The 115,343-nt window shown below is 59.6% G+C and carries 103 protein-coding genes, 1 tRNA gene and 3 pseudogenes (1 of these 107 running past the window's edge); 58 read left to right on the forward strand and 49 right to left on the reverse strand.

What is annotated here, in order from left to right; genetic code table 11:
- Positions 1-599 (forward strand): formyltetrahydrofolate deformylase (locus ACI2KA_RS21890; protein ID WP_404504566.1); only part of this gene is annotated, 599 nt, incomplete at its 5' end.
- Between the two features lie 52 nt (positions 600-651).
- Here ACI2KA_RS21890 and ACI2KA_RS21895 read toward each other — a convergent pair.
- The 4 genes from ACI2KA_RS21895 to ACI2KA_RS21910 are packed head-to-tail and all read right to left on the reverse strand — an operon-like array spanning position 652 to position 3,494.
- On the reverse strand, positions 652-846 hold the full coding sequence (locus ACI2KA_RS21895) for a hypothetical protein (RefSeq protein WP_404504567.1): 195 nt from the start codon (positions 844-846) through the stop codon (positions 652-654).
- The gene (locus ACI2KA_RS21900; protein WP_404504568.1) at positions 843-1,415 is read right to left on the reverse strand and encodes a hypothetical protein; all 573 of its coding nucleotides are present in this window, start codon (positions 1,413-1,415) and stop codon (positions 843-845) included. Before ACI2KA_RS21900 ends, ACI2KA_RS21895 begins: the two co-directional genes overlap by 4 nt.
- A gap of 16 nt (positions 1,416-1,431) precedes the next feature.
- The gene (locus tag ACI2KA_RS21905; protein WP_404504569.1) at positions 1,432-2,817 is read right to left on the reverse strand and encodes a sensor histidine kinase; all 1,386 of its coding nucleotides are present in this window, start codon (positions 2,815-2,817) and stop codon (positions 1,432-1,434) included.
- Positions 2,814-3,494, reverse strand: coding sequence for a response regulator (locus ACI2KA_RS21910; protein WP_404504570.1), 681 nt, complete (start codon positions 3,492-3,494; stop codon positions 2,814-2,816). Before ACI2KA_RS21910 ends, ACI2KA_RS21905 begins: the two co-directional genes overlap by 4 nt.
- Positions 3,495-3,562: 68 nt before the next feature.
- Between ACI2KA_RS21910 and ACI2KA_RS21915 the strand changes: the two genes are divergently transcribed.
- The 10 genes from ACI2KA_RS21915 to dps all read left to right on the forward strand — a co-directional run bounded on the left by ACI2KA_RS21915 (position 3,563) and on the right by dps (position 13,285).
- Positions 3,563-4,642: an ABC transporter substrate-binding protein gene (locus ACI2KA_RS21915; RefSeq protein WP_404504571.1), complete on the forward strand. Its 1,080-nt coding sequence runs from the start codon at positions 3,563-3,565 to the stop codon at positions 4,640-4,642.
- A gap of 459 nt (positions 4,643-5,101) precedes the next feature.
- Positions 5,102-6,010 carry a Bug family tripartite tricarboxylate transporter substrate binding protein gene (locus ACI2KA_RS21920; protein ID WP_404504668.1) on the forward strand — a complete coding sequence of 303 codons (909 nt, stop codon included), beginning with the start codon at positions 5,102-5,104 and terminating at the stop codon, positions 6,008-6,010.
- Positions 6,007-6,501 (forward strand): tripartite tricarboxylate transporter TctB family protein, encoded by a 495-nt coding sequence (locus ACI2KA_RS21925; RefSeq protein ID WP_404504572.1) that lies wholly within the window; start codon positions 6,007-6,009, stop codon positions 6,499-6,501. Before ACI2KA_RS21920 ends, ACI2KA_RS21925 begins: the two co-directional genes overlap by 4 nt.
- Positions 6,502-6,606: 105 nt before the next feature.
- Positions 6,607-8,124 (forward strand): tripartite tricarboxylate transporter permease, encoded by a 1,518-nt coding sequence (locus ACI2KA_RS21930; protein ID WP_404504573.1) that lies wholly within the window; start codon positions 6,607-6,609, stop codon positions 8,122-8,124.
- Between the two features lie 130 nt (positions 8,125-8,254).
- Positions 8,255-8,515, forward strand: coding sequence for a hypothetical protein (locus ACI2KA_RS21935; protein ID WP_404504574.1), 261 nt, complete (start codon positions 8,255-8,257; stop codon positions 8,513-8,515).
- Positions 8,516-8,836: 321 nt separating this feature from the next.
- The gene (locus ACI2KA_RS21940; protein WP_404504575.1) at positions 8,837-9,775 is read left to right on the forward strand and encodes a siderophore ABC transporter substrate-binding protein; all 939 of its coding nucleotides are present in this window, start codon (positions 8,837-8,839) and stop codon (positions 9,773-9,775) included.
- 217 nt (positions 9,776-9,992) lie between these two features.
- Positions 9,993-10,958 (forward strand): ABC transporter permease, encoded by a 966-nt coding sequence (locus ACI2KA_RS21945; RefSeq protein ID WP_404504576.1) that lies wholly within the window; start codon positions 9,993-9,995, stop codon positions 10,956-10,958.
- Positions 10,951-11,919, forward strand: a complete 969-nt coding sequence (locus tag ACI2KA_RS21950) for an iron chelate uptake ABC transporter family permease subunit (protein WP_404504577.1) — start codon at positions 10,951-10,953, stop codon at positions 11,917-11,919. Before ACI2KA_RS21945 ends, ACI2KA_RS21950 begins: the two co-directional genes overlap by 8 nt.
- Positions 11,916-12,674, forward strand: coding sequence for an ABC transporter ATP-binding protein (locus ACI2KA_RS21955; RefSeq protein WP_404504578.1), 759 nt, complete (start codon positions 11,916-11,918; stop codon positions 12,672-12,674). Before ACI2KA_RS21950 ends, ACI2KA_RS21955 begins: the two co-directional genes overlap by 4 nt.
- A gap of 122 nt (positions 12,675-12,796) precedes the next feature.
- Entirely contained in the window at positions 12,797-13,285 is a 489-nt protein-coding gene (gene dps, locus ACI2KA_RS21960) for a DNA starvation/stationary phase protection protein Dps (protein WP_404504579.1), read from the forward strand.
- A 67-nt stretch (positions 13,286-13,352) separates the two neighbouring features.
- Here the strand turns inward: dps and ACI2KA_RS21965 are convergent, their stop codons facing one another.
- Positions 13,353-13,574, reverse strand: a complete 222-nt coding sequence (locus tag ACI2KA_RS21965; RefSeq protein ID WP_404504580.1) for a hypothetical protein — start codon at positions 13,572-13,574, stop codon at positions 13,353-13,355.
- A 371-nt stretch (positions 13,575-13,945) separates the two neighbouring features.
- On the opposite strand from ACI2KA_RS21965, the gene ACI2KA_RS21970 reads away from it, so the two are divergent.
- Positions 13,946-14,020, forward strand: a tRNA-Gly gene (locus ACI2KA_RS21970).
- 138 nt (positions 14,021-14,158) lie between these two features.
- On the opposite strand, the gene ACI2KA_RS21975 is transcribed toward ACI2KA_RS21970, so the two are convergent.
- Both ACI2KA_RS21975 and ACI2KA_RS21980 read right to left on the reverse strand, forming a co-directional pair.
- Positions 14,159-14,992 carry an aldo/keto reductase gene (locus tag ACI2KA_RS21975; RefSeq protein WP_404504581.1) on the reverse strand — a complete coding sequence of 278 codons (834 nt, stop codon included), beginning with the start codon at positions 14,990-14,992 and terminating at the stop codon, positions 14,159-14,161.
- Positions 14,993-15,053: 61 nt separating this feature from the next.
- Positions 15,054-16,235 carry an MFS transporter gene (locus ACI2KA_RS21980; protein WP_404504582.1) on the reverse strand — a complete coding sequence of 394 codons (1,182 nt, stop codon included), beginning with the start codon at positions 16,233-16,235 and terminating at the stop codon, positions 15,054-15,056.
- 162 nt (positions 16,236-16,397) lie between these two features.
- Here ACI2KA_RS21980 and ACI2KA_RS21985 point away from each other — a divergent pair, with 162 nt between their 5' ends.
- Positions 16,398-17,297, forward strand: coding sequence for a LysR family transcriptional regulator (locus tag ACI2KA_RS21985; RefSeq protein ID WP_404504583.1), 900 nt, complete (start codon positions 16,398-16,400; stop codon positions 17,295-17,297).
- 9 nt (positions 17,298-17,306) lie between these two features.
- Here the strand turns inward: ACI2KA_RS21985 and ACI2KA_RS21990 are convergent, their stop codons facing one another.
- The gene (locus ACI2KA_RS21990) at positions 17,307-18,206 is read right to left on the reverse strand and encodes a LysR family transcriptional regulator (RefSeq protein WP_404504584.1); all 900 of its coding nucleotides are present in this window, start codon (positions 18,204-18,206) and stop codon (positions 17,307-17,309) included.
- Between the two features lie 248 nt (positions 18,207-18,454).
- Between ACI2KA_RS21990 and ACI2KA_RS21995 the strand changes: the two genes are divergently transcribed.
- From ACI2KA_RS21995 to ACI2KA_RS22010, 4 genes are all read left to right on the forward strand, one after another.
- A complete protein-coding gene (locus tag ACI2KA_RS21995; RefSeq protein WP_404504585.1) occupies positions 18,455-19,261 on the forward strand; it encodes an alpha/beta hydrolase fold domain-containing protein in 807 nt (268 codons plus the stop codon).
- A 118-nt stretch (positions 19,262-19,379) separates the two neighbouring features.
- Positions 19,380-20,567: an efflux RND transporter periplasmic adaptor subunit gene (locus tag ACI2KA_RS22000; RefSeq protein WP_404504586.1), complete on the forward strand. Its 1,188-nt coding sequence runs from the start codon at positions 19,380-19,382 to the stop codon at positions 20,565-20,567.
- Positions 20,568-20,698: 131 nt separating this feature from the next.
- Entirely contained in the window at positions 20,699-23,893 is a 3,195-nt protein-coding gene (locus ACI2KA_RS22005; RefSeq protein WP_404504587.1) for an efflux RND transporter permease subunit, read from the forward strand.
- Positions 23,894-24,183: 290 nt separating this feature from the next.
- Positions 24,184-24,378 carry a hypothetical protein gene (locus tag ACI2KA_RS22010; protein WP_404504588.1) on the forward strand — a complete coding sequence of 65 codons (195 nt, stop codon included), beginning with the start codon at positions 24,184-24,186 and terminating at the stop codon, positions 24,376-24,378.
- A gap of 52 nt (positions 24,379-24,430) precedes the next feature.
- On the opposite strand, the gene ACI2KA_RS22015 is transcribed toward ACI2KA_RS22010, so the two are convergent.
- The gene (locus tag ACI2KA_RS22015) at positions 24,431-25,276 is read right to left on the reverse strand and encodes an endonuclease/exonuclease/phosphatase family protein (protein ID WP_404504589.1); all 846 of its coding nucleotides are present in this window, start codon (positions 25,274-25,276) and stop codon (positions 24,431-24,433) included.
- Positions 25,277-25,325: 49 nt separating this feature from the next.
- The gene (locus tag ACI2KA_RS22020) at positions 25,326-26,786 is read right to left on the reverse strand and encodes a phosphatidylserine/phosphatidylglycerophosphate/cardiolipin synthase family protein (RefSeq protein WP_404504669.1); all 1,461 of its coding nucleotides are present in this window, start codon (positions 26,784-26,786) and stop codon (positions 25,326-25,328) included.
- A 275-nt stretch (positions 26,787-27,061) separates the two neighbouring features.
- Between ACI2KA_RS22020 and pdxY the strand changes: the two genes are divergently transcribed.
- Together pdxY and ACI2KA_RS22030 are read left to right on the forward strand one after the other, a co-directional pair.
- Entirely contained in the window at positions 27,062-27,937 is an 876-nt protein-coding gene (gene pdxY, locus ACI2KA_RS22025) for a pyridoxal kinase PdxY (protein ID WP_404504590.1), read from the forward strand.
- Positions 27,938-28,011: 74 nt separating this feature from the next.
- A complete protein-coding gene (locus tag ACI2KA_RS22030; RefSeq protein WP_404504591.1) occupies positions 28,012-28,653 on the forward strand; it encodes a carbonic anhydrase in 642 nt (213 codons plus the stop codon).
- Positions 28,654-28,852: 199 nt separating this feature from the next.
- Here ACI2KA_RS22030 and ACI2KA_RS22035 read toward each other — a convergent pair whose 3' ends face one another.
- Both ACI2KA_RS22035 and ACI2KA_RS22040 read right to left on the reverse strand, forming a co-directional pair.
- The gene (locus ACI2KA_RS22035) at positions 28,853-29,668 is read right to left on the reverse strand and encodes a lytic transglycosylase domain-containing protein (RefSeq protein WP_404504592.1); all 816 of its coding nucleotides are present in this window, start codon (positions 29,666-29,668) and stop codon (positions 28,853-28,855) included.
- Positions 29,669-29,882: 214 nt separating this feature from the next.
- On the reverse strand, positions 29,883-30,917 hold the full coding sequence (locus ACI2KA_RS22040) for an aspartate-semialdehyde dehydrogenase (protein WP_404504593.1): 1,035 nt from the start codon (positions 30,915-30,917) through the stop codon (positions 29,883-29,885).
- Positions 30,918-31,424: 507 nt separating this feature from the next.
- Between ACI2KA_RS22040 and ACI2KA_RS22045 the strand changes: the two genes are divergently transcribed.
- The 3 genes from ACI2KA_RS22045 (at position 31,425) to ACI2KA_RS22055 (ending at position 36,535) form a co-directional block, all read left to right on the forward strand.
- Positions 31,425-33,308, forward strand: a complete 1,884-nt coding sequence (locus tag ACI2KA_RS22045) for an MFS transporter (RefSeq protein ID WP_404504595.1) — start codon at positions 31,425-31,427, stop codon at positions 33,306-33,308.
- A 197-nt stretch (positions 33,309-33,505) separates the two neighbouring features.
- A complete protein-coding gene (locus ACI2KA_RS22050) occupies positions 33,506-35,080 on the forward strand; it encodes a Re/Si-specific NAD(P)(+) transhydrogenase subunit alpha (protein ID WP_404504596.1) in 1,575 nt (524 codons plus the stop codon).
- A gap of 21 nt (positions 35,081-35,101) precedes the next feature.
- Complete coding sequence (locus ACI2KA_RS22055) at positions 35,102-36,535, forward strand: NAD(P)(+) transhydrogenase (Re/Si-specific) subunit beta (protein WP_404504597.1); 1,434 nt, start codon at positions 35,102-35,104, stop codon at positions 36,533-36,535.
- Positions 36,536-36,806: 271 nt separating this feature from the next.
- Here the strand turns inward: ACI2KA_RS22055 and rutF are convergent, their stop codons facing one another.
- From rutF to ACI2KA_RS22090, 7 genes are all read right to left on the reverse strand, one after another.
- On the reverse strand, positions 36,807-37,331 hold the full coding sequence (rutF, locus tag ACI2KA_RS22060) for an NADH-dependent FMN reductase RutF (protein WP_404504598.1): 525 nt from the start codon (positions 37,329-37,331) through the stop codon (positions 36,807-36,809).
- 26 nt (positions 37,332-37,357) lie between these two features.
- Positions 37,358-37,948 carry a malonic semialdehyde reductase gene (locus tag ACI2KA_RS22065; protein ID WP_404504599.1) on the reverse strand — a complete coding sequence of 197 codons (591 nt, stop codon included), beginning with the start codon at positions 37,946-37,948 and terminating at the stop codon, positions 37,358-37,360.
- A gap of 17 nt (positions 37,949-37,965) precedes the next feature.
- Entirely contained in the window at positions 37,966-38,757 is a 792-nt protein-coding gene (gene rutD, locus ACI2KA_RS22070) for a pyrimidine utilization protein D (protein WP_404504600.1), read from the reverse strand.
- Between the two features lie 13 nt (positions 38,758-38,770).
- Entirely contained in the window at positions 38,771-39,157 is a 387-nt protein-coding gene (gene rutC, locus ACI2KA_RS22075; RefSeq protein ID WP_003492069.1) for a pyrimidine utilization protein C, read from the reverse strand.
- Positions 39,158-39,183: 26 nt separating this feature from the next.
- Positions 39,184-39,924 (reverse strand): pyrimidine utilization protein B, encoded by a 741-nt coding sequence (gene rutB, locus ACI2KA_RS22080; RefSeq protein WP_404504601.1) that lies wholly within the window; start codon positions 39,922-39,924, stop codon positions 39,184-39,186.
- Positions 39,921-41,012, reverse strand: a complete 1,092-nt coding sequence (gene rutA / locus ACI2KA_RS22085; protein ID WP_404504602.1) for a pyrimidine utilization protein A — start codon at positions 41,010-41,012, stop codon at positions 39,921-39,923. Before rutA ends, rutB begins: the two co-directional genes overlap by 4 nt.
- A 461-nt stretch (positions 41,013-41,473) precedes the next feature.
- Entirely contained in the window at positions 41,474-42,085 is a 612-nt protein-coding gene (locus ACI2KA_RS22090) for a biliverdin-producing heme oxygenase (protein ID WP_404504603.1), read from the reverse strand.
- Positions 42,086-42,390: 305 nt separating this feature from the next.
- Here ACI2KA_RS22090 and ACI2KA_RS22095 point away from each other — a divergent pair, with 305 nt between their 5' ends.
- The 9 genes from ACI2KA_RS22095 (at position 42,391) to ACI2KA_RS22135 (ending at position 51,383) form a co-directional block, all read left to right on the forward strand.
- Positions 42,391-43,275 carry a dihydrodipicolinate synthase family protein gene (locus tag ACI2KA_RS22095; protein ID WP_404504604.1) on the forward strand — a complete coding sequence of 295 codons (885 nt, stop codon included), beginning with the start codon at positions 42,391-42,393 and terminating at the stop codon, positions 43,273-43,275.
- A gap of 23 nt (positions 43,276-43,298) precedes the next feature.
- Positions 43,299-43,955, forward strand: coding sequence for a GntR family transcriptional regulator (locus tag ACI2KA_RS22100; RefSeq protein WP_404504605.1), 657 nt, complete (start codon positions 43,299-43,301; stop codon positions 43,953-43,955).
- 105 nt (positions 43,956-44,060) lie between these two features.
- Positions 44,061-45,392: an ABC transporter substrate-binding protein gene (locus tag ACI2KA_RS22105; protein ID WP_404504606.1), complete on the forward strand. Its 1,332-nt coding sequence runs from the start codon at positions 44,061-44,063 to the stop codon at positions 45,390-45,392.
- On the forward strand, positions 45,392-46,330 hold the full coding sequence (locus ACI2KA_RS22110; RefSeq protein ID WP_404504607.1) for a carbohydrate ABC transporter permease: 939 nt from the start codon (positions 45,392-45,394) through the stop codon (positions 46,328-46,330). Before ACI2KA_RS22105 ends, ACI2KA_RS22110 begins: the two co-directional genes overlap by 1 nt.
- A 14-nt stretch (positions 46,331-46,344) precedes the next feature.
- Entirely contained in the window at positions 46,345-47,166 is an 822-nt protein-coding gene (locus ACI2KA_RS22115; protein WP_031233854.1) for a carbohydrate ABC transporter permease, read from the forward strand.
- A 90-nt stretch (positions 47,167-47,256) separates the two neighbouring features.
- Entirely contained in the window at positions 47,257-48,315 is a 1,059-nt protein-coding gene (locus ACI2KA_RS22120) for an ABC transporter ATP-binding protein (RefSeq protein ID WP_404504608.1), read from the forward strand.
- Positions 48,316-48,335: 20 nt separating this feature from the next.
- Complete coding sequence (locus ACI2KA_RS22125; RefSeq protein WP_404504609.1) at positions 48,336-49,295, forward strand: sugar kinase; 960 nt, start codon at positions 48,336-48,338, stop codon at positions 49,293-49,295.
- 142 nt (positions 49,296-49,437) lie between these two features.
- A complete protein-coding gene (locus tag ACI2KA_RS22130) occupies positions 49,438-50,496 on the forward strand; it encodes a P1 family peptidase (RefSeq protein WP_404504610.1) in 1,059 nt (352 codons plus the stop codon).
- Positions 50,497-50,516: 20 nt separating this feature from the next.
- Positions 50,517-51,383: a D-amino-acid transaminase gene (locus tag ACI2KA_RS22135; RefSeq protein WP_404504611.1), complete on the forward strand. Its 867-nt coding sequence runs from the start codon at positions 50,517-50,519 to the stop codon at positions 51,381-51,383.
- A gap of 40 nt (positions 51,384-51,423) precedes the next feature.
- Here the strand turns inward: ACI2KA_RS22135 and ACI2KA_RS22140 are convergent, their stop codons facing one another.
- The 7 genes from ACI2KA_RS22140 to ACI2KA_RS22170 all read right to left on the reverse strand — a co-directional run bounded on the left by ACI2KA_RS22140 (position 51,424) and on the right by ACI2KA_RS22170 (position 59,336).
- Positions 51,424-52,320, reverse strand: coding sequence for a LysR substrate-binding domain-containing protein (locus ACI2KA_RS22140; protein ID WP_404504612.1), 897 nt, complete (start codon positions 52,318-52,320; stop codon positions 51,424-51,426).
- A gap of 243 nt (positions 52,321-52,563) precedes the next feature.
- The gene (locus tag ACI2KA_RS22145; RefSeq protein WP_404504613.1) at positions 52,564-54,075 is read right to left on the reverse strand and encodes a serine hydrolase domain-containing protein; all 1,512 of its coding nucleotides are present in this window, start codon (positions 54,073-54,075) and stop codon (positions 52,564-52,566) included.
- 179 nt (positions 54,076-54,254) lie between these two features.
- Entirely contained in the window at positions 54,255-54,995 is a 741-nt protein-coding gene (locus ACI2KA_RS22150; protein ID WP_404504614.1) for an ABC transporter ATP-binding protein, read from the reverse strand.
- Complete coding sequence (locus ACI2KA_RS22155) at positions 54,992-55,822, reverse strand: ABC transporter ATP-binding protein (RefSeq protein ID WP_404504616.1); 831 nt, start codon at positions 55,820-55,822, stop codon at positions 54,992-54,994. Before ACI2KA_RS22155 ends, ACI2KA_RS22150 begins: the two co-directional genes overlap by 4 nt.
- Positions 55,823-55,825: 3 nt before the next feature.
- Positions 55,826-56,728, reverse strand: coding sequence for a nickel transporter permease (nikC, locus tag ACI2KA_RS22160; RefSeq protein WP_404504618.1), 903 nt, complete (start codon positions 56,726-56,728; stop codon positions 55,826-55,828).
- Positions 56,725-57,738 carry an ABC transporter permease gene (locus ACI2KA_RS22165; protein WP_269341367.1) on the reverse strand — a complete coding sequence of 338 codons (1,014 nt, stop codon included), beginning with the start codon at positions 57,736-57,738 and terminating at the stop codon, positions 56,725-56,727. The genes nikC and ACI2KA_RS22165 overlap by 4 nt, the downstream gene beginning before the upstream one ends.
- 2 nt (positions 57,739-57,740) lie before the next feature.
- On the reverse strand, positions 57,741-59,336 hold the full coding sequence (locus ACI2KA_RS22170; protein ID WP_404504619.1) for an ABC transporter substrate-binding protein: 1,596 nt from the start codon (positions 59,334-59,336) through the stop codon (positions 57,741-57,743).
- Between the two features lie 236 nt (positions 59,337-59,572).
- On the opposite strand from ACI2KA_RS22170, the gene ACI2KA_RS22175 reads away from it, so the two are divergent.
- Entirely contained in the window at positions 59,573-60,613 is a 1,041-nt protein-coding gene (locus ACI2KA_RS22175; RefSeq protein ID WP_404504620.1) for a dipeptidase, read from the forward strand.
- A gap of 59 nt (positions 60,614-60,672) precedes the next feature.
- On the opposite strand, the gene ACI2KA_RS22180 is transcribed toward ACI2KA_RS22175, so the two are convergent.
- Entirely contained in the window at positions 60,673-60,966 is a 294-nt protein-coding gene (locus tag ACI2KA_RS22180) for a hypothetical protein (protein ID WP_404504621.1), read from the reverse strand.
- Between the two features lie 277 nt (positions 60,967-61,243).
- Here ACI2KA_RS22180 and mprF point away from each other — a divergent pair, with 277 nt between their 5' ends.
- From mprF to ACI2KA_RS22195, 3 genes are all read left to right on the forward strand, one after another.
- Positions 61,244-63,844, forward strand: coding sequence for a bifunctional lysylphosphatidylglycerol flippase/synthetase MprF (gene mprF, locus ACI2KA_RS22185; RefSeq protein WP_404504622.1), 2,601 nt, complete (start codon positions 61,244-61,246; stop codon positions 63,842-63,844).
- Entirely contained in the window at positions 63,841-65,211 is a 1,371-nt protein-coding gene (locus ACI2KA_RS22190) for a virulence factor (protein ID WP_404504623.1), read from the forward strand. The genes mprF and ACI2KA_RS22190 overlap by 4 nt, the downstream gene beginning before the upstream one ends.
- Before the next feature lie 295 nt (positions 65,212-65,506).
- Positions 65,507-66,835 (forward strand): telomere resolvase, encoded by a 1,329-nt coding sequence (locus tag ACI2KA_RS22195; protein ID WP_404504624.1) that lies wholly within the window; start codon positions 65,507-65,509, stop codon positions 66,833-66,835.
- A gap of 46 nt (positions 66,836-66,881) precedes the next feature.
- On the opposite strand, the gene ACI2KA_RS22200 is transcribed toward ACI2KA_RS22195, so the two are convergent.
- From ACI2KA_RS22200 to graD, 7 genes are all read right to left on the reverse strand, one after another.
- Positions 66,882-68,168, reverse strand: coding sequence for an MFS transporter (locus ACI2KA_RS22200; protein ID WP_404504625.1), 1,287 nt, complete (start codon positions 68,166-68,168; stop codon positions 66,882-66,884).
- Positions 68,169-68,388: 220 nt separating this feature from the next.
- Complete coding sequence (locus tag ACI2KA_RS22205; RefSeq protein WP_404504626.1) at positions 68,389-68,727, reverse strand: YciI family protein; 339 nt, start codon at positions 68,725-68,727, stop codon at positions 68,389-68,391.
- Positions 68,724-69,614, reverse strand: coding sequence for a hydroxyquinol 1,2-dioxygenase (graB, locus tag ACI2KA_RS22210; protein ID WP_404504627.1), 891 nt, complete (start codon positions 69,612-69,614; stop codon positions 68,724-68,726). The genes ACI2KA_RS22205 and graB overlap by 4 nt, the downstream gene beginning before the upstream one ends.
- A gap of 12 nt (positions 69,615-69,626) precedes the next feature.
- Positions 69,627-70,682 carry a maleylacetate reductase gene (locus ACI2KA_RS22215; RefSeq protein ID WP_404504628.1) on the reverse strand — a complete coding sequence of 352 codons (1,056 nt, stop codon included), beginning with the start codon at positions 70,680-70,682 and terminating at the stop codon, positions 69,627-69,629.
- 3 nt (positions 70,683-70,685) lie between these two features.
- On the reverse strand, positions 70,686-71,669 hold the full coding sequence (gene tsdA, locus ACI2KA_RS22220; protein ID WP_404504629.1) for a gamma-resorcylate decarboxylase: 984 nt from the start codon (positions 71,667-71,669) through the stop codon (positions 70,686-70,688).
- 57 nt (positions 71,670-71,726) lie between these two features.
- On the reverse strand, positions 71,727-72,956 hold the full coding sequence (graA, locus tag ACI2KA_RS22225) for an FADH(2)-dependent resorcinol hydroxylase oxygenase component (protein WP_404504630.1): 1,230 nt from the start codon (positions 72,954-72,956) through the stop codon (positions 71,727-71,729).
- Between the two features lie 81 nt (positions 72,957-73,037).
- Positions 73,038-73,577, reverse strand: coding sequence for an FADH(2)-dependent resorcinol hydroxylase reductase component (graD, locus tag ACI2KA_RS22230; RefSeq protein ID WP_404504631.1), 540 nt, complete (start codon positions 73,575-73,577; stop codon positions 73,038-73,040).
- A 204-nt stretch (positions 73,578-73,781) separates the two neighbouring features.
- Between graD and ACI2KA_RS22235 the strand changes: the two genes are divergently transcribed.
- On the forward strand, positions 73,782-74,213 hold the full coding sequence (locus ACI2KA_RS22235; RefSeq protein WP_404504632.1) for a MarR family winged helix-turn-helix transcriptional regulator: 432 nt from the start codon (positions 73,782-73,784) through the stop codon (positions 74,211-74,213).
- A gap of 451 nt (positions 74,214-74,664) precedes the next feature.
- On the opposite strand, the gene ACI2KA_RS22240 is transcribed toward ACI2KA_RS22235, so the two are convergent.
- Positions 74,665-75,303, reverse strand: coding sequence for a TetR/AcrR family transcriptional regulator (locus ACI2KA_RS22240; protein ID WP_404504633.1), 639 nt, complete (start codon positions 75,301-75,303; stop codon positions 74,665-74,667).
- A 142-nt stretch (positions 75,304-75,445) separates the two neighbouring features.
- Between ACI2KA_RS22240 and ACI2KA_RS22245 the strand changes: the two genes are divergently transcribed.
- Positions 75,446-77,482 carry an NAD(P)-binding protein gene (locus tag ACI2KA_RS22245; RefSeq protein WP_404504634.1) on the forward strand — a complete coding sequence of 679 codons (2,037 nt, stop codon included), beginning with the start codon at positions 75,446-75,448 and terminating at the stop codon, positions 77,480-77,482.
- Positions 77,483-77,509: 27 nt separating this feature from the next.
- Here the strand turns inward: ACI2KA_RS22245 and ACI2KA_RS22250 are convergent, their stop codons facing one another.
- Together ACI2KA_RS22250 and ACI2KA_RS22255 are read right to left on the reverse strand one after the other, a co-directional pair.
- Entirely contained in the window at positions 77,510-78,871 is a 1,362-nt protein-coding gene (locus ACI2KA_RS22250; protein ID WP_404504635.1) for an ATP-binding protein, read from the reverse strand.
- Positions 78,871-79,533 carry a response regulator gene (locus ACI2KA_RS22255; protein ID WP_404504636.1) on the reverse strand — a complete coding sequence of 221 codons (663 nt, stop codon included), beginning with the start codon at positions 79,531-79,533 and terminating at the stop codon, positions 78,871-78,873. Before ACI2KA_RS22255 ends, ACI2KA_RS22250 begins: the two co-directional genes overlap by 1 nt.
- A 142-nt stretch (positions 79,534-79,675) precedes the next feature.
- Here ACI2KA_RS22255 and dsbD point away from each other — a divergent pair, with 142 nt between their 5' ends.
- Both dsbD and ACI2KA_RS22265 read left to right on the forward strand, forming a co-directional pair.
- Positions 79,676-81,538 (forward strand): protein-disulfide reductase DsbD, encoded by a 1,863-nt coding sequence (dsbD, locus tag ACI2KA_RS22260; RefSeq protein ID WP_404504637.1) that lies wholly within the window; start codon positions 79,676-79,678, stop codon positions 81,536-81,538.
- On the forward strand, positions 81,535-82,143 hold the full coding sequence (locus tag ACI2KA_RS22265; RefSeq protein ID WP_404504638.1) for a DsbA family protein: 609 nt from the start codon (positions 81,535-81,537) through the stop codon (positions 82,141-82,143). Before dsbD ends, ACI2KA_RS22265 begins: the two co-directional genes overlap by 4 nt.
- Before the next feature lie 97 nt (positions 82,144-82,240).
- Here ACI2KA_RS22265 and ACI2KA_RS22270 read toward each other — a convergent pair whose 3' ends face one another.
- The 3 genes from ACI2KA_RS22270 to ACI2KA_RS22280 all read right to left on the reverse strand — a co-directional run bounded on the left by ACI2KA_RS22270 (position 82,241) and on the right by ACI2KA_RS22280 (position 84,774).
- A complete protein-coding gene (locus tag ACI2KA_RS22270) occupies positions 82,241-82,903 on the reverse strand; it encodes a DsbA family protein (protein WP_404504639.1) in 663 nt (220 codons plus the stop codon).
- Between the two features lie 34 nt (positions 82,904-82,937).
- A complete protein-coding gene (locus tag ACI2KA_RS22275; protein ID WP_404504640.1) occupies positions 82,938-83,666 on the reverse strand; it encodes a L,D-transpeptidase in 729 nt (242 codons plus the stop codon).
- Between the two features lie 169 nt (positions 83,667-83,835).
- On the reverse strand, positions 83,836-84,774 hold the full coding sequence (locus ACI2KA_RS22280; protein ID WP_404504641.1) for a phytanoyl-CoA dioxygenase family protein: 939 nt from the start codon (positions 84,772-84,774) through the stop codon (positions 83,836-83,838).
- Positions 84,775-84,905: 131 nt separating this feature from the next.
- On the opposite strand from ACI2KA_RS22280, the gene ACI2KA_RS22285 reads away from it, so the two are divergent.
- The 11 genes and pseudogenes from ACI2KA_RS22285 to ACI2KA_RS22335 all read left to right on the forward strand — a co-directional run.
- The gene (locus ACI2KA_RS22285) at positions 84,906-85,778 is read left to right on the forward strand and encodes a helix-turn-helix domain-containing protein (protein ID WP_404504642.1); all 873 of its coding nucleotides are present in this window, start codon (positions 84,906-84,908) and stop codon (positions 85,776-85,778) included.
- Positions 85,779-85,793: 15 nt separating this feature from the next.
- The gene (locus ACI2KA_RS22290; RefSeq protein WP_404504643.1) at positions 85,794-86,708 is read left to right on the forward strand and encodes a (2Fe-2S)-binding protein; all 915 of its coding nucleotides are present in this window, start codon (positions 85,794-85,796) and stop codon (positions 86,706-86,708) included.
- Between the two features lie 195 nt (positions 86,709-86,903).
- On the forward strand, positions 86,904-89,276 hold the full coding sequence (locus ACI2KA_RS22295; RefSeq protein ID WP_404504644.1) for a TonB-dependent receptor domain-containing protein: 2,373 nt from the start codon (positions 86,904-86,906) through the stop codon (positions 89,274-89,276).
- A gap of 53 nt (positions 89,277-89,329) precedes the next feature.
- Positions 89,330-90,250: an iron-siderophore ABC transporter substrate-binding protein gene (locus ACI2KA_RS22300; RefSeq protein ID WP_404504645.1), complete on the forward strand. Its 921-nt coding sequence runs from the start codon at positions 89,330-89,332 to the stop codon at positions 90,248-90,250.
- Positions 90,250-91,299: a FecCD family ABC transporter permease gene (locus tag ACI2KA_RS22305; protein WP_404504670.1), complete on the forward strand. Its 1,050-nt coding sequence runs from the start codon at positions 90,250-90,252 to the stop codon at positions 91,297-91,299. Before ACI2KA_RS22300 ends, ACI2KA_RS22305 begins: the two co-directional genes overlap by 1 nt.
- Positions 91,296-92,270: a FecCD family ABC transporter permease gene (locus tag ACI2KA_RS22310; RefSeq protein ID WP_404504646.1), complete on the forward strand. Its 975-nt coding sequence runs from the start codon at positions 91,296-91,298 to the stop codon at positions 92,268-92,270. The genes ACI2KA_RS22305 and ACI2KA_RS22310 overlap by 4 nt, the downstream gene beginning before the upstream one ends.
- Positions 92,263-93,057, forward strand: coding sequence for an ABC transporter ATP-binding protein (locus tag ACI2KA_RS22315; RefSeq protein ID WP_404504647.1), 795 nt, complete (start codon positions 92,263-92,265; stop codon positions 93,055-93,057). The genes ACI2KA_RS22310 and ACI2KA_RS22315 overlap by 8 nt, the downstream gene beginning before the upstream one ends.
- Before the next feature lie 363 nt (positions 93,058-93,420).
- Positions 93,421-93,963: an RNA polymerase sigma factor gene (locus ACI2KA_RS22320; protein ID WP_404504648.1), complete on the forward strand. Its 543-nt coding sequence runs from the start codon at positions 93,421-93,423 to the stop codon at positions 93,961-93,963.
- Between the two features lie 47 nt (positions 93,964-94,010).
- Positions 94,011-94,982 carry a FecR family protein gene (locus ACI2KA_RS22325; protein ID WP_404504649.1) on the forward strand — a complete coding sequence of 324 codons (972 nt, stop codon included), beginning with the start codon at positions 94,011-94,013 and terminating at the stop codon, positions 94,980-94,982.
- Between the two features lie 149 nt (positions 94,983-95,131).
- Positions 95,132-96,129, forward strand: a pseudogene (gene istA / locus ACI2KA_RS22330) (IS21 family transposase); the annotation flags it as partial.
- Positions 96,098-96,330, forward strand: a pseudogene (locus ACI2KA_RS22335) (ATP-binding protein); the annotation flags it as partial. The pseudogenes istA and ACI2KA_RS22335, both read left to right, overlap by 32 nt.
- Positions 96,331-96,594: 264 nt before the next feature.
- Here the strand turns inward: ACI2KA_RS22335 and ACI2KA_RS22340 are convergent.
- The 5 genes and pseudogenes from ACI2KA_RS22340 to ACI2KA_RS22360 form a co-directional block, all read right to left on the reverse strand.
- Entirely contained in the window at positions 96,595-96,825 is a 231-nt protein-coding gene (locus ACI2KA_RS22340; RefSeq protein ID WP_404504650.1) for a DUF1778 domain-containing protein, read from the reverse strand.
- A 208-nt stretch (positions 96,826-97,033) separates the two neighbouring features.
- On the reverse strand, positions 97,034-98,164 hold the full coding sequence (locus ACI2KA_RS22345; RefSeq protein ID WP_404504651.1) for a DUF6551 family protein: 1,131 nt from the start codon (positions 98,162-98,164) through the stop codon (positions 97,034-97,036).
- 113 nt (positions 98,165-98,277) lie between these two features.
- A complete protein-coding gene (locus ACI2KA_RS22350) occupies positions 98,278-99,900 on the reverse strand; it encodes a recombinase family protein (protein WP_404504652.1) in 1,623 nt (540 codons plus the stop codon).
- 175 nt (positions 99,901-100,075) lie between these two features.
- Positions 100,076-100,370, reverse strand: a pseudogene (locus ACI2KA_RS22355) (type II toxin-antitoxin system RelE/ParE family toxin).
- Entirely contained in the window at positions 100,367-100,675 is a 309-nt protein-coding gene (locus ACI2KA_RS22360) for a type II toxin-antitoxin system RelB/DinJ family antitoxin (protein WP_404504653.1), read from the reverse strand. Before ACI2KA_RS22360 ends, ACI2KA_RS22355 begins: the two are co-directional and overlap by 4 nt.
- A gap of 535 nt (positions 100,676-101,210) precedes the next feature.
- Here ACI2KA_RS22360 and ACI2KA_RS22365 point away from each other — a divergent pair.
- Positions 101,211-102,491 carry a hypothetical protein gene (locus ACI2KA_RS22365; protein ID WP_404504654.1) on the forward strand — a complete coding sequence of 427 codons (1,281 nt, stop codon included), beginning with the start codon at positions 101,211-101,213 and terminating at the stop codon, positions 102,489-102,491.
- Between the two features lie 351 nt (positions 102,492-102,842).
- Positions 102,843-103,898, forward strand: a complete 1,056-nt coding sequence (locus ACI2KA_RS22370; RefSeq protein WP_404504655.1) for a hypothetical protein — start codon at positions 102,843-102,845, stop codon at positions 103,896-103,898.
- A gap of 25 nt (positions 103,899-103,923) precedes the next feature.
- Here ACI2KA_RS22370 and ACI2KA_RS22375 read toward each other — a convergent pair whose 3' ends face one another.
- Genes ACI2KA_RS22375 through dndA form a run of 3 tightly spaced genes read right to left on the reverse strand, consistent with a single transcriptional unit; the run spans position 103,924 to position 106,461 of the window.
- Positions 103,924-104,721, reverse strand: a complete 798-nt coding sequence (locus tag ACI2KA_RS22375) for a hypothetical protein (protein WP_404504656.1) — start codon at positions 104,719-104,721, stop codon at positions 103,924-103,926.
- Positions 104,697-105,281, reverse strand: coding sequence for a class I SAM-dependent methyltransferase (locus tag ACI2KA_RS22380; RefSeq protein ID WP_404504657.1), 585 nt, complete (start codon positions 105,279-105,281; stop codon positions 104,697-104,699). Before ACI2KA_RS22380 ends, ACI2KA_RS22375 begins: the two co-directional genes overlap by 25 nt.
- A gap of 43 nt (positions 105,282-105,324) precedes the next feature.
- The gene (gene dndA / locus ACI2KA_RS22385) at positions 105,325-106,461 is read right to left on the reverse strand and encodes a cysteine desulfurase DndA (RefSeq protein ID WP_404504658.1); all 1,137 of its coding nucleotides are present in this window, start codon (positions 106,459-106,461) and stop codon (positions 105,325-105,327) included.
- A gap of 89 nt (positions 106,462-106,550) precedes the next feature.
- Here dndA and dndB point away from each other — a divergent pair, with 89 nt between their 5' ends.
- The 6 genes from dndB (at position 106,551) to ACI2KA_RS22415 (ending at position 115,270) form a co-directional block, all read left to right on the forward strand.
- Positions 106,551-107,633, forward strand: coding sequence for a DNA sulfur modification protein DndB (gene dndB / locus ACI2KA_RS22390; protein WP_404504659.1), 1,083 nt, complete (start codon positions 106,551-106,553; stop codon positions 107,631-107,633).
- Positions 107,623-109,197 (forward strand): DNA phosphorothioation system sulfurtransferase DndC, encoded by a 1,575-nt coding sequence (gene dndC / locus ACI2KA_RS22395; protein WP_404504660.1) that lies wholly within the window; start codon positions 107,623-107,625, stop codon positions 109,195-109,197. The genes dndB and dndC overlap by 11 nt, the downstream gene beginning before the upstream one ends.
- Entirely contained in the window at positions 109,194-111,176 is a 1,983-nt protein-coding gene (gene dndD, locus ACI2KA_RS22400) for a DNA sulfur modification protein DndD (protein WP_404504661.1), read from the forward strand. Before dndC ends, dndD begins: the two co-directional genes overlap by 4 nt.
- Positions 111,176-111,550: a DNA sulfur modification protein DndE gene (gene dndE, locus ACI2KA_RS22405; RefSeq protein WP_404504662.1), complete on the forward strand. Its 375-nt coding sequence runs from the start codon at positions 111,176-111,178 to the stop codon at positions 111,548-111,550. Before dndD ends, dndE begins: the two co-directional genes overlap by 1 nt.
- 112 nt (positions 111,551-111,662) lie before the next feature.
- A complete protein-coding gene (locus ACI2KA_RS22410) occupies positions 111,663-114,017 on the forward strand; it encodes a DEAD/DEAH box helicase (protein ID WP_404504663.1) in 2,355 nt (784 codons plus the stop codon).
- A gap of 17 nt (positions 114,018-114,034) precedes the next feature.
- Positions 114,035-115,270, forward strand: a complete 1,236-nt coding sequence (locus tag ACI2KA_RS22415) for a hypothetical protein (RefSeq protein ID WP_404504664.1) — start codon at positions 114,035-114,037, stop codon at positions 115,268-115,270.
- A gap of 38 nt (positions 115,271-115,308) precedes the next feature.
- Here ACI2KA_RS22415 and ACI2KA_RS22420 read toward each other — a convergent pair whose 3' ends face one another.
- Positions 115,309-115,343 carry the final stretch of a DUF2958 domain-containing protein gene (locus ACI2KA_RS22420; RefSeq protein ID WP_404504665.1) on the reverse strand. 316 nt of this gene lie beyond the right edge of the window, so only the last 35 of its 351 coding nucleotides appear in the window; the start codon falls outside the window, past its right edge; the stop codon is at positions 115,309-115,311.

Raw genomic sequence — 115,343 nt, forward strand, 5'->3', positions numbered from 1 at the left:
GCCATTGCCTCAACGACCTGCTCTACCGCTGGAAGATCGGCGCCCTGCCGATCGACATCGTCGGCGTCGTCTCCAACCATTTCGATTACCAGAAACTCGTCGTCAATCACGACATCCCCTTCCACCACATCAAGGTGACGAAGGAGAACAAGCCGAAGGCCGAAGCCCAGCTGCTGGACCTGATCGAGACCAGCGGCACGGAGCTGGTCGTGCTGGCTCGTTACATGCAGGTTCTCTCCGACGAGATGTGCCGCAAGATGTCGGGCAGGATCATCAACATCCACCACTCCTTCCTGCCGTCCTTCAAGGGCGCCAACCCCTACAAGCAGGCCTATGAGCGCGGCGTGAAGCTGATCGGCGCCACGGCGCACTACGTCACCGCCGATCTCGACGAAGGCCCGATCATCGAGCAGGACACGGTGCGCATCACCCACGCGCAATCGGCCGACGACTATGTCTCGCTCGGCCGCGACGTGGAAAGCCAGGTGCTGGCCCGCGCCATCCACGCCCATATCCACCACCGCACCTTCATCAACGGCAACCGCACCGTCGTCTTCCCGCCAAGCCCGGGAAGTTATGCTTCGGAACGGATGGGGTGAGGGAGGGCAACCAACGATTAAGGCCGGCACCAGCCGGCTCGTCTGAGGGCAGCTACCGCCGCGTCATCTCTTGCGATACGGTACCGGACTTGTTCTTATTGCGAATGGCTTTGAACGGAGCGAGCCGCTCACGCATTTTTTCGACGATTCTGACCTTCTCGGCAAAAGACAAACCTGCACGAACACGCCTGGCCTCGGCCTTGCGCGTCAAAATCTCATTCAGCGTGAAGTTGGACGGATTGCTCATGGATTGGAATTTAAATCCAACACGTCGGCGTGTCCAGTTTTCTCAAGAAATTCCTGCCACTTAACCTCAAGCCCATGACGTCTCACCACATCGCGTAAATGATCGACGCTCACGACATCGGCCTCGAAAAATGCGATGACCCGTGCATGATCCTTATATCGTCCGGTACGGATGGCAATCGCTGCCAGATGATGGGCGGCAAGGACACGGGTCGTGATAGGGCGACCTGATCCGAAATCCTCGGTAATCTCTTCCGCCTCCTGCAAGGCTTCCACATCCAGCGCGTCTGAAGCGGGAAGAAACTGAACGGGCCAACCTTCTATCAGCAGGCCTTCCTTTTCCCATCGATCATAACCGCGTTCTTTCAGATAGGGTACGATTTCACCCAGGGTCACCAGCCCACCCGGAGACGGCGACGAAAATGTAATCATAATATCCAGGTCTTCCGTGACGGTTGGTTCGATATACAGCAGGGCGGCCACTGCACCGGCAATGACATAGGTTTCGATGACGCGATCATCGACCATGGAGTTTAAAACCTCTAGCGTCTTATCCATCGACATCGTCATGTCCCTCTCTCAAAAGCTACTCCACGCCGCCAAACATCACCCGCGCCTTCAGCCCGCGCCCATCCGCGCCGTCCTCCAGCGTAAGCCGCCCGCCGAACAGCCCGGCGATTTCCTCGACGATGGCGAGGCCGAGGCCGGCGCCGGGGGCGGTGTTGGCTTCGCCTCGGGCGAAGCGCTGGCGCACCATGGCGCGTTTTTCCGGCGGAATGCCGGGACCGTTATCCTCCACTTCCAGCCAGACGGCACCCGTCTCCTTGCCGACGCGGACGGTGACTTCCGCGCCGCGTCCGGCATAGTTGACGGCATTGCCGACGAGATTGCCGATCAGTTCGCCGATCAAGAGCGGCTCGGCGAGAACAGTCGCCTCGCCTTCGCCTTCAAAACCGAGATCGATGCCGGCGTCGGCCGCGCGCGGCACGAAATCGGCGGTCACGTTCTGCGCAACGGCCACGAGGTCTATCGCGGAGAAATCATGTTTTTCACTGGAGCCGGCGGCATCGATATTGGCCATGCGCAGAAGCTGGGCAAGGATATGTTCGGCATGCGCCACCGAAGCGCCGCCTTTCAGCGCCGCCGCCTGTGCCTCCTCCAGGCTTGCAGCGCGGGCGGAAAGTGCGAGCTGGGTGCTGATGATGGCGAGCGGCGTGCGCAGCTGGTGGCTGGCATTGCCGGTGAAATGCCGCAGCGCATCGAGCGCCGATTGCAGCCGCACCATGAAGGAATTGACGGTTTCCACCAGATTTTCCACCTCCACCGGCACGGATTGGCGGATGGGATGCAGGTCGTTCGGGCTGCGCTCGGCAATGGCTTCGCTAAGCCGGTAAAGCGGCCTGAGCGAAATCGTCACCGCGATCCAGACGATGATCGCCGCCCCCACGATCATCAGCAGCAACCGAAGCGCAGAGCGCAGGATGATCGCCTGCGCCAGCTGGCTGCGGGCAATGGTTGTTTCGGCAACCGTGACGGAGAACGGTACCGAATTGATGCCGGTGGAAGCGAAACGGCGGATGGCGGCAATACGGATCGGCTCGTCACGAAACACCGCATCGCGATAGGCGGGCGTATCGCCATTGGTGTTTTCCACCGTCGGCAGGTTCTGGTAACCGGTGAGGAATTGCCCGTTCGGCCCGTCGACCCGGTAGAATACCCGGTCCTGCGCCGCCGATGTCAGCATTTCCAGCGCGACATAGGGAATATCGACTTCCAGAGACCCATCCTCGGCCACCACCACCCGCTCGGCAATGGCGAGCGCCGAACCGGAAAGCACCCGGTCGGAGACGACATTGGCGGTATTGACCGCCTCGCGCCAGGTATCGGTGAGCGCGACGCAGCCGATGATCGCGGTGGAAATGAGAAGCCAGCCCAGAAGTCGCCGCCTGAGCGAATAGGCGGCCTGTGTCATTCAGCCATCTCCGGCAGGTTTTCGAGATAATAACCGATGCCGCGCGCCGTCTTCACCGTCAGCCCGTGGGGAGCGAGCCGCTTGCGCAGGCGGCTGACATATTGCTCGATGGCATTGGCGGAAATATCGTCGTCGAAACCGGTGAGCGACTGCACGATCGCCTCCTTGGCGACCACCTTGCCGGCCCGCATGAACAGCACTTCGAGCAGCGCCACCTCGCGCGCCGGAATATCGAGTGGACGCCCATCCGCCGAAAAGGTGCGCGATGTGAGATCGAACAGCACCTTGCCGAAACTGAGGGCGGAGGAGCGCAAACCGGCATTGCGGCGCAGCAGCACCCGCACCCTCGCCTCGAATTCGGTGATATCGAAGGGCTTGATCATGTAGTCGTCAGCACCGAGATCGAGCCCCTTGACCTTTTCCTCCGGCGTGCCGCGCGCCGTCAGGATCAGCACCGCCGCCTTGTCCTGGCGCGAACGCATGGAGCGCAGCACCTCGATACCGTCCATCTCCGGCAGGTTGAGATCGAGGATGACCAGATCGAAACTTTCCGCCGCAATCGCCGCATCGGCGGAAGCGCCATCGGAAACCACATCCACCGCATAACCGCTGCCGCGCAACAGCGCCGACAGCCCTTCCGACAGAACCTGATTGTCCTCGACCAGCAAAATACGCACATCATCCTCCCGCAACCCGCCGAATTTAACCAACGGCTTGCCGCTTGTGAATGGCAAGCACGTGCGGCATGATCTTTTCCATGCGTATCTGCCTTCTTCTTTGCCTCTGTCTTTGCACGGCCTCGCCTGCGCTTGCGCAGGTCGCCGTTTTTCCGGCCCCTTCCGGCAAGACGGATGCCGAAACGCTGGTGGTCTATTCCTCGCTGGATGAACCGCTGGCCACACCGATGATCGAGGGTTTCCAGAAGGCCAATCCCGATATCGCTGTCCATTACGAGGACATGCTGACCGGCGAAATCTACGACCGCATCGTCAAAGAGACGGATGCCGGCAAGAAGACCGCCGATTTCGCCTTTTCCTCGGCCATGGACCTGCAGGTGAAGCTGAGCAATGACGGTTACGCCCAGCGATCGGATCTCGCCATGAGCGCCCGCTGGCCCGCCTGGGCGAACTGGCGCAACACGGCCTATGCCCTGACCTTCGAGCCGGCGGTCTTCGTTTATCACAAGCCGAGCTTCACCACCGAAAAGCCGCCGGCCAGCCGCGCCGAATTCGTCGACTATCTCGAGCGCCACGCAAGGGAAGTCCATGGCCGCATCGCCACCTATGACATCGAACGCTCCGGCGTCGGCTTCCTGTTCATGTCGCGCGATCAGGAGCAGTTCGGCGATATATGGAGCGTCATCAAGGCCATGGGCGCGGCCGGCGTGAAGGTCTATTCCACCTCCTCGGCCATTCTGGAGCGTGTGTCCGACGGCCGTTTCGTGCTGGGTTACAATATTCTCGGCTCCTATGCCGCAGACTGGGCCTCGCGCCACCCCGATGTCGGCATCGTGCTGCCGAAGGATTATACCGTCGTCATGTCCCGCATCGGGCTGGTGCCGGAAGCCGCCGCCAAACCCGAACTCGGCCGCCGCTACCTCGAATTCTTCATGTCCAAGGAGGGCCAGACGATCATGGCCCGGCAATTGCAAATCCCCGCCGTCAGCCCGGAAGTGGCGGGCGAGAACACCGCCAACACCATGCAGGCCATCCACGGCGCGCAATTGCGCCCCGTCCCCGTCAGCCCCGGGCTGATGGTCTATCTGGACCAGGTCAAGCGCAGCCGCCTGATCGAGCGCTGGAACGAGGCGTTGCGGTCGCAATAGCTTCCCCCTCATTCCTGTGCTCGTCACAGGAATCTAGCCAGCCCAAGTCCTTGGGCTGAAAGGACTCTTCTCGCCGCGTAGACACGCGTCAGCTGGATTCCTGTGACAAGCACAGGAATGAGGGTGGAACAAGCTTCAAAGGCGCAAAACAAAGCCACCCCACACGCCCCGGTGGACGCGTGCCAGAAATTAATGGAGAGTAAATGCGCAAGGACTTGCCTAGCGTCAGTTAGATGACAGCTTTTTGTGATGCACTGCAATCCTTCTTCATTCCGTGGAGGCGGAAGAAGATGCGGGAGGAAATCCAGGACGATTGCCAAGGCCCCACGCTGAAACTTCAGCGCCGGCGCGGCTGTGTCTGAAATCCCTTCCGCATAAACGAAAAACGACGCCCAAAAGGGCATCCTGAGGAGGGTTTTCCAAGTGAAGCATTTTCTTATCGGCACATTTCTGGCGGGCATGATCGCCCTTCCGGCGGCTGCAGCGGATTACACCATCATCGCGCCGGCCAATCCCGGCGGCGGCTGGGACCAGACCGCACGTTCCCTGCAGACGGTGCTGCAGGAAGAAGGCATTTCCAAGAGCGTTCAGGTGCAGAACGTACCGGGCGCCGGCGGCACCATCGGTCTTGCGCAGTTCGCCAGCCAGCAGAAGGGCAATCCGAACGCGCTGATCGTCGGCGGTTACGTGATGGTCGGCGCGATCCTCACCAACAATGCGCCGGTGACGCTGAAGGAAGTAACGCCGATCGCCCGCCTGACCGGCGAATATGAAGCCGTCGTCGTTCCGGCATCCTCGCCGCTGAAGACCATCGGCGATCTCGTCGACCAGCTGAAGAAGGATCCGGGCAGCGTGTCCTGGGGCGGCGGCTCCGCCGGCGGCACCGACCATATCGCAGTTGGCCTGATTGCCAAGGCGGCCGGCGTCGATCCGACCAAGATCAACTACATCGCTTATTCCGGCGGCGGCGAAGCGCTTGCCTCGATCCTCGGCTCGCAGGTCACGGCCGGCATTTCGAGCTACGGCGAATTCGAAAGCCAGGTAAAGGCCGGCACGCTGCGCCTGCTCGCAGTTTCCAGCGAAGAGAAGCTGGAAGGCGTGGATGCCCCGACGCTGAAGGAAAGCGGTCTCGATGTCGTGGTCCAGAACTGGCGGATGGTCGCCGCTCCTCCCGGCCTGACGCCGGAACAGGAAAAGGCCATTAACGCCGACATCGAAAAGCTGGTAAAATCCGCCAAGTGGCAGGAAACCCTGAAAACCAAGAGCTGGATGGACACCTATCTCGCCGGTGACGAATTCAAGGCGCAGCTCGCCAAGGATACCGACGCCACCGCCGCCATCCTCAAAGACATCGGACTGGTAAAATGAGCCTGGGTTCCAACCCTCTAGAGCATCAAAAGCGCCGCCCTGACTGGGCGGCGCTGGCGATCGCCGTCTTCCTCGTCCTCATCGCCTGCGTGATCTTCTGGGACAGCGCCCGTCTCGCCAGCGTCACCGGTTATTCGCCGGTCGGCCCGGCCACGGTGCCTTACGCCATCGGCTTCTGTCTTGTCGGCCTGGCGCTGTGGACCGCCATCGAAGCCTGGCGCGGCGATTTTCCCGAACGCGACAAGCAGGAGATCGCCCCGGTCGTCTGGGTCGTCGCCGGCCTTGCCGCGCAGATGCTGCTGCTCAATGTCGCCGGTTTCTCCATTGCCACCGGCCTGCTGTTTGCCTTTACGGCGCGTGCCTTCGGCAAACGCAAGCTCTGGTATTCGATCCCCATCGGCATCGCGCTCAGCTTCTTCATCTGGTTCATCTTCGCGCGGCTGCTGCAGCTTTCGCTGCCCGCCGGGCCTCTGGAACGGCTGTTGTTCTGACCGCCATTCCGACCAAAATTCGGGATCAAGGGAACAACCGGCGCGCGATGACGCGAAGCCAGCCGTTCCGCCCGCCCTTCTGCTCGACTTGGGGGACATCTGTCCATGAGTACGTTTGAATTCCTGCTGCACGGTCTTGAGGTTGCCGCCCAACCCATGAACCTGCTTTATGCGCTGATCGGCGTCACGCTCGGCACCGCCGTCGGCGTTCTGCCCGGCATCGGCCCGGCGCTGACGGTGGCGCTGCTTCTGCCCGTCACCTACAGGCTCGACCCCGCCGGTTCGCTCATCATGTTCGCCGGCATCTATTATGGCGGCATGTATGGCGGCTCGACCACCTCGATCCTGCTCAACACGCCGGGTGAAAGCGCCTCGATCGTCACCGCCCTCGAAGGCAACAAGATGGCCCGCAAGGGCAGAGGCGGCCCGGCGCTCGCCACCGCCGCCATCGGCTCCTTCGTCGCCGGCCTCATCGCCACCATCGCGCTCGCCTTCATCGCGCCCTATATTGTCAAGCTGGCGCTGGTCTTCGGCCCGCGTGAATATTTCGCGCTGATGGTTCTCGCCTTCGTCACCGTCTCCTCCGCTTTCGGGGATTCGGCGCTGCGCGGCCTCACCTCGCTGTTCATCGGTTTTGCGCTTGCCATCGTCGGCATCGACCAGCTGACCGGCCAGACCCGCATGAGCTTCGGCATTCCCGACCTGCTCGACGGCGTGGAAGTGACGACGCTTGCGGTGGCCATGTTCGCCATCGGCGAAACGCTCTTCATTGTCGCGCAGGGGCAGACTGGCGACGACAAGGTCGAAGCCGTCAAGGGTTCCGTCTGGATGAGCGCACAGGACTGGGCGCGTTCCTGGAAAGCCTGGCTGCGCGGCACCCTGATCGGCTTCCCCATCGGCGCCATGCCGGCGGGCGGCGCTGAAATCGGCACCTTCCTGTCCTATGCCACCGAAAAGAAGCTGACCAAATATCCGGAAGAATTCGGCCATGGCGCCATCGAAGGCGTTGCCGGTCCGGAAGCGGCCAACAATGCGTCGGCCGCCGGTACGCTCGTGCCGCTTCTGACGCTCGGCTTGCCGACCACAGCGACCGCCGCCATCATGCTCGCCGGTTTCCAGCAGTTCGGCCTGCAGCCCGGCCCGCTGCTGTTCGCCACCAATCCGCAGCTCGTCTGGGGCCTGATCGCCAGCCTGTTCATCGCCAACCTGATGCTGCTGGTGCTCAACCTGCCGCTCGTCGGCCTGTGGGTGAAGCTCTTGACCATTCCGAAGCCCTGGCTTTATGCGGGTATTCTGCTGTTCGCGACGCTCGGCACCATCGGCGCCAACCCGTCCGTGTTCGAACTCGGCATGCTGCTCGCCTTCGGTATCCTCGGCTATATCATGCGCATCTTCGGTTATCCGATTGCGCCTGCGGTCGTCGGCCTCATCCTTGGCCCGCTCGCCGAACAGCAGCTGCGCCGTGCGCTGGCCATCGGCCAGGGCGACCCGACGGTGCTGTTGACCTCGCCGATCGCCGTTGGCCTGTTCATCGTTGCGGCCGCCGCCTTCATCATTCCGCTGATCATGCGCATCCGCGGCCGTGGCGAGGTGCTGACGCAGCTTGCCGCCAACGAGGACTGAGAAACCAGGAACCTCCCAGGGCAACTGGCCCCGTATCTGCGGATACGGGGCCTTTTTTTATTCACGCCAACGGGATGTGTGACATGGGCGCGACCGTGATATGATCACTGTCCAAAGCTCGGAGAAAACCATGCGCACGATCGCGATCATGATGGTTCTGGCGCTCGCCGGCTGCGCCACCGCCGCTCCCGATGTGGAGCCCATTCCCGGCAGCATCACCTATGGCGGGCAGCCCCGCACCAAATTGACCAAATCCCCCATCGGCAGCACCCTCAGCAACGAATTTGTCATGGACGATGGACGGTATGCGATTGAAACCTATCGTGTTCAGCCGGACCGGTCGCTGAAGCTGGAGAGGCGCGACATCGTCGGCGACTGGCCGCCGGATTGAAGGAAGCCTGCTTCCCTATTGCCGCTATTGAGACCCCGTCATGCCGGACTTGATCCGGCATCCAGCAAGCCCAAGTCCCTGGGCTGAAAGGACCCTCATCGCCGCGCAGACGCGCGTCGGCTGGATTCCGGCTCAAGGCCGGAATGACGAATGGGGGCCTGCTTCCGGTGGCTGCACATTTCCCGCTCACGGCAATTCAGAACCGTTCTAAAACATAATTTTGATTTCCGCGAACCTTGCCAATAAAGCTGATCGTCAACATCAAGTTAACCCGGTGGGATCACTTCCGCCGGCTCGGAACATAGTGCAAGGGACATAAAAGTGGCCATCAACTTCACCTTCCCCGTTCGGCTGCTGGCGGCAGCGGCCTTCAGCCTTGGCGCAATGACTGCGGGCGCTGAGGAAATGACGATCAGGCACGCGCAGGGCGAGACCGTGCTGAAGGCGGCGCCGAAGAAGGTTCTGGTTCTGGATATTCCCTCGCTCGACAATCTCGATGCGCTGGGCGTCGAACCCGCCGGCGTCGTCGGCTCCAACCTGCCGACCTATCTGCAGAAATATGCCGACGGCAAATATCTGAAGGTCGGCACGCTATTCGAACCCGACTATGAGGCGATCAATGCGGCCGAGGCCGATCTCGTCATCGTCGGCGGCCGTTCGCGGGCGAAATATCCCGATGTCGCGAAGATCACGCCGGCCATCGACATGTCGATCGATTCCAAGGAATTCATCGGAAGCGTCAAGGCCAACATCACCAAGCTCGGCGATATCTTCGGCAAGCAGGAAGAAGCAAAGAAGCTCGATGCCGCGATCGATGAAAAAGTGGCGAAGCTGAAGGAGATCGCGCCCAACTCCGGTACGGCGATGATCCTCGTCACCAATGCCGGCAAGGTCGGTGTTTATGGACCGAGCTCGCGCACCGGCTGGCTGCACACCGAAATCGGTTTCAAGCCGGTCGCCGCAGATATTGATGACCGCTTCGACCGCGGCGATGTCGTCTCCTTCGAATATCTCGCCGAGGTCAATCCCGAATGGCTGTTCGTGATCGACCGCGACGCCGGCATCGGCCGTGCGACGGACCCCGGCAAGGCGGCGGCACAGGTGCTGGACAATGAGCTGGTGCACCAGACCAATGCGTGGAAGAAAAAGCAGATCGTCTATCTCGATCCGCAGGCGGCCTATATCGTCAGCAGCGGTTATACGGCGCTCACCACTTTGCTCGATCAGGTCTACAAGGCCGTCTCCGAAAAGAAGTCTTAAAGACCGCAGGGCATCGGCTTGTGAAAGCTGCTCCACACACGCTCTCGGAGGCTGCTACACACGCGACGTCATCCTCGGGCTTGACCCGAGGATCGATCGTTAGCAACAGCCTGTGGATCCTCGGGTCAGGCCCGAGGATGACGGTGGAAAGTTTGGCGCTCTCCCGGCAAGCTGCAGGATCGCTGGAAACCTCTGCCATTTTCGAAACACCATCGACGTGAAATCCCTGTCTCTCATCCTTGCTCTTCTTCTGGCTTTGACGCTCGCCATCACCAGCCTGTTCGTCGGCGTCAGCAACGTCTCGCTGGCCACGCTCTTTGCGCCTGATACCAGCGCGGATGCGTTGCGCGTGCTGCTCGTCAGCCGCATTCCGCGCACGCTGGCGCTGATATTGGCCGGCAGCTCGATGGCGATTGCCGGTCTCATCATGCAGATGCTGGTGCGCAACCGCTTCGTGGAGCCTTCGACGGCGGGCACGACCGAATCCGCCGGCCTCGGCCTTCTGGCCATCACGCTTCTCGCACCCGACACGCCGATCTTCGGCAAGATGCTGGTGGCCGCCGTCTTCGCGCTCGCAGGCACCGCGCTGTTCCTGCGGATCCTGCGGCAAGTGCCGCTGCGCGACGTGCTGCTGGTGCCGCTGATCGGCATCATGCTGGGCGGCGTCATTTCCGCGGTCACCACCTTCTTTGCCTATCGTTTCGATCTCCTGCAATCGCTCGGCGCATGGATGACCGGGGATTTTTCCGGCGTGCTGCGCGGCCGTTATGAATTGTTGTGGGTCGGTTTCATCCTGGCCATCGCCGCCTATCTCGCCGCCGACCGGTTTACCGTGGCCGGCATGGGTCGCGATTTCACCACCAATCTCGGCCTCAATTATCGCCGCGTCATGGCGCTCGGCCTCACCATCGTCTCACTGGTCAGCGCCGTCGTGGTCGTCACCGTCGGCATGATCCCCTTTCTCGGACTGATCGTGCCGAATGTCGTCAGCCTGATGATCGGCGACAATATGCGCCGCTCCGTGCCCTGGGTGGCGACGCTCGGCGCGGTCTTTGTCCTCTCCTGCGACATCATCGGCCGCACCGTGCGTGCGCCTTACGAAATACCGATCGGAACCGTGGTCGGCGTCATCGGCAGCGCGCTGTTCCTCTATCTCCTGCTGCGGAAACGCCACCATGCGTGAGAGACATCCCGACCGGCGGGCAAAAACCGTTCTCATCGTGCTTGCGGCATTGACGCTCATCTGCATGGCCGCCTTCATGACGCTCGGCGCAAAGGGCAGCTGGAGTTTCGTGCTGCCCTTTCGCGGCATCAAGCTTCTGTCGCTGCTGCTGGTGGCCTATGCCATCGCCGTCTCCACCGTGCTGTTCCAGACGGTCACCAACAACCGCATCCTCACCCCGTCGGTGATGGGTTTCGATTCGCTCTACGTGCTGATGCAGACCGGGCTGATTTTCGTCTTCGGTTCGGCCACCGTCGTCATGATCGATCCGCAACTGAAATTTCTTGCGGAAACCGCGCTGCTGGTCGCCTTTTCAGCCCTGCTCTACCGTTGGCTTTTCGTCGGCGCGGAACGCAGCCTGCATCTGCTGGTGCTGGTGGGCATCGTCTTCGGCATCTTCTTCCGCAGCCTCTCGGGCTTCATGCAGCGGGTGCTGGATCCCAATGAATATACGGTGCTGCAGGATGTGCTCTTCGCCAGCTTCAACTCCATCGATCCTACCCTTCTTGCCGTTTCCGCCATCATCATCGGCGTGGTGACCGTCATCGGCCTCAGGCTGCTGCACACACTTGACGTCCTCTCCCTCGGCCGGGCAACGGCCATCAGCCTCGGGGTTGAATACAGGCGCACGGTCACCGTCATCCTCGTGCTGGTCTCCATACTCGTCGCCGTCTCCACCGCGCTCGTCGGTCCGGTCATGTTCTTCGGCCTCTTGGTCGCCGCCCTTGCCCATTATCTCACCGGCAACGGCAAACATGCCTATGTGCTGCCGGCGGCGATCCTCATCGCCATCATCTGCCTTGTCGGCGGCCAGGTGGTGCTGGAGCGGATCTTCGCCTTCGATACGGCGCTTTCCATCATCATCGAATTTCTGGGCGGCATCGTCTTTATCGGTCTTATCTTGAAGCGGGGTGCGCGATGATCATCGCCAGTCAGATCAGCAAATCCTATGGCGACAGCCTCGTGGTCGACAGCGTCTCCGTCTCCATTCCGGCAGGCGGCGTCACCTCCATCATCGGGCCGAACGGGGCGGGAAAATCGACGCTGCTCTCCATCGTGGCGCGGCTGATGTCCATGGATGCCGGAACCGTAACGGTCGACGGGCTGGATGTGACCAAGACCGCGTCCGATACGCTGGCAAAGCGGCTCTCGATCCTCAGGCAAGACAACCATATCTCCTCGCGCCTGACCGTGCGTGACCTTGTCGGTTTCGGCCGTTACCCCTATTCGAAAGGCCGCCCCACCATCGAGGACAAGGTCCATATCGACCGGGCGCTGGAGTATCTGCATCTCGAACCCCTGGCCGGCCGCTTTCTCGACGAACTTTCCGGCGGCCAGCGCCAGCGCGCCTTTGTCGCCATGGTTCTGTGTCAGGACACGGATTATGTGCTCTTGGACGAGCCGCTCAACAATCTCGACATGAAACATGCCTCCAGCATGATGAAGATCATGCGCCGCGCCGCCGACGAACTGAAAAAGACCGTGGTTCTGGTGCTGCACGACATCAACTTCGCCTCCTGGTATTCCGACACCATCATCGCCATGCGTGAGGGCCGCATCTGCCATCAGGGACCGGCGGAAACGATCATCCGTCCGGAAATTCTCAAGGACATCTACGACATGCCCATCCGTGTCGAGGACATAAACGGCCGGCGCATCTGCCTGTTTTACGAATGAGACGATGATCGCGCAGGATTTTTTCCGCTGCGGCGCCTTGCATGGAACAGGGTCATCGGCCCGGACGTTAAACCACGGACATTTCCCAAGCGGTATTCCGTCCGCAACGTCAGGAGACATCGATGAAGACGCACAAGACGAAGAACGACCTGCCTTCCAACGCCAAATCGACCGTGATCGGCATTCTGAACGACTCTCTGGCCTCGGTTATCGATCTCGCGCTCGTCACCAAGCAGGCGCACTGGAACCTGAAAGGCCCGCAATTCATCGCCGTCCACGAACTTCTCGACACCTTCCGCGCCCAGCTCGACAACCACGGCGATACGATTGCCGAACGCGTCGTGCAGCTTGGCGGCACGGCGCTCGGCAGCCTGCAGGCCGTCTCCTCGACGACGAAACTCAAGGCCTATCCGACCGACATCTATAAGATCCACGATCATCTCGATGCCCTGATCGAGCGTTATGGCGAGGTGGCGAACATGATCCGCAAGGCGATCGACGATTCCGACGAGGCGGGCGATCCGACGACGGCCGACATCTTCACCGCCGCCTCGCGCGATCTCGACAAGGCGCTGTGGTTCCTCGAAGCCCATGTGCAGGAAAAGAGCTGAGCGGAAATCCGCCCCTCCAACGGCAAAGCGCCCGGATGATCCGGGCGCTTTTTTTCGTCTTCAAGCGTCAGTGCCGCCGCAGAACGGCAAGCCCGATGTCCCGCAGCATTTCATGATCGAGAATGCCGCGCTGGGCGCTGCGGATCAGAACCGCTGCGCACTCGTTGGCAACGTGGCTACCGCGATCTTGAAGGCACTCGAAACATACGCCATCGAAAATATTCTGCAGATCGGTGATCTGCTCCGGCGACAATTGTGCGCCAACCCGTTCAAAAGCTGCATACGACAAGGCTCATCCTCCTGATGATATGCCAAGTATCGTTTCTTCTTTTCGTGGACATGAAATTTGTACACCCGAACGAATCACTTGTCGAATCAGATTTTAACCAAATGTAAACAGGTAATTTTCTGGCCCTTTGGCAGGCGAATCGCCCTTCGCCGCCACGATAAAGGCCCGCCGAAACAAGGCCTTCCGCCGCCATGCCGGTTTCTCGGGCAGCATCCGACCGTCCGTTTCGAAGAAGGCCTCAGACAGAAGGATTTCCACCGAAACCGCAAAAGAAACTGTTGCATTCCAAAATCGATTGAGCGATATAGCACCCGTCGCCGAACTTCGGCGGTCCGCAGTCCAGCGAACTACCCCGGGCCAGCGGTTTTTGAGCGGGTGTAGCTCAGGGGTAGAGCACAACCTTGCCAAGGTTGGGGTCGAGGGTTCAAATCCCTTCGCCCGCTCCAATTCTCAAGATCAGGCAGATAAATCGTCATCGCCCCGGATGCGAGACATGTCGTTTATGCGGCTATCAAACGCATCTGCACGAGGTTTGCCCACGCGTGAAAAAACCGGGAAGAGCATTCCCTCCCCGGTCTCTATCATCAGGCAGCCTGGTCCCAGGCGGGCGCCAGCCCATCCGGCGAAACGATGCGGCCATCCGGCCTGGCGAGCGCGCGGATCGCCGCCATTTCATCGGCGGAAAGCTCGAAATCGAAGATGGCGAGATTTTCATCGACGCGAGCTTCACTGACGGTTTTGGACAGAGCGACGACGCCCTCCTGCTGCACAAGCCAGCGCAGCACCACCTGCGCCACCGACTTGCCGCGGCCTGCGGCGATCTCCTTCAGCACCGGATCGGCGAACACCTTGCCGTCAGCCATGCCGTAATAACCCGTCACCGACAGGCCGGCAGCCTTGGCCGCAGCGATCACCACCTCCTGATCGATATAGGGGTGGTATTCGATCTGGTTGGTGACGATCGGAGCCTTGGAAAGCCTCACCGCTTCGGCCATCAGCGCCGTGTTGAAGTTGGAGACGCCGATATGGCGAACCTTACCCGCTTCCTTCACCACGTTCAGCGCGCCGATCTGCTCGGCAAGCGACACCGCCTCATTCGGCCAGTGCAGCAGCAGCAGATCGACATGATCGGTCTTCAGCTTTTTCAGGCTCTCATCGACGGAGGCAATGAAAGCATCGTGCCGGTAATTCTCGACCCAGACCTTGGTGGCGAGGAAGATATCGTCCCGCCCAATGCCGGAGGCGGCGATGGCCTCTCCGACCTCGGCCTCGTTGCCGTAAATCTGGGCCGTGTCGATATGGCGGAACCCGGCTTTCAGCGCACGGGGAACGATGCGCAGGACATCCGGGCCGGGAATGCGGAAGGTGCCGAAGCCGAGGGCCGGGATGGACGCGCCGTTTGCGGTAACATCAAACATATATTTTCTCCTTTGAGATGGCCCGGCCGACTTGGGAGCGGCCGGGAATTTTATGAAAAGTTCAGGCGGTTTTCAGCGTCAGCGCGGCGCGGCGGTCGAGCGCGCTGCTCCAGAGGGTCAAGAGCAGGGCCACGGCGACGAGGATGGCGCCGACCCACGGGGTTGCGGCAAGACCCATCGGCGATTCCACCACCAGACCGCCGAGCCATGCACCGATGGCGATGCCGAGATTGAAGGCGGCGATGTTGAGCGCCGAGGCGACATCAACGGTGCCGGGGCGATGTTCCTTGGCCAGTTGCACCACATAAAGCTGCAGCCCGGGGACATTGGCGAAGGACAGGAAACCGAGCGCGGCAAGCGTGATGAGCGTCAGCGCCGGCGAAAAGGCCGTGAAGGAAAAGACGAAGAGCACGATGGCCTGCGCCAGGAAGAGGCCGATCAACGCCCGGGCCGGATTATGGTTGGCGATTCTGCCGCCGCCAATATTGCCGGCTGCAATGGCGACGCCGTAGAGCACGAGGATCAGGCTGACGCTCTTTTCCGAAAAGCCGGTGACGTCCTGCAGGATCGGCGCAAGGAAGGTGAAGGCGACAAAGGTGCCGCCGTAACCGAGCGCGGTCATGGCAAAAACGATGAGCAGACGGCCGGAACCGAGAACACGGACCTGATCGAGCAGGCTGGCAGGCGGCGCTTTCTTCAGCGTGCTGGGCAAAAGCGCGGCAATGCCGAAGAAGGCAACGACGCCAAGCGCGGCAACGGCCCAGAAGGTCGCGCGCCAGCCGAAGACCTGCCCGATATAGGTACCGAGCGGAACGCCGGTGACGATGGCGACCGTCAGCCCCATGAACATCATGGCAATGGCCGAGGCGCGGCGGTTTTCCGGCACGAGATCGGCAGCAATGGTCGCGCCGACGGAGAAAAAGACACCGTGAGCGAAAGCGGCAATGACCCGGGCGACGAGCAGCATCTCATAGCTGGGTGACAGCGCCGCGGCGCTGTTGCCGATGATGAACAGGGCCATGAGGCCGAGCAGCAGCGGCTTTCTTTCGATCCTGCCCGTCAGCGCCGTCAGGATCGGTGCGCCGAAGGTGACGCCCAGCGCATAAACGCTGACAATGAGGCCGGCGAGCGGCAGGGTAATGTTGAGATCGGTCGCCACCGTCGGCAGAAGGCCGACGATGACGAACTCCGTTGTGCCGATCGCATAGGCCGCGATCGTAAGGGCAAATATGGCCAATGGCATGATGACTACCTCTTCGCCCGCAGCGGGATCGCAGGCGTTCTGGACAGCAAGGCCGTCCGGTTGGATCAAATCTATGGACCGCAATATGGGCGAAGGGGACTTGCATGATAATCGGCAAAAATGGATAAATACCTTTGAATTAGTTTCACAGACGGAGCGGCGATGGACAATCGGGCCGGAGAAATGGAAGTCTTTGTGGCGGCGGCTGAACTCGGCAGTTTTTCGGCCGCCGGCCGCAGGCTGAAGCTTTCACCCTCGGCTGTCAGCAAGCTCGTGACACGGATAGAAGACCGCCTCGGCACCCGTCTTCTTGCCCGTTCCACCCGCGTGGTGACGCTGACGCCGGAGGGGGAAGTCTATCTTTCCCGCGCACGGCGCATCCTGGCCGACATAGCCGAAACCGAACAGATCGTGGCGAGCGGCGGCAAGGTGGTGCCGCGCGGCCTGCTGCGCGTCAACGCCACGCTGGGCTTCGGCGAACGTTATCTCCTGCCGCTCGCGCCGGAATTCCTGTCGCTCTATCCCGAAATCGAGCTGGATATCTCGCTGACCGACGGCGTCATCAGCCTGATCGAGGAGCGCACCGATATTGCCATCCGCTCCGGCGCGATGGGCGATTCATCCCTGAAGGCGCGAAAGCTGAAAGAGGTGCGCCGGGTCATCGTCGCCTCCCCCGCCTATATCGCACGACATGGCATGCCGGAAACACCGCAGGATCTGGCGCGGCACAATTGTTTCAGCTTCAATTTCAGCCGCAGCCTCAATGAATGGCCGTTTCGCGATCCCGGCTCGGCGGAGGTCTATCGCCTGCCTGTCAGGGGCAGCGTCTCGGTCAACAGCGGCATGGCCATGCGTCGGCTCTGCCTGACCGGTCTGGGGCTTGGAAGGATCGGCGAATTTCATGTCGAACCGGATATCGAGGCCGGCCTGCTCGTGCCGGTGCTGGAAGACCATAATGCCGAGGAACTGGAAGTGATCCACGCGGTTTATGCCGGTCACGAACATCTGGCCGCCCGCGTGCGCGCCTTCATCGACTTTGTCGCGGCAAGGGTCGGGCGGTGACGGGCCGCCTCAGACCAGACCGTGCACCAGCTTGGCCAGCCAGTCGACAAAAACCCGCACCTTGTTGGTCACATGCCGGGTCTGGGGATAGACCACATAGATCGGCATGGCTTCCCGCCGCCACTCCGACAGGACCGGCACGAGGTCGCCCCGCGCCAGTGCATCCTTCACCATGAAGACGGGAAGCTGCACGATGCCCATGCCGGCCAGCGCAGCGTTCAGATAGGTGCGACTGTCATTGACGGAAACGACATAATTCGGGGTCAGTTCGACGCTGCGCACGCCATTGTCGAACGAGGCCGGCATGATCTGGCCGGTGGTGGCATTGAGGTAACCCACCGAATAATGATCCTTCTCCAGATCCTCCGGAACGTGCGGCATGCCGAAATTTTCGATATAGGATGGCGCGGCGAATGTCTCGAACCGGAGTTCGCCCACTTTTCGGGCAATCAGCGACTGGTCGCGCAGCACGCCCACTCTCAAGGCACAGTCCACATTCTCGGCCAGATAATCGACCAGGCGATCGCCGACGCCGAGATCGAGACGGATTTGCGGATAACGCTGGTAAAATTCGCAAAGATGTGGGATAACCACGAGGTCCGCAAAGACGCCGGCCATTTCCACCCGCAACCGGCCGGACGGCTGTACCTGTGCGCTGGACATACTGCCATCAAGCTCTTCAATTTCCGACAAAATCTGTGAGGACCGCTCATAATAGAGAGCGCCGTCGGTCGTCAGCATCACCCGCCGCGTGGTGCGGTTGAGAAGCGTGGTCTGCAGATGCGCCTCCAGCGCCTGCACCATGTTGGTGACGGTGGTTTTCGGCATGTTCAGTGCGGTGGCGGCGCGGCTGAAATTGCCGGTTTCCACGACCCGCGTAAAAACCCGCATGGCGGAGAGCTGATCCATTCACTGCCTCGGAGATATGATTATCCGTGATTTCGGAATAGTGTTTTCAATTTTGCATACTTGATCGTTTCGATCCGAACAATAATATGGATTTCAGATTTTGCAATATGATCCGCCTCAAGCATGTCGCGCAAGAGTGCGTTGCGGTTTTGCGGTGACGACATGCGGCAAGATAAAAACTTAAAGCGCAGGAGCGTATCCGAAGGATCGCAACACGCTTTAAGTGGCGGCGCAAAGGATCTGGAGTCATGAACGCGCATTGGGAAAATATGGGTAGCGAGACGTCCGCGTCGAAGCTCTCCGTGCGCCGTTATGAAGGGTCCTGCCTGTGCAGCCATCCGCCTGTGGTGCTTTATCTGCGCGGCGGATCGTTCCTGGAACCCGGCCTTGAGCCGGGCGGCAATTGCCCCGAGCTTCCGGTGGCCCGCGCGCTTGCGGAAAGCGGTGCGGTGGTTGTGGAAGCCGATTACAGCAAGCCGTCCGGTAACGAGTTTCCGATGGTCATCGACTGCGCCTATGAGGCGCTCGATCATCTGAGCCGGGACCGCAAGCATTATGGCGGCGCGAAATCGCTGCTGTTCGTGGCCGGCGAAGAGGCAGGCGGCAATGTGGCGGCGGGGCTGGCGCTGAAGGCCCGCGACCGCATGCCGGGCAAGCTCGCCGGACAAATTCTTCTGTCGCCCATGATCGACCCGATGATGACGACGGAATCCTTCCGCAACGCGGACAGGATCGGCATGCGCCAGCGCTGGGCCGATGGCTGGAGCCATTACCTTGCCAAGGCGTGCGGGTTTTTCCACCCCTATGCCGCGCCCTGCCAGTGCACGCGGCTGAACCGGGTGGCGCCGGCGCTGATCTTTACCGCCGAGGATGATCCTCTGCGCGACGAAACGGTCAATTATGGAGACCGCCTCATCGCCTCGGGCGTCAGCGTCCGGCAGCATGTTTTCCCCGCCGGCATCGGCTGGACGGGGCTTTATCAAGGAGAGGGCGGCGGATGGGTCTCATCCGTCTGTTCGGAGTTCAAGACTTTCGTTGACCAGTTAAAACACTGAAAATTCGCATTTTGAGCATGTCCAGTAAAAGTGCGTAGCGGTTTTACGCCCGGATCATGCGGCAAAACAAACAGATAGATGAACGACCTGCTCCCGATCGGGGGCCAAGGAGATATCCATGACGCTGAACACCAAGCGCCGCGCCCTGACGGGCGCCGGCATCGGGCTTGCCATGTCCGTTGCAGCCGCAGCACTGTTTTTCGACCTCCCCACCAGCCGCGACGCGACGGCCGCCTCCACGCCTGCCGAAACGCCGGCGATCCCGGTAACCGTCGCCAAGGTCGAAAGCCGCGACGTGATGCGCTGGGAAGAGTTTTCCGGCCGTCTCGAAGCCGTCGACCGGGTGCAGATCCGCTCCCGCGTCGCCGGCCAGATCAAGGCCGTGCATTTCCGCGAAGGCGCGCTGGTGAAGGAAGGCGACCCCCTCTTCACCATCGATCCGGCCCCTTATCAGGCTGCCGTAGCCGGCGCTGAAGGACAGGTTGCCTCCGCCGAAGCCAAGGTCAGCCTTGCAAAGGCCGAACTCGACCGTGGCCGCCGGCTTTCCGACAATCGCACCATCTCGCAGAGCGATCTCGACCAGCGTCAAAGCTCGTTTGCGGATGCCGAAGCCCAGCTTCGCGCCGCCCGCGCAGCGCTGACCACGGCCCAGCTCGATCTTGGTTACACCGAAATCCTCGCCCCGGTTTCCGGTCGTGTCGGCCGCATCGAAATCACCGCCGGCAACCTCGTCGCCGCCGGCTCCACATCGCCGGCTCTGACAACACTAGTATCGGTCAACCCGATCTATGCCAGCTTCAATGCCAGCGAAGGCGTGGTGGCCAAGGCCCTTGCCGAACTGCCACAAACGGACGGCGCCCTGCCCGCACTGGAACAGATACCGGTCGAAATCGGCACGCTTTCGGATGAAGGCACACCGATCAAGGGCACGCTGCACCTGATCGACAACCAGGTGGATTCGGCCAGCGGCACCATCGGTGTCCGCGCCGTCTTCGAAAATCCGGACGGCAGGCTGATCCCCGGCCAGTTCGTGCGGGTGCGCATGGGCGAACCGAAGCCGGAAAACCGCATCGTCATCAGCGACCGCGCCATCGGCACGGACCAGGACAAGCGCTTCGTCTTCGTGGTCGATGCCGAAAACAAGGTGAGCTACCGCCAGATCAAGCCCGGCGCACCGGCAGACGGCCAGCGCATCGTCGAAAGCGGCCTTGCCGCCGGTGATACGATCGTCGTCAACGGCCTGCAGCGCATTCGCCCCGGTGCGACCATCGCACCGCAGGCGGAAGACAAGGTTGCCTCGCAGTAACCCGCCTCTTTGATCAGTAAGCGTCCCGCGCTTTCGCGAGACGCCCCTTCAGACAGAACCGGCTTTCACCGGCGGCAACTTTGCCGCCGGAACGGCCTTCGCATTCCCAAAGACCCGGAGAGGGACTGGATATGAATATTTCCAGATTTTTTGTCGACCGGCCGGTATTTGCCGCCGTGCTTTCGGTCCTGATTGTGGTGGCAGGCCTTCTCGGCATGCGCGCCCTGCCGATTTCGGAATATCCCGAAGTCGTTCCGCCATCCGTCGTCGTGCGCGCCACCTATCCCGGTGCGAACCCGACCGTTATCGCCGAGACCGTCGCAACGCCGCTGGAAGAACAGATCAACGGCGTCGAGGACATGCTCTATATGGGCAGCCAGGCGACATCCGACGGCGTGCTGACGCTGACCGTGACCTTCAAGCTCGGCACCGATCCCGACAAGGCGCAGCAGCTGGTGCAGAACCGCGTCTCGCAGGCCGAACCGCGCCTGCCGGCGGAAGTCCGCGCGCTCGGCATCACCACCGTCAAGAGCTCGCCCGACTTCATCATGGTCGTCAACCTGGTATCGAAGACCGACGCCTATGACATCACCTATCTGCGCAACTATGCGACGCTGAACGTCAAGGACCGGCTCGCCCGCATCGAAGGCGTCGGCCAGGTGCAGGTCTTCGGCGCAGGCGACTATTCCATGCGCGTCTGGCTCGACCCGCAGAAGGTGGCCGAGCACGATCTGGCCGCCAGCGACGTCTCCGACGCCATCCGCCAGCAGAACGTGCAGGCCGCAGCCGGCGTCATCGGCGCTTCCCCGAGCCCGAACGGCGTCGACCTGCAGCTCAACGTCAATGCCCAGGGTCGTCTGACGACGCCGGAGGAATTTGGCAACATCATCGTCAAGAGCGGCGCCAACGGCGAAATCACCCGCCTGCGCGATGTCGCCCGCATCGAGCTTGGCGCTGCCGATTACACGCTGCGTTCGCTGCTCGACGGCGAACCGGCCGTGGCTGTGGCGGTACTTCAGGCTCCCGGCTCCAACGCCATCGAAATCGCCGACAATGTCCGCGCCACGATGGACAATCTGCAGCTGGCAATGCCGGACGGTGTGAAATACGAGATCGTCTACGATACGACGAAATTCGTGCGCTCCTCCATCGAGAAGGTTGTCGACACACTCCTCGAGGCCGTTGGCCTCGTGGTGCTTGTCGTCATCCTCTTTCTCCAGACCTGGCGCGCCTCGATCATTCCGCTGATCGCCGTTCCGGTCTCGATCATCGGCACCTTCGCCGTCATGTATGCCTTCGGTTTCTCCATCAACGCATTGACGCTGTTCGGCCTCGTGCTCGCCATCGGCATCGTGGTGGACGACGCCATCGTGGTCGTCGAAAACGTCGAGCGAAACATCGAAAACGGCCTCTCGCCGCGTGACGCCACCTATAAGGCGATGCGCGAAGTATCCGGCCCGATCATCGCGATTGCGCTGGTTCTGGTCGCCGTCTTCGTGCCGCTTGCCTTCATCTCCGGCCTGTCCGGCCAGTTCTACCGGCAGTTCGCACTGACCATCGCCATCTCCACCGTCATTTCGGCGATCAACTCGCTGACGCTGTCGCCCGCGCTTTCGGCCCTGCTGCTGAAGGAACACGGTGCGCCGAAAGACTGGCTGACCCGCTTCATGGACCGGGTGTTCGGCTGGTTCTTCCGCGGCTTCAACCGCGCCTTCGGCGCTGCGTCGAACGGCTATGGCAAGACCGTGGGCGGGCTGGTAACGCGCAAGAGCCTCGTCATGATCGTCTATATGGCCCTGGTCGCTGCGACCTACGGCATGTTCACGACCGTGCCGAGCGGCTTCGTCCCGGCGCAGGACAAGCAATATCTGATCGGTTTTGCCCAGCTTCCGGACGGTGCAACGCTCGACCGCACCGAAAGCGTCATCAAGCGCATGAGCGACATCGCCCTGGAAACCCCGGGCGTGAGCCACGCCATCGCCTTCCCGGGCCTGTCGATCAACGGCTTCACCATCGGTTCCAATTCCGGCATCGTCTTTGCGGTTCTCGACGACTTCGACAAACGCAAGACGCCGGAACTGTCCGGCGGCGCCATCGCCATGCAGCTGAACCAGAAATATGCCGGCATTCAGGATGCCTTCATCGCCATGTTCCCGCCGCCGCCGGTCAACGGTCTCGGCCAGACGGGCGGCTTCAAGCTGCAGATCGAGGACCGCGCCGGCTATGGCTATCAGACGCTCGACGAGGCGACAAAGGCGGTGATCGCCAAGGCATACCAGACGCCGGAGCTGGCGGGTATCTTCTCCAGCTACCAGATCAACGTGCCGCAGCTCTTCGCCGATCTCGACCGCGCCAAGGCCGAGCAGCTGGGCGTGTCCGTCAGCGACGTCTTCCAGACGCTGCAAATTTATCTGGGCTCGCTTTATGTCAACGACTTCAATGCTTTCGGACGGACATACAGCGTGCGTGTGCAGGCGGATGCGCAGTTCCGCGCCCACGCCGAAGATATCGGCCGCCTGAAGGTTCGCTCGGCAACCGGCCAGATGATCCCGCTTTCGACGCTCTTGAAGGTGGATGCGACGACGGGACCGGAGCGCACCAACCGTTACAACGGCTTCCTTGCCGCCGATATCAACGGCGGTCCGGCGCCGGGTTTCTCCTCGGGACAGGCGCAGGCGGCGATTGAAAAAATCCTCGCCGAAACCCTGCCGGCGGGTGTCGATTACGAGTGGACGGACCTGACCTACCAGCAGATTCTGGCCGGCAATTCCAGCATCGTGGTCTTTCCCCTGGCGCTGCTGCTCGTCTATCTCGTGCTCGCCGCGCAATATGAAAGCCTCACTTTGCCGATCGCGATCATCCTGATCGTCCCGCTCGGTGTACTTGCGGCCCTTACAGGCGTCTGGCTGACGGGAGGGGACAACAACATCTTTACGCAGATCGGCCTTGTCGTCCTTGTGGGCTTGTCGGCGAAAAACGCGATCCTGATCGTGGAATTCGCCCGGGAGCTGGAATTCGAGGGACGAACGCCGCTTCAGGCCGCCATCGAGGCAAGCCGGCTTCGCCTTCGCCCGATCCTGATGACCTCGCTCGCCTTCATCATGGGCGTGGTTCCGCTGGTCATTTCCACCGGTGCGGGCGCGGAAATGCGCGCCGCCATGGGTGTGGCGGTGTTCTCCGGCATGATCGGCGTGACGTTCTTCGGCATCTTCATGACACCGGTCTTCTACGTGCTGGTGCGCAAGCTGGCCGGTAACCGCCCGCTCATCCAGCACAAGCAGGAAGAACCGGCCAATTCGGACTACAAGCTCGAAAAGGCCGGCTGAGGCCACACTCCCATCCACCGCCACCTTCAAAGCAAGCCCGCCGCGCATCATCAGATGCGCGGCGTTTTTCATGGCCAAAGATATTTATGCGGTTCTCCTGAAATTGAATCAGTTTCAAATGCTTAACTGAAATAAGCACCGATATTGCACCGCATTATAACTGCCAAAAAGAAATATAGCCTCACCCGTTGACGGAAACCCGAAGAAACAATGCTATTTTATGCTTTGTATTTTGTGGTAATTTCCAGGAACTGGGTGATTCGGACTAAATGATTTAGTTCAGGGGCGACATGATGGAGCAGGACTACGAAAACTGGGCAACCACCGTTGCCTATTCGATAGTGATGCATGAGGGTCTTGATCTGGCGCTTTCCGCCCAGAATCTGGACAGGAGCAAGACCCGGAACAATCGCGAGCGGCTGATGGAAGCCATTCGCACCTCGTTGCTCGAAGCCCGCTCACGCAGCCATCTGACGACCGCATGAGGGCTTCGACCGGCTCTGGACGCCTCCTGCGGCACGCCATGCCGTGACAAGGTCAAGCCTGAAGCAGATCGGTCCGGACTGCGGCCTTCAGCGGCAGGTGATCGGAAGCGATCCGCGCCAGCACGCTGTCATGCGCCTCCACCTGCTCGACCAGCCCTTCACGATTGGCGATGATCCGGTCCAGCGCCAGCACCGGCAGGTTGGAGGGAAAACTCGGCACCGCCGGCGGCAGCGCGCCGAAAGCATCCCGGAACGTATTGAGCGACGAGCCATTGCCGAGGCGCCATTCGTTGAGATCTCCCATCAGGATGGTCGCGCATTCGTTGCGCGCCTCCAGAAGCCCGACCAGCGCCTTGGCCTGCTGGGCGCGGGAATGTCTGAGAAGGCCGAAATGGGCGGCGATGATCCTGAGCGTGCCGCCGCGTTTGAGATCCAGCTCAACGACGAGCGCGCCGCGCGGCTCCAGCCCCGGCAATTTCAGCGTATGCACATCCCGAACCGCGCCTTCCTTGAACAGCACGACATTGCCGTGCCAGCCATGCGCCTTCACGCCGGCCTGCACCGGCACGGGAATGAGGCCGCTTTCCCGTTCCAGCCGGGCAAGGTCGAGCAGGCCGGTGCGCTCGCCAAAACGGCTGTCCGCTTCCTGAAGGGCAATGATATCGGCACCGATTTCCTGAATGACACGGCTGGTGCGGTCGGGATCGAACTTGCGGTCGCGGCCGACGCATTTATGCACATTGTAGGAAGCGATGACGGGGAAGGAATGATCTTTCGTCGCCGGCACCGCATTCTGGCGCTGGCGACGGTCGCGCAGCGACCGCATGACGAAGGCGGGCAGGCTGGTATTTTTCGCAAGCGCCGTTTTTTCACTGTCCAGCAAACCGTTCTTTTTCACGCGTCAGTGCCTCCGGTCCAGCGCATCGGTCCTGTCGGACGCAGGCGCTCTAAAGATAGGGCGAAGCGAGCCACAGGACACGCTCCACGAAACGGACAACGAATGGGCGCGCATTCAGTTCGCTGAGCCGCACCGGCAAGGCGGTTGCCCGCGCATCCCGGATACGGTCCCCGATCGTCCCGGCGAATTCTTCGTCCATGACTTCGAGATCGATCTCGAAATTCAGCCGCAGCGAACGCGGATCGAGATTGGAAGAACCGATATAGGTCCAGCGCCCGTCGATCACCAGAAGCTTGGAGTGATTGAAAGCCCCCGTCGCCCGCCAGATGCGGCAATAATTCTTCAGCATCTGGTCGAACTGCGCCGTCATCGCCCTGTCCACAAGCACCAGATTGTTGCTTTTCGGCACGATGATATCCACCACGACTCCCCGCCTCGCTGCGGTGATCAGCGCCGAAATAAGCTCCCGATCGGGGAGAAAATAGGGCGACATGACAAGAATGGAGGAGCGGGCCACCGAAAAGGCCCCCATCAGCATCTTGTGGCTGGTTTCGATGCTCTTGTCCGGCCCCGAGGAGGAAACGCGCGCGACGATCTGCGAGCCCGGCACACCGTCAGGAATGGCGATATCCCAGACCGGCGTGTCCAGAAGCTCACCCGTGGTAAAACGCCAGTCTTCCGCGGCGATGGAGAAAAAATCCGACACCACCGGCCCGGCGATCTTGAAATGCGTGTCATGCGACTGTTTCTCCCCGCCGAATTCCCGGGTGAAACCTTCGCGGATATTCATGCCGCCGCTAAACACCATTCGCCCGTCCACCACGAGGATCTTGCGGTGGGTGCGCAGATTGGCATAGGGCAGCCGCAGCCCCATGATGACGTTGCCGTTGAAGACATCGGCGACGATGCCCTTTTCCCGCAGCGTCGGCAGGATGCTCGGCACGGAATAACGCGCACCCACGGCATCGATGAGCACCCTGACTTCCACGCCCCGCAATTTTGCCCGCTCCAGCGCATCAACGAAGCGGGCGCCGATCCTGTCATTATCGAAAATATATGTTTCGAGAATGATCGACCGCTTCGCCTCGCCGATCGCCTCCAGCATGGCGGCATAAGCGACGTCACCCGTCACCAGCGGCTCGATGGCATTGCCGGTCGTCAGCGCGTGGCGTGTCACCCGGTCGCCAAGCGTCTTCATCGCCTCGAAACGGCGGCCGAAGCGTGTGGCGACCAGCTCGCCCTCCGCATCGAAACGCGCCACGCGATCCATGATCTCGTCCTGCATGAAGGACCGCTGCTGGGTAATGTTCGACCGGCGGATGCGGTTGATGCCGGCAATGGCATAAATGACCGCGCCGACAATGGGCGACAGCACGATGACGCCCACCCAGCCAAGCGCGGAGCGGACCTCCTCCTTCGTCATTGTGGCATGCACGGCCGCCACGGTTCCCATCAAAATGGAGAGGACGGCAAGGATATGGGGCCAATAGGCGACGACGAGATCGAGCATGTTGCAACTATAGGGCATCGTGCCGAAAAGTGTAACGCGGTTTTCGGAGAACCCGATGCGCAAACAAAAAGATAGCGCCATGAACCGATCGCGGTGACACGGCGCTGCCCGGCAACGGCGGAACGCCGGAACCCATCCATGCTTTTGCGGGACAGACCCTTGCGGGATTAACGGTGGAAACCGGCCTTGCGATATGTCATGAGAGCGCATCTTGATCTTTGGGCAGGAGCAGCACTTGCGGGCTTTCTGCGGCGTTGGACAGCAAGAAGGCCGTGATGCAGGAAAATACACAGGGCGCCGTCATCGTCATTTCCAGCCACGTCATGCGTGGCTCCGTCGGCAACCGCGCCGCCGTTTTTGCGCTCGAGACGCTGGGTTATCCCGTCTGGGCGGTGCCGACCATCGTCATGCCCTGGCATCCCGGCCATGGCCCTTCCACCCGCATGCGCTTTCAGGACGACGATTTCGACAAGGCGATGACCGACCTCGAAAACGCCAAATGGATCGGCGAGGTCAAGGCTGTTCTGACCGGTTATTTCGGAAGTGCGGCGCAGGTGCGCTCCGTCGCAAGGCTGATCCGCAATCTGAAGGAAAAGAACCCGGCGCTGATTTACGCCTGCGACCCGGTCATGGGCGATCTCGGCGGGCTCTATATTCCGCTTGAGACCGCCGAAGCCATCCGCGACCACCTCATCCCGCTTGCCACCGTCGCGACACCGAACCGTTACGAACTGGCCTGGATGAGCGGCGCCGAGCTTGAGACCAACAACGCGATCATGGATGCCGCGCTCGCACTCGGCCCGCCGAAAATGCTGGTCACATCGGCCGTGCCGATGATGACGGGCGGCACCGGCAATCTTTACCTCAGCGGCCGCCACGCGCTGCTGGCCGAACATCGCGCCATCGAGAATGCGCCGAACGGCCTCGGGGACCTGATGTCGGCGCTGTTCCTCGCCCGCCTGCTGGAAGGACTGGACGATGAAAAGGCGCTGCAGCTCGCAACTGCCAGCGTCTTCGAAATTCTGGCCCGCACCAAAAAGCGCGGCATGAACGAACTGACGCTGGAGACGGACTCCTCAAGCCTCTCCACGCCCATGGCCATGGTGCAGATGCGTCATCTCTTGCATCCTTCGCGCAGCAAGCGCAAATAGCGGCTAAAGGATTGGTCTTCAACGCACCGAGTTCTTCTCTTGATCTTGGTCCAAGCACAACGGTACTGCGATAGATGAAAGATTTTCCGGAAAACCTCCTCAACGGCTACAAGAACTTCATGAGCGGCCGCTATTCCGATGAGCGCGAAAGATACCGCGTTCTGGCGGAAACCGGGCAGAAGCCGCAGACGCTGTTCATTGCCTGTTGTGACTCCCGTTCGGCGCCGGAAACCATTTTCGACTGCGGGCCGGGAGAGCTTTTCGTCGTTCGCAACGTCGCCAACATGGTGCCGCCCTTCGAGCCCGACGGCCAGTATCACGCCACCTCCGCGGCCATCGAATATGCCGTGCAGGTTCTGAAGGTGAAGGATATCGTGGTCATGGGCCATGGACGCTGCGGCGGCATTCAGGCAGCGCTCGATCCCAATCTCGAGCCACTGTCGCCGGGCGATTTCATCGGCAAGTGGATGAACATGGTCAAATCCGCGGCCGAACAGATCCAGAGCAATGATGTCATGACCGCCTCCGAGCGGCAGACGGCGCTGGAACGCGTCTCCATCCGCAACTCCATCGCCAATCTGCGCGGTTTCCCCTTCGTGAAGGCGCAGGAGACGGCCGGCAAGGTGAAGCTGCACGGCGCATGGTTCGATATTTCGACCGGCGAATTGTGGGTGATGGATGGCAAAACGGGCGATTTTCGCCGCCCGGACCTGTGAGGAACAGGTTTTAGATCAAAAGAGCGACGCGGTCGTATCAGCCCAAGTCCAACGGCTACCAACCTCTCCTTCGTCATCCTCGGGTCAAGCCCGAGGACGTCGTCGATTATGTGGGGAACCTCTGTCGGAAACGCCGCAGCTGGATGCCGGATCAAGTCCGGCATGACGGAAGCGAAACTTTGGTCCGTGGAAAGCGGCCTTATTGGCCGTCGATCGCCTTGCCGATAAAGGCGATGGCCTGCTGGTAGACGCTTGCGGCGTTCCAGCCCTGGATGGCGGCGTAATTCGCCTGTCCCTGCTGATAACCGGCACCGCGCTGCCAGCCATGGCCGACGAGGAAGTTCGCGGTGGAGGCCAGCGCATCGGCGCGCGAGCCGACGAGATCGATGCGGCCGTCGCGGTCGAAATCGACACCGTAACGAACGACGTTCAGCGGCAGGAACTGCGTCTGGCCGATTTCACCATGCGCCGCACCCTTGGCATTGACGTTGAGCGAACCACTGCCGACGAGCTTCAGCGCCGCATAAAGCTGCTCGGTGAAATAATCCGAACGGCGGCAGTCAAAGGAGAGCGTCGCCACGGCAGACAGCGTGTGCTGGTTGCCCATGAAGCCGCCAAAGCCGGTTTCCATGCCCCAGATGGCAAGCAGCGGGCCGGCCGGCACGCCATAGGCGCGCTCGATGGAAGCAAACAGGGCGGCATTGTTCTTCTTCATGGTCTTGCCGCGGGAAATGATCGTCTGACCGCCGCGCTTCTGCATGAACTGTTCGAAGGACAGCTTGAAACTGTGCTGGCCGCGATCGGCGCGGATCGTCGCCTGGTTGTAGGAGACGTTGGAGAAAGCGCGATCGAGAACCGAGGCGCTGACGCCGCGGCCGGCCGCTTCCTGCTTGAAGGCGCTGACCCAGGCGTCGAAGCCCGCCGAAGTGTTGCCGCATTGCGCCGCCAAAACCGGCGTCGCCGCCAGAACCGAGACCATGGCCACACCAGCCAGAATTGCCTTCATTGCCCGCATCAAAATCTGCCTTCGATATATTTTGGGGAATTCTTCCCGAGAACCAAACCGTCAATACTGCATGATTCAGGGACCAAACCGCTATTTGGCTGCCTAAATTGCCTTTCGGCAGCAAGGCCTGCAAATAAACTGGCCGTGATCGTCACCAATGGCGAAACCCGCCTGCCCCACACAGAACAGACGGGTTATACTTAACGAACCTTAAAAAATCGTATCAGGCAGCCGCCTTGCGGGGCTTGATGAAACCACGATTGATCAGCAGTTCGGCGATCTGGACGGCGTTGAGGGCGGCACCCTTGCGCAGATTGTCGGAAACCACCCACAGGTTGAGGCCGTTTTCGACCGTCGCATCTTCGCGGATACGCGAAATATACGTCGCATCCTCACCGGCGGATTCGACCGGGGTGACGTAACCGCCGTTTTCGCGCTTGTCGATGACGAGGCAACCCGGCGCTTCGCGCAGGATATCGCGCGCCTGATCGGCGGTGATCTCGTTTTCGAACTCGATATTGACCGATTCAGAATGGCCGATGAAGACCGGAACGCGCACGGCCGTGCAGGTGACCTTGATCTTCGGATCGAGCATCTTCTTGGTTTCGGCCAGAACCTTCCACTCTTCCTTGGTGTAGCCGTCTTCCATGAAGACGTCGATATGCGGAATGACGTTGAAGGCGATGCGCTTGGTAAACTTCTTGGCCTCGACCGGATCGGCCACGAAGACGGCGCGGGTCTGCTGGAACAGCTCGTCCATGCCTTCCTTGCCGGCACCGGAAACCGACTGGTAGGTGGAGACGACGACGCGCTTGATCTTGGCGAAGTCATGCAGCGGCTTCAGTGCGACGACGAGCTGGGCCGTGGAGCAATTGGGGTTGGCGATGATGTTCTTCTTGGTGAAACCAGCAACCGCATCGGCATTGACTTCCGGAACAATCAGCGGAACGTCCTGATCGTAGCGCCATGCGGAAGAGTTGTCGATGACGACGCAGCCCTGCTGGCCGATCTTCGGCGACCACTTCTTGGAGACATCGCCGCCGGCCGACATCAGGCAAATATCCGTGTCGGAAAAATCGTAGTTTTCGAGGTTCGAGACCTTCAGCGTGCGGTCGCCATAGGACACTTCCGTACCCTGCGAGCGGGCGGAAGCCAGCGGCACGACTTCATCGGCGGGAAAACCGCGTTCGGCCAGGATATTGAGCATTTCGCGACCGACGTTGCCGGTGGCCCCTGCAATTGCAACTTTGAAACCCATGATCAAGCTCTCTTTCTGTCTCTCCTCTTTTTGGTGAGGTGGGAACCCGCATCAGATCGCGGCTTCCTCGATCCCCGGCCAAACCGGGGAGAGAGCGGTGGCCAGAGACGTCAGACGGTTTTAATCGTCGTTTTGGCCGTAATTCGGATAGAATGAGAAAGGCGCGGATCATCGCCGGCCAATTGTGCCGGTCCTTCCATGACAATCATGTGTGCAACATGCCTGCTCAAGGTCGTGCTCCTTCTTCGCGAGAAGCTATTAGAAGGTTTCTCAGTTGTGTCAAGAAAAAAGGCGCGCTTCCGGCCGGCCGATGCGCGCTGGCAAAAACGGCCCTGCGACATTTTTGCACGTTATATATTAGACTAAAGTCATAATCCGAAAGCATTGCTCTTATTGGGGTTAATTTTCTGTCACTCTGCCACTCCGCGCATTGCAGCCGCAAGGCGAGTCCGGAGGAGAGAGATGGGCTCTGCAATGCGTCGATTGGACATCTGTGGAGGACAGAAAATGGCAAATGTTGCAGCCGCAAGCGGCGCCGCCCGTCCCATGACGGGTGAGGAGAAGAAGGTGATTTTCGCCTCTTCTCTCGGAACAGTCTTCGAATGGTATGATTTTTATCTGTACGGCTCGCTTGCGATCTATATCGGCGCGAATTTCTTCAGCCAATATCCGGAAACGACACGCAACATCTTCGCGCTTCTGGCCTTTGCCGCCGGCTTTCTCGTGCGCCCCTTCGGCGCGCTGGTCTTCGGCCGCCTGGGCGACATTGTCGGCCGCAAATATACCTTCCTCGTCACGATCCTCATTATGGGCGTTTCGACCTTCCTCGTCGGCATCCTGCCGAGCGCATCGCAGATCGGCATTGCAGCCCCGATCATCCTGATCATCCTGCGCATGCTGCAGGGCCTGGCGCTCGGCGGTGAATATGGCGGCGCCGCGACTTACGTGGCCGAACACGCGCCCAACGGCCGCAGGGGTTATTACACCTCGTGGATCCAGACGACGGCGACGCTCGGCCTGTTCCTGTCGCTGGTGGTCATCCTCGGCGTGCAGTTCGCACTCGGCAAGGAAGCCTTCGCCGCCTGGGGCTGGCGCATTCCCTTCCTCGTTTCGGTTCTGCTGCTCGGCGTATCGGTGTGGATCCGTCTGAAAATGAACGAATCCCCCGCCTTCAAGAAGATGAAGGAAGAGGGCAAGACCTCCAAGGCGCCGCTCAGCGAAGCCTTCGGCCAGTGGAAAAACGCCAAGATCGCCCTGATAGCCCTCGTCGGCGCCGTCATCGGCCAGGCCGTCGTCTGGTACACCGGCCAGTTCTATGCGCTGTTCTTCCTGCAGAGCATTCTGAAAGTGGATGGTCAGTCCGCCAATATCATGGTTGCGGCGGCCCTCATCCTCGGCACCGGCTTCTTCGTGCTGTTTGGCTGGCTGTCCGACAAGATCGGCCGCAAGCCGATCATCATGGCCGGTCTCATTCTCGCGATGCTGACCTATTTCCCGCTGTTCAAGGCGCTGACATGGGCGGGCAACCCGGCCCTTGCGCAGGCGCAGTCCAGCGTTCGCGCAACCGTGACCGCCGCCCCCGGCGATTGCAAATTCCAGTTCAACCCGACAGGCACGGCGAAATTCACTACATCCTGCGATATCGCCACCTCGTTCCTGACGCGCAATTCGGTTCCCTATGACGTCGTTACGGGAACGGCCGGTCAGCCGGCAAGCGTCAAGATCGGCGACGCCACGATCGCCAGCTACGACGCGATCGCGGCCGGTGCCAATGCGGCCGCACAGGACAGGGCCTTCCAGAAACAGGTCAACATCGCGTTGCACGACGGCGGTTACCCGCTGGTGCGCGGCGCAGCGCAGGTGCCGGACGCCAAGCTGGATGCCTTCATCGCCGCCAACCCGGAACTGAACCTCAATGCGGAAGCGGTTCGCACCACCGACAAAAAGATGGTTGCGACCGACAAGCTGGTGGCGGACAAGCTGCTGACACCGGCCGAGGCCGCCGGAGCGGCGGAAATGGCCGTCTACAGCATCGCCGGTGGCGGCGCCTTTGCTATGGTTGCCGATCCGGCTGCCGTGAACTGGGTGGTCATCATCGCGGTTCTGACCGTGCTCGTGATCTATGTGACGATGGTCTACGGCCCGATCGCGGCGCTGCTGGTCGAACTGTTCCCGACCCGCATCCGCTACTCCGGCATGTCGCTGCCCTACCACATCGGCAATGGCTGGTTCGGCGGCCTTCTGCCCGCCACCGCCTTTGCGATGAGTGCGGCGAAGGGCGACATCTATTATGGCCTCTGGTATCCGATCATCTTCGCGGGCATCACGCTGGTCGTCGGCCTGCTGTTCCTGCCGGAAACCAAGGATCGCGACATCCACGCCATGGATTGAGCCATAGCCTGATCGACATCTTTCGAAACCCGGCGCCCAGGCGCCGGGTTTTTTATTGCGCGGCACGCCGGAATATCGAAAGAGCCTGTCGCAGGGGGCTGTCATTCCGTCGCAGGCAAGACAAAATCAATATGAAGACAAAGCCCCCCTGAATAGGATATGACCCCCCTATATTATCAGGCAGAGGGAGAGCCATTTTGAGAATCGGGACGCCTAAGGAATTATATGAGGGCGAGGCGCGCGTCGGCATGACGCCCGACAGCGCGCAAGGCCTGCAGAAACTCGGATATGATTGCATTCTCGAAACCGGTGCGGGCAAGGCGGCTGGATTTTCCGACGACGCCTATCGCGCAGCCGGTGTGACGATCGTCGACAGCGCCGAAGCGCTTTTCGCCGGATCCGACATCATCGCCAAGGTTCGTCCGCCGGAAACGTCGGAGATTGATCGCCTGTCTTCGGACAAGACGCTGATCTCGTTCTTCTATCCCGCCCAGAACAAGGACCTTCTGGAGCAGGCCAGGGAAAAGGGCACAAATGTCATCGCCATGGACATGGTGCCGCGCATTTCCCGCGCCCAGAAGATGGACGCGCTGTCCTCCATGGCCAATATCGCCGGTTATCGCGCGGTGATCGAGGCCGGCAATAATTTCGGCCGCTTCTTCACGGGCCAGGTCACCGCCGCCGGCAAGGTGCCGCCCGCCAAGGTGCTGGTGATCGGCGCGGGCGTTGCCGGTCTTGCCGCCATCGGCACGGCCACCTCGCTCGGCGCCATCACCTATGCCTTCGACGTTCGCCCGGAAGTGGCCGAACAGATCGAAAGCATGGGCGCTGAGTTCGTCTATCTCGATTTCGCCGATCAGCAGCAGGATGGCGCAGCGACCGGCGGTTACGCCGCCCCCTCCTCGCCGGAATTCCGCGAGAAGCAGCTCGAAAAATTCCGCGAACTCGCGCCGCAGATCGATATCGTCATCACCACGGCGCTCATTCCCGGCCGCGACGCCCCGAAACTGTGGCTCGCCGACATGGTGGCGATGATGAAGCCGGGTTCGGTCATCATCGACCTCGCCGCCGAACGCGGCGGCAATTGCGATCTCACGGTTCCCGACAGCCGTGTCGTGTCCGACAATGGCGTCATCGTCATCGGTTACACCGATTTCCCGAGCCGCATGGCGGCGCAGGCCTCGACGCTCTATGCCACCAATATCCGTCACATGATGACCGATCTGACGCCGGCTAAGGACGGCAAGGTCGTTCACAACATGGAAGACGACGTCATCCGCGGTGCGACCGTTGCCTATCAGAGCGAGATAACCTTCCCGCCGCCGCCGCCGAAAATCCAGGCGATCGCCGCGCAGAAGCCGAAGGAAAAAGCCAGGGAACTTACGCCGGAGGAAAAACACGCCAAGGAACGGGCCGAGTTCAAAGCGCAGACGAAGAACCAGGTCGGGCTGCTTGTCGCCGGCACGGCCATCCTGCTGCTCGTCGGTCTTTATGCGCCGGCAAGCTTCATGAGCCACTTCATCGTCTTCGTGCTGGCCTGCTTCGTCGGCTTCCAGGTCATCTGGAATGTCAGCCACTCGCTGCACACGCCGCTGATGGCGGTAACCAACGCGATTTCCGGCATCGTCATCCTCGGCGCGCTGCTGCAGATCGGGTCCGGCAACTGGCTGGTGGTGATCCTCGCCTCGCTTTCCGTCCTGATCGCGACGATCAACATCGTCGGCGGTTTCCTCGTGACACGGCGCATGCTCGCCATGTTCCAGAAGTCGTAAGCCAAGCGGGGATCTTTTTAAATGACCATTGGTATCGTTTCCGCGGCCTATGTTGCCGCAGCCGTTCTCTTCATCCTCTCTCTCGGCGGTCTTTCCGGACAGGAAAGCGCCAAACGCGCCGTCTGGTACGGCATTGTCGGCATGGGCCTTGCCGTGGTCGCCACGGTCTTCGGGCCTGATGTCGGCATAGGCTTCATCGTGCTGTTGATGATCGCGGGTGGTTCCGTCCTCGGTTATTACGTCGCAAACCGCGTGCAGATGACCGAAATGCCGCAGCTTGTGGCAGCCCTTCACTCCTTTGTCGGCCTTGCCGCCGTCTTCATCGGCTTTAACGCCCATATCGAGGAAGCGCATGTCGCCTCGCTTGACGAGACCGCACGTTCGTTGCTGACCGGCTTTTCCGCCATCCTCGCCCACAAGACGCCGGTGGAACTGGCGATCATGAAGGTCGAGGTCTTCCTCGGCGTCTTCATCGGCGCCGTCACCTTCACCGGCTCGGTCGTCGCCTTCGGCAAGCTTGCCGGCAAGGTGGACGGCAAGGCGAAGAAGCTGCCGGGCGGACACATCCTCAATGCCGGCGCCGCAATCCTGTCGCTCGTGCTGCTCATCATGTATTGCAACGGCGCTGGAGCATGGACGCTGGTGCTGATGACGCTTGCCGCCTTCTTCATCGGTTACCACCTGATCATGGGCATCGGCGGTGCCGATATGCCGGTGGTGGTTTCGATGCTGAACAGCTATTCCGGCTGGGCGGCGGCGGCGATCGGCTTCACGCTCGGCAACGATCTCTTGATCGTCACCGGCGCGCTGGTCGGCTCCTCGGGTGCGATCCTGTCCTACATCATGTGCAAGGCCATGAACCGCTCCTTCGTCTCCGTCATTCTCGGCGGCTTTGGCGGCACCACGGGTCCGGCGATGGAAATCGAGGGCGAGCAGGTGGCAATCGACGCCGAAGGCGTGGCGGCGGCGCTCAACGATGCCGACAGCATCATCATCGTGCCGGGCTACGGCATGGCGGTGGCGCAGGCGCAGAGCGCAGTCTCGGAACTCACCCGCAAACTGCGCGCCGATGGCAAGACCGTGCGCTTCGCCATCCACCCCGTCGCTGGCCGTCTTCCCGGCCACATGAACGTGCTGCTGGCGGAAGCCAAGGTGCCTTACGACATCGTGCTGGAAATGGACGAGATCAACGACGACTTCCCCAATACCGACGTCGTCATCGTCATCGGCTCCAACGACATCGTCAACCCGGCAGCCCAGGACGATCCGAACTCCCCGATTGCCGGCATGCCGGTTCTGGAAGTATGGAAATCGAAGCTCGTCATCGTCTCCAAGCGCGGCCAGGGCACGGGTTATTCCGGCATCGAGAACCCGTTGTTCTACAAGGACAATACGCGGATGTTCTACGGTGACGCCAAGAAGTCGATCAACGATCTTCTGCCGCTGATCAAGTAATGAAAAGGGCGTTTCCGGGAGACCGGGAACGCCTTCGAATTTCTGAGAAACGACGATACTTTTCGTCCGTCATGCCGGACTTGATCCGGCATCCAGCCACGGCGCGTCTGCGACGTGAAAAGAGTCTTACGCGATCAAGGACTTGATCGCGCTGGACCCCGGATCAAGTCCGGGGTGACGGTGTACGGATGCTACGGCCGCGCCAAACGGAACCGTTCCGCGGGACTTTGTCGATAGACTGCCGCCACTTCCAACTTTCAAAAGACCGCGCTCAGAGCACCCGGTAGCGACGGTTGAAATACATCAGCGCCTCATCGCCTTCATTGATCTTCATATCCACAACCTCGCAGATCAGAATATCATGCGTGCCGCCGTCATGCGCCTCGCGGATGCGGCAGTCGAAGGAAACGAGCGCATCTTCCAGAACCGGAGCACCGGTTTCGAGCACGCCCCAGCTGCCGGCGGCGAAACGCTCTTCCGCCGGGGTCTTGCCGCCGAAAAGCGTGCTCAGCACTTCGTGATGCGCAGCGAGCGTGTTGACGCAGACGACGCCATTGGCGTTGACCACCCTGTAGGCGGAAGAATTGCGGTTGAGGCAGACGAGAAGCGTGGGCGGATTATCGGAAACGCTGCAGACGGCCGTCGCGGCAAAGCCGGCGCGGCCTGCCGCACCATCCGTGGTGACGATGTTGACCGCCGCACCGAGCCGCGCCATCGCGTTTCTATAATCGAGGCTGCGTTGCTCGGCAGTCTTCGTCTCCATTTCCGCTTCCTTTTCAAGAGACATCATCTGCATCTAACCCATCCTTCCTTAACAGGCCATCAAGCCAGCACGCAGGCGTCTTCAAAGGGAAGGCGCGGCAGACGGCCGAAGAGCTTCGACGGATCGCCATGGCCGAGATTGATCAGGAAATTGGACTTCCACGTCGTGCCGGCAAAAAACGCGGCATCCACCTTGCCCTTGTCGAAACCGGACATTGCCCCGGTATCCAGTCCCAACGAACGGGCGGCCAGGATGAGGTAACCCGCCTGCAGCGTGGCGTTGCGGAACGCCGTTTCCTCGGCCACGGCCGGGCTGGACGTGAACCACGACCGGGCATCGGCATGCGGAAACAGCACCGGCAGCTTCTCGTAAAATTCACCATCGATGGCGGCGATGACCGTAACGGGCGCCGCCATGGTCTTTTCCAGATTGCCGGAAGACAGCGCGGGCCGGAGCTTTTCCTTGGCTTCCGGACTGCGCACGAACACGAAACGCCCCGGCGAGCAATTGGCCGATGTCGGCCCCATCTTCGTCAGATCGTACAGGGCACGCAGCGTCTCGTCACTGATCGGCTTGTCCGTCCAGCCGTTATGGGTGCGTGCCTCGGTGAAAAGCGTTGCCAATGCCTCGGTGTCCAGTGCTTTCGTCATCTTGCTCTAAAATCCTGTCAGAATGTTGGGGTGGCCGGCAGAAGGAACTGCAAAAGCCATTTATTGAAAAGCTCGGGCTCGGTGATGTTGACCGCATGCGCTCCAAAATCGATAAGTCTGAGTTCGCCCTGCCGCAGACCCTCCGCCAGCCGCAGTGAACGTGTATAGGGCACCAGAAGGTCGTCTTTCGTCGCCACCACCAGCACCGGATTGTCGATCTCGCCAAGACGGGCATCGACATCGAAGGCCCTCAGCGCCGCAATACGCCGCAGCACATTCGTCTTGCCCTGGAAATGCGCGACGCCATGGGCATCGTCCCGCGCCAGCCGCTCCTGATGGTCCGACATCCAGGCCGCCGGATAAAGAAACAGCGGCTGGGCTTTGACAAAGGCCTCGACCCCGGATTTCTCCAGAAGCTCGATCCGCACATCGAAGCAGCGCCCGGAATGCGGATCGGCCTTGCTCCAGGCATTGATGAGAACAAGCCTGTCGATCAGATCAGGCTTGCGCAACACGATATCGAGACCGATCAGGCCGCCGAGCGCATGGCCCATGAAGTGGAATTTCTCGAGGTTCAACGCCGAAACGATGTCAAGCACATCATCCGCCATCGCCGATATGCCGCCCTCCTCCGGCACCTCGCCGCCGGTGCTGCCGGTTCCGCGATGATCGTAGGTGACGATCCGGAAATGATCGGAAAGGGCCTTAATCTGTGGGGTCCAGTAAGTGCCCGATCCCCCCAGCCCCGAAGACAGCAGGATAGTGGCCGCCTCGGCATCGGTCCGGCCATGAACCTCGAAATGCATCATCTGCCGCTTCGCCCTATTTGCCGATATGAGCGACGGTGGCGATTTCCACCAGCGCGTCGGGCTTCACCAGACCGCACTGGATGCAATAACGCGCCGGCTTGTCGCCGGGGAAATATTCGGCATAGACCGTGTTGACGGCCTGGTAATTGGCCCAGTCGGTGATGAAGATATGGTTCATCGTCACGTCTTCCATCGTGCCGCCGGCGGTTTCGATGACCGACTTGATGGTTTCCAGGACATGACGCGTCTGGGCGCTCGCATCGCCGACATGCACGACATTATTGTCCTTGTCGAAGGGCAGTGTGCCGGACACGTAAACCACGCCATCGGCAAGGGTTCCCGGCGAAAAGGGTGCGATGGGTTTGCTGGTACCGGCAGGCACGACGATCTTTTTCGGCATTTCGTTCTCCTCTTTGTGGTTGGATATCAAGCGCTGACGGGTGCGGCCTGCGAGATGACGCCGCAGAAATCGTTGACGGTGGCGACCCAGCCGAAAAACTTCTCGACATTGTAGACCGTCGCCTGCTGGATATAGTCCGGACCCAGATGATGCGTGGCATCCTCCAGCATCACCCCGAAATATTCGAGATGGAAGGCATCGCGCAGCGAGCTTTCGACGCAGACATTGGTGGCGATGCCGACAAAGACCAGATTACGGATACCGCGGGCGCGCAACACGCTGTCCATATTGGTATTGAAGAAACCGCTGTAGCGCGTCTTCGGCACCAGAATATCGCCGGGCTGCGGCTGCAGCTCATCCACGATGGCATAATCCCACGTACCCTTGGCCAAGAGCTGGCCCTGTAGTTCCGGCCTTTTACGCATTGTTTTCAGCGCATTGGACTTGTGCCAGTTGGGCGAGCCCGGGCCGCCCGCCTCGACATAATCCTTGTCCCAGCCATTCTGGAAATAGATGACCTGGACGCCCGCCGCCCGCGCCGCATCCAGCGTCTTCTTGATGTTGGCGATGGTGCCCTTGGCCCCGGAAATGTCGAAACCGGCAAGATCGACATAACCGCCCTCGGTCGAATAGGCATTCTGCATGTCGACCACGACAATGGCGGTCTCGCTGGGTTTGAGGGTGATCGGCTCCGGCCTTGCCGGAAGCGTCACACTTTCCGAACGGCTTTCCGGCCCCTTGTAACCCGCCACGACAGCTTCGCTCATTCCGCAGCCTCCAGTTCGGCCTGGACATGCGCCCGGCTCTTCATCAGCGGTTGCACATATTTACCGAATTTTTCGACGCCTTCGAGGAAATCGTCAAAGGTCAGCATCACGCCGCCCGTTCCCGGCACTTCGCTCATCTCGTCCAGCATCGCCGCCACTTCCTCATAGGAGCCGATCAGCGTTCCCATGTTGATGTTGACCGCCGACACGGGATTGGACATGTGCCGGACATTGGTGTCGGAACCGGATTTGGTATCGACCGCGCTTTGCAGCCCGAGCCACTTGATCGCGTCCTCATCCGCACCGGCCTTGTAGTGCTCCCATTTGGCCCAGGCATCTTCGGATTTTTCCTCGGCAAGGATCATCGTCAGCACCACGGATTTGACCTCGCGGCCGGTCTTCTCCGTCGCCGCCAGCAGGCGCTCATTGGTGGGCGCAAAGGCCTTGGGCGTATTGACGCCGACGCCGAAGCAGAAGCTGTAATCCGCGAACTTGGCCGAAAACGCCATGCCGGAATTGGAAGAGCCGGCGCAGATGAGCTTCACGTCCCCCTGCGGCACCGGCTTCATGCGGCAATCCTCCATCTGGAAGAACTTGCCCTTGTGGTCCGACTGGCCTTCCGTCAGCAGCTCTTTCAGAACAGTCGTATATTCACCCAGATATTCATAACGGTCGCCGAAATAGTCGTCCCCTGGCCAGAGGCCCATCTGGCTATATTCCGGCCGCTGCCAGCCGGTGATCAGGTTGATGCCGAAACGGCCGCCGGAAATGGAATCGATCGTCGTCGCCATGCGGGCCACGATGGCCGGCGGCATCACAAGCGTGGCGGCGGTGCCGAACAGCTTGATCTTGGAGGTGACGGCGGCAAGGCCGGCCATCAGCGTGAAGGATTCCAGATTATAGTCCCAGAATTCGGTCTTGCCGCCGAAACCGCGCAGCTTGATCATCGACAGCGCAAAGTCGAAACCATATTGCTCCGCCTTCAGCGTGATCGCCTTGTTCAGGTCGAAGCTCGGCTTGTATTGCGGCGCGTTTTCGGAAAGGAGCCACCCATTGTTCCCGATCGGGATAAAAACACCAACTTCCATTTTGCTGTTCCCTTTTTTGCATCAGGTATCTCCTGATTTGACAAAAGAGTAGCAGGTTCTGTGCCAGACCAAATAAAATAATTTTATCAAATGGATAAAATTTTGAGGCGCGCCGAGCCTTTACCAAAAGGTAAAATTTTTATCATTTGGTAAAAATATTTGCCTGTTTATTCGGCAAATATTGAGAGCGATACGTCAAAGGTGAGCAGCCCTCACCACAATCGCAGACCGATGTAAGAAACCCGAATGCTCTCCTCCGTCATGCCGGACCCGATCCGGCATCCAGCCACGGCGCGTCTGCGCCGTGAATAGAGTCTTTCGCGATCAAGGACTTGATCGCACTGGACCCCGGATCAAGTCCGGGGTGACGACGCTGAGGTGCTGAGACTCAATCAAACTCGCACACGCGACGGGGCACTTCTGCGCGATGAGGACAACAATCGCGCAGCTATGCCAAAAACTCAAGCCATCCGCTGCTGCGCATAGGCATGCACGGCCCGGAAGGCCTCTTCGGCGCCGGCGACGACGCGTTCTTCCTCTTCCACCGTCAGCGAAATTTCATCGAGTGCTGCGGTGAAGGTGCGCCAGTGCAGGCCGCGGCCTTCCGGAGCGCCGGCCAGATGGCGCGCGCCGAAGTCTTCATTCAGACCAAGCTTGGCCGCATCCTTCAGCAGGAAAGCAGCGCCGAGATTGGAGCCTTCCACCACATAAAGCCAGCCCATGGCCTCCGGCAGATCGAAGGTCGTTTCGGCGGTAAAACGGGGCTCCGCCGTTTCGGGAACGGCGAGGCCTAGATCGGCAAGGTCCTGCTCGATCATCGCCAGCCGGCGGCGGCCCTTGAGATCGGGCAGCAGGCCATCGAGCGTTGCATTGGAGAAAAAGACATCGAGATCGCGGTGGAAAAGATATTGCGTTTCGACAAATTTGCCGAAATTCTCGCGGCTTTCGAACGGCTTCGAGGCCATGATGAAAGCATCGAGATCGCCATGGGCACCGCGCGTCGCTGCCCTCAGGCGCTTGACACGGCTCTGTTCGATCTCTGCTACAGGCGCTGCCGGCTCCGCAATCGTCATGATGATGGTCCCTTAATCCCTTTATTCAGATTGCCTGATAAAAATCTTTACTCCAACAGTCAAATTTTATTTTCGCACGTGCCCCTCGCAGATGGAAGAGGCCTGACCCGCTCGCACCGCGACAGGCCCTTATCCCCCTGAACCGACACAATCATTCCTTGCCGGCTGCGCAAGCCCGCACCGCAGCCGCCTCTACGCGACATTCCTTCACAGTCGTCTTCCGATCAATCATATTGCAATTACCTCTTTACAACTAACATGTCAGTATGCCATCAATTTGCAGTCACCTTGGAGGAGCATCTTAATTGACCCAGAAATTCGGCCTTTCGGCAGCCCTGACAACCCCTTTCAAAACCGATGGAACGGTCGATATCGACGCCATGATCGCCCATGCCCGCCGCTGCCTTGCGAATGGCTGCGACAGCGTGACGCTCTTCGGCACCACCGGCGAAGGTTGCTCCGTCGGCAGCCGCGAACGGCAGGCCATCCTCTCCCGCTTCGTCGAGGCCGGCATTGCGCCGTCGCGCATCGTCACCGGCGTCCTGGTGGATTCCATCGAGGATGCGGCGGATCAGTCGACAGAAGCCCTGAAAGCGGGCGCCCGCAATATTCTTCTCGCCCCGCCCTCCTATTTCAAGAATGTCAGCGACGACGGCCTGTTTGCCTGGTTTTCGGCGGTCTTCGCCAAGATCGGCAAGGATGCGCGCGACATTCTCGTCTACAACATCCCTTCCGTGACCATGGTGACGCTGTCGGTCGAGCTGGTGGGACGGCTGAAAAAGGCTTTCCCCGGCATCGTCACCGGCGTCAAGGACTCCTCCGGCAACTGGACCCATACCGAGCGCCTGCTGAAGGAGCATGGCGACCTTGCCATCCTGATCGGCGATGAGCGTGATCTCGCCCGGGGCGTTCGCCTGGGCGGCCAGGGCGCGATCTCCGGCGTCGCCAATTTCCTGACGCAGGAAGTGCGCGCCATGGCCGTCGACGGCAAGGACGACCAGCGCGTCGAAAATCTTGTTGTGGAACTTCTGAAATTCCCGGTTACGCCCGCGGTCAAGGTGCTGGTATCACACACCACAGGGGAAACTATCTGGGCGGAGGTGCGCGCACCGCTCGTGGCCATTTCACCGGAAGACCGGCGGCGGATCGAAGGCGCTTTCGACGCGCTGTTTCGCAGGCAGGCCGCCTGAAAAAAGCTGAAGAAAGGCTGAGCATGGACGATACCGGCGAACAGACATTGCGGGAACGGGCGTATGAAAGCTTTACGCATCACCTTCTCTCGCGCGACGTTCGCCCGGGGCAATTCATCTCGCAACGCCGCCTCGTGGAATTGACGGGTCTGCCGCTGGGGGCGATCCGGGAGGCCATTCCACGGCTGGAGGCGGACGGGCTGATCAAGACCGTGCCGCAGCGGGGATTGCAGGTCGCCCATATCGACATCAACCTCATCCGCGAGGCGTTCCAGTTCCGTATTTTTCTCGAAAAGGAAGCCGTGGCGCTCTTTACCCGCTCGGCCTCCGATGAAGCGATTGCGAAGCTCGTAAAACAGCATCGTGACATTGCCGAAGCGGCGGAAACCGGCGGGGAATCGCCGGAGCTGGAGCAGCATGCCCAGCAGGTGGACTGGGGCATGCACGACGCCTTCATCGATGCGCTCGGCAATTCGATCATCTCGAATGCCTACCGCGTCAATTCCATAAAAATGCGCCTCATCAACCAGGAGCGCTTTCGCATCGCCGGCCATGTGAAGTCGGTGATGAAGGAACATCTCGCCATTCTCGAAGCCATCGAGAGGCGATCCGTGGAAGAGGCCGTCGAACGGCTGACCGCCCATATCCGCAACGCAAGGGACAGGGCGCTGGCGGTATAGGGCAATTCCGGAGAAGCCATGGGACGGCTTCAATTCGGGATTGCAGGAAAATAAGCAACAAGCCGGGGTGAGGAGAATTTCCGGCTAATCTGGAGGAGAACTGACATGACGCATTCATTGCTCAACCCCACGCGTCGCGCCTTTCTGGCAGGCACGGCCGCGATTGGCGGCAGCGCGATGCTCGGCATTCGCCCGTCATCGGCGGCGGTGAACTGGAAAAAACACGCCGGCACCACGCTTGAAGTCAACCTCGTCAAAAGCCCGCGCAGCGAAACGCTGATCAAATATCTCGGCGAATTCGAAGAGCTGACCGGCATCAAGGTCAATGCCGAGGCCACACCGGAACAGCAGCAGCGCCAGAAGGTGGTGATCGAGCTTTCCTCCGGCAAGCCGAGCTTCGATGTGGTGCATCTGAGCTATCACGTGCAGAAGCGCCAGTTCGAAAAGGGCAAGTGGCTGGCCGATATCAGCGGCTTTCTGAAGGATCCGTCGCTGACCGATCCGTCGCTCGCCGAAAAGGATTTCGCCGAAGCCGGCATGCTGTTCGCCAAGGATAGCGACGGCGTCTTGCGCTCGCTGCCCTTCTCGGTGGATTACTGGATCGTTTACTGGAACAAGGAACTCTTCGAAGCGAAGGGCCTGAAATATCCTGAAACCTTCGAGGAACTGGTGACGGCAGCGGAAAAGATCACCGATCCCGCAACCAACACCTATGGTTTCGTGGCCCGCGGCCTCAAGAACGCCAATACGCCGGTCTGGACCTCGCTGATGCTGGGTTATGGCGCAAAGCCGATCGGTGCGGATGGAAAGATCGACACCGAATCCAAGGAAGCGGTGGAAGCGGCAGCGCTTTACCAACGCCTGATGACCAAGGCAGCACCTCCCGGCGTCTCCGGCTTCAACTGGGCGGAAGCACAGTCGGCCTTCCTGCAGGGCAAGATCGGCATGTGGTTCGATGGCGTCGGTTTTGCGCCGCCGATCGAGAATCCGGAAAAATCGCGCGTGGTCGGCAAGGTCGGTTACGGCGTCATGCCGAAAGGCCCGGCAACCCAGGCCGCCGGCACGTTCGGCGATGGTCTCGGCGTGGTCGAAGCCAGCAGCAAGAAGGAAGCCGCCTACCTCTTCTGCCAATGGGCGATCTCGCATGAAATGGGCGCGCGCCTGCTGCAGGCCGGCGCCGGCGTTCCGTTCCGCCAATCCATCCTCGAGGACCAGAAGGTCCGCGAAGGCGTGAAGATGCCGGCCGCCTGGCTGGATGCCGTCGTCGGTTCCGGCAAGGTCTCGCAGCTTGCCCTGCCCGTCATCATTCCGGTGACGGAATTCCGCGACATCTACGGCGTCGGTCTCACCAACATGATCGGCGGCGCGGACCCGGCAGCTGAACTCAAAAAGGCGACGGAGCAGTTCGCACCCGTTCTGGCGCGTAGCGAGGGATAATGGCCTCCGTGAGCATCGAAAACACCAAGACGGGCGCAAGCCGGAGAGAAGGGAGCAGGCCGGCACGGCTTGCTCCCAACTACTGGCCCTTCGTCATACCGGCACTCGTCGTCATTTCAGCGGTGATCGTTTTTCCCTGGGTGTTCACCCTCTGGATGAGCGCGCATCGCTGGACGCTCGGGCAGGAGCAGAGCTTCATCGGTTTCGAGAACTACATCAGGCTCGCCAGCGACGCCCGGTTCTGGGAATCGCTGTGGCACACGCTCATCTATACCGTGCTGTCGGTCGTCGCCCCGCTCATTCTCGGAACATTGGCGGCGCTGGTTTTCGATGCGCAGTTTCCGCTGCGCGGTTTTCTGCGCGGCGTCTTCGTGATGCCGATGATGGCGACCCCGGTCGCCATCGCGCTGGTCTGGACCATGATGTTCCACCCGCAGCTCGGCGTCCTGAACTACCTGCTGTCCTTCATCCACATCGGCCCGCTGGAATGGATCTACAACCAGTCCACCGTCATTCCTTCGCTGGTGCTGGTGGAGACCTGGCAATGGACGCCGCTCGTGATGCTGATCGTGCTCGGCGGTCTGGCCGCAGTACCGCGCGAACCCTATGAAAGTGCGGAAATCGACGGCGCCAACGCCTGGCAGAAGTTCCGTTACCTGACGATGCCGATGATTGCGCCCTTTCTGATGATCGCCGTCATCATCCGCTCCATCGACGCCGTCAAAAGCTTCGACATCATCTATGCGATGACGCAGGGCGGACCCGGAACGGCGTCCGAAACCATCAACATCTATCTCTACAACACGGCCTTTGCCTATTACGACATCGGTTACGGCTCGGCCATGGCCGTGGTGTTCTTCATCATCATCGTGGCGCTCTCCTTCGTGCTTCTGATGGTGCGCCAGCGCTCGCAATGGAACGAGATGGAGGATCGCTGATGTCTGCAAAAATCCTGAAACGCAAGACGCTTGATCGCATCGGCCTTTTCTTCGTGGCGCTGGTGATGATCTCGCCGGTCATCCTGTTCTTCATCTGGATGATCTCGCTATCGCTGAAATATGAAATCGACAACGGCGCCTATCCACCGATCCTGATCCCCGAACGTTTTGCCTGGTCGAACTATGTGAAGGTGTTCGAGGAGAATAATTTCTTCCTCTATTTCTGGAATTCGGTGCTTGTCACCGGTGCGGCCACCATTCTCGCACTGGTGATCGGCGTGCCCGCCGGTTACGGCATCGCAAGGCTGAAGGCGGAAAAATCCGCCGTCGTCATCATGATCGCCCGCATGACGCCCGGCCTCTCCTTCCTCATTCCGCTGTTCCTGCTGTTCCAATGGCTGAACCTCCTGGGCACGCTCTGGCCGCAGATCATCATCCACCTTGTGGTGACGGTGCCGATCGTCGTCTGGATCATGATCGGTTATTTCGAGACCACCCCGAAGGAGCTGGAAGAGGCGGCAAGCATAGACGGCGCGTCCTCCTGGCAGGTGTTCCGGCTGGTGGCGCTGCCGATCGCCAAGCCCGGCATCGTCGTCTCGTTCATCCTCGCGGTGATCTTCTCGTGGAACAACTTCGTCTTCGGCATCGTGCTGGCCAGCCGTGAAACGCGCACCCTGCCGGTCGCGGTCTACAACATGCTGTCCTTCGAACAGGTCAGCTGGGGACCGCTGGCCGCAGCCGCGCTCATCGTCACGCTGCCGGTGCTGCTGCTCACCATGTTCGCACAGAAACAGATCGTGGCGGGTCTCACCGCCGGCGCCGTCAAGGGCGGCTGAACCAACCAATCAGGGCATTCCATGCCCTTACTCTTTTAACGCAATTCCGGACGCGCTTTTGCTGGAATTGCTCGTAACGGGAACCTGCACATGGCACCGGTCAATATTCAAAATGTCCAGAAGCGTTTCGGCTCCGTCAACGTCATCCATGGCATCGATATCGATATCAAGGACGGAGAATTCGTCGTGCTCGTCGGCCCCTCCGGTTGCGGCAAATCCACCCTGCTGCGCATGATTGCGGGTCTGGAAGAAGTGAGCGACGGCGAAATCCACATCGGCGCGCGCGAGGTAAGCCATCTGCCCGCCCGCGACCGCGATATCGCCATGGTCTTCCAGAACTACGCGCTTTATCCACACATGACGGTCAAGGACAATATGGGCTTCGCGCTGAAGCTGAAGAAGGTGAGCGCGGACGAAACCAGGGCCAAGGTAGACAGGGCCGCCGCCATTCTGGGGCTGGAAAAGCTGCTGGACCGTTATCCGCGCCAGCTTTCCGGCGGCCAGCGCCAGCGCGTGGCCATGGGCCGGGCGCTGGTGCGCGATCCGCAGGTCTTCCTGTTCGACGAGCCGCTTTCCAACCTCGACGCCAAGCTGCGCGTGCAGATGCGCGGCGAGATCAAGGCCATGCACCAGCGCATCGGCACCACCACCATCTACGTCACCCACGACCAGGTGGAAGCCATGACCATGGCCGACAAGATCGTGGTGCTGCATGACGGTGTCATCGAACAGATCGGCGCGCCGCTCGAGCTTTACGACAATCCCGCCAATCTCTTCGTTGCCAGTTTCATCGGTTCGCCCGCCATGAATTTCATTCGCGGCCGGGTGGAGGAAGGCGTCTTCCGCACGGCGAAAGGCCTCAGCCTGCCGCTGCCCGTCCATGCCGATATCGGCAAGCTCGGCGGCCGCGACCTCGTCTACGGCGTGCGGCCGGAACATATCCGTGCCACCGAGACCGGCATCGAAGGCCGGGTCGAACTGGTCGAAGGCACCGGCTCGGAAATCTACGCCAAACTCAACTGCAAGGGCGACGACATCGCCTGCCTGTTCCGCGAACGCCTCAATGTCCGCTTCGGCGATACGATCCACATTGCCATCGATCCGGCAACCGTGCATCTGTTCGACAAGGATAGCGGCAAGCGTCTCTGAACAGGGCAGGAGCAAAGACAATGGTAAAGGAAACGGGCGGCAAGCATGTGCTCTGCGTGGGTGCCGCCGTGCTCGACACCCTGTTTCGCGTGGCAGACATGCCGAAGGGCGAAGGCAAGGTCCTGCCCTATGAGATGCTGCAGATCGCCGAAGGCATGGCGTCGAGCGCCGCCTATGCCGTGCATCGCATGGACGGCCGCGCCAGCCTGTGGGGTGCGGTGGGCGACGACGAGACCGGCGCCCGCATCCTGCGCGACCTTGCCGAAAGCGGTATCGATGTTGCCGGCATGACGCTGGCCGCCGGCGCGCGCTCGGCACTGTCGACGATCATCATCGACGACCGCGGCGAGCGGCTGATCGTGCCTTTCTACGATCACCGGCTGCATGCGAAAAAACGTGCCTGCACGCCGGAGGATATTGCTCCTTTCGATGCCGTCCTGGTGGATGTGCGCTGGCCGGAACTGGCGCTCGATGTGCTGACCGTGGCGCGTGCGCTTGGCAAACCCGCCATTCTGGATGGCGACGTGGCACCGGTGGAGACGCTGGAAAAGCTCGCCCCTGCCGCAACCCACATCGTCTTTTCCGAACCCGCCGCCGCCCGGCTGACAGGGCTTGAAACGGTGAAAGACATGCTGCCAGTGCTGCATTCCCGCTATCCACAGACCTTCATCGCCGTCACCGCCGGCCCGCAAGGCTGCTGGTGGACGGAAGCCGGCGATCCGGCAGTGCATTTCCAGACGACGATGCAGGTCGAGGCGGTGGACACGCTGGCGGCGGGCGACATTTTTCACGGCACGTTTGCGCTGGCGATGGCTGAAGGCATGCAAAGCCGCGCCGCCATCCGCCTCTCCTCCGTTGCCGCCGCGCTCAAATGCACCGTCTTCGGCGGCCGCATCGGCGCACCGACGCGCGAAGAGACGGAAGACGCGATGCGGCAATGGCTGGAGCGTGAAGGCGAACCCGCGCTGCGCGCCTCCTGAGCGCATCCATTGCCCGCATAAAACTATTCCATTTTTGCGATGCCGTTTCACGGCGAACTAGGCTAACGTTCGGGCAGGCAAGGCTTTTCGCAAGCCGCGCCCACTCCAGTTTCAGCCTGCATTCCGCAAAAGTGATCGCCCGATGCATCAGACGACCCGCCCGAGATTGCGCGATATCGGTTTCCGGCCCGGCCATTTCGAAACCGGTCCGCTCAACGCCATTACCGATGTCGCAGGCGTGGCCATCGGCCATTCGACCGTCATCGAGGGCGAGACGATCCGCACCGGAGCAACCGCGATCCTGCCGCATGGCGGCAATCTGTTTCAGGACAAGGTGCCTGCCGCCTTCGCCGTCTATAACGGCTTCGGCAAATTTGCCGGCTCCACCCAGATCGAGGAACTCGGCGAACTCGAAACACCCGTTATCCTCACCAACACGCTGGCGACCGGCCGGGCCATCGAGGCGATCAACCGCCATACGCTGGCGCAGCCGGGCAATGAAAAAGTCGTCTCGATCAATGCCGTTGTCGGCGAAACCAACGATTCCCGCCTCAACGACATCCGCGCCGGCCACCCGACGGTCGATGAGATATCAGCCGCGCTGCAGAACGCGGCCACAGGCCCGGTGGCCGAGGGCGGCGTGGGTGCCGGAACCGGCACGGTGGCCTTCGGCATGAAAGGCGGCATCGGCACCGCATCCCGCGTCGTCACCATCGCCGGAACGACCTATACGCTCGGCATTCTTGTCCAGTCCAACTACGGCGGCCATCTGCTGGTCTGCGGCACGCCCTATGTCAGCCCTGACCATAAGGACAAGGACGGCTCGATCGTCATCATCATCGCCACCGACGCGCCGCTCTCATCCCGCAATCTGAAGCGCCTCGCCGCCAGAAGCTTCGGCGGGCTGGCGCGCACGGGTGCCGCACTCAGCAATGGCTCCGGAGACTATGCTCTGGCATTTTCCACCGATGAGCGGCTGCGCCGCACGCCTGCGCGCCGCAAGGCGGTGGCGGAATATCCTGAGCTTTCCAACGATGCGATCTCGCCGCTCTTCGAGGCGGCGATAGAGGCAACCGAAGAGGCGATCCTCAATTCGCTCTGCACGGCCAATACGACAACCGGCTTTAATGCCGGCACCGGCAAGGCCTCCACGGTGAAGGCCATCTGCGTCGACGCCCTTAAAACCCTTCTTTCAGCCTGACTTTTCCAGACGGAGTTTTCATGACCAGCCCATCCGGCCGCATCGTTTACGTCAACGGCGAATTCCTGCCCGAGGCCGACGCCCGCCTTTCCATCTTCGACCGCGGTTTCCTGTTCGGCGACGGCATTTATGAGGTTACCTCCGTTCTGGAAGGTAAGCTGATCGACAGCGACCTGCACATGGCCCGGCTGGAGCGCAGCGCCCGTGAGATCGACGTGGCTCTTCCTGTCACAACGAAAGAGATCGTCGAGGCCGAACGCCGCCTGATCGCCGACAACGACCTCGTCGAAGGCATGATCTACCTGCAGCTGACGCGTGGCGCCGAAGACCGCAACTTCCTGTTCTCCGCCGACCTGAAGCCGACGCTCGTCATGTTCACCCAGGCCAAGAAGCTGATCGGCACCCCCGTTGAGGAAGCCGGCATCGCCGTCAAATCCGTTCCCGACCAGCGCTGGGAACGCCGCGACATCAAGACCGTCTGCCTTTTGCCGCAGGTCATGGCCAAGCGCATCGCCAAGGCCGAAGGCTGCGACGAGGCCTGGATGATCGAGGATGGTTTCGTCACCGAAGGCGCATCCTCGACCGCTTATATCGTCACCGCCGATAAGAAGATCATCACCCGCGGCAACAGCAACAAGACCCTGCCCGGCTGCACCCGTCTCGCCGCCCTGCAACTGGCCAGGGAAGCCGGTTTCACGCTGGAAGAGCGCCCCTTCACGCTGGACGAAGCGCTGAATGCCGATGAGGCCTGCCTGACAAGCGCCTCCAACTTCGTCGTCTCGGTGACGAAGATCGACGGCAAGCCGGTGGGCAACGGCAAGCCCGGCCCGATGGTGAACCGCCTGCGCGCGCTTTACCTCGAAAACGCCCGCCGCACGGCGATCTGAGACCGAAAGCGTTTGTTCCGTCGCTTTTCCCGGAAATGCTCTAGCCTTCGAGAACCGCCCAGATGCGCTCGACCACGGGCCGGCGGTTCTCCTTGGAACGATAAAGCCTGATATCGACGGCAATATCGAAACTTTGATCGGCGGCGCGCACCAGAGCGCCGCTATCCAGCTCGTGCCGCATCAGGCTTTCCGGCACCCAGGCCACACCCCAGCCGGCCATAGCCATGGCTTTCAGCCCCACCGACATGCTGCCCTCATGCACCCGCTCGAATTGCGGCAGCCGCGCGCTCAGGAGATCGCGCAGCAACGGCCCGAAGAACGAGGCCTTTTCATAATCGAGATAGGCAAAGGGTTTTCCCGCATTTTCCGACAGCGCATGCAGCGGCGAGCCATCTTCCGCCGGCGCGGAAACGGGAATGATGTTTTCCGCACCCAGCACACGGAATTCAAAGGTCTGCGCATCGAGCAGCATCGGCACTTCGGGATGGGCATAGGTCAGAAGGAAATCGCTCTGCCCGTCCACCAGCGAATTGAGGTTTTCCTCCATGCTGCCGGAATCCGGCCGCAGAACCGAAAACAGCGGCCCCGCCTTCTCGTTCACCCGTTTCAGCCAGTCGGGAAAAAAGGTGAAGGACAGGGTATGCAGGGCCGTCAGCCGAACGGTCTTGGCATCGGCCCCCTCTTCCTGCAGCAGGGTGCGCCGTGCATGATAAAGCTGCTTCAGCGTCTCCTGCGCCACCGGCACGAACTTCACGCCCGCCTCGGTCAGCCGCGACGGATAGGAGGCACGGTCGACCAGCGTCGCACCCACCCAGGCCTCCAGCTGCTTGATGCGCCGGCTGAAAGCGGATTGCGTCACATGTCGCTCATCCGCCGCCTTCGAGAAATTGAGCGTTCCGGCCAGCGCCAGGAAATCCTCGAGCCATTTGACTTCCAAGGGCCTGTTCTCCCACACAGATGTCGTCCCGGCCTGCCGGGAACACAGCTCTTTATTAGGAGGAATGGAAGCTGATTGAAACCCGTCAGAAATTTCAGGCTGTTGAGGAAATAGCCCGAACTTTGCTTCCGTCATCCTCGGGCTTGCCCCGAGGATCCACAACCCTTTGAAATCAATGGATCCTCGGGACAGGCCCGAGGATGACGCCGAATTTGTGGGGCGCGACGAGGTCGATCTCCGTCGTCAGTGGCCCCTCGAATATTCAATCATCCGCGCCCGGCTGGAAACCAGCTCGATCCGGTCGTCGCCCAGACGATTGAGGCAAACGCGCTTCGTCCATGGCCCATCAATCAAGGTGAAGAGGAAACGGCCATTGCCGAGCGCTGTCAGCGGCATGCTGCGGCGCGTGGGGCCGATGCCCATCGTCAGCGACGAACCGCTGATTGAAAATTCAGCCCCCTCATCCGAGCGCCACGAGCCCGAAAGATCATCCGGCACGACATGCTGGCCGACCGGCAGGAATCGGCGGGCGGCGTGGCCGGCCTCGCCGACAATCGCATCGCCCTCAAGCCTCAGACGCATGGGCGACGATGCCGAACGCGACGATACCCAGCCATCGACATCTTCATAAAGCGTATCGTCACCATCGATGAAGGTGGATGTGCTGCCCTTGATCTCCAGCCACCACGGCCCGCTTTCGGTGACATAGAGGCCATCCGGCAGGCTGGCGGCCGGCTTGGGCAAAGGCAGGCCGGTGAGGGCCGCCATGCTTTCCAGCGCGATCTTGAAACCGTTGGTATCCTCGCGGTTCGACACCACGACGAAGCCAGTGCCGTTTTCCGGATCAAGCAGGAAATAGGTCTTGTAGCCGGGATGTGAACCGCCATGGCCGACGAAGCGCCTGTCGCCGAGATGCGACCAGCGCAGGCCGAGGCCATATTCGCTCATCCGCCCATCGGCGAGCGGTCGTTCAGCCGAAAGCGCGTCAAGAACACCCGCGAAGCTTCCCTCGCTCCGCATCAGCCACTGCAGCCAGCGGGTGAGTGCTTCGGCACTGCCGGCAAGGCTGCCGGAAGCGGAAATATGCAGGCCGGCCGCCGAAAGCTGCCAGTTGTCTTCAGCCTTCCAGTAACCCGGCGCCAGCCCGTCGACCGGATCGTTCCAGACATCCGGCGCCTTGAGGAACACGCCAAAGGGGTCGGCAATCTGCGTCTGCACGAAATCATCGAAACGGAAACCGCAACGCTCCAGCGCCGCTTCCACCAGGCGGTAACCCGTATTGGAATAGGAAACCTCGCTGCCGGCCGAAAAATTCAGCCGGGTGAGCCGCGACAGATAATCGAGAAGCGGTCCGGCCTTCGTTTCGGTATAGACGGAAAGGCCAAGCAGCGACAGGCATTCGCGCGTATCCGGCAACCCGCCGCTCATATCCAGCGCCTGCCCGACGGTGACATCGCGAAGCGGCGGCTGCAACTCCGGCAGATGTTTGCCGAGCGGATCGTCAAGCCCGATCAGATCGGAATGGGCCAGCACCATGGCGCAGAAGGCATGTTTGGTGACCGAGGCATAACGCACCACGCTTTGCGGCGTGAAGGGCGCGAAGGTCGAGAGGCTCTCGACACCGCCCGCGTGGGCGAAACGGATGCCATCGAGATCGAAACCGATGACCGCCCCGCCCGGCTCGTTGCCCGACCATTGCGAGACGAAGCTCTTGGAAAGGGTTGAAGCGGCGTTCCAGTCGAATTGCTGTGGCATGGTTGGGTCTCTTATGTCTTCAATAAGTGCCGTGGAGACCTGGGAACGGACGCGGCATATTTGACGTCATTCTCGGGCCTGATCCGTGGATCCACCTTTTTCGAGTGCATCGATCCTCGCCTCAAGGGCGAGGATGACGGAGAAAACCTGTTAGCCTCCCCCTTATCCCAAGACCGACCTCAGGCCGGTTCTTCCAGCCTGATGCTCAGGCTACGCAGCTCTTCCGTATGCGGATGTTTCGTGCGGCCCTCGCGCAGATCGCCGGCACTCAGCTGCTCCACCATGTCTCCATTCAGCATCACGCCAACCTGCGGGCACAGATGCGCGATGACCGCCAGATTGTGGCTGACGAGAATATAGGTGAGGTTGCGCGCCGCGCGCAGGTCCTGCAACAGGTTCAGGATTTCCGCCTGTACCGAAACATCGAGCGCCGAGGTCGGCTCATCGAGCAGCAGCACCTCAGGGTCGGCAATCAGCGCGCGGGCAATCGCCACGCGCTGGCGCTGGCCGCCGGAAAGCTGGTGCGGAAAACGGAAGCGCACGGCCTGCGGCAGAGCGACATCAGACAAAGCCTGCTGGATGCGCTTTTCGATATTGTCCATGCCGTGCACCAGCGGCAATTCGCTGAGAATGCGGTCGATGGTCTGGCGCGGATGCAGTGAGCCATAGGGGTCCTGAAACACCATCTGCACCTGCCGGAAAAATTCCGGCGTCCGCCTGAGCGGCGCATCCTTGCCGGCAAAGGCGATGCGGCCTTCCCAGCTTTCATTGAGGCCCGCCATGGCGCGCAGAATGGTGGACTTGCCCGAGCCGCTTTCGCCGACGATGCCGAAGCTGCCGCCCCTCTCCACCGAAAAGGACACGCCCTTTACGACTTCGCGGTCGCCGAACTTGATACGAAGATTATCGACGTCGATCATTGGCTGGACCACGCTGCATCACGGTTGAGAACGGGAAGACGCTCGCGCGGATGCGTCAGCGAGGGAATGCAGTTCAGAAGTCCCTTTGTATAGGGATGTTCGGCTTTGAGGAGTTCGGACGCCTTCAGCTCCTCCATCACTCGGCCGGAATACATGACGGCCACGCGGTCGCAGAAATGCGAAACCAGCGGCAGGTCGTGGCTGATGAGGATAAGGCCCATGCCGCGTTCCGATACAAGTTCCTCGATCAGCCGCAGGATTTCCGCCTGCACCGTGGCGTCGAGCGCGCTGGTCGGCTCGTCGGCGATTAGGAGTTCGGGATCGGGCGCAAGCATCATGGCGATCATCACGCGTTGGCCCATGCCGCCGGAAACCTCATGGGCGTAAGACGAGGCGACCTGACGCGGATTGCGGATCTTCACCTGATCGAGCAGGCCGATGGCCGCTTCCATGGCGGCCCGCTTGCTGCCGCCCTTATGGGCGCGCCAGGCTTCGGCCACCTGCGCCCCCATCGTCTTGACCGGGTTCAGCGAATATTTCGGGTCCTGCAGGATGAAACCCGCCCGCTTGCCGCGGATCTGGCGCATTTGCCTTTCGCTGGCGGACAGCACGTCTATACCGTCGAAGGCGAGCTTGTCGGCGCGGATATCCGCATTGGAGGGCAGAAGCTTCATCAGCGCACGCGCCGTCAGGCTTTTTCCCGAACCGGATTCGCCGACAATGCCGAGCTTTTCAGTGCCGAGCTTCATGGAGACACCACGCACCGCCTCAAAACGGCTGGTGCGGGTCTGGAAGGCGATCTTCAGATTTTCGATTTCGACCAGCATGGCTCAATGTCCCTTCGGGTCGAGAACGTCGCGCAAGCCATCGCCAAGGAAATTGAAGGCGAGCGAGACGAGGAAGATGGCAATGCCGGGAATGGTGGCGACCCACCATTGTTCGAAGATGAAGCGCTTGGCCGTCGCAATCATCGCACCCCATTCCGGCGAAGGCGGCTGTGCGCCCATGCCGAGGAAGCCGAGGCTTGCGGCGGTGATGATGATCGAACTCATGTCGAGCGTGATGCGCACGATAAGGCTCGGCACGCAGAGCGGCGCAATGTGCCGGGCAATGATGCGCCAGGCGGAAGCACCGGTCAGCCGGTAGGCCGCAACGAAATCGCTGCCGCGCACCGTCATGGTTTCGGCGCGCGCCAGACGCGCATAGGGCGGCCATGCGGTGAGCGCGATGGCGAGAATGGCGCTTTCGACGCCAGGCTTCAGCGCCGCAACGAAGGCGAGCGCCAGAATGAGGCGCGGGAAGGCCAGGAACACATCCGTCACCCGCATCAGCACCGTATCGACGAGGCCGCCGAAATATCCGGCGATGCAGCCGATGGCGAGCCCGATGGGTGCTACGAGAACGACGACGGCAATGACCATGCCGAGCGTGACGCGGCCGCCGTAAAGAATACGCGAGAGAATGTCGCGACCCAGCTCATCCGTGCCGAACCAGTGTGCGGCGCTCGGAAATGCCAGGCGGTTGCCGAGGTTCTGCGTCGCCGGATCGTAAGGCGCAAGCAGCGGCGCCAGAAGCGACAGGGCGATGAAGAGGACGATGATCGTCAGGCCGATCACCGCCAGCGGATTGGACTTGAGGTTGAGCCAGATGCGATACCGGTTGCCCCAGGCGGCCTGTGTTCGCGAATGCGGCGTCTCGTCCAGCGCCCAGTTTCTGAAATTAGCTAACATCATCGAACGCGAGGATCCATAACTCTGTAAAGCACGTCTGCGAGCAGGTTGAGGGCGACATAGATGAAGCCGATCAACAGGGTTGCTCCGACGACGGGGTTCATGTCCGCGTTCATGAGCGAGACGGTGAGATATTGGCCAAGACCCGGCCAGCTGAACACGGTTTCCGTCACCACTGCACCTTCGAGAAGGCCGGCATAGGTGAGCGCGAGAACCGTAACGAGCTGCACGGCGACCGTCGGGAAGGCATGGCCCCAGATCACCGTCATGGCCGAAAGCCCCTTGGCGCGGGCGGTGATGACATATTCGCCCTTCAGCGCATCGATCATGAAGGCGCGCGTCATGCGGGTGATATAGGCCATGCTGAAATAGGCGAGAATGCAGACCGGCTGCACCATATGGGCGATGGCGTCGTAAAAGGCGTCCCAGTCGCCGGCAAGCAGCGTGTCGACCGTCATCAGGCCAGTGACCTGCGTGATCATGCCGTCATAGATGATGTCCTGCCGGCCCGGCCCCGGTGCGACGCCAAGCGTGGCGTAAAAGACCAGCAGCGAAATCAGCGCCAGCATGAAAACAGGCACGGAATGTCCGGCAAGGCAGACGACGCGAATGACCTGGTCGGTCAGCTTACCCTGCTTCACGGCCGCCCAGACACCGAGCGGAATGCCGATCAGCGCGGCCAGAATGAGGGCTGCGGTGGCAAGTTCGAAGGTGGCGGGGAAAACGCGCTTGATATCGATCCAGACCGGATTGCGGGTCAGGATCGAATTGCCGAAATCGCCATGCAGAACCTGCGTTACATAATGGAAGAACTGCACGACCAGCGGCTGGTCGAGGCCCATTTCGGCCCGCACCCGCACGATGACGTCTTCGGGCGCGTTGTCGCCGACCGCCGCAATGACGGGATCGACAGGCATAACGCGCCCGATCATGAAGGTGATGACCATCAAACCGAACAGCGTCAGGATGACGCTGCCCAGTATCGACGATATGCTTTTAACGCGCTTGTTCAATGTCACGCTTTCTTCGCATCGTGGTAGGAATTGCCCTCGGAGAGAACGCCGAGTTCGAAGCCGGAAACGCCCTTGCGGAAGGCCGCTGTCTTGGTGGTCTGGAACATGAACACGAAGGGGCTGTTTTCCATGTGCTCGCGCTGCAGGGCTTCATAAAGCTCGACGCGCTTTGCCGGGTCCTTCTCGTCACGGGCGGCTTCCGCCTTGGCGGCGAAGTCGTCGTTCTTGAAACGCGAACGCCACAGGAAGGGCTTCGACTTGGCGTCGTCGCCATTGTCCTTGTTGATGTTGAAGACATCGGCGTTGGAATGCGGATCGAAATAATCCGTACCCCATGCCGAAAGCGCCATCTGGTGCTCGCGGGCACGCATCTTGGTCAGAACCTGGCGGTTTTCAGCAGACTGCAGACGCACCTTGATGCCGATATCGGCAAGGTTGGCCTGGATGGCCTGCGCCAGATCCGGGTATGGCTGGGCGGAATAGTGGTCCATGCTGATCTCGAAACCGTCGGCAAGGCCGGCTTCCGCCATCAAAGCCTTGGCCTTTTCGACATCGCGCTGGAACGGAATGTCGTTAACGGCGCCGGGAAAACCCTTCGGCTCGAAGCTCTGGTGGATCTCGTGCGTCAGCGGCACGATGTTTTCCTGCATGCCCTTGTAGTCCAGCGCCCATTTGATCGCCTGCCAGACCTGCGGCTTGGCAAGGTTCTCATTGCCCTGGTTGAGCGAGATCAGAACCAGCGAGGCGATGGACTTGCGCTCCAGCTCGATATTGGCGTCGTTCTGCACGGTGCGCAGCTGCTCGGAGGTCAGATCGCGGGCAATGTCGATATCGCCCTTCTGCAGCATCAGCAGCTGGGAAGACGGATCGGTCACGTGACGCAGCACGATACGCTTGATATTGCCCTTGTAGGGGCCGTTCGGGTTGACCGCGAGCGCGACGCTTTCGCTCGGCTTCCAGGCCTGCAGCATGAAATCGCCGGAGCCGGCGCTGTTCTTCTGCAGCCAGCCATTGCCGAGGTCTTCACCCGATGCATTGGCGAGAACCGCCTTCTTTTCAACGATCGCGCCGATATTGGCGGAAAGGCAATATAGCAGGAAGGAGATGGCGGTCGGCTTTGCCGTCGTCAGCTTCACCGTCTTGTCGTCGGCGGCAACGATGGTCGTCTCGGCATTCTCAGGCGTGAAGCCGAACTGGCTGATGATGAAGGCCGGGCTCTTGTTCATCTTGATGGCGCGCTGCAGCGAGAAGGCAACGTCTTCCGCGGTCACTTTCTCACCGCTCGCGAAGGTCGCTTCGTCACCGATCACGAAGGTGAAGACCTTGCTGTCCGCATCGGCTTCCCAGGATTTCGCAACGACCGGATCGACCTTGGTGGAATCCTCGCGGTTGGCGCGCACCAGCTTCTGATACATGTTGGAGATGATTTCACCGCCGACGGCCTCGAAACCTTCATGCGGGTCAAGGCTCGTCATATTGTCCAGCTGCTGGGCGACAACCAGAATATCCTTCGGCGTCGCGGCAAAGGCCGGAATGCGCGCATAGGACAGGAACGGTACGGCGGCACCGGCGATCAGCAGGTTGCGTCTTGAAATCATTGAAAATCCCCTTTCGGACCTTATTTTTCGGAAAACGGTATGGGTTTGCCCCAATCCAGTCATTTTTTTTATGTTTTCCCGCGATTACCACGAGCAAACGAGGCCCGACCAATTCCAAATTTGGCAGAGCCTATGCACGGATTGCATTTGCTCCCGCCTTGACCTTTCCTCTACCAATTCCGAAAACTCTCCCGCAGGCGCGCCCGCGCCCTCCCCGTATCCGAAGGTGAATGACCATGACCGATCAGAAAACCGTACCCGTCTTCGACGGCCACAACGACGTGCTCCTGCGGTTATGGCGATCGGGCAATGCCTCTCCCGAAACGCTTCTCATCGAAGGGGATACCGTCGGCCACATCGACCTGCCGCGTGCGAAGAAAGGCGGCCTTGCCGGCGGCCTCTGCGCCGTCTACGTGCCTTCGCCCAGCATGGACAAGGATGCCAACGGCGACTACCCGACACCGGCCGAGGCGGATGCGCTGAAGGCGACGCTTGCCATGGCCGCCCTTTTGTTCCGCGCCGAGAAACAGTCGAAGGGCGCGCTGAAGGTGTGCCGCACGGCCGCCGATATCCGCGACGCCATGGCAAAAGGCGCTTTCGCCTCCGTCTTCCATATCGAAGGCGCGGAAGCGATCGGCGCCGATCTGGATGCGCTCCACGTTCTCCACGAAGCGGGTCTGCGCACGCTCGGGCCGGTCTGGAGCCGCCCGAACATCTTCGCTTATGGCGTTCCCTTCCGTTTTCCCTCGACGCCGGATATCGGTCCCGGCCTGACGGACGCCGGCAAGCGGCTGATAAAGACCTGCAACGAGCTGAAAATCATGGTCGACCTGTCGCACATGAACGAGCAGGGCTTCTGGGACATCGCCAAGATTTCAGATGCGCCGCTGGTGGCATCGCATTCCAACGCCTATGCCCTGTGCAACCACAGCCGCAACCTGACCGACCGGCAGCTGGACGCCATCCGCGACACGGGCGGCCTTGCCGGAATCAATTTCGGCGTGCTGTTCCTGCGCCAGGACGGTGTGAAGAACCCGGATACGGACCTTGGCGAACTGGTCCGCCATGTGGATTACATCGTTAACCGCATCGGCATCGATCACATCGCGCTCGGATCGGATTTCGACGGCACCACGATTCCCGCCGCCATGAAGGACGCGGCCGATCTGCAGCTGCTTGTGAATGCCCTGCGCAAGGGCGGTTACGACGACGAGGCACTCGCCAAAATCTGCCACGGCAACTGGATCCGTGTGCTGGAAAAAACCTGGGGCGCGTAAGGCCTCCTCTCGAACCCATCTCCGGCGCAGGACGCCGGAGACAGGAAACGGCAGGGACTTTAAGCCTTTGCCGCTTTTTTCTTGCCGCTCGCCCGGAAGGCCAGGAACCCGGCGACGACACCGATCATCGCCCATTTCATCGGCAGCACGTCCGCCGTCTCGCTGCGGATCGGCAACACGGTCACGGTGCCCGGACGGGATTCATAACCCATCTGCCCCTTTGCCTTGGCCTCCGCGATCTGCTGCGGCGAAACGACCCATTCGGCACCGCGCATCTTATCCACGGCCATGTATCCGCCACCCGCCACGATGGCGACGACGAGCGAAAGCGCTATTCTTGTCGGCATGTTCATCTGCATCTCCTTCAATCGAAAGGAGCGTGTAGTCGCATCAAACGCCATGACCAAGCAACCGCAGCGGTCAATTCCGCCCATTTCGGAACAATCCTCAAAATCATGCATTCCATAGTTGCATTTTCACCGTTAAGCTGGACGCAACGTACCAATGACCGGAGACAAACTTCACATCGACACTTCATGCTTTTCTGCTAATCACATTTCCTCAACCGAAACGAATTAGCGACACAATCCTGTGGTTCGCCAACCGGGAAACGGGCGCTGGGCAAGGCAAATGGCAGACAAGAGCGAAATCACACAAACCGATGTCACGGAATCCGCGGTTGAAAGCTTTTTTGCAAGAAACCGTCCTTATCTGACCGCGATCGCCATCACGCTGGTCTTCGTGATGATGACCTTCGCCATCTATCACCTGACCTCCGAAGTCCGTTACGATGACGTCATCGACGCGCTGACCCAGACCTCCGCTTCCGCGGTCATGCTCGCCATCGTCTTCACGGCGCTCAGCTTTCTGGCGCTGATATTCTACGACGCCAATGCCATCGAATATATCGGCCGCAAGCTGCCCTTTCCGCCCATGGCGGCAACCGCCTTCGCCGCCTATGCCATCGGCAATACCGCCGGTTTCGGCCCCTTGAGCGGCGGCGCGATCCGCTTTCGCGCCTATTCGCGGCTCGGGCTGTCGCCCGGCGAGATCGCCCGTGTCATCGCCTTCGTCACCCTGTCCTTCGGGCTCGGCCTGCTTTCGGTCAGCGCCATCTCCACCTTCATCGTCGCGCCACGCATCGCCGCCATCATCGGCGTGGACGCCCTGGTCCTCAGAGGGGCCGCACTGGCCGTCATCGCGGTTCTCGTCATTGCCGCCTATGTCGGGCGCAACGGCCATGCCATCCGGCTTGGCGCATGGCGGCTTCGCCTGCCGGACAGCCGCACATCGTCGCGCCAGTTCCTCGTCTCCGCCTTCGATATCGCCGCTTCCGCTTCCGTGCTTTACGTGCTGCTGCCGGATACACATCTCGGCTGGCCGACATTCTTCGCCATCTACGCCACCGCCGTCGGCCTCGGCGTCCTCAGCCATGTGCCGGCCGGTCTCGGCGTCTTCGAAACCGTGATGGTCGCGGGCCTCGGCAATGCCATCAGCGTCGACCAGCTGCTCGGCAGCCTCGTTCTCTACCGCGTGATCTACCACGTGCTGCCGCTTTTGGTCGCCATTCTGGTCATGCTCGTCTCGGAAATGAAACAGTTCGCGGCCAAGCCGGTCGTTTCCGATATCAGCCAGCTGGCGGTGCGGCTTGCGCCGCCGCTGCTCTCCACCTTCGCGATGATCCTCGGCACCATGCTGATCTTTTCGAGCGTGACGCCGACGCCCGACAGCAATCTGGATTTCCTGTCGAATTTCGTGCCGTTGCCGATCATCGAGGCCGCACATTTTCTCACCAGCATTCTCGGCCTCGTCCTGGTCGTGGCCTCGCGCGGTCTCGGGCAGCGGCTGGACGGCGCCTGGTGGATTGCACTGGTCGCCGCCTCGCTGGCGCTGGTTCTCTCACTGCTCAAGGCGATCGCGGTCTTCGAAGCCGCCATTCTCGGCGTCTTCATCGCCGCACTTACGATGAATATGCGCAGCTTCAACCGCCATGCCTCCCTGGTAAAGCAGGCGCTGGGACCCAGCTGGCTCGCCGCCATGGCCGTCATCATCGCCGGCGCGGCGACGATCCTGCTCTTCGTTTACCGCGATACGGATTACAGTCAGACATTGTGGTGGCAGTTCGAATTCTCCGAGGAAGCGCCGCGCGGGCTGCGCGCGCTTCTCGGCCTCGTGCTCGCCTCCTCCACCATCGCCATCTTCAGCCTGATGCGGCCGGTGGCCTACCGTCCGGATGCGATCAAGGCCGACGACGTCACGAGTGCGACCGCCATCGTCATGACACAGGATGCCGCCGACGCCAATCTGGTGCGCATGGGCGACAAGCACGTGATGTTTTCCGAAAGCGGCAACGCCTTCATCATGTATGGCATTCAGGGCCGCTCCTGGATCGCCTTCGCCGATCCCGTCGGCGATGAAGACGATTTCCCCGATCTCGTCTGGCAATTCGTGGAAGCCGCCCGCGCCGCAGGCGCGCGTGCCGCCTTCTACCAGATTTCGCCTTACCTCCTCTCCCATTGCGCCGATGCGGGCCTGCGCGCCTTCAAGCTTGGCGAACTGGCGCTGGTGGATCTCACCGCGTTCGAACTGAAGGGCGGCAAGCTCGCCACCCTCCGCCAGTCGCTGAGCCGCGGCGCACGCGACGGCCTGACCTTCGAGGTGGTCGAAAAAACGCAGGTGGCGGATATTCTGGACGAGCTGAGACAGGTCTCCGACGGCTGGCTCGCCCATCACAACACCCGCGAAAAACGCTTCTCGCTCGGTGCTTTCGAGCCGGACTACATCCTGTCGCAGCCCGTCGCCGTGCTGCGCAAGGACGGCAAGATCACCGCCTTCGCCAACCTCATGGTGACGGACACGAAAAAGGAAGCCACCGTCGATCTCATGCGCTTTTCGCCGGATGCCCCGCGCGGCGCGATGGATTTCCTCTTCGTCAGCATCATGCAATATTTGCGCGAAGCGGGTTACGAGAGCTTCAATCTCGGCATGGCGCCGATGTCCGGCATGTCGAAGCGTGATGCCGCCCCCGTCTGGGACCGCATCGGCAGCACGCTGTTCGAACACGGCGAGCGTTTCTACAACTTCAAGGGACTTCGCGCTTTCAAGGCGAAGTTCCACCCGAAATGGGAACCGCGTTATCTTGCCGTGCAGAACGGCGCAGACGCCGCTCTGGCGTTGATGGATGCGACGGTTCTGATCAGTGGCGGTGTCAGAGGAGTAATCGGAAAATGAGAAAATCCACCATGCTGAAGGCGGTCCTTGCCGCCTCCGCCCTGTTCGCTTCCACCTCCGTTTACGCGCAGGACAAGCCCGCCTATGAGACCGGCATGATCCCCGCCGAGCACATCATGGTTCCGGACGGCGATATCCTCGCCAGCGTCTTTCTGATTTCCGACGCCGACGGCTGGACAGCCGCCGACGAGACCCGCGCCAAGGCGCTGGTGGACAAGGGCGCCGCCGTGGTCGGCATCGATTTCAAGGAATATCTGAAGGCGCTCGAGGCCGATGACGACGAGTGCATCTACATGATCTCGGACATTGAGTCGCTGTCGCAGCAGATCCAGCGCACCGCCGGCACGAGCAGCTATCGTCAGCCCATCCTCACCGGCATCGGCAAGGGCGGAACGCTGGCGCTGGCGATGATCGCGCAGAGCCCCGTCTCCACGGTGCGGGAAGCCATCGCCATCGACCCCAAGGCCGGCCTGCCGCTGGAGAAGATACTCTGCACCCCCGCCACCAAGGACAAGGTGGATGGCGAAACGGTCTATGGCCTCACCGACGGCCCGCTGCCCGCACCGGTCAGCGTGCTGTTCACGCCCGCAGCCGATCAGAAAGGCCGCGACCACGTCGATGCGCTCGTCAAGCTGCATCCGGATATCGACGTGACGGACGTGGAGGACAAGGCGGACGAGGTTCTGACCCAGACCCTTTCCGACCAGATCGATGCCGCGGGCGACGCCGACAGCCCGCTCGGCCTGCCGATCAAGGTTCTGGAAACGAGCCCGGTCATGGACACCATGGCCGTGATCTATTCCGGCGATGGCGGCTGGCGCGATCTTGACGAGGAAGTGGGCGGTGCGCTGCAGAAGCAGGGCATTCCCGTGATCGGCGTCGATGCGCTGCGTTATTTCTGGAAGGAAAAGCAGCCGCAGGAAGTGGCGGGCGACCTTGCCCGCATCATCGACACCTATCGCAAGGAATGGAAGGTTCGAAACGTCGTGCTGATCGGCTATTCCTTCGGCGCCGACATCATTCCCGCCACCTACAACCTCCTGCCCGAACGCGCCAAATCCCATGTCGTGCAGCTCACCCTCATGGGATTGTCCACGGAAGTGGATTTCGAAATCTCCGTTCAGGGCTGGCTCGGCGTTGCCGGAGAGGGCAAGGGCGGCAAGACCGTGGATGATATCGCCAAGATCGATCCGAAACTGGTGCAATGCATCTACGGCACGGAGGAGGAAGATGAAGACCCCTGCCCCGGCCTGAAGGCGAAAGGCGTGGAGACGCTCGGCATCGAGGGCGGCCATCATTTCGACGAGGATTACGAGGCGCTTGCCAACAAGATCGTGGCGGCGCTGAAAACCCGGCTGCCGAAATAGGCTTCTCCGTTCTGACAGGCTTTGCAGATATTTCGAAGCCACGTGCATAATCCCGCCGGGCTTCGCCCGCCTGAAAGACGGAAGCCGGCAGTATTTGACGGCTTCCAAGCGGGCGACGCGCCCCGGAAACCAATTCCGATGGGTTTCCGCATCACCGCCATGCTTGCGGAATCAATTAAACTATTATTCAAAAGAACCCGGCCGGCAGCGAATGATCATGGCATTTCCTCAACCGTGCTTCCGTTGATTGCCAACCATGGATTTATATTTTCGGACCGGTTCAGGGAGCCGCCGCATGCCCGCCACAAAGCGAAAGACAAAAACACCCGTCCTCGTGGAACGCATCGACCAGTTCGTCGTCCAGGTGAAGGAGGCGATGAAAAGCGACGATGCGGTGCGCAACAGAAAGATCCGCGACCTGTGGGACGCCGAGGTCCGCTATCATTTCGACAATGGCCGCACGGAAAAGACGCTTGAACTTTACATCATGAAATATCGCTATGCGCTGAAGGCCGAATTCGGCGTCAAGAGCACGCCGCTCGCCATCTGCAACATGAAGAAGCTGCGCGAGCGGCTGAACGCCTATATCGAGCGGGCCGGTTATCCGAAAACCGGCGTGGCCACATCCATCGTCGAAAAAATCGAGCGGGCGGAATTCAACACCGCCGGCCGCAAGCCGACGGTTCTTCTGCGCATCGCCGATTTTATCGCGGCCATGAACGGCATGGGTTCGAAAGAGGAAATGCAGACCCTGTGGAACGCCGAACTTGGCACCATGAAGGGCAGAGCCCAGACGACGATCATCTCCTACATCACCAAATACCGCAACGCCATCCGCGAAGCCTTCGGCGACGACCACCCGATGCTGAAGATAGCGACCGGGGAAGCGGCGATGTATGACGATGCCCGCCGGGTCAAGATGGAGAAGATCGCCAACAAGCACGGCGCGCTCATCACATTCGAGAATTACCGGCAGGTTCTGAAGATTTGCGCCGATTGTCTCCAGTCCGCCGATCCGCTGATGATCGGGATCGGCCTGATCGGCATGACAGGACGCCGCCCATACGAAGTCTTCACCCAGGCGGAGTTCTCACCGGCCCCCTATGGCCGGGGCGTCTCCAAATGGAGCATCCTGTTCAACGGCCAGGCCAAGACGAAACAGGGTGAAGGAACGAAATTTGGAGTGACCTATGAAATTCCGGTCCTTGCCCGGTCCGAAGCGATCCTGTCCGCTTACAGGCGCCTGCGCGAAAGCGGCCAGGGAAAACTGTGGTACGGCATGTCGATCGACGATTTTTCGTCGGAAACCCGGCTGCTGCTCAGGGACACGGTTTTTAACCTGTTCGAGGATTTCTGGCCGAAGGAAGAACTTCCCAAGCCCTATGGCCTGCGGCACCTTTATGCCGAGGTGGCCTATCACAATTTCGCGCCGCCCCACGTCACCAAGAACAGCTATTTCGCCGCCATTCTCGGGCACAACAATAACGATCTCGAAACATCGCTGTCCTACATGACCTACACCCTGCCCGAAGATCGCGACGATGCGTTGGCGCGCGCCAAGCGCACGAATGAACGGACATTGCAGCAAATGGCAACCGTCGCTCCGGTTTCCCGCAAGGCATGATGGACGAGCCGCGGATTTCCGGTCCCACGGCTCGCTCTTTCATTCGTCAGACCCGCTCGTCACCGGATGTGCGGTAAAGCAGGGTCAACACGGTCAGCAGCAGACCCACGAGCGCGACAGAACCGAAAATGTAGAAATTCCACTCCGGGGCCAGCCCCCGTTGCAGGACGAGGCCACCGATCATCGGGCCGGCAATACCGCCCAGACGACCGACCGCCAGCGAGAAACCGAGACCCGTGCCGCGGATATGGACGGGATAAAGCCGCCCGACCAGGACATTGGCAAGGATCTGGGTTCCGATGGTTCCGGCACCGGCAAGTGCGACAAAAGCATAGAGTAACGGTCCCTTGTTCACCGTCAGAGCCCAGATAGAGGCCGCACCGATGGCGAACAGAACCGCCACGACCACCTTGACGTTGCCCCTGTCGGCAAACCGCCCGCCGATGAGAATGCCGATTGCCGCGCCGACATTGAGCATGACGGAAAAGCTGAGTGCCGAACTGATGTCATAACCCATCTTGTTCATGATGGTGGGCAGCCAGTTGACCATGCCGAAGGTGAGAAGCAGCGAGCAGAAGTGAATGCCCCAGGCATTCAGCGTCGAGATCAGCCGGCCTTCCGAAAACAGCGCGCCGACACCACCCTTCTCAATTTTCGCATGCGGCACGATGCGTTGCAGGCCGTAGCTGTCGCAGATGCCGTCGGCCTCCGCCTGCCGGCCCTTGCTTGCCAGCCATTCCGGTGATTCCGGCAAGAACCGCATGAAGATCGGCAGAAGCACGAGCGGCAGTCCGCCGATCAGCATCAGCGGCCGCCAGCCATAGGTCTCCAGCAGAAGAATACCCATGACGCCGGAGATGATGCCGCCGATCAGATAACCGAGGAAAGACAGGGAATTGGCCTGCGCCCTGCGCTGCGGCGGCGAAAATTCCAGCACCAGCGCCGTCACCGTCGGCAACAGCGCGCCAAGGCCGAGACCGGCGAAGAAACGGGTAATTTCGAAGGCGAGAAAATTCGGCGTCATGGCCGAGGCGATCATCATCGCCGAAAATCCGGCAAGGCTGAGAAGCACCACCTTCCGCCGGCCGATGCGGTCCGCCATGGTGCCGGCAAACAATGCGCCGAGCAGCATGCCCACCAGCGTCAGCGCGGCGGCGCGCCCGACCATGGCGGGATTGAGCGCCCATGCGCCTTCTTTCAAGAGCGCCGGTGCGACCGCGCCGTAAACGACCAGATCGTAACCGTCGAACATGATCATCAGGCCGCATGTCGCAATGACGCCAGCCGGGTTCTTCGTCCGCGCCGAGGCGGCGCTCATATAATTCGTGGACATGTTCCTCCCTTTCACGCACGAACGCGCCATCCGGAATGGATCGGCGTCTTCCCGTTCCTGCGATAGATCCGCGGGCACCCGGCTTGCTCCACCCTGATATGTGGCCCGCTCCTGTCAAGCCACATATCGCCGATATTACCCGTCTTTGATTAAATGTTGCATTTGCAAAAATTGCAAATGAAATATTAATGGCTGCCGGTTGCCGCGTCGTGACGAAACCTCATCCGGGCTGCAACCCGGAAATCATCGACAATGTCGGCGTCCAGCGCAAAATGCGAATGCGGCAATAGACGCCGTGAAGGACGAAAGGGTCGGCATCGCTGAAGGCGATGACGTCTTCGATACGGCGTGCTTCGGCAATGATGAGCGCCGCGGACGGACCGCCGTCGACGCCGCCCATCGGGCCGGAGGCAAGGATCCGAAACCCTGCGGCCATGGCTTCGCCATTGCGCAGATGGGCCTTGTGAGCGTCGATCTGCGCCATGCGTTGCTCCGCGGCAGCGGGATCGCTTTCGGCAAAACGCACATAAAGCCCGGGACGATCGTCGGCGCCGTTCATCGGGCGAGCACGAAATCGTGGTTCACAGACCAGAACCATTCGCCGATGAAACCCAGATCGCGCGCCTTTTGGACGTCCTCCACCTTCTGGAAAGCGGCCAGCAGGCTTTGCTTGACGCCAAAGACCGCATCCGAACGGATATAGGGATCGTCGGGATCGAAAATATGCGTGACCAGCGTGGTGAAGCCTTCCGCCGAGACGATGTAATGCAGATGCGCCGGACGATACGGATGGCGCCCCATCGCCCGCAGCAACCGCCCGACCGGGCCATCATCCGGGATAGGATAATATTTCGGCTTCACCGCCCGGAACCAGTACCGCCCGTCCTCGCCGGTGACGAAGACGCCGCGCAGGTTGAAATCGGGCTGGATTCCCTTCTGCTGCACATCATAGAAACCTTCGTCATTGGCCTGCCAGACATCGATGCGCGCGCCCGCGACCGGTGCGCCTTCGGTATCGAGAATTCGGCCGGTCACGACCATATCCTCACCCTTGCCATCAAGGCAGATATTCGTGCCCATCGGCATTTCCGGCGCATTGGCCACGTGGAAGGGGCCTAGAACGGTGGTTTCCGAAGCCCCGCCGGGTTTGCGGTGATTGATGGCATCGACCAGCATCGAGACGCCGAGAATATCGGAGAACAGGATCCACTCCTGCCGCCACTCGTTGCAGATCTGCCCGACCTCGGTGAGAAAATGGATGGCTTTCATCCATTCCTCCTCGGTCGGCTCGATTTCCTTCACCGCCTCGTGCAGCTTGCGGGTAACGACGGCCATGATCTCCTTCAGACGGGGATCGTCACAGTCCCGCATGCGGGCGATCACTGTTTCGGCCGAACGCTCCTCGGTGAAATAACCGTCGTCGCTGCTCATCGTCATGTCCGTCATGTCATCCTCCCATCACGCCGGCCGCGTGCCCTCAAAGGCGCGCTTCAACAGCTCACGGATTGCGGTTTTTTCGATTGGCCGCGGGCACCAGTAGGGATTGGCCGTCGCAAGCTCGGCCATGGGATCGAGATCGCCCCACTGCACCCCAAGAGCGGCCAGGCTCGACGGCGCACCGAGTCTGGCGGCAAAATCGTAGAGCCCTGCCCCGGCGCGGCCGCCGACAAGAGAGGCCAGCGGCGCAAGCAGATCGGGGGCCGCCTGTTCCACATAAGCGACGGTATGGGGCAAAAGCACCGCATGGGTTTCCGCATGCGGCAGGTCGAGACTTCCCCCCAGCGTGTGGCAAAGCTTGTGATGCAGCGACATGCCGACGGCGCCCAGCACCGTGCCACACAACCACGCGCCATAAAGTGCCGTCTCGCGCACCTTGATATTCTGTGGCACGGCCCGCACGCCGGGAAGCGCCTCGATCATCGCCCGCAACCCCTCGACCGCCATCAGGCTGGCGATGGGATTTCGGTCCTGCGCATAAAGCGCTTCCGCCGCATGCGCCATGGCGTTCAGCCCGCTTGTCATGCTGATGGAAACCGGCAGCCCAAGGGTCAGCGCCGCATCGTAGATCACCACTTCCGGCAGGATTTCCGGCCCGCGCATGGTGGTCTTTATCCCGTTTTCCGTCTGGCCGAGGATGGGCGTCACCTCCGAGCCGGCATAGGTCGTCGGAATGACGATCTGGGCCGCATCGGTGCGCAGCGCAATCGCCTTGCCGAGACCGGTGGTGGAACCGCCACCAAGCGCGACAACGCAATCCGCACCGGCGGTGCGATAGGCTTCGACAGCCCTTGTCGTCACCTCGACCGGCGTATGCATGGCAGCCTCTGAGAAGATACCCGCAGCAAGACGATCGAGCCGGGAGGCCAGCGCTTCCGCATCTGCTTTCTGCTGCGGCGTGGACAGCACCAGCGCCCGCGACAGGCCAAGGCGACGGATTTCCTCCGCCACCCCCGCCGAGCTGCCCGTACCGAAAACGATGCGGGCAGGAGCTGCCATGTAGACGAAGGGCTGCATGGCTCAGGCCCCGTCTAGCTTGAACAGGCGGCGCGCATTGGTGCGGCCGATCTTCACCCGGTCGGCCTCGGCAATGGTCGTCGCATTGAACCAGTCGGAGGCATGGTCGATATTCTCGAAAGGCCAGTCGGTTGAAAACAGGATGCGGTCGGCACCGATTTCCAGAATAGCGTCGATCAGCGTCTGGGTGCGGAAATTGCCCGAGGTGGTGATGTGGAAATTTTCGTTGAAATAATCCACGAAACGGCGCTTGGCTGGATAACGCGGCGGCAGCTTTACCCAGGCATTGCGGTGGTCGATGCGCCACATCATGTAGGGCAGCCCCTCGCCCATGTGACCGAGAATGATGTTGAGGCGCGGATGCTTGTCGAACAGGCCCGACGCCATGAGACGCAGCGCATGCACCGCCGTTTCCTGGGCAAACGCCCAGGTGGGACCGAGCAGCCAGGGATGACCGTCATAGATACGCGAATCCTGCGGCAGCGGATTGCGTGGATGCAGGTAAAACGGCACGTCGAGTTTCTCGACCTCACCCCAGAACGGACGATATTGCGGCAGGTCGTAATAAAGCGGCGTCTGGCCGTCACCCTCCTGGCTGAAACCGTTGACGAGCGCACCAACGAAGCCGAGCTCGTTGACGCAGCGCCGAAGCTCCTGCGTCGCCGCATCCGGGTCCTGCAGAGGCAAGGCGGCAAAAGCGAGGAAACGATCCGGCCGTTTGGCGCATTCTTCGGCCAGCACGTCATTGGCGCGCCGCGCGATCTCGATCGCCTTCTTCCTGTCGGCAATGGCCTGCACCGCCGGCGCATTCAGCGACAGGATCATGGTCTCGATGCCATGGGCATCCATCAGCTTCAGGCGCGTGTCCTGAATGTCGAGCAGGCGATGCTGCAGCTCCTTCCAGTAATCACCGGGTACGAAACCGGCCGAATCCTGAAGTGTTTCCGGGATTGCGAAATGCTCCTCGAGAGCGACCTTGCCTTGCATGTTGTTTCCTCCGAAATCGCTGTTCATGTACCGCCGCCGGATGGTCGATACCGGCGGTCAATATTGGCCCTTGGGTTCCAGCCCGAGCATGCTCTGGCCGATCATCGTACCGACCGCATCCCAGTTCATGCTGATGTGGCGGCCAACCGCATTCGCATCGCGCCAGGCGCGCTGCACCGGATTGGCAAGATCGAGCCCGACGCCGCCGGTGGAATCATTGAGCGCCTGCACCGCGCGCAGCGAAAGAGACACCGCAAAGGCCTGGCCGCGGCGGCTCAGAAGGCGGTCATCCACCGTGAATTCCGCCCGGCCCTCAATCCGGGCCTGCGCCAGCGCCTGCGCCCGGGCGACATCGCGCAGCAGGATTTCGCAGGCGGCGTCGACACTGGCGGCCGCTTCCGCAACACGCAGCTGGATGGTCGGAAATTCCGCCATGCGGTTATTGCCGCCCGCCACCGCACCGCGTGTCACCCGGCCGCCGACATGATCGACATAGGCGGCAAGCGCTCCCTTGGCCGCGCCGACGCCGGCAGCCGCGAGACAGGAGGGAATGCCGGTCAGAAGCGGCATGTTGAACAGGCCCTCTTCCGCATAATATTGCCCGCCGGGCGTGCGGCCGCTGGTGGCATCCGGGAAAGTCAGAACCCGATGTTTGGGAACGAAGACATCATCGAGAACCAGCGTCTTCGACCCCGTGCCGGCGAGCCCTACCACATGCCAGGTATCTTCGATGACATAGTGGCTGGCGGGAACGAGCAGGAAGGCCGGCACCGGCCTGTCCTCACCCTGCGGCGGCAGGATGGCGGCGCAGAGAGACCATTGCGCATTTTCGCAGCCCGAGGCGAAGGCCCATTTGCCGCTGAGGCGATAACCGCCTTCGGCCGCCTCCGCCATCTTCACCGGCGCATAGGAACCGCACAGCAGCGCGTCCGGGTTTTCGCCCCAGACATCGGCCTGCGCCTCTTCCGGAAACATTGCCAGCAACCATTGATGGGCAGACAGCAGGCCGGCAACCCAGCCTGTCGAGGCACAGGCAGCCGAAAGCTCGATATTGGCCTCGACCAGCTCTGCGAAATCGCCGCCCTTGCCGCCGAAGGCGCGCGGCTTGACGATATCGAAATAACCGATATCGCGCAGTGCGCCGATATGGCCGGCCGGCACGCGCCGGGCCTCCTCGGTCTGCCTTGCGCTGGCCCGGAAAAGATCGGCAATGCCGGCCACCCGGCCGGCAAGGCGCGCGCGCGGGTTCGTTTGCACCGGCTGCGGTGCATGGCTCATATCGTTCATGATTGTCTCCTTCCGGGATTTATCGGGCCGGGATTTATCTGGCCGGAATTCATCGGGCCGGGATGATCTGACCGGCGTTGATCAGGCGGGCAGGTTCGCGGGGCTTGCGGCGCAATATTGAGCGTTTTCGTAAAGCAGCGGCCGCGTGTTTTCGCTGACATCGGCCGAAACCACCTGGCCGATGAAGACCGTATGCGTCCCATAGGGCATGGCCGCGACCCGGCGGCAGGCGATGGCGGCATGGGCCGCGGGCAGATAGAGAACACCGTTTTCGTGACGCTGCCAGTCACCGTCGCGGAAACGCTCTTCCGGCGACACCTTGCCGCTGAAGGCGTCCGACAGGACAGTCTGATCCTGCGTCAGCACGTTGACGATGAAATCGGGCCGGCACAGCAGCAGTTCATGCAGCAGCGTGCGGTTGTTCAGGCAGACCAGCAGCGAAGGCGGCTCCATGGAAACCGACGTGACGGCCGTGACCGTCATGCCATGGTCGCGCTGATCGCCGGAAGCGCAGGCGGTGATAACCGTCACGGTTGCGGGAAACCGGCGCATCGTCGTGCGGAAATTCTGGCCGACGCCCTCCGGCGCAAGACTGTTGAGCCCAAACAATGCTGATGTCATGAGATCCTCCCAAATCCTGCATCGTTATTTATTTGCGTTTGCAATATTTGTCAATGCAAATGTTTTTGTGATTTTATGCGGTGCGGGAACGTGGCATTCACCGGCCTTCTGGAGCGACGCTATTGAAACGGATGGATTGTGCCGGTACAGCCGATAGGCGCACATCAGCATCTGCGCAAATGGTTCTCAAACGGGGATTTGCTCGTGTCTTATCAGTTCACCGACTCGGTGCCCTACCTGCTCAACTGGGTGGGCGTTCGGCTGGGCGAACGTTTTTCCCTGAGACTGGCCTCCTATGACATCACCCTGCCGATGTACCGTGTGCTGGCAACGCTGAGACAGCAGGAGAGCAAGACGCTGACCGAGCTTTCGGACATGGTGTCGGTGGAGATTTCCACGCTGTCGCGGCTGGTGGGTGCAATGGTCCGCCGCAACCTCGTCAGCCGCGAGCGCCCGGCCGACAATGCCCGCATCGTCCGCATCACGCTGACGACAAAAGGCGAAGAACTGGCTGACGAACTCATGCCCATCGCCGCCATGTTTGAAAAAACCGCCATCGAGGGCCTCGACCCCACCGAGGTGAAGCTCTTCAAAAGCATCCTGCGCCATATCGGCCGCAACATCGCCGGCCTCTGACGGCGATTGGGAATCTTGCCGTTCTCGTTCAGATATGTGCCGCGCAATCTTCCGCTGCAATATACGTGCAATGACATCTTCCTATTCCTGCGGACATTTGCCGCAGCTGAAAGGAATTCCCGTGTCCAACAGGCCGTCACCTGCAGTCCCGGCAGCGATCCTTCTCATCGCCGCCGCAATCGGCAGGCACATCGCGCCGGCGCGGGGCCTCGAGCAGCCATTTCGGGCTCATCGTCAAGAAGCAGGATTCGCAATGACTTTCCCCCAAAGATGAGCTCTTGCCATCCCCGCCACTGTTCGATGAATGTTGCAGCTGGATTGCAGGCGGGCGGGCCGTTTTTCTTGTACCACCCCAACCGACATAGTCCGACTGGCATCGCAGGCGTTTTGACGACACCCTCTCTTGCTGTCCCGTGGGTCGCCCCGGCATGTCGTGATCAGTGAGTGGGCGTCAGGCCTCGGGGTTTGGCCTGTATCCGTGCCTGGCATAAAAGCGATCAAGCTCTCGCTGTTGCGGCACCTCGCCGGTATAGATGGCGATATAGTCCGCAATCCTTCTCATCCGCACTGCCACATCTTCCTCGACCTGCATGGAAATGTAACCGATCTGCACGAGATAGGTGGTGCGGGCACGCACATCCGCCATGTTCTCGGAATGGCCGAAACGCACGAACATGCGCGAAAGCGCCTCCATTCTCACGGAGTCCGCCTTGCGAAGCTCGGCAAGAATATCATCGGACTGCAGCGCCCAGCTGCGCACCGCGAATTCGAATCTGCTGTCGAAAAGCGAGGGATCCAGCCAGCAATCGAAAACATTCAGCATCGCCTCCGCGAGCGTTTCCGCATAGGCCTCCGACTGCCTGAGGATGCTTCCCGTATTCTTGTCGCGCCAGCGGGACAACAGCGCCGCCAGCAATTCCTCCCGGTCCTTGAAGAACCAGTAGAAGCTGGTGCGCGAGAGATTGAGCTTCTTAGCCAGAGGCAGGATCTTGACGGAATCGACACCTGATTCCAGCAGGGCCTCGTAGGCGGCCTCAAGCCAACCCTCCTGCGATCCACGCCAACCGGTTTCGTTCAATGTCGCTTCCATGACAATTGAGTAGCAAATCAGTCCCTGCGCGACAAGGCAAAGCGTACACCCTTGTCGAACTCATAAACACCAGTGTTTTCTTAATTGACACATATGTACATTTCCTCTTAGCCTTGTGCCACAACCGTTTTGGAGCAGGCACATGTCGAACGATCCCCTTCTTCAGCCCTATCAGCTCAAGCATCTGACGCTGCGCAATCGCATCATCGTCACTTCCCACGAACCCGCCTATCCAGAAGACGGCATGCCGAAAGGACGCTACCGCGCCTATACCGTCGAGCGGGCCAGGGGCGGCGTGGCGCTGACGATGACGGCGGGCTCGGCCGCCGTGTCGAAAGACAGCCCGCCCGTCTTCAACAACCTGCTGGCCTACAAGGATGAAATCGTCCCATGGATCCGGGAGATGACTGATGCCGTGCATGAGGCCGGTTCGGCGATCATGATCCAGCTGACGCATCTTGGCCGCCGCACCCGCTGGGACAAGGGCGACTGGCTGCCGGTCCTCGCGCCATCGCACCAGCGGGAAGCGGCGCACCGCGCCTTTCCGAAAAAGATCGAGGACTGGGACATCGAGCGCATCATCAAGGATTTCGCCGACGCGGCCGAACGGATGAAGGCGGGCGGCATGGATGGGGTGGAACTGGAGGCCTATGGCCATCTCATCGACCAGTTCGTCTCACCGCAAACCAACGAGCTTGACGGCCCCTATGGCGGCGCGCTTGAAAACCGCATGCGCTTCTGTCTCGACGTCTTCAGGGCGATACGCCAACGCGTCGGCGACGATTTCATCCTCGGGGTGCGCTACACCGCCGATGAATGTCTTGAGAACGGCACCGGCAAGGCGGAAGGCATCGAAATTTCCAGACGGCTGAAGCAAAGCGGTCTGATCGACTATCTCAACGTCATCAGGGGACATATCGACACCGATCCCGGCCTGACCGACGTCATCCCCATCCAGGGCATGGCCAGCGCGCCGCATCTTGATTTCGCAGGCGAAATCCGCGCGGCGACCCACTTTCCCACATTCCACGCCGCCAAGATCCAGGATGTCGCCACCGCCCGGCATGCGATTGCCGCCGGCAAGGTCGACATGGTCGGCATGACCCGCGCCCACATGACCGATCCGCATATCGTCCGCAAGATCATGGAAAAACGGGAGGAGGACATCCGCCCCTGCGTCGGCGCCAATTATTGTCTTGACCGCATCTATCAGGGCGGAATGGCCTTCTGCATTCACAATGCGGCAACCGGCCGCGAGGAAACCATGCCGCATGAAATTACAAGGGCCGAGAACAGCCTGAAGGTGGTGATCGTCGGCGCTGGCCCGGCAGGTCTTGAAGCCGCAAGGGTCTGCGCCGAACGCGGCCATGCGGTCGTCGTCTTCGAAGCCGCCAGCGACCCCGGCGGCCAGATCCGCCTGACGGCGCAAAGCGAACGCCGCCGCGAAATGACCGGCATCGTCGACTGGCGCATGAGCCAGTGTGAAAGGCTCGGCGTCATCTTCCATTTCAACAGCTGGGCGGAAGCGGATACTGTCGTCGCCGAAAAACCTGACGTGGTGATTATCGCCACCGGCGGGCTGCCGCATACCGAGGTGCTTTCAAAGGGCAACGAGCTGGTCGTCTCCGCATGGGATATCATTTCCGGCGATGTCAAGCCGGGCGTCAATGTTCTCGTCTATGACGATGCGGGCGACCACACCGGGCTTCAGGCCGCCGAATTCATCGCCAAGGCGGGCGGCAAGGTCGAGATCATGACGCCGGATCGCTCCTTCGCCCCGGAAGTCATGGCCATGAATCTCGTGCCCTATATGCGCTCGCTGCAGACATACGACACGACATTCACCGTCACCTACCGGCTGGAAGCGGCGGAAAGGAGCGGCAACCAGATTGTCGCCCATGTCGGCAGCGACTATGGCGGCGTTTCGAAACAGCGCATCGTCGACCAGATCGTCATCAATCACGGCACAATCCCGCTGGACGAGCTTTATTTCGAGCTCAAGCCCGGTTCGAAAAACCTCGGCGAAATATCCTATGACGCGCTGCTTGCGGGCACCGCCCAGACCGTCGAGCGCAATCCCGCCGGCGCCTACCGGCTGTTTCGCATCGGCGATGCGGTCGCATCGCGCAACACCCATGCGGCAATCTACGACGCGCTGCGCCTCGCAAAGGACATCTGAGAGAGAGCTGCCCCGCGGCGGCCTCCTTCATAACTCAAGCGATACCGCAAACCGCTGCCCGAATTGCGAAAACTGCAATCGCCCGCCCAGCCGGTCGATGGCCATCTTGACGATGGCAAGCCCAAGGCCGCTTCCACCCGGTTCCGATCGCGGCGAACGGTAGAAGCGCTGCAGTACCCGTTCCCGCTCCTCCACCGCGATCCCCGCCCCTTCGTCGATGACCACAACGTTTACCTTGCCGTTCGCCAGTTCCGCCCGGCATTCCACCGTTGATCCCTTCGGCGAATGCTGCACGGCGTTTTCCATCACGTTGCGGATGGCGAGACGAAGCAGGGACCGATCCGCCTCGATGAGGATCGTATCCGCCTCTTCCGAAAGCCGGCAGGTAATTTCAACCTCGCGTGCCCGCCTGAGCGGCTCCAGCTCCTGTATGACATCGAGGATGAGACGGGGAATGTCGACGCCGGCTTTTACCGCCTGCACCTCGGTTGCATCGACGGCAGCCAGGTCGATCAGCTGTTTTGCCATCCGGCTTGTCCGGTCGACACTCTGCTCGATGCGCCGCAGCGCCTGTTGCTGCACCTCGGGATCGGTGGACCGCATGGCCACCTGCGCCTGCGTCTTCAGGCCGGCCAGCGGCGTCTTCAATTCATGTGCGGCATAGGTCGTGAACTCCCGTTCCCTCTCCCGCATCGCCTGAACGCGGGCCAGAAGACTGTTCAGCGCATGGATCATCGGCCGAAGCTCCGATGGCGTTCCCTTGTCGGCGAAACCATGCAGCTCTGTTGCCTCGCGGGCGGTAAGCCCGCTTGCAAGCTTCTGCAGGGGCGCAAGCCCCCGGGAAACACACAGCCAGATAAGGCAAGCCATCAGCGGCATGATGAAAAGCGCCGGATAAAGAAGCCCCTTGATGACATCGTCAACCAGCCGGTCGCGAACCTCGACGCTGTCGCCCACCAGAACCCTGACGCCGAGATCGGGTTTCACGACCGCATAAACACGCCATTCGATGCCGTTGATGACCGTATTCTGGAAGCCCGAGGCATGATCCGAAAGGGAAGCGTCCGGGGCGCTATCCGACTTGCTGAGCAGACGGCCGCTGACGGACCAGATCTGGCAGGCGAGCTGCCGTTCATAGGAGGGTATCGACGCGGCGGCATCATCACCCGCAGCATCGTCATGCGCCGGCAGATGCGCAGCGACCACACCGATATCGACAGGGCGGTCGCCGACGAGGGATCCGACCATTCTTGCCGATTCCACCAACCGCGCATCGAGAACGTGCTCCAGCCGCGCCTTCGTGCTGGTATAGATCCACACGCAGGCCGACAGCCAGACGAGGCCCGTCATCAGCAGGAGGACGGTAAACAATCTTGCCCGGATCGACATTACGCAACCCTCCCGACGCGGTAACCAACGCCGCGCACCGTCTCGATGAAGCCAGCGCCCAGCTTGGAGCGGAGCTTGTGGATGTGAACCTCGATGGTGTTGCTTTCCACATCCTCCTGCCAGCCATACAGCTTTTCTTCCAGAACCGGCTTTGAAAAGATCATGCCGGGATTCTGCATCAGGGCATGGATGATCGCGAATTCACGGCGCGACAGCGCAATGACACTGTCATCCTTCTTCGCCACCATCTTCGCCGGATCGAGCGTCACGCCCAGCGCCGACAGCGTGGCCTCGGAACGGCCCTCGCCGCGGCGGATGATCGCCCGCAGCCGGGCGGCTACCTCATCAAGATCGAAAGGCTTGCCCAGATAATCATCCGCGCCGGCATCGAGGCCGCAAATCTTGTCCGTGGTCGCATCCTTGGCGGTGAGCAGCAGGATCGGCACCCGGTTGCGTTCATTGCGGGTGTGGCGCAGAAGGTCGAGACCTGACCCGTCAGGCAACATCACATCGAGAACGACGGCGTCGAAACGGCAATTGTCGAGGGCGATTTTTGCGTCGCCAAGCGTCGAAACGGCATCGACGGTAAAGCCGGCAAGCTGCAATCCGACACGCAGACCATCCAGCAGGACATCATCGTCCTCGACCACCAGCAGACGCATTGAGCACTCCATCACTCCGGCACACGGGTATTTTGATGCACGGGACCCTGAAAAACGAACCTTAAGGCTGGCTTAAGCTTCCAGCCGGAAGCCTGCACCATGCATGGCCTATCCCAAAAGGCCTACCCGATAAGGAAAGAGAATGCGTTTCAATTTTTCGTTCGTGCTCCTCGTTCTCATGTCCATTTGCGGGCCGGCGCTCGCGCTCGGTCCGCCGATGGATATGGCGGATGCGTTCAAGCTTTCGATGGACCGCACGGGAACGACGGCCACCTTCCGCTGGCACGTCGCCGAGGGATATTATCTCTACCGGGAGAGCCTGCAGGCCACCACCGACGACGGAACGAAGCTCGATCTCAGGACACCGGCCGGCGAGATGAAGGATGATCCCGGCTTCGGCAACACCGAAGTCTATTTCGGGCAAGCCGCCGCCACGCTTGCAGACGCGCCGCAGACGATGAAGCTGACGTTTCAGGGATGCCAGGATGGCGGCATCTGCTATCCGTTCAGAACGGTCGCCATCGACGGGTTGCGGATCGAAGCGGAGGCGCCGTTCGGCATAAGGCCGCAGGATCCACCCGCATTGCAGCCCTTCGCCCGGATAGCGCCGTCTGCGGAACCGGAAAAGGCGGAGCAGTCAGTCCCCGCACCCATCCCCCCGGCCGAGCCGGGCATGGTGGAAGGTTTTCTTGCCCGGGGCGGCACGGCGCTGCTCCTCGCCTCCTTCATGGGTCTTGGCGTACTCCTCGCATTCACGCCCTGCGTATTTCCCATGTACCCCATCCTCGCGGCCACGCTCGGCCGGCAGGGCGCTTCACTGTCGCCCGGTCGCAGTTTTCTCCTGTCCTCAACCTATGTCGTCGCGCTTGCCACCGCCTTCAGCCTGTTCGGCATACTGGCCGCATGGCTTGGCCAGAGTTTTCAGATCGCCCTCCAGTCGCCACCGGCCATTCTCATCACCGCCGCCGTCTTTATCATTCTGGCGATCGCCAGTTTCGGCATGGTCGAGGTCCAGCTCCCGGCCGGCCTTCGCGACCGGCTGGCGCGATCGCAGCGTTCGCTCGGTGGATCCTTCGGCTCGACCGCCATTCTCGGTTTCAGCTCGGCGCTGCTGATCGGCCCCTGCGTGACGGCGCCGCTTGCAGGCGCACTTCTTTATATCGCCAAGACCGGCAACCTGCTGCTCGGTGCGGCAGCGCTCTTTGCGCTCGGCATCGGCAAGGGCATTCCGCTCATCCTCATCGGCACCTCCGGTGCGGCCTTGCTGCCGCGGGCCGGCGCTTGGATGGCGCAGATACGTTGGCTGTTCGGCTTCATCTTCCTCGCCACCGCGATCTGGTATCTCGACCGGCTCATTCCTCCATCCGCAACGCTCGCGCTCTCCGCCGCGCTGCTCGTTACCATCGGAGTTTTTTTCGGTGCTTTCGACACATTGCCGCAACAGGCTGGCCTTGGCCGCCGGCTGATGAAATCGGCCAGTATTCTTTCCATGATCTATGGCGCGTTTCTCGCTTTCGGCGCGGCAAGTGGCGGCACCAGCATGCTCCAGCCTCTGCAATTCTCCGGTGGCCCGGTCGCCAGCCGCTCCATGCCCGGCCTGACGAAGGCGAGTTTTGCAACGGTCAGTTCCAACGGGGAACTGAAAACCGCACTCGCTGAAGCAGGAAAGCCAAGCCTCGTCTACTTCACCGCGGACTGGTGCGTTTCCTGCCGCGTCATCGAGCGCTCCGTTCTGAGCGATCCGCAGGTCGCGGAAAGCCTCAAGGATACGAGCCTCGTCTCCGTCGATCTTTCGGACATGACGCCAGACAAACGGCAATTGATGAAGGACAGCAATGTCATCGGCCCGCCGACCATGCTGTTCTTTGACAGAAAGGGAGCCGAACTCCCTTCCATCCGCATGGTGGGCGAGATTTCGGCCCGTTCACTCATCGATGCGGCAGCGCAAACGCAGCAGGCGCTTGCAAAACCGGCAATCGACCATACCGCAGGAGCCCGCCAATGACCCTGACACGCCGACAGCTTGTCGCAATGGCCGGCCTTGCCGCCATCGCGCGCCCCTCGCTTGGTTTTACCGGGGCGGACCCGACCAGCCGGCAGATGGTCCTGCACGATCCGGAAGCCCCGGTCCTCGGCAATCCGAAAGGCGACGTGACGGTGGTGGAATATTTCGACTATCAGTGCCCCTATTGCAAATCGTCCTACGCCATGGTGCGCGACGTGGTCGAACAGGATGGCAAGGTCAGGCTTGTGCTGAAGGACTGGCCGGTCTTCGGCGGCGCATCGGTCATCGCCGCGCAGGCGGTGCTCGCCAGCGCCAGGCTTGGCAAATATGAAAAGACGCTCGACGCCATGTTTCACACGCCGAACAGGCTGCAGCAGGCCGATGTCGAAAAGGCCCTCGAGAAGGCGGACCTGACCTTCGACGGTGTCGGCAAGGCCGTGATCGAGCATCAGGCGTGGATTTCCGGCCTGCTGGACCGGAACTGGGTACAGGCCGCCGCCTTCAAATTCGTCGGCACGCCATCATTTGTGGTGGAAACGACAAGCTTTGCCGGCGTCCTTGACCGCAAGGGCCTGAAAGAAGCAATCGCCAAGGCACGGGGATAAGACGAGACGGCAGGGGCATCGGCACTGCCGCGCCCAGCCGGAATGTTGAAACGATGGTTTCAGTCCGACAGGCCCTGAAACCGTCATTCTCCGAACGTTACGCCTGTTCACGCGCTCTTTTGAAAAGGTCCGTAAAGGCTTCCGCGCTCTGCACCGCGCCGGGAACGAGGAACTTGCCGATGATGAAGGCCGGCGTTCCGGTCAATTGCAGCGACATCGCCTGTTCATGATTGCGCGCAAGCAGATCATCGATCTCCGCCGCTTTCGATTTCATGTCGCGCTCGAGGCGGGCAAAATCGATGCTTGTCGCACGCACGGCGTCGCGCATCTCGTCGGCCTTCACCTTCGGCGTTCTGATCGCCATCAGCCCATCATGGACGATATGATAGCCATCCTGATATTTCGCCGCCAGCGCCAGTCGCGCTCCCTTGACGGAGTCGGGCGTTATGATCGGCCAGTCTTTATAGACCATCCTGACATCCCCGTCTGCCGAGACCGCATTGCGCATGGGAATGGCCGTCTTTTTGCACCACGGGCAATTATAGTCGAGAAAGGCGACCATGGTGAGCTTGCCGGCGGGATTGCCGGAGACGGGCGCCGCAGGATCACGCAGGATCATCTCAAGCTTCAGACCGTTGGGCGAGGCCGCGGCCGGCGATGCGACGGCCGAGACCACCGACATCGAGCCGAGGAGAAAGGCACGGCGTCTGAGCCCGGCAAGGGCTGAAACATCCGCGCGGTTTCGAACATCGTGTGCCATGGTAACAGGCCTTCTTTCTTTTCCGTATCGGTCGTCAGGCGGCAAGTTGCTGGCGTTTCGAGGGGTCGGGAATAACCACGATGGTGCTGCCATCCCTCACATTGTTGAAGAGGTCGATGACATCCTGGTTCAGCAGCCGGATGCAGCCGGAGGAAACCGCCTTGCCGATGGAAAAGGCCTCCGGTGTTCCGTGCAGGCGGTAAAGCGTGTCCCTGCCGCCCTGATGAATGTAGAGCGCCCGCGCGCCGAGCGGGTTCTTAAGGCCGGGTGGCATTCCACCATTGGCGATACTGAAGGGCTGAAGACTGGGCTGCCGCGCCACCATCTCGTCCGGCGGGGTCCATTTCGGCCATGCCCGCTTGTAGGCGACAATCGCCCGGCCGGCCCAGGAGAAGCCGTCCCGGCCGACGCCGATCCCGTAACGGGTCGCCTTGCCGCCCGGCAGAATGTGGTAGAGAAACTTGTTCGGCGTATCGACGATCAGCGTTCCTGGCTTTTCATCGGTCGGATAATCGACGACCTGCCGCCAGTAGCGGGGGTCCACCTGCTTGATGTTCACCGCCGGGATCGGGAATGTCTCATCGGGAAGCGCCGCATACATTGCCGGCGTGACCGGAAGAGGCGTCTCGGGCAAGGATTCGCCGTTCCTCGACAGCGTCGCCGGCTTTGGCGGCTGACCGGACGTGGCGCACCCCGCCAGCAGCCCTGCAAACCCAAGGGCAAGAAGGTTTCTGCGGGTGGTGAATATCGGGATGTCGTGCATTCTGGGCTGTGTCTCCTATTCGGCGACACATAGCCGGCCCCCACCTTAAGCCAGCCTTAAGGGCATCACCCGCATGGCGACGCGTCCGGATCGCCAGCACCGCGGATCGCCGGCAGGATAAAATGACCACCCCTGGGGGCGGCCATTTCTTCTGCGTGTTCGATGCGCGTCACCAGCGGGTCAGGCCAAGCAGCTTTTCGCCGAGCGGGTTGAGCCTGGCGGTTTCGGCATAGCGTTTCTCCCATTCGCGCGGATCACCGGGAAAGGCGTCGCGCTGCGGATGATCGAGCTCCTTCCAGAGCCGGATCCGCTCCTGCCGTTCCACCTCATTGTCGAATTCCGCCGGGTGCATGGAGATATATTGCGCCATGCGCACACGCCCATCGGAATGATTGGGACGCACGCCATGGGCCAGCAGCGAGTTGAAGATCATCAGGTCGCCCGGTTCCATGTCGATATTGACGACGGACAGACCAGCCATATCCGGATGCATCGGATCGCGATCTTCCGGCTGCGTCTTCACCCACTCGTCAAAATGTTCAAAAAGATAGGGCACGCACTGAAACCCGCCGACATCGCCGTCCTGTTTCTGCAGGCTCAGCACGCCCTGCACGCCGATCGGCAGCGGGCGGATGGACGTGTCCACATCCCAGTGGATGAAGCCGTTGGGATTGCCTTTCACCTTTTTCGGCGGATTGAGATTGGCGCGGTCGATGGTGACCCACAGATCCTCCCGGTCCCATATGTCGACGAAGACGTCGTAGACCCGCTGCTCTACACGATTGTCCCAGAGATACTGGTGATTATAGATCTCCAGCATGCCGGTATTGTTCAATTCCTTCATCTTGTGTTCGCGTCTTTGCGGCGCATACCACGTCGAAGCGTCGGCCGGATCCTTCTCATCGAATTTCCAGAGCAGATCGACAAGGCGTTCCACATTCGCCGCAGGCACCGCCTGACGGACAATGATATATCCCCTCGTCGTCCAGTGCTGCCAGTCCGCTTCCGACAGGACGCGCAGCGGCAAGGTCTTGTTGATATCCTTGAGCTGCGTCGTGGCGGCCGTCGTCGGATGGCTGTCGCGTTTGATTGCCGCGGTGGATTGCATGTCGTTCTCCCATCATCATCTCCCTGACCATCAGGCGATGACAGGAAAGCTACGGTTTTCCGGGACGTCGTGTTGTGCGCAGACGGACAATACTGATACTATTCCGGCGTATAAATCCAAACGAGCGCGGAATGAGGCCACATCTCGAACATCTGCCGACATCGCCGGATTCGTCCTGGAGCAGGCTCAACCGGCGGCTTGACGACGCCATTCCGTTCGAATGGCACCACCATCCCGAGTTCGAGCTGACGCTGACGCTGAATTCCCGCGGACAGCGTTTCGTGGGTAATCATGTTGCCGATTACGATCACGGCGATCTCGTGCTCATCGGCCCGAACCTGCCGCACACCTGGGCGTCGCGTGACAAACTCGATCCGGCTGGACCACATGTCGCCCTCGTCTTCTGGTTCAGGAAAGAATGGATCGAAGGACTGGCAGGCGGATCGGTGGAACTGGCGCCCGTCAGGCGCATGATTCGAAACGCCGCAACCGGGCTGGCGTTCGATCCCGCACTCGGCCGGGCTCTGGCGGATGATTTTGAAGCGATATTCGCCCATCCGCCGGTCAGGCAGCTGACCGGCCTTCTGGATATTCTGGCGCGGCTGGCGGCAGAAGACGGCGGCGCGCCCCTTTCAACCGTCGTGCCGCAGCAGGTGGAAGGGGACCGTTCACGGATTGACCGTGTCCTGAGCCATCTGCACCGTCACTACCATGAACCGCTCCGCATGGAGCGGATTGCCGCAATAGCCGCCCTCAGTGAATCCGGCCTGCACCGCATGTTCAGGAAACATACGCAGGTCAGCATGTCCGATTACCTCATCAGCCTCAGGGTCGGCGAGGCTTGCGCCCGGCTTTCAGGCACAACCCAGCCGATCCGACATATCGCTGCGGATGTCGGTTATGCCTCTCTGGCCAATTTCAATCGCCAGTTCCTGCGTCTGCGCGGCATGACACCACGCGACTACCGCGCCTCGTTTCACGGCGCCAGCAAGCAAATCCGGTAACAGGGCGAAGTGACCGTGTCCCGCATCGTGTCACAACCTGTCTTGGCCGATAACGGCATTGGCCAAGAAAGCAGGAACCGGACCCCGAAACCGCATGCCACGACCGTTCTCCAGCAGTCCATGTGGCCCGAAGTGCCGTGCAGCACCGGCGCGATGCTTCCCGGCTGGACAACCGCTGCCGAGCTGTTTTCCAGCCCTTCGGCATTGCAGGAATTCCTGGATTATGAGGGGTCGTTCGATCCCGGCGTCGACCTCAAAAGTCGCGCCGCATTTCTGATGAGCGACTATTGCTACATCTTCTTCATGGCCACCGTTCCCTTGCTGGTTGGCCGCAGCATCGTGCCTGATATGTCGCCTGATGCCTTTTCGCTGCAGTTCTATACCTATCATGGCGAGCATGACGGAGAGCCGATGACGGTGCGGCGGACCCGCGTCAGGCTGTTGTCACCGCAGATATTTGCGGAGCGGGATGACGGGCGGCATTCGATGGTCACGGACTACGCAGGCCTCTGCGAGCATTTCAGGATGGGCGTCGAGCAACATTTCCATCCGCTGGTGGAAGCATTGGCAAAAAGAACCGGCTTTTCGAAGAATGCGCAGTGGCGGCTGGTGGGAGACGCCATTGCCGGCAGATTTCTCGACGTCGGAAGACGGTTCGGCTGTCTCGCCGATGCGCTGTCGACGGCAATGGCGATCGTCAAGGTACAGGGATCGCCGCTGAACAACCGTCAGCTGGGGTATTTTGACCTTACCCTGCATGACAGCGCATTGAAGGAACCATTCACCTACACGTTTCGCGCGCGGGGCGGATGCTGCCGGTACTATACCGTTGAGGGCGCGGAAAAGTGCCCGACCTGCGTATTGAAGTCGAGCGATGAACGGGACGCCTGTCTGCTGCAGGAAATGCGTGTCCATTTCTGCCTGAAGTAGAATTATTATTTTTCATAAATTTATTTCGACTTGAGAGTCCCATAGCCCCTTCCCTGTTCGTCTTCAGCATGAGTGGGCGGATATTGCCGCCTTTTGTCTGACTAGCTTATCGAGCGCGCGGGAGCGGGGGCTTCAATGGAATGCAAGGGAATTAACGGCAGAACGGCTCGAACCGGTCTGGCTGGATGGGTGGCGATGCTGCTCGCAACTTCGGTTTCTGCTCTGGCCATGCATGCGCCGGCCGCAGCGCAGGGTACCGGCCAGGCAAGCGCCTCACCACGACAGATTTCGATTACCGCCGGGCCGCTCACCACCGCCCTCAATCAGCTTGCCACACAAACCGGCCTGCAGATCATGTTTGACGGATCGGTTGCCAATGGCAAAAGGTCCCGCGGTGCCTCCGGCAATCTGACGCCGTCCCAGGCGCTTGACGCAGTGCTTGCCGGCACCGGCGTCCAGTCGCGTTTCGCCGGTCAAAATCAGATCGTCCTCAGCGTTGCCGCGAATAATACCGATGCCGTCGGCAGCGACGGCACGACGGTGCTGCAGGCGATCACGATTTACGGCGCCCGCAATGCCACGACGCTGGCCAGCACGTCTTCGAGCATCGGTATCGTCACCGCGCAGGAAATTGCCGATGGGCAGATACACAGTTTTCGCGACAGCTTCCGACGCATGGCGAACGTGATGGATGCCGACTGGGTGGATGGCGGTTTCATCATTCGTGGCGTCAATTCGGAAGGCCTGGTTCCCGGCGGAGCGCCGCTGGCATCGCTTTACGTCGATGGCGTTCAGCAGACGGTGCGTGGTGCACGACGCGGCGCGCGCGGATTGTTCGACGTCGAGCAGGTCGAGGTCTATCGTGGTCCGCAGTCAACCCTTTCTGGACGCGCCGCCATGGCCGGTGCAGTCTACATCAAGACCAAGGATCCGACGTTCGAGAAGGAAGCCGAGGTTTCAGCCACGATCGGCACCGGCAATCTCTACGGCACCGCATTCATGGTCAATACGCCGCTGATGGACGACCAGCTTGCCGTTCGCATCTCCGGCGAAATCCAGAGAAGCGAAAACGACATCAACTATCCGACCTTTGCGGGTTACGATCGATATAACGATTTCACGCACGATCTCTATTACCAGATCCGCGGCAAGGTGCTGTTCGAACCGGCAGAAATGCCGGAGACGCGCGCCCTCTTCAGTTATTCATTCTCCCATGACGACCCCTATGTCCGCGACATTGGCGGCCCGGCAGGCGCGTCGCGCTTCCGTTTCGATGAGAAACGCGGCGATTATCAAATCCCTGCCTACATAGAATATCGCCCGACCGAAGTGCATAATGTCGGACTGGAAATCACGCATGATTTTTCAGACGAGTTGAAGCTGACCTCCCTTTCAACCTTCAGCTATTCCGACACCGACCGCTTCTCGCCCAACTATGGGACCGCGGGCGAAATCAACACCTATCATGGATACTACAAGGAATTTATCGCCTCACAGGAGCTGCGCCTCAACTATGAAGGCGACAAATGGGACTGGGTCAGCGGCGTCTATTTCTCCTATGAAGACGAGAAGAATTTCTACGACCGCACCATTCCGCTGAGCGCCACCGTCAACCGCAACCAATTCCAGCGCAATACGCAGAAATCATTCAATGCCGCCCTGTTCGGAGAGGCGACATATGAATTCGTTCCGACGTGGAAAATCACCCTTGGCGGCCGTCTCGATTATACGGATCAGGACATAACGCAGTATCTTCTGCGAACGCAGCCGCTTGGCGGCACCCGGACGGTTCTGACGGACTATGCGGCATCCTTCCACGAAACCAACTTCGTGCCGAAAATCGGCCTGTCGAAGGAACTGACCGACACCCAGACTGTCGGGGTTACCTATTCCCAGGGGTTCAGGACAGGCGGCGCCAGCTATGATTCCTTCCGGCGCACCGCCTATACCTACGAACCCGAAACGGCCTCCACCTATGAACTCTTCTACAAGGGAACCTTCCTGGACGACCGGCTGACCCTGAACTCCAACATCTTCTACACCAAATATTCGGACCAACAGGTCCAGATGCAGCTTGATCCCACGGATGCAACGACCCGTCGCATCATCAATGCGGCATCGTCGGAAGCATGGGGCTTCGAGTTCGAGCCATCGTTCAAGGTAACTGACAATCTCGAGACCTTCGCCTCGCTCGGTTATGTCCATACCGAGTTCAAGGACTTCAACGACCTCGCCTACGGCAATCTGTCCGGCCTGCCTTTCCCGGAAGCGCCTGAGTGGTCACTCGGCCTTGGCGCCCGCTACACCTTCGATAATGGCGTCTATGTCGGCGCGGACGCGAAATATACGTCGAGCTATCTGGCGCGGCTGGGCAGCCTGCCGCACGACTATCTCGACAGCCGCTGGATCGTGAACCTGCAGGCCGGCTACAAGACCGAGCGGTGGGAACTCAACGCCTTCGCACAAAACCTTCTGGACGAGGAATATTTTGTCTACAATGACAATGATATCGCCGCCACGCTCGGCGAGCGCCGCAGCGTCGGTCTGAACCTGAAGGTCAAATTCTGATCCATTTCCTGCGCGGCTTCCACGCCGCGCAGGTTTCCATTCTGGAGTAAAGAATGATCCTGCGATCGTTTGTCATCTTGCTGATCGGGCTTTTTGCCTCCGGTGCCTCGGTGCAATGTCCGGGCAAGTCGGTGACATCAGGGGTTTATGACGCCCCCCTCTGTGTGCCGGATGCACCACGCAGGATCGTCGCGCTTGATCCGTTCTACAATCTGGGAATGGCGCTAGAGCTGGGCCTGCCGCTGGTCGGCGCACCGCTTTTGACCGTTCAGGATCGCGATCTGAAGGAAAAGGCCGAGGAAGCCTCCGTTTCCGATATCGGCGACGCGCGTCAGCCGAGCCTGGAACGCATCGTTGCCCTGAAACCCGATCTCATCATCGGCGACGCAACGCTGCATGGCCAATCCTACCAGAACTTCGCCAAGATCGCGCCGACCGCCCTCATCGACGCAAAGGACTGGAAGGAACATTTCAGCACCCTGGCGATGATTACCGGAAAAAGCGCCGATGCGACCCGAATGCTGGCGGGCTACGAACAACGGGTCGCAGCCATCAGAACCAAGACAGGCTCCCGCACGATGTCGGTTCTGCGGGTAACGCCGAGCGGCTTTCATCTCTATCTCGACGGCCCGGCCGCTTATGCGCCCTATGCGGTTCTGCGTGATGCCGGCGTCAAGCGAAGCGCCTACGAAACGACGCAGGATAATACGGTCTTCAAGCGGCCGGAATGGGAAGACCTCGCCCTTCTCGACGGTGACATCCTCCTTTACGTCGTTGCCGCCGGATATGACGCGAACCAGGACGATGCGCTTGCCGCGCGCACAACCAGCAACCCGTTCTGGCAAATGTTGCCGGCGGTCGCCTCTGGAAACGCCCACCGGGTCACGCGCGAAACATGGATGGGCTTCAACGGCATCGGCTCCGCAAACAGGGTTCTCGATGACATCGAGCAATATCTGCCGGGCAAACCGTGATACCGTTTCGCAGACCGTCAGGAGCAGAAACACCGGTCCATTCACGCCGTGCAGAGTTTTCCTGTGCGGCCTTGCTTATTCTTGCAATCGCATGCCTGCTGGTTTCTGCGGTCGTGGCCATAACGGCCGGGCCAAACCCCATGTCGCCGTCGACGGTGCTGTCTGCAATCTTCCGCTTTGACGGCTCGCGCGATCATCTCGTCGTGACATTGCTGCGCTTGCCCCGCGTTGCAGCGGCGATGATCGCCGGAGCCGGCCTTGCGGTATCAGGCGCAATCATGCAGGCGGTAACAAGAAACCCTCTGGCATCGCCGGGTCTTCTTGGCATCAATGCCGGTGCGGCTTTCGCGGTTGTCGCCAGCCTGACGATCCTTGGCGCTTCGGGTGGCAATGCGCAGGTCTGGTATGCTTTTGCCGGTGCGGCACTGGCAGCATTGTGCGTTTTCTTCATCGGTTCCGTCGGCCGCATCGGCGCGACCCCGCTGGCGATGGTGCTGGCCGGAGCGGTGGTCGCAACATTCCTCACCTCGCTTACCACGGCAATTCTGATCTTCGACCAGACGACACTCGATGCGGTGCGCCTGTGGACCGTCGGTTCCTTGAGCGGCCGGACCATGGATCAGGTCTTCACCGTCATGCCTTATTCGCTTGCCGGACTGTTCGGATCACTTGTCCTTGCCCGACACCTGACGACCCTGAGCCTTGGCACCGATGTCGCCACCGCGCTTGGCCAGAACCCGGCCCTCTGGCGCAGCCTGTCGGTCATCGTCGTCATTCTCCTGTCCGGCAGCGCCGTCGCACTTGCCGGCCCGGTCGGCTTCGTCGGTCTCGTTGTGCCGCACATCGTGCGCCTGGCAATCAGTGTCGATTACCGCTGGGTCGTTCCCTTCAGCGCCGTCATCGGAGCGATCATGGTGGTCGTCGCCGATCTCGCCGGACGGATCATCCTTGCCAACCAGAGTTTTCCTGTTGGCGTCACGATGGCGCTGATTGGAGCGCCGTTTTTCCTCTGGCTGGCGCGTTATCGCACGGGGGCAGGCAAGCCGTGACACGCGCGATAACTGTTCTCATCATTTTCAACCTGCTGGCCGTGGTTGCTGCAATGATGTGGGGTGACCAATCGATTGCCTGGCGTGACGTTGCCAATGCGGTCATCGGTGGGGCCTCATCCGACCTGCAGATGATCGTCATCGAATTCCGGCTATCGAGGGCTATTCTGGCCCTGCTTGCGGGCGCAGGCCTTGCCGTTGCAGGGACGATTTCGCAAACCGTCATGCGCAATCCCCTGGCGGAGCCCGGCGTTCTCGGCATCAATGCCGGCGCAGCGCTTTTCGCAAGCGTGGTGATCATCGTTTTTGCCGACGTTTCACCAGCTGTTCTGCCGTGGGCGGGCTTTGCAGGGGCCATCACCATGGCGGCGGCCGTTTACGCCCTGTCCTGGAAACGGGGAACCTCTTCTCTGCGGATCATCCTTGTCGGCATCGGCTTAAGCGCGCTCGCCGGCGCGGGAACCAGTTTTCTGACCGCATTCGGCAATGTCGTTGATGTTCAGCGCGCGATGATCTGGCTTTCGGGCAGTGTTTACGGCGCCGACTGGACCAAGGTCCGAAGTCTCCTGATCTGGCTCGCCGCTCCGCTCGCCCTGAGCTGGTTCTCCTGCCGGCAACTGGATCTCATCCGCTTCGGCGACGATGTGGCGACGGGCTTGGGACAGAGGGTCAATCTCATGCGGGCATTCCTGATATTGCTCTGCACGTTGATATCGGGAGCGACCGTCGCCATGGTTGGGCTGGTGGGTTTTGTCGGACTGATCGCCCCGCATATTGCAAGGCGGATCGCCGGCCATTCCCATCGAGCCCTCATTCCCGTTGCCGGGCTGACAGGCGGTCTTCTGCTGTTGATCGCCGATATTGTCGGCCGCACGGTCATCGCACCGGCGCAGCTGCCGGCCGGTATCGTCACGGCCCTGCTGGGTGCTCCATTTTTTGCCTATCTTCTGAAGGGTCGCAGGCATGTCTGAACATTATCGCCTCGCGACACGAGCGCTTTCCCTTGGATATAACGGCTCCGTCATCGTCGACGACCTGAACCTCGAAATCCCATCCGGGCGCTTCACCGTTCTCGTCGGCCAAAACGGCTGCGGCAAATCCACGATATTGCGCGCGCTTGCCGGGCTTCTCGCCCCGATGAAGGGAGAGATATTTCTCAATGGCAGGCCGACACGCAAAATGCCGTCACGGGAACGGGCAAAACAGATCGGCGTCCTCACGCAAGGACCCCAGGCCCCGGAAGGATTGACGGTCGCCGAACTGGTCCGTCAGGGGCGTTATCCGCATCGCAGGCTTTTCGAGCGATGGTCCAGCCGTGATGAGGATGCCTGCGCCCATGCCCTTGATCTGACCAACATGACGTCGCTCTCCGACCGACAGGTGGAATCCCTGTCAGGCGGCCAGCGACAACGCGCATGGATCGCCATGGCGCTCGCCCAGGAAACGGACATTCTTCTTCTCGATGAACCGACGACGTTCCTCGATCTCGCCCACCAGATCGAGATACTGGATCTGATCCGGCGGCTTGTTCATGATCGGGGTCGTACCATCGTCGCGGTGCTCCACGATCTCAACCAGGCTGCCCGCTACGCCGATGAGGTCGTTCTCATCAGGGACGGCAGGATATTTGACGCCGGCGCCCCAAGCGCCGTCATTACGGACAGGAATGTTCTCGATGTCTTCGGCGTGAACGCCGTTATCATGCCGGATCCGCTTTCGGGAACACCGATGTGTGTCCCCGTCCCGTCCCGGGGCTGAGCGGAGCCGCGACCTGTGGCGGCCTCGCAACATTCGTTAGGTTTTTCATAAATTACAATCCTGCCTCCCGCGTCTCTGCGCCTTCCTTCACGGGCCAAAAGATGCAATGAATCCAGACGTAAACATGATAAAAAATATCCTCTTTTTACGTTGGAGGATTTTTTCTCGGCATAAGCCGTAAATCATTGCACTTGCATCGCTTTTTCCCTGCGATTAGAAATTCCTCACTGGCAATGGCGGCGTAAAAACTTTGATGCCGGATGATGACCGGGTTCGGACGAAGGCCATGGAGAGTTCCGGTTTGGGCTCAGTATCCGCCCCTTCAGTTGTCGCAGATTGCAGCTTACGGAGATCAGGAAAGCGATGCGGACGTCGACGGCTACCCTCAACCAAGGTAACGGAACCGACCTGCTGAACAGGGCGATCGTCGAGCATTACGGCGACATCATCAAGGCCGTGGGTGGACGCAGCCGTTCAGACGGAGCCGCGCGGGAAATCGTCCACGATCTCTACGTAAAACTCGCATTGCAGCCGGAGGCACTCTCCGGCAAACGATCGATAAAAGCATTTCTTTGCCGCGCCGCTTCCAATATGCGGATCGACCGGATCAGACGCGAGCAATTCGAGTCCAGGCTTTTTTCCGGCTCGGATGAAGATGCGAGAGCGGTGGTCGCGACGGACAGCGCTCCCGACCAGGGGCTGGATGTCGAGGCGCGGTTGGCCATCCTGAAACAGGCCATTGCCGACCTGCCCGAAAAACGGCGAACAGCCTTCGTGCTGCACAGGCTGCATCATCTGTCGCCAGATCAGATTGCCGCAAAGCTGAAAATTTCACGCAATATGGTCGACCGGCACCTCAGGCGCGCGCTCAGCCATTGCCTCGACCGCCTTTTCGAAATGGAGTAAACATCCCAATCCACGCAGTTCATTCGTCTACACATGGGAGAGCATAATTGGAGCGTTCCGTGCAACGTAGACGTCTGACGCGCGATCAGCGCAAGCGAAACAGAGAGGCGTCCGACTGGGTCTTTCGCAACCGAGACCCGGAACAGCCCGAAACGGAACGGGCGGAGTTCCGTCGCTGGATGGAGCAGGATCCGGAGAACTGTCGAGCCTACACGGCTGCGACGCGCATTCTCGGCGAAGCGAGAACTGCGATCCGCTCCGATGCCGGGCTTCGTGACATGCCGGTTGAGACTTCACCGCGCGGACGCAACGCGATCATCTCTTCAATCGTGGCAATCATTTCGGCCGGCGCACTCTTCATTGCCTTGGATGGCCCCATGCGTCTGAGCGCGGATGTCATGTCCGGCGCCGGCGAAATGCCGGAAGTCACGCTGGAAGATGGTTCGCGGATCCAGTTGAACGCATCGTCGGCAATCGCACTCGACTTCACCAGCGGTCGAAGGACGGTTCGGCTCCTGCGCGGGCAGGCCTTCTTCCAGGTGGCTCCGGATGAGAAACGTCCGTTCTCCGTCAGCACCGAGGATACGTTGGTCACAGCCCTAGGCACGGCTTTCGATGTTCGACAAAGCGCGACAGACACGCGTGTTGCCGTAACGGAACATTCCGTAAGGGTAGAGTTCAAGACTGAGGGAAGCATCCCGGTAAAACTCGGGGAAGGTGAAGAAATGCTTCATCTGAACGAGACAGGCGAAAGCACGATCCGGAAAACCGATGCCGCGACTGCTCTCGCCTGGCGTCGCGGCCAGCTCACCGTGGATAACGTGCCGCTTTCCTACGTTATCGAGGAAATACAGCGGCATTTTCGCGGGCGTATCGTCATAGGAGACGAAGCGACCGCTCGACGGATCGTCAGCGGCACGCTCTTCGTTACCGATACGGAGGGGGCACTGAACTTCCTGCGCACCGCCCTTAAGGTCCAGATATACAAGATTGGCCCCATCATCGTCGTAACGTCCTGACGCGACCAACTCCGGAAGCCATGGCGCGGGATTGAGAATTGACCCTTGTTTCAACCGTCCCTCCGCATGTTTTCAGCGGGTGCTATGGAGTGATCGACATGGCGCTGTTGAGCGTGATCCGCCGCTGGCATTTTCGATAGCATCTATCGATCCGGGAGATTTGCCGCAGGACCGGCTTGTCCCGGAATACCACCCGCAAATACCTGCGCCTGGACGACGTGGAGCCGAAGTTCTAGGTTCCGGAACGGCCGAGCAAACTTGACCCGTTTGCAGATCGGTTGTCAGCCTGGCTGAAGAGCTGATCCAAGAAGAACCGCAAACAGAAGCGGACGATGAAGCAGTTGCCTGCCGACGTGATGAGCCTTGGCTACGTGGTTCCTACAATCGGGTTGCGGGCTTTGCTCGGGAATGGCGTGATGACCAGTGAAGAGAACTGCAGACGGCGGGCTGCGGGACATATGTGCCCCTGGCATTCGATCCCGGTGAAGCTTTCCAGTTCGACTGGTCGGAAGACTGGGAGATTATCGGCAATGAGCGCACCAAGCTTCAGGTGGCGACACGAAGCTGAGCTACAGCCGCGCCTTCACCGTGCGGGCCTATCTCCTGCAGACGCACGAGATGCTGTTCGATGCCCATAATCATGCATTCCGCGTGTTTGGAGGCATCCCCGGCCGTGGCATCTACGACAACATGCGCACCGCGATCGACAAGGTCGGCCGTGGCAAAGAGCGTGACGTTAATGTCCGCTTCCAGGCGATGGCCAGCCACTACCTGTTCGAACCTGAGTTCTGCAATCCGGCTTCGGGCTGGGAGAAGGGACAGGTCGAGAAGAACGTGCAGGATGCGCGTCATCGTCTGTGGCAGTCCACGCCGCGCTTTTCCATCATTGGATGCTCTGAACGACTGGCTCGAGCATCGTTGCAAGGAGTTATGGGCACAGACCCTACATGGACAGATGCGTGGCTCCATTGGCGACATCTGGGCGGAGGAAGCACCCGCGCTCATGCTCATTACCCGGCCGTTCGATGGGTTTGTCGAATACACCAAGCGTGTCTCGCCGACTTGCCTCGTGCATCTGGAGCGCAATCGCTACAGCGTCCAACGCTGGAGCAGGAGAAGAGAAGACGCGAGGTCGGTCTGGCCAGATTGCCAACCGGCTTGTCCATTCCGATCTCGTTATCCTCGATGAGCTCGGATACTTGCCGTTCAGCGCGTGTCAGGCGGTGCGATGCCGTTCCATCTGCTGAGCAAGCTCTACGAGCGGACCAGCGTCATCATCACGACGAACCTTAGCTTTAGCGAATGGGCCAGCGTCTTCGGTGATGCAGATATGATCACAGCCTTGCTTGTGCTAGGCCCAAAACGCAAGAAAGCCCTCTACGATAAGAGGGCTTTCTTGTTGAATTTCTTCGTAAATCTGGTTGCGGGGGCGAGCTTTCATCTTTACTTGCGCTCCAAGCAAGTAAAGATGGCTGCAGGTTTAAATCGCGCAATTTCAGATTATTTAACAATGGCTTCCGGGGATATCGTCATCCCGCAAGGCGAACTTTTTGCAACATGGGCATAGCTACTTCGCCTTCAAACCAGGGGGCGAGCAACCAGTGAAGCCCAATCACTTATCGGCAGTCTGTCCTCGTTCCCAAGGCGCTGGCCGATTTATCAGTTCGACCATTTCCGGAACCGGAGCAGCCGGCTCGGATAAAGCCAGGCAAAAATCCGAAAACCCTTCGGGGGTCATAACAATCAAACGCCCATTTATCACGTCGTCTGCTAATCTTAGAATGGCGGTATGCGCAAACTCCACCGGCGACTGACCGCATTGATCGGCTGCACGCTTAACCACTACGGCGTCCGCTTCCGAGAGCCATATCGTTTAATGTCTTTTGACTCTTCCAAACGATGTACCCGATTGCGATTATGACGTTCGCCCTTCTACAGCACGACAGAAAGGCCTGACTACCATTCTAATTTCGAGAAAGCACAATCGCCTGAACATCTGAAGTGCAGTCTGCCGCGCTCTCCATTGAGCGCGGCAGATGATTATCAAACAGTCATGCATCTGCCCTGTTCAACGCTTTGAGGACGGCTTTTGACAATGCGAACGCACGGGCGTCACCTCCCTTTTGATCCCGAACCATCCCGCTCAATTCCGCCATAGAGAACCTCCTCAGCATTGGTACGAGTTCGTCAGAATCAAAGTCCTCTGGAGGATTGGCAAAAACGCGCACGAGCGCACCGAAGATCGAAGCACCGTGTGTAAGTGGTTCACCCTTGTATGCTTCGGCCATGCAGGTCAGGGCAGCCGAAACGACTGCGTCACCATGTCTGCGAAGCGCAGTGGCAATCGAAGACGTAAAAGTGACATCTCCTGGCTTCCATGCAGTTGACGAAGTGCTTCGGGCGATAGTCAATCCTGCCTCAGACACCAGCCGTCGAATATCCAGAGCATCCTCATCGCCGGCAGCAAGGGCCGCGTGGAAGTCATCCATACGGTTCATCGCCTTGCGCGCCCTGTTCGCAACAATGAACATGCGTGCCTCGTCTTCTGGGCTGCCATAGGTGAAAAGGCAGCAAGGCAACTGCGGTAAATCTCCCCGGCGCACCGCTGCAGCCCAGCGATGCTGTCCGTCGATGATTACCTTTGAACCGTCAGGCCGCCGCGATACCACCAGAGGCGCACAAAGCCGCCAATCGAAGTTTGCGGCGATGCTAGCGATGAGGCGGCGCGATCCGTCGTTGTCGATAGATCGCTGATAAGAACTGTCGACCGTCAGTTCGGTAACATGCACCCACTCGATACTTGGCATGGTGCCACGCGGCGCGCCAAAGGCGATCTTCCGTTCGCTTCCGCGCTTCCCTCCAGAACCGGTTTTACTTTTCGTGCCAAACTGGGCGGATTTCCCTGGGCCGATAGCCGTGATTTCCGGAACGATTTCGGCAGTGAAACCCGCTAGAAGTTCAGGAACTTCCTCCGGTTCGCGGCACCACAACTTGCCACCATGTTCAATGACAACATGGCCAGCGTGAACGCGAGTTGCGCCGAGAGGTGTCGGGATCAGGAAAGATCCGTTGGGTGACTTGTCTTCCGTTATTCGATCGCAAACCCAGGGCGGCATCGCAGAACCGTCGTTAAGCCATGTACGAATGCTCCCGGCCAGCGGTATTGATTGCTGTTGCGTCATGATCGTTCTCCTGAAACGTCGCGGCCCTATGCGCACGACGCCGCAGGCTATGGGCGGTATGTTTCACTAACGAGAACGAACGAGCAGCTGGGAAAATTGGCGGGCAGCTATTATTATTTCATGGTTTTATTCAATGGCTGCCACGCCGGCGAGAATCTGCAAGTGCTGCGAGCTATTCCGGGAATAACGTTGATCGTTCCAACCATTCGCTTGAACTGCAGGACATCATACTCCGTATCGCTCGCCTGCAATCTGGCAATCAAAGTTTGCAGCTCGTTCCACTTCCGCTCAGGTTCCCGTTTTGCAGGCACCAACATCCTTGCGCTGAGCTGTAATCTCGCTCGCAGGCTTTCGGCTTGATCCTCGAGCTGCTGGAAGCGCATCTTCAAGGCTGGCGTATATAGCCCATCCTCGATGGCGGACATCAGTCCCTGAAGTCGTCGGTCAATCTTCTCAAGCTGCAACCGATCCTTTTGCATCTGGCGGCTCTGCTCATCGGCGTTCATCTGCTCGTCGTTGGTCAATGCGTCCGCGTGATGGGTGATCGACATGGCAGTCTCGGCAAGAATATCCCTGACCGCTGCTTCCATCACTCTTCGCTGGACCGTCTTGCCATTGCAATAGGTCTTTCGCCGGTAATGTTCCGCACAGCCGTAACGATCCCTCCCGACGTTACAGAACTCGCCACCGCATTGCGCACAGGTCAGGAGACGATAGAGGTTCGAGGGAGCCATCTTGAGGCCAAGAGCCCGAGCTTCTCTGGATTTCCGGACACCGTCACGAACACCTCCATGACGCCGCTCCGCCTCCTGTTGCCGATCCTTCACCGCCTGCCACAAGCCTTCGTCGATAATCCGCAGATGGGGAACATCCTTTATGACCCATTCCGTTTCTGGGTTAAGGCGTACCTGACGCTTTCCGGTGATTGGATCCTTGATGAAACGCTGGCGATTCCAGACGAGTTCCCCGCGATAAAGTGCATTGTTGAGGATACCGGTTCCTCTCGCCCGATGCCCACGAATGGTTGTGGCACCCCAGGAATGTCCGCCCGGTCCCTGAACAATTTCCCGGTTCAGCGCTGCCGCAATGGCATTGGGCGTCTCCCCCCTGGCAAAGGCTGTAAAGATGCGACGGACGATAATCGCCTGCCGCTCGTTGATGCAGCGGCCTCCGGCACCGCCTTCACCATCACTGGATACGTCATAGCCGTAGGCGAGACCTCCGCCCGAACGGCCCTTCTCGATCCGTCCGCATTGGCCACGTTTCGTCTTCTCAGCCAGATCCCTCAGGAATAGCGCATTCATCGTGCCCTTGAGGCCGATATGCATCTCATCGATCAATCCTTCGGCCACCGTATGCAGGGCAATTCCCCGAAATCGAAGGGCCTTGTAAATATGAGCCATGTCCTCCTGGTCGCGGGAAATCCGATCGAGCGCCTCAGCGCACAAGGTGTCGAACCAGCCTGCCCGCGCATCATCCAGCAACCGGGCGATTCCCTCCCTGCCGCGGATGCTGGCACCAGAGATGGCTTCATCGCGATAATACCCGACGACCTTCCACCCCTGACGCTCTGCGAATTGGTGGCAAAGGTTGAATTGATCGTCAATCGACTGCGAGCTCTGGAGATCGGAGGAGTATCGGGCATAGAGGGCAACGTTCGGCATCGGCATTCCTGGCATTTCAAAGGGGGAACGCCCTTTGCCAGCAACCAGGGCAAGAGAGAAGTTGTAGGTCACATTATCCAGAGGAAAGCAGGAGGACTTTACACTCCGGCATCACGCAAAAGGCGCCGAAGTATTACCCCCTGTCCGATACCGCCAATCGACCATCAGTGGTGTGAGAAGGAAATATCGAGGCTATTGAACGGAATCGAATTGGCGACCCGTTGATCCCAGACATGAAGTTCGAAGCCTAGCTGGTAGGAATAGTGTCTGGCCATTCCTGTGCGCCATGAAGTACGCGGAGAATGCGAACCACCGATTGCGTTACAGCATAAGCCGCGACATATGGGGTACCGTTGATCACCAGTTCGCGCGTCCCGGCAATTCTGCCAACACGACCACTCGCCGGAAAATCAATTAAGCGACGAGCAGCCGCGACGATCCGTTCGTCGACGATGAATGGCAGCTGAGGGACTATCCGCCTCGATAAAGGTGAAGATGGCGTCTCGATCTGACAACGCGAACGCTGACCAGGTAAGCTTCACGACTTGCGCGCCGCTGCTTTAACGCGCGCTGCCGCTCGCCGTTTTTCGAAATGAGCCTCGACTTCATCATCCGAAACATCAGGTCGCGTGTCGTTCAGCGCTTCAAGGACCTTGCTGCGAAACCAAGCATCATGAGCTTCGCTGCCTGATATAAGTTCGAGCGGTAATGCTCCCTCGTTCGCCGTCCGGGTGAGTAAGATACGAACCGCGTCCGACACTGTAAGACCCATGCTCTCAAGCACCGCAGAGGCACGATCTCGAACGTCAGCGTCAATGCGCGTTTGAACGAGTGCGTTCGAAGCCATAGTTATCTCCAACTGACAGACCAATCGTAATGCATATGAATTACAACGTCTATAGAAGATTTCCGTGTGCGCCACGCCGCTGCATTCTTCGCCTTGAAAGGAATCGAACCATCGACACGCAATTCGTCCATACTAAGCCATTATATTAATTGCTTTTTTCGAATTGGCACGCCCATGGCGGCATAAGAGCCAAGGTTGGCCGCCGCTCATCAATCCTCACTCACCTACGGGATGAAACTCTAACGCCATTTCTTGATATTGCGTATGGATGAGCTTCGGGGAGGTTTTGATGGATACGAAAATTCATTAATTGTTTTTTTTACCAGTCATCCACTTTAGAGAGTAGCATGTGAACTGGCATTCATCACATCTTCGATAGCGACACAGCACGGCTGGCAATCAAGATAGCGTTTAAGGGTCGCTAAAGCAGGCATGCTGCTTACCGGCTCAAAAAAAGGTGTCTCTCGAAAGCCCAGCAAAGCTTCCTCTCTCCCGTGTTGATGGTACGCTATCACCATTAGAGATGGAGGTGCTGATGAAACTGACCCGTTCGGAGTTATTCAGGAAGGTATGTGAGTTGCCACTGAGTAAACTTGGACCGGAACTGGAGACAACAGGTACTGCTCTGGCCGCGATCTGCAAGCAGTATCAAATTCCTTATCCGGGATCGGGATACTGGACACGGAAATCGTTGGGCCTTGCTCCTGATCTCCCTATCCTTCCAGAGGGACCGGATGATACTATCGAGATCGCAACGCGAGTGGTTACCCCACGAAAGCCGCGGGCGCCAAGGTCAGAGGCCGCTCCCTCCACTAAGATCAAGTCAGGCCCGAAGCATCGTCGGTCAGAACATCATTCATTGCTCTTCGGAGTGGAGGAACACTTTCGGAAAACAAGGGCTGCCGACAAGGGTGAGTTTCTGCGTCCATGGAAGAGGCTCTTACCGGATATAATATCATCACAGGAGATGCTGCCCCAAGCACTTACAATTGCAAACAAGCTGTACCTGGCCTTCAGCGAAGTCGGCGTGAACGTTCAGATCGCTGCAGCGGCTGAAAATCTTTCGAGAATTCAGATCGAGGAACGCGAGGTCGAGCTTAAAGACCGTAAGTATGGGCGTTACAGTTTTGGTACCATCTGGGCTCCGGACAGGCCGACCGTCGTATTCATTGACAACGTGCCCATCGGCTTGACCGTCACGGAGATGACTGAACGCGTAACAATGAGATACGTCAATGGCGACTATTATCGGGAGGATAGCAAGCTCGTCAGGTCGCTGAAAAGCTGGCAGTTAACGCACTCGTGGACTACGGAACAGGATTTACCTTCAGGGCGCTTCAGAATTGTTGCCTACTCCCCGAAACGCGGTGTTGACTGGACGCATCAGTGGCAGGATTCAGAATCGGAAGAAGTGTCCAATAAGATACCGGAAATCGTTCAGGCATTAAGGGCGACCAAAGGGAAGCTGCTCGCAATGATGCTTGCTGAAGATGAAGCTGAGGTCAAGCGAAAGAAAGAGCAGGAAGAGGAATGGGAACGTTATCGTCGCCGTGAAGATGCCAGGCAGGCTGAGCAGGCTCTCCAGACCAGCCAGAAGCAACTTGCCGAGATCATCGACAGTTGGGGGCGGACGATAGTCGTTGAGCGCTTCTTTGCGGACGCAGAGGCGCGTCTGGAGGGTTCGGACGAAGGGCGAAAGCAGCGACTGAAAGAACGACTTGCGCTTGCTCGCCAGATGATGGGAAGCGTTGATCCGTTGGATTTTATCGACAACTGGCAAGCACCTGAAGATCGATATCGCTCGAAATATGATTGATCTGCAGGCGAGCGCCGACGTCTAAGGTGAAGATGGAAATTTTGCCGTCACTTTCCATTCTCGAGGTAGCTCGGGTGATAAAAACCACTTAACCGGAACTATATCTTTCTTGTCCGAAGATACTCCTATGTCGCCTTAAGGGGCGCGACAGGGAGGCAAGTCCCTCACAGCGCTCGTGTTTCTTCCGCGGAAACACCGCAGGTGTTCACTGCATTTGGCCTGGAGTTAAGAGATGTCCTTTGCATCGCTAAGAGGCTTCTTGACGCAGCCGCCGATCTAGGGATCCTGCTTCGTGAGCTTTCCGGTCCGATCCAACTGCTTTCAGCGCCTAACCATTGAAGGTGAACAGAAATGCCGATACTCGACGCAGGAGCTTACTCACAACCGAACACTGAATATTTGTTGTCGATGCTAATTGAGCTCTCTGGTGATGAAGCCTTTCACGAAAAGAACGATGTGTTCTTTTTTAATCTTTACCTCGGTGACCAATACGTGGCCTTCCCTAACGGCATGAGTCGTTTCCATCTATGCAGAAATATGGACTACGGTTATCTGTTCGCAATTTTTCACACAGTTCGCCGACAAGATGTCATTGGTGAAAATGTGATGTTCCCGGATTACAGGGATACCTGTTTGACTTTACTTTGGACTGCGGAATCCGACTGCAACGACCACGTCACCGCCGCATTGAATTATGCAGACGAAGTAATCAGAAATCTGGAGTTTGCCACGGGTAGAGCGATTCCGATTGGCCTTGGCGAAATGCAGAGACAATCGAACTTCGAAGTCGCGCATGTGAAAGTGGTTGAAGGGATCGTTGATCGGATATCGCTACAGCACGACCGTAGACATGTGCCTACCCTCACTCCCGAGATTGCGCCCATACTCAATGCTCTCATGGGTTTCGACGACGAATACGAAAAAATCAAGAATTCTAAACCCGTGAAGTCTGTCACCCATGCGGGGCGTTGGCAGCAGAAGGCGATACGTGCTCATGGGAGTGGCGAATATGCCGATTGTGTCATTTGCTCGGCAGTATGGGCCGAGACGTTCTTGGTCCGAATCACTTCCGAGCTCATGGCTCTACTGGGGGAGCCTATCGCCGACCTGAGAGCCGAGATGCAACGGGGGATCCCGCAATTCCTAAACCGCTATCTCGGATCGAAGCTTTTGAAAGGAAACTGGGATCACACTTCACCGCTGACCCATGTGGGGAAGTGGCATCAAATAGCTTACAGTCTACGCAGTCGCGTTATGCATGAGGGCCACCTTCCAACGGCTGACGAGGCTTATGACTGCTACGAGACGACACACGATTTCGTACGTCATGTGAGCAAAGAGATTGGAAAGCTGAAGGATCCGAGGCTTGCTGCCGCGTCACGCTTTTTCAAACATATGCCGTCGTGAGCGGCACCCAATTTCTTCGTAATCGTCATAACTTAAGCGATTCAATCGGCCTATGTTTTTTACCCGGTTTTGCGAGAAGAACTATAATGCGGGAGTTTAGGCGAGCGATCTCCTTACTGATGGCGTCATCCAATTCGCGCGGATAGACGTTATCTTTAAATCGATCAGATTTTCGATCGAGCAAACCCTCGCTCGCTAGCTCCAACAAGCAGTAGTGCGCGCTGGCTTTCGCGAGGATGGGAATAAGCTGGAGATCAACCAATCCAGATTTTTCGCGAATCAGATCTCGAAGCGCCGCCGCATTCGTGATCATCTTCTCAATAATAGCTTTGTCGCTACCATCCAAACTTGCTCGCCAAGCCGGATCGGTAAGCGCGATCAATGTTCGAAACTTATCATCTACCGCTTTGTGTCTGTTCCTGAATTCAAGCGACAACAACTCGTTCTCTCTTGAGATTTGGTTGAACGGGCCATAAAACTCGTTCAGCCTCGTCTGAAGCTCCTTGATCTCGACTTCGTTGGACTTTTGCCTGAGGGTGGACGTTGTGTTTCGAAGGGCGAACCATACACCGAAAATGGCTGCAAACGCACTAGCTAGCCCACTTCCCACTGAACCAGTCAAAATCTCTCGCCAAAGCGGCTTGCTTGGCTGGTCTAATCGGATTGCGGGTATCTCAGCAACTGTAACGGCAAAGCTCTGTGGAACAGCCGTCATTGCCGGCTGTCCAGCTTGCCAAGCAATTTCAGAAGCAATGGCATCCGTTGCCAGGAATGCAAATATACTAAATATGATCGCGTTTATGATGCGAATGCGCGTATCCATTTTTCACCATTTTTTGAAAACTCTTGGTCAAACTCAAGTCGTACGTCCCGAAAACCGGCAGATCTCAGCATACCCTCCCACTCATCGGGCATCACGTAAGTGAAAAATCGTTGGTCAGACGTCCGGCTCTCTCCCTCACCCATCTTTAAAGAGGTGAAAAGTGTGCCTCGCGGGCGTATAACTCGGCGAGCCTCCAGTAGGCCATCGGTCATTTCGCCTCTGCGCAGATGCAAAAAGGACGCAGATGCCCAGACGCCGTCAAATGATCGGGTGGAAAATGGCAGCTGAGCGATGTCCGCAACGACGACAGGGCGATGAGCGAACGCCGCGGCATGTCGAGCCAACCCGAGCGATATGTCCAATCCGAGTGCATCACAGCCGCGTTCGGCAAGATACTTCAAATCCCGGCCGCTTCCGCAACCCAAGTCCAGAACTCGCGCGTTCGATGACAACTGATCGAGGAATTGATCTATCTGCTGGGTCATCGACAGACTGGCGGTGAAACCAGCATATCGAGCGGCGTTCTCGTCATAGAAATGGACTGTTTGAGGATCGCTCACAAATATCTCTGCCTGTTATGAAGGAAAGCTATTTTTTCAGATGTCAAAATTGCAAATCTTTTAGTCTGTTCACGAAGTCTTCCCACGGCGGTGTCTCTGTTGCGTGCGACCAAGAAATCCGGACCGTCCCATTCATAATCTCGGACGAAACACCCATAGCTTTGAGAACATGACTAGGTTCATAACTTGCTGACGTACAAGCCGATCCATTGGAAATTGCCACAATATCCTTTGTAGCAACCATCACGGCTTCTGAGTCGATCCCGTCAATCGAGAGGCTCAGGATATGGGGAAGAATTCCCCTTGCGTCATCACCATGAACATAGGGCTTCAAACTTCCGAATGCCCGCAGTGCCTCCATCCTCAACTCTACACAGCGTTTATAACGCGCATCGGATTCACGATGTGCTAGAGTTGCGGCTAAGCCAAACCCTACGATCAGTGGGACCGGGAGTGTTCCTGGTCGCAGGCTTTTTTCCTGTCCGCCTCCAAACATCAGCGGCTTCAGAGGTGCTCTCCGATTATCTCGACGTTTCATGATGAGCGCGCCTATCCCTTTAGGCGCGTAAACCTTATGACCGGATATGCTGATCAAGTCGATCCGAGGATGCGCCAGGCTTGGATTTAACCGACCAAAAGTCTGCGCAGCATCGACATGGAAAAATACGCTTTTCCCACTCAGTCCGTCGGCAATCGCGTCAATCGGCTGGACGGCTCCCGTCTCGTTGTTTGCATGCATCACGGACACAAGAAGAGTGTCTGGACGAACTGCTTTTAGGACGTCTTGAGCGTCGATGTATCCTTGGGCATCAGGCTTGACCAAGGTCACTTCGAAGCCGAGCGACCGAAGGTGATCGAGCGGCTCCAACACAGCTTTATGCTCAATTTCCGTCGAAACGATATGGCGCTTTCCGAGTTTTTCTCCTTCTGAAGCCAGTCCAAGGATCGCGAGATTGTCGGCTTCTGTCGCGCCACTCGTGAATATGACATCGGATGCGTCGACCTTAATCGTCGCAGCAATATGCGCTCTAGCAGTATTGACCGCTGACTGAGCATCCGCACCGAAAACATGCGTTCTGCTGCCAGCGTTTCCGAACTCGCGCACCATAAATTCCATAACACGCTCGGCGACGCGAGGATCCGTAGGTGTTGTGGCAGCCATATCCAAATATGTACGCATGTTTGTGTCTGTTTGTTTTGTTTGGTTGACTTGTTCACGAACAGGTTTATACGATCTCAACAATATTGGAAGCGTTTTTCGAGGTCGCTATGAAGGCTGTTCTGGAGTTTCCCACCGTGCGGGGGATACAGGCGGGGCGGGAGTACTACATCTCCATGTGCCCTCTTGGCTTAGTGCCGAAAATCTTCCTTTTCAACGAGGGCTTGACGCCGGAACAGCGGTCGCAGCGCCAGCTCAATCGCGGGCGCGTGCCTGAAATAGCCCGCTATCTCGTTGACAACAAAGACGATTACGTCTTCTCGGCTATCACCGCTTCGATTGACGGGGACGCCGAATTCTTGCCAAACGCAGGGGACGACCTCACCGGCACATTGCGCGTTCAGATGAAGACCTCAAAAATTATCATCAACGATGGGCAACATCGACGCGCTGCGATTGAGGCCGCCTTAGAAAGGGCTCCTGAGCTCGCTGACGAGACGATCGCAGTTGTCCTGTTTTTTGATCGTGGACTGGAACGTTGCCAGCAGATGTTTGCGGACCTGAACCGATACGCAGTTCGACCATCACGCTCTCTCAGTGTTCTTTTCGATCACCGAGACGAACTGGCAGTCGCATCTCGGCTCTTGCTGAGCCGCCTCCCCTCCATTTCAGAATTGGTGGAATTCGAGAAGACGAGCCTGTCTCAGCGGTCGAAAGCGCTTTTTACATTGAGCGCATTTTATACTGCTACCGAAGCTCTATTAGTCGATTTTGAGCCCGGCAGTGCCGAACAAAGAGATGATGCGGCCGTTGAGTTCTGGAGCGCCATCGCCAAACAGATGCCGCACTGGGACGATGTCCGATGTGGAGCGATGACCTCCGGCGCGCTACGCGACACTTACATAAATTCCCATAGCGTCGCCCTGCATGCGCTCGGACGCGTCGGCAATGCGTTGTTGAAGCTTCGAAGCAAAAAGAAATTTGACGACCCTCTGCCGCGGCTTGCGTCAATCGATTGGCGGCGGACGGCTGACACGTGGGTTGGGCGCGCAGTCGTCGCAGGACGCATGTCTAAAACCCATTTGAGTGTCACGCTGACATCGAATGTCATAAAAACCCATCTGGGGCTTCCGTTATCCGCTGATGAGCAATCCATCGAAGACGCATTCAGGAGACAGCCTCATGCAGCTTGACCTAGGCAGTAAGAGCACATCCAAAACCTCAGCGTTCAGCGCGCTTGGTATGAAAGCGACGATTAACGCGCTCTTGGATGAGATCTCCGCCCTCTACCAAGCCGACAGCACACCGTGGGTCGTCGGATACAGCGGCGGTAAGGATTCGACAGCAACACTCCAGTTGGTTTGGATGGCCTTGTCTCGCCTGGATCCTACGGTACGACTAAAGCCTGTCTACGTCATCAGCACTGATACGCTGGTCGAAAATCCGATCGTTGCGGCCTGGGTTGCGCGGTCGCTCGATAAAATGGGAGAGGCCGCCGCCAATAGTGGGCTCCCCTTGACGAGCAATCGCTTAACCCCAGATGCGTCGGAATCGTTTTGGACGACCTTGATCGGGCGCGGCTACCCAGCGCCCCGACCGAAATTTCGGTGGTGCACAGACCGCCTGAAAATCAACCCTTCAAACCGCTTCATTTCCAGCGTCGTCAAAGCGAGCGGCGAGGCTATTGTCGTGTTGGGGACAAGAAAGGCGGAGAGCCAAGCTCGTGCCAAAGCTATGGAGCGGTTTGAGAGCAAACGCGTCCGCGAAAAGCTGAGCCCAAACGGAAAGCTTCCCAATTCTTACGTTTATTCCCCAATCGAGGATTGGACGAACGACGACGTGTGGATGTTCTTGATGCAGGTCCGAAACCCTTGGGGCTTCGATAACAAGGACCTTCTGACGATGTATCAAGGCGCATCGGCTGACGGTGAATGCCCCCTGGTCATCGATGCATCGACACCCAGCTGCGGCGATAGCCGTTTTGGCTGCTGGGTCTGCACCATGGTAGAGCGCGACAAGTCCATGACTGCCATGATTCAGAACGACGTCGAAAAAGAGTGGATGCTCCCTTTGCTTGAGCTGCGCAACGAACTCGATGTTCGCAACAGCGAAACGGGTAAGCGGGATGACCGCCACCTGCGCGATTTCCGTAAAATGACTGGCGCTCTGCAGCTCCACAATGATCGTCTGGTTCATGGACCTTACTTGCAATCCTCGCGTGAACGTTGGTTGCGCAAGGTTCTCGAAGCGCAGCGGCACATTCAAAAAAACGGTCCGACCGGTGTATCTGATATTCAGTTGATATCGCTGGACGAGCTACGAGAAATTCGTCGGCTCTGGGTCGTTGAAAAGCATGAGATCGAAGACAGTTTGCCCCGCATCTATGAAGAGGTGCTTGGTAAGCCCTTTCCAGATGGCCGAATGGATGACAGCCTTTCTTTCGGTCATGCGGAAATAGAAATCCTGCGTCAAATCTGCGGCGAGGACGAGTTACATTTTCAGCTAACCCGTGAGTTGCTCGATATTGAGCGGCAGCATCGAACGATGGCTCGACGCTCAGGCCTGTTCAAGGCCTTGGAGCAATCGTTGCGGCGTGGTTCATACGACAGCGCTGAGGAAGCCGAGCAAACTGCCCTACGGCGACGTGACATCATGGATGACCTCTACGACGGCGACGAGATCGTCGAGGATGAGGATCAGGGATCGCCTTTATTGCCTGGCCTCGCATCCTCTGACGACGAAATGAAATCGATATGATCCTTGACGAAATTATTCTGCATGACTTCGGCACCTATGGCGGGCGTCAAAACATCACGTTGACGCCTGACTCACCGGATCGCCCAATAATCCTTTTCGGTGGCCTTAATGGAGGCGGGAAAACGACGCTGTTGGATGCGCTCCAGCTTTGTTTTTTCGGGAATGTTGCGCAGTGCGCCGGACGCGGAGACCTCCCATACGATGAGTATTTGCGGCGGTCTGTGCACCGCGGAGCAATTTCACGAGAAGCGTCGATAGAGGTCAGCTTCCGACACACGGTTGACGGCGCCGAACAGAATTGGCGGCTTTCTCGTTCGTGGACAGCCAATGACGCGGTCAAAGAGCGGTTTCAGGTGTTTCGCGACGATGTCTTCGATAAAGCGGCCAGTGATCACTGGAGTACACAGGTTGAGGAGTTCATCCCGGCGAGGATTGCTCCGCTTTTCCTGTTCGACGGTGAAAAGGTCGAAAAATATGCCGACCTTGAAGAAGCGCCAGCATTGATACGGACCGCAATTCAGAATCTTCTTGGGCTCGACATCGTCGAGCGTCTCGGAGGTGATCTCATTTCCATCGAAAGGAAAAAGAAGAGCGAGCTTGCGGCGCCGGCCGAGGCAGACGAGTTGAGTTCTCTCCGTGACGATATCCAGGCGTTGGCAACCAACAGAGCACGGCTTCTGCGGGAGCGCGCTTCTGGCGCCAACGAACTCGACCAAGCCAAACGAAGAGCCCTTGAGTTAGATCAGCGGTACGAGCGAGAGGGCGGAGCGCTCTTCGAAGACCGGGGACGGCTCGAGGCTGAGCTCGCAGTGACGAACCGAGGCAAAGACGCTGTAGAGCGTTCACTTCGCGAACTTGCTAGCGGCGCACTACCTCTAGCCCTCATCGCTGATCTGATTTCTGGCGTGACCGATCAAGCGAAGCTTGAAGCAGAACGTACACGTAATGCTCAAACAGCGGACGTTTTGGACGCCGAATACAAAGAAATTCTTGGGCTTGATGGCGTCGCAGGGCTTCCAGCAAAGGCTCGGCAAGAGATCAGCGACCATCTGCAACTCCGACTCGATAGCTACCGCCGGAAATCGGATGGTCCGCGCTACCTCAATCTCGACGACACCACGAGTGCGATGGCGGAAACGATAGCAACGACCGGGCTAATGGATGTTCAGGCCCAAGCCAGAGAAATGCTCTCTCAGCAGCAGCAGTTGGCAACTAATTCCGAGCAGCTCAAGGGTACACTCGCCGCGGTCCCCAGCCAAACATCAGTTGCCGAGCTCATTTCGAAGCGAGAAGCGGCAAATGACGTCGTTCGGCTCGCGGAATTCGAGCAGAAGAAGCGTGATGAAGAGATTGCGCGTCTTGACAGGGAGCTGGAAGCAAAACGTTCGAAAGAAGCGCGGCTACTTGAGAACGTAGCTCGTCAGAAATTTGAACAGGAAGATGTGACAAGGCTTCTGGATCACTCGTCACGAGTTCGCTCAACACTGGACCAATTCCGTGCGGCCGTCATTGCGCGGCACGTCTCCCGCATCGAACAGTACGTGTTCGAAAGCTTCCAACAACTCGCTCGCAAGGCCACGCTTCTTTCGGGATTGTCGATCGATCCGACAACGTTCCATCTGTCGCTACGCGGCGGTGATGGTCACGACCTGACCGCAGAGCGATTGTCAGCCGGCGAGCGTCAACTCCTTGCTATCGCAATTCTCTGGGGACTTGCACGTGCTTCCGGGCGCCCATTGCCCATGGTGATTGATACCCCTCTTGGTCGGCTTGACTCCGAACATCGATCCCGACTGGTGAGCAGCTACTTCCCTTACGCGAGCCATCAGGTCATGCTTTTGTCCACAGATAGAGAACTTAATGGGACCGACTACCAGGCACTGCTGCCATACGTTGGCCGGTGCTACCATCTGCGCTTCAGTGAAGCGGAAAGCCGAACGATAGTTGAGACAGGATACTTCAGTGAGGAGGCCGCCTGATGACAATCGACCACATCAGACTTTCGAAACAGGCGCGCGAGCAACTCATTCGATTGAAACGCCATACGGGGATTGAGCATTGGAACATCCTGTGTCGCTGGGCATTTTGTCGCTCGCTTGCCGAGAAATCGGTTCCTCCACCAGCAAAGATCCCCGCGGATAGTAATGTCGAAATGTCATGGCGCGTGTTTGGAGGTCGCCATGCTGACCTTTACTTCGCCCTTCTGAAGCAACGATGTGTCGTTGACGGAATTCCCATTAGCGATGAGGAGTTGGCTATGCAATTTCGCCTTCACCTTCATCGGGGCATTGCCTACCTCGCAAACGACCGGAAACTACGTGACATCAGCTCACTAATCGCGCCCGCAGCATAGAGTACGAAATTTCGGACGCAATCACTGATATTACGATTTTTCGTAATAAATCGAAATTTCGTACTTGTATTTATTTGATTACGAGATTACGTAAGTGGCATGGAGGCTCTTCATGGCACGCATTGGTATATTTGACGACGAGGTTCAGGAATTCGCTCGCGACCTCGTCGTTCGGCTGGCGATGGCACAAACGGTTGCGGCGCTGGTGCGCGAACTTAACGAGGCACTTGCAAGCGCCGGTGACGCCCGTCAACTACACGCGAACCGCTTAACCCCATTCTTTACGGACGATCCGTCTCGCGGCATCAACGAGGCGACATTGGAAGCTGTACGGACCGCAACCCGAGCTGCGCCTCTCAATGACGATCAAATTTCAGCTTTTGCTGAACTGGCGGCGAAGATCAAAGCGCAGAAAGCACTTGGCGCCAGCCGTGATAGCATTGCGCAATCATTGGATATCCCAGCTGCCGCTGTTCGGTTCGGCTTGGGGGAACCAATAGGCACTGCCGCAGATTTAGCCCCACCTTTACAGGCTGTCGCAGTTGCTCCGGACTGGTCACACCAGGAGGTCGCTATTGCGCGGGTCATGGATGCGTTCCGCCGCCGCCCGAAGGGACGTATAGGCCTAGTGCTTCCGACTGGCGCAGGCAAAACTCGCGTTGCGCTTCGCATCATCCTTGAACGGCTTGCTGCTGCGCCGGCTTCAGCGCGCGTGGTATGGATAACACACCGCAAGACCCTCAAGCGCCAAGCGTACCGCCAGCTCAACAAGCTTCTGCAGTCAAAAAGCAACCTTCCCGCGGACGCGGATAAGCTCGCGAACCGGATCATCTTTGCAATGGTTGGCCAGATCGACACGCTTATCTCGTCCGATAATTCGAACCTCGTCCTGGTGGTCGTCGATGAAGCGCACCACGCGGCGGCCCCCTCTTATGCGGGTCTATTCGATCCGAACCTTCCGTGCCCCGTCCTTCTTCTCACTGCCACTCCCAATCGCCCGGACGCCCTTCCAATCGGCGTGGAAGAGATCGCCTTCACGATCACCTATCGTGAGCTCGCGGAACGGCGTGTAATCCAGATCCCGACGTTTCTGCCGTTCGATGTCGAAGATTTTGACTGGAGCGCAAGCGCCGTCCGACAGCTCGCAGATTGGTTAGTGGATGAAACTGCAGGCCGGTTCCGTAAGGTGCTCATCCTTGCGCCGCAGGTGAGTCGCGTCGAGGAATTCTACGAGGTCTTTCTGGAAACTCTATGCAACGAGCGGCCGCATCCCCTCCTCCCAGAGGACGTGGGGTTTATTCACGGCGGACGCAACTCGCTCGGCATCCCGGACGAAGATTTCCTTGAGCGTTTCGAAGACAAACCAAGGGCGGTGCTGGTTTCGGCACAAATGCTCCTGGAAGGGTTCGATGATCCCGCGGTTGACACGGTTGTACTTACCTACCCGACATCAAGCGTGATCCGTTTGATGCAGGCCGCAGGACGCGCAGTTCGTTACCATCCTGGTAAGGAAGAGGCGTATGTTGTCCAGGCTGACAATTCGAACCTAGCTTACCGGTTTGATCAACGATGGCTCTATCAGGAGCTCGATGACTATCTGAGACCGGAAATCATCGACATTTCTTACACAGCCGGCGCGGAACGCCGAACGTCGATCGAATCACTGCTAAAGAAATACAATGTGAGCAGTGATGATCGTGACGCCGCCCTGAGGCAGGTGGATCAAGTCAGCCTTCAGGAAGATGTCCGGCTTCTGTTTTATGGCAAACCGTATTTTGGACCAGCAGATGACTTCGACCGTCTGGCCAGCTGGGGTGTTTTCGTGGAAACTCCCGCAAACAGCGTAGCTTTCCGCCAGCTTTTCAACTCCTTCTCCGCTATGGGCGCCCGCCATTCGGACCCGACTGACTTTTTGACAAAGCAGGCACCTGCTCTGGGCATTGAGAAAGATATTTCCCAAGGATCAATGTGGCGCCAACTTGGGCTCATTCTGACGGCGTCTTACTGCGCTCGTGAAGAGCTCTACGGAATCCCGACGTTCGGACTCCAGGGCAACAGGCCGAAGCCGGCAAAAGGTCCAACGACCTGGTTGCGCTACGCAACGTTCAAGTTTGAACCGCGAGTTCCGACCGCATTGGCCGCATTCCTTGCTGATTGTCACAATCGCCCAGCAATTGAGCATACCTATCTTGCCAACCCGGAGGAGTTCGCTGCGGCAGTCAAGGTTTCCCTTCCGCTCGCTGGCAGCGAGGCGCTCCTGCTACGGCCGCAAACATTTGCGCTGTTGCAAGACAGACTTCACGAGCTCGCAGCAGCAATGCGGCTCGCTGCGCCCGCGGACCGATATGCGGCGCTCGCCGCCTACATGGCTATCGGCGAACCGCCACCTTTGCCTAACCAGTTCGTCGCCCGCATTGAACAGCTATTTGAGGAAGCACCGGCAGCCCCTCGCATTTTCAAATTCTAACGATAAGGATCTCTATCATGGCCGTAAGTGAACTGAGTGATCTGCTTGAAGTCGATTTCGACACCCTGCAGCTGGACCCGAACAATCCCCGCATAGCCCCCCGGCCCGCGCCCGGATATGCGGATGTGGGAAAGCTGTTCGATAAGGATGTTCAGGCATCGCTGACACAGAAGGTTTTCGACGCCTACAATGCCGAGGAGCTCGAAAAGACGATTACTAGTCTCGGCTGGGCCCCTGTCGACCCCATCATCGTATGGAGGCATCCGAGCCATCCAGAAAAGAACCTCGTGGTCGAAGGGAATACGCGGACGTCGATCCTGCGACGTGCGCGCAAGCATTTGGAAGACGCCAAGACGAAACTGGCGAAACTGAAGGAAGGTGGTCGGCAGTCGATGGTAACCGAGGCCGAGGCCGAGGTGAAGCAGCTGCAGAAGCTCGTCGATGACACAAAGACGCTGAAGGTTCAGTGTGTACTCGCCAAGACGCCGGAGGAACTGAAAGCCAAACTGCCGCGACTTCTCGGTGTCCGTCACGTCTCGGGGGCGAAGGACTGGTCGCCCTACGCGACAAACATCTACATCTCCGATTTGTATGAGGAGATGTTTATCAAAGTATATCCCACAGAGAGTATGCGGCTGGTGGACAGCCTCATCAAGGAGGCGGCACAGGTCTTCTCTCTGAGCCCTGACAAGGCGCGCAGACGTATCCAAGCCTCAAGCATGTTCGACCACTTCAAGCTTGATTACGAAGACAAGATAAAGGCGGCCGGTAACGCACTTCTGGAGGAGGATCAGTACTTTTTCGACCAGATCCTGCAGAGCAAGTATGCGCGCAGCGAGTTTGACGTCGATAAGGATACACTGAAACTCTCCGAAAAGTCGTCGGGAGCGCTTTTCCAGTGGGCTTTCAGCAAACCCCGAAAAGGTAGCAACGAGAATGTCTTCAGAAAGGCCGAAGATATGCGTGTCTGGCAATCGCTTTCGAAATACGACAACGAGAACAGCACGACTTTTGCGGCACAGCTCGACGTCGATAATCCAGTTGACGCGCCCACACTGAAGACCTTGAACAACCGCCGCGGGAACCATGAAGAACAGATGTCCCCCCTTCAGACCATCTCAAGCCTCATTGAGACCTTTGAGAAACTGCCGGCGTCTAACCTCATTACCCAGTCGGACATGCTGCAACCGATGCTCATCCAGGTGAGAGATGCTGCCGATCGATTTCTGGCAATGATCGAGAAAGAAAGCTGAGGCTAGATGTGAGGAAGGCCCCGAACGGGGCCTTTCGATTATGCGACGATGCGACCGGCGTCAATCGCAATGT

This window comes from Agrobacterium sp. NPDC089420 (genome assembly GCF_044900305.1).
GTDB lineage: Bacteria > Pseudomonadota > Alphaproteobacteria > Rhizobiales > Rhizobiaceae > Agrobacterium.

Coding starts and splice junctions, on each gene's coding strand:
- ACI2KA_RS21895 (WP_404504567.1), bottom strand. CDS start 846: ATGAGCAATCCGTCCAACTTCACGCTGAATGAGATTTTGACGCGCAAG.
- ACI2KA_RS21900 (WP_404504568.1), bottom strand. CDS start 1,415: ATGACGATGTCGATGGATAAGACGCTAGAGGTTTTAAACTCCATGGTC.
- ACI2KA_RS21905 (WP_404504569.1), bottom strand. CDS start 2,817: ATGACACAGGCCGCCTATTCGCTCAGGCGGCGACTTCTGGGCTGGCTT.
- ACI2KA_RS21915 (WP_404504571.1), top strand. CDS start 3,563: ATGATCTTTTCCATGCGTATCTGCCTTCTTCTTTGCCTCTGTCTTTGC.
- ACI2KA_RS21920 (WP_404504668.1), top strand. CDS start 5,102: ATGATCGCCCTTCCGGCGGCTGCAGCGGATTACACCATCATCGCGCCG.
- ACI2KA_RS21925 (WP_404504572.1), top strand. CDS start 6,007: ATGAGCCTGGGTTCCAACCCTCTAGAGCATCAAAAGCGCCGCCCTGAC.
- ACI2KA_RS21930 (WP_404504573.1), top strand. CDS start 6,607: ATGAGTACGTTTGAATTCCTGCTGCACGGTCTTGAGGTTGCCGCCCAA.
- ACI2KA_RS21935 (WP_404504574.1), top strand. CDS start 8,255: ATGCGCACGATCGCGATCATGATGGTTCTGGCGCTCGCCGGCTGCGCC.
- ACI2KA_RS21950 (WP_404504577.1), top strand. CDS start 10,951: ATGCGTGAGAGACATCCCGACCGGCGGGCAAAAACCGTTCTCATCGTG.
- ACI2KA_RS21955 (WP_404504578.1), top strand. CDS start 11,916: ATGATCATCGCCAGTCAGATCAGCAAATCCTATGGCGACAGCCTCGTG.
- dps (WP_404504579.1), top strand. CDS start 12,797: ATGAAGACGCACAAGACGAAGAACGACCTGCCTTCCAACGCCAAATCG.
- ACI2KA_RS21975 (WP_404504581.1), bottom strand. CDS start 14,992: ATGTTTGATGTTACCGCAAACGGCGCGTCCATCCCGGCCCTCGGCTTC.
- ACI2KA_RS21980 (WP_404504582.1), bottom strand. CDS start 16,235: ATGCCATTGGCCATATTTGCCCTTACGATCGCGGCCTATGCGATCGGC.
- ACI2KA_RS21985 (WP_404504583.1), top strand. CDS start 16,398: ATGGACAATCGGGCCGGAGAAATGGAAGTCTTTGTGGCGGCGGCTGAA.
- ACI2KA_RS21990 (WP_404504584.1), bottom strand. CDS start 18,206: ATGGATCAGCTCTCCGCCATGCGGGTTTTTACGCGGGTCGTGGAAACC.
- ACI2KA_RS21995 (WP_404504585.1), top strand. CDS start 18,455: ATGAACGCGCATTGGGAAAATATGGGTAGCGAGACGTCCGCGTCGAAG.
- ACI2KA_RS22000 (WP_404504586.1), top strand. CDS start 19,380: ATGACGCTGAACACCAAGCGCCGCGCCCTGACGGGCGCCGGCATCGGG.
- ACI2KA_RS22005 (WP_404504587.1), top strand. CDS start 20,699: ATGAATATTTCCAGATTTTTTGTCGACCGGCCGGTATTTGCCGCCGTG.
- ACI2KA_RS22010 (WP_404504588.1), top strand. CDS start 24,184: ATGATGGAGCAGGACTACGAAAACTGGGCAACCACCGTTGCCTATTCG.
- ACI2KA_RS22020 (WP_404504669.1), bottom strand. CDS start 26,786: ATGCTCGATCTCGTCGTCGCCTATTGGCCCCATATCCTTGCCGTCCTC.
- pdxY (WP_404504590.1), top strand. CDS start 27,062: ATGCAGGAAAATACACAGGGCGCCGTCATCGTCATTTCCAGCCACGTC.
- ACI2KA_RS22030 (WP_404504591.1), top strand. CDS start 28,012: ATGAAAGATTTTCCGGAAAACCTCCTCAACGGCTACAAGAACTTCATG.
- ACI2KA_RS22035 (WP_404504592.1), bottom strand. CDS start 29,668: ATGCGGGCAATGAAGGCAATTCTGGCTGGTGTGGCCATGGTCTCGGTT.
- ACI2KA_RS22040 (WP_404504593.1), bottom strand. CDS start 30,917: ATGGGTTTCAAAGTTGCAATTGCAGGGGCCACCGGCAACGTCGGTCGC.
- ACI2KA_RS22045 (WP_404504595.1), top strand. CDS start 31,425: ATGGCAAATGTTGCAGCCGCAAGCGGCGCCGCCCGTCCCATGACGGGT.
- ACI2KA_RS22055 (WP_404504597.1), top strand. CDS start 35,102: ATGACCATTGGTATCGTTTCCGCGGCCTATGTTGCCGCAGCCGTTCTC.
- rutF (WP_404504598.1), bottom strand. CDS start 37,331: ATGCAGATGATGTCTCTTGAAAAGGAAGCGGAAATGGAGACGAAGACT.
- ACI2KA_RS22065 (WP_404504599.1), bottom strand. CDS start 37,948: ATGACGAAAGCACTGGACACCGAGGCATTGGCAACGCTTTTCACCGAG.
- rutD (WP_404504600.1), bottom strand. CDS start 38,757: ATGATGCATTTCGAGGTTCATGGCCGGACCGATGCCGAGGCGGCCACT.
- rutC (WP_003492069.1), bottom strand. CDS start 39,157: ATGCCGAAAAAGATCGTCGTGCCTGCCGGTACCAGCAAACCCATCGCA.
- rutB (WP_404504601.1), bottom strand. CDS start 39,924: ATGAGCGAAGCTGTCGTGGCGGGTTACAAGGGGCCGGAAAGCCGTTCG.
- rutA (WP_404504602.1), bottom strand. CDS start 41,012: ATGGAAGTTGGTGTTTTTATCCCGATCGGGAACAATGGGTGGCTCCTT.
- ACI2KA_RS22090 (WP_404504603.1), bottom strand. CDS start 42,085: ATGACGATTGCGGAGCCGGCAGCGCCTGTAGCAGAGATCGAACAGAGC.
- ACI2KA_RS22100 (WP_404504605.1), top strand. CDS start 43,299: ATGGACGATACCGGCGAACAGACATTGCGGGAACGGGCGTATGAAAGC.
- ACI2KA_RS22105 (WP_404504606.1), top strand. CDS start 44,061: ATGACGCATTCATTGCTCAACCCCACGCGTCGCGCCTTTCTGGCAGGC.
- ACI2KA_RS22110 (WP_404504607.1), top strand. CDS start 45,392: ATGGCCTCCGTGAGCATCGAAAACACCAAGACGGGCGCAAGCCGGAGA.
- ACI2KA_RS22120 (WP_404504608.1), top strand. CDS start 47,257: ATGGCACCGGTCAATATTCAAAATGTCCAGAAGCGTTTCGGCTCCGTC.
- ACI2KA_RS22125 (WP_404504609.1), top strand. CDS start 48,336: ATGGTAAAGGAAACGGGCGGCAAGCATGTGCTCTGCGTGGGTGCCGCC.
- ACI2KA_RS22130 (WP_404504610.1), top strand. CDS start 49,438: ATGCATCAGACGACCCGCCCGAGATTGCGCGATATCGGTTTCCGGCCC.
- ACI2KA_RS22135 (WP_404504611.1), top strand. CDS start 50,517: ATGACCAGCCCATCCGGCCGCATCGTTTACGTCAACGGCGAATTCCTG.
- ACI2KA_RS22145 (WP_404504613.1), bottom strand. CDS start 54,075: ATGCCACAGCAATTCGACTGGAACGCCGCTTCAACCCTTTCCAAGAGC.
- ACI2KA_RS22150 (WP_404504614.1), bottom strand. CDS start 54,995: ATGATCGACGTCGATAATCTTCGTATCAAGTTCGGCGACCGCGAAGTC.
- ACI2KA_RS22155 (WP_404504616.1), bottom strand. CDS start 55,822: ATGCTGGTCGAAATCGAAAATCTGAAGATCGCCTTCCAGACCCGCACC.
- nikC (WP_404504618.1), bottom strand. CDS start 56,728: ATGATGTTAGCTAATTTCAGAAACTGGGCGCTGGACGAGACGCCGCAT.
- ACI2KA_RS22170 (WP_404504619.1), bottom strand. CDS start 59,336: ATGATTTCAAGACGCAACCTGCTGATCGCCGGTGCCGCCGTACCGTTC.
- ACI2KA_RS22175 (WP_404504620.1), top strand. CDS start 59,573: ATGACCGATCAGAAAACCGTACCCGTCTTCGACGGCCACAACGACGTG.
- ACI2KA_RS22180 (WP_404504621.1), bottom strand. CDS start 60,966: ATGAACATGCCGACAAGAATAGCGCTTTCGCTCGTCGTCGCCATCGTG.
- mprF (WP_404504622.1), top strand. CDS start 61,244: ATGGCAGACAAGAGCGAAATCACACAAACCGATGTCACGGAATCCGCG.
- ACI2KA_RS22190 (WP_404504623.1), top strand. CDS start 63,841: ATGAGAAAATCCACCATGCTGAAGGCGGTCCTTGCCGCCTCCGCCCTG.
- ACI2KA_RS22195 (WP_404504624.1), top strand. CDS start 65,507: ATGCCCGCCACAAAGCGAAAGACAAAAACACCCGTCCTCGTGGAACGC.
- ACI2KA_RS22200 (WP_404504625.1), bottom strand. CDS start 68,168: ATGTCCACGAATTATATGAGCGCCGCCTCGGCGCGGACGAAGAACCCG.
- ACI2KA_RS22205 (WP_404504626.1), bottom strand. CDS start 68,727: ATGAACGGCGCCGACGATCGTCCCGGGCTTTATGTGCGTTTTGCCGAA.
- graB (WP_404504627.1), bottom strand. CDS start 69,614: ATGACGGACATGACGATGAGCAGCGACGACGGTTATTTCACCGAGGAG.
- ACI2KA_RS22215 (WP_404504628.1), bottom strand. CDS start 70,682: ATGCAGCCCTTCGTCTACATGGCAGCTCCTGCCCGCATCGTTTTCGGT.
- tsdA (WP_404504629.1), bottom strand. CDS start 71,669: ATGCAAGGCAAGGTCGCTCTCGAGGAGCATTTCGCAATCCCGGAAACA.
- graA (WP_404504630.1), bottom strand. CDS start 72,956: ATGAACGATATGAGCCATGCACCGCAGCCGGTGCAAACGAACCCGCGC.
- graD (WP_404504631.1), bottom strand. CDS start 73,577: ATGACATCAGCATTGTTTGGGCTCAACAGTCTTGCGCCGGAGGGCGTC.
- ACI2KA_RS22240 (WP_404504633.1), bottom strand. CDS start 75,303: ATGGAAGCGACATTGAACGAAACCGGTTGGCGTGGATCGCAGGAGGGT.
- ACI2KA_RS22245 (WP_404504634.1), top strand. CDS start 75,446: ATGTCGAACGATCCCCTTCTTCAGCCCTATCAGCTCAAGCATCTGACG.
- ACI2KA_RS22250 (WP_404504635.1), bottom strand. CDS start 78,871: ATGTCGATCCGGGCAAGATTGTTTACCGTCCTCCTGCTGATGACGGGC.
- ACI2KA_RS22255 (WP_404504636.1), bottom strand. CDS start 79,533: ATGCGTCTGCTGGTGGTCGAGGACGATGATGTCCTGCTGGATGGTCTG.
- dsbD (WP_404504637.1), top strand. CDS start 79,676: ATGCGTTTCAATTTTTCGTTCGTGCTCCTCGTTCTCATGTCCATTTGC.
- ACI2KA_RS22265 (WP_404504638.1), top strand. CDS start 81,535: ATGACCCTGACACGCCGACAGCTTGTCGCAATGGCCGGCCTTGCCGCC.
- ACI2KA_RS22270 (WP_404504639.1), bottom strand. CDS start 82,903: ATGGCACACGATGTTCGAAACCGCGCGGATGTTTCAGCCCTTGCCGGG.
- ACI2KA_RS22275 (WP_404504640.1), bottom strand. CDS start 83,666: ATGCACGACATCCCGATATTCACCACCCGCAGAAACCTTCTTGCCCTT.
- ACI2KA_RS22280 (WP_404504641.1), bottom strand. CDS start 84,774: ATGCAATCCACCGCGGCAATCAAACGCGACAGCCATCCGACGACGGCC.
- ACI2KA_RS22285 (WP_404504642.1), top strand. CDS start 84,906: ATGAGGCCACATCTCGAACATCTGCCGACATCGCCGGATTCGTCCTGG.
- ACI2KA_RS22295 (WP_404504644.1), top strand. CDS start 86,904: ATGCTGCTCGCAACTTCGGTTTCTGCTCTGGCCATGCATGCGCCGGCC.
- ACI2KA_RS22300 (WP_404504645.1), top strand. CDS start 89,330: ATGATCCTGCGATCGTTTGTCATCTTGCTGATCGGGCTTTTTGCCTCC.
- ACI2KA_RS22315 (WP_404504647.1), top strand. CDS start 92,263: ATGTCTGAACATTATCGCCTCGCGACACGAGCGCTTTCCCTTGGATAT.
- ACI2KA_RS22320 (WP_404504648.1), top strand. CDS start 93,421: ATGCGGACGTCGACGGCTACCCTCAACCAAGGTAACGGAACCGACCTG.
- ACI2KA_RS22345 (WP_404504651.1), bottom strand. CDS start 98,164: ATGACGCAACAGCAATCAATACCGCTGGCCGGGAGCATTCGTACATGG.
- ACI2KA_RS22360 (WP_404504653.1), bottom strand. CDS start 100,675: ATGGCTTCGAACGCACTCGTTCAAACGCGCATTGACGCTGACGTTCGA.
- ACI2KA_RS22365 (WP_404504654.1), top strand. CDS start 101,211: ATGAAACTGACCCGTTCGGAGTTATTCAGGAAGGTATGTGAGTTGCCA.
- ACI2KA_RS22370 (WP_404504655.1), top strand. CDS start 102,843: ATGCCGATACTCGACGCAGGAGCTTACTCACAACCGAACACTGAATAT.
- ACI2KA_RS22375 (WP_404504656.1), bottom strand. CDS start 104,721: ATGGATACGCGCATTCGCATCATAAACGCGATCATATTTAGTATATTT.
- dndA (WP_404504658.1), bottom strand. CDS start 106,461: ATGCGTACATATTTGGATATGGCTGCCACAACACCTACGGATCCTCGC.
- dndB (WP_404504659.1), top strand. CDS start 106,551: ATGAAGGCTGTTCTGGAGTTTCCCACCGTGCGGGGGATACAGGCGGGG.
- dndC (WP_404504660.1), top strand. CDS start 107,623: ATGCAGCTTGACCTAGGCAGTAAGAGCACATCCAAAACCTCAGCGTTC.
- dndD (WP_404504661.1), top strand. CDS start 109,194: ATGATCCTTGACGAAATTATTCTGCATGACTTCGGCACCTATGGCGGG.
- dndE (WP_404504662.1), top strand. CDS start 111,176: ATGACAATCGACCACATCAGACTTTCGAAACAGGCGCGCGAGCAACTC.
- ACI2KA_RS22410 (WP_404504663.1), top strand. CDS start 111,663: ATGGCACGCATTGGTATATTTGACGACGAGGTTCAGGAATTCGCTCGC.
- ACI2KA_RS22415 (WP_404504664.1), top strand. CDS start 114,035: ATGGCCGTAAGTGAACTGAGTGATCTGCTTGAAGTCGATTTCGACACC.